Origin of the sequence: Robinsoniella sp. KNHs210 (genome assembly GCF_000686105.1) — a bacterium.
Taxonomy (GTDB): domain Bacteria; phylum Bacillota; class Clostridia; order Lachnospirales; family Lachnospiraceae; genus Robinsoniella; species Robinsoniella peoriensis.
This window is the reverse complement of record NZ_JMLZ01000002.1, coordinates 1635586-1750928: the sequence shown is the minus strand read 5'-3', so window position 1 is coordinate 1750928 and position 115343 is coordinate 1635586. Positions and strand designations below refer to the sequence as shown.

Annotated in this window: 100 protein-coding genes, 2 tRNA genes and 1 other annotated feature (2 of these 103 only partly in view); of the genes, 83 read left to right on the top strand and 19 right to left on the bottom strand. The window is 38.2% G+C overall.

Annotation, left to right across the window (positions count from 1 at the left end):
• From CD03_RS0114640 to CD03_RS37860, 5 genes are all read left to right on the top strand, one after another.
• Positions 1–379, top strand: partial view of a hypothetical protein gene (locus CD03_RS0114640; RefSeq protein WP_027294292.1) — the 3' portion only. The gene continues 257 nt to the left of window position 1, outside the view; 379 of the gene's 636 nt are visible here — the last part of the coding sequence; its start codon lies off the left edge, out of view; its stop codon occupies positions 377–379.
• Between the two features lie 51 nt (positions 380–430).
• Entirely contained in the window at positions 431–736 is a 306-nt protein-coding gene (locus CD03_RS0114635; RefSeq protein WP_027294291.1) for a hypothetical protein, read from the top strand.
• Between the two features lie 1505 nt (positions 737–2241).
• Complete coding sequence (locus tag CD03_RS37225) at positions 2242–3228, top strand: PD-(D/E)XK nuclease family protein (RefSeq protein WP_081820247.1); 987 nt, start codon at positions 2242–2244, stop codon at positions 3226–3228.
• Positions 3225–4238, top strand: a complete 1014-nt coding sequence (locus CD03_RS0114625) for a hypothetical protein (protein ID WP_027294289.1) — start codon at positions 3225–3227, stop codon at positions 4236–4238. The genes CD03_RS37225 and CD03_RS0114625 overlap by 4 nt, the downstream gene beginning before the upstream one ends.
• Positions 4229–4399: a hypothetical protein gene (locus CD03_RS37860; RefSeq protein WP_156042908.1), complete on the top strand. Its 171-nt coding sequence runs from the start codon at positions 4229–4231 to the stop codon at positions 4397–4399. Before CD03_RS0114625 ends, CD03_RS37860 begins: the two co-directional genes overlap by 10 nt.
• 549 nt (positions 4400–4948) lie before the next feature.
• Here the strand turns inward: CD03_RS37860 and CD03_RS38270 are convergent.
• Positions 4949–5158 carry a hypothetical protein gene (locus tag CD03_RS38270; RefSeq protein WP_197041731.1) on the bottom strand — a complete coding sequence of 70 codons (210 nt, stop codon included), beginning with the start codon at positions 5156–5158 and terminating at the stop codon, positions 4949–4951.
• Between the two features lie 126 nt (positions 5159–5284).
• Positions 5285–5689: a hypothetical protein gene (locus CD03_RS0114610; protein WP_027294288.1), complete on the bottom strand. Its 405-nt coding sequence runs from the start codon at positions 5687–5689 to the stop codon at positions 5285–5287.
• 2162 nt (positions 5690–7851) lie between these two features.
• On the opposite strand from CD03_RS0114610, the gene CD03_RS38880 reads away from it, so the two are divergent.
• Positions 7852–7983 carry a hypothetical protein gene (locus CD03_RS38880; protein WP_255348089.1) on the top strand — a complete coding sequence of 44 codons (132 nt, stop codon included), beginning with the start codon at positions 7852–7854 and terminating at the stop codon, positions 7981–7983.
• A 31-nt stretch (positions 7984–8014) separates the two neighbouring features.
• The gene (locus CD03_RS0114595) at positions 8015–9373 is read left to right on the top strand and encodes a KAP family P-loop NTPase fold protein (protein ID WP_027294287.1); all 1359 of its coding nucleotides are present in this window, start codon (positions 8015–8017) and stop codon (positions 9371–9373) included.
• A 254-nt stretch (positions 9374–9627) separates the two neighbouring features.
• Here CD03_RS0114595 and CD03_RS0114590 read toward each other — a convergent pair whose 3' ends face one another.
• The 5 genes from CD03_RS0114590 to CD03_RS0114570 form a co-directional block, all read right to left on the bottom strand.
• The gene (locus tag CD03_RS0114590) at positions 9628–10125 is read right to left on the bottom strand and encodes a J domain-containing protein (RefSeq protein ID WP_027294286.1); all 498 of its coding nucleotides are present in this window, start codon (positions 10123–10125) and stop codon (positions 9628–9630) included.
• A gap of 77 nt (positions 10126–10202) precedes the next feature.
• Complete coding sequence (locus tag CD03_RS33580) at positions 10203–10463, bottom strand: hypothetical protein (RefSeq protein WP_052377807.1); 261 nt, start codon at positions 10461–10463, stop codon at positions 10203–10205.
• 194 nt (positions 10464–10657) lie between these two features.
• Positions 10658–10870, bottom strand: a complete 213-nt coding sequence (locus CD03_RS0114580) for a hypothetical protein (RefSeq protein WP_027294285.1) — start codon at positions 10868–10870, stop codon at positions 10658–10660.
• Between the two features lie 3 nt (positions 10871–10873).
• On the bottom strand, positions 10874–11032 hold the full coding sequence (locus CD03_RS37855; RefSeq protein ID WP_156042906.1) for a hypothetical protein: 159 nt from the start codon (positions 11030–11032) through the stop codon (positions 10874–10876).
• A 43-nt stretch (positions 11033–11075) separates the two neighbouring features.
• Positions 11076–11318 carry a helix-turn-helix domain-containing protein gene (locus CD03_RS0114570; RefSeq protein WP_027294284.1) on the bottom strand — a complete coding sequence of 81 codons (243 nt, stop codon included), beginning with the start codon at positions 11316–11318 and terminating at the stop codon, positions 11076–11078.
• 420 nt (positions 11319–11738) lie between these two features.
• Between CD03_RS0114570 and CD03_RS0114565 the strand changes: the two genes are divergently transcribed.
• The 36 genes from CD03_RS0114565 to CD03_RS0114390 all read left to right on the top strand — a co-directional run bounded on the left by CD03_RS0114565 (position 11739) and on the right by CD03_RS0114390 (position 54466).
• Entirely contained in the window at positions 11739–12020 is a 282-nt protein-coding gene (locus CD03_RS0114565; RefSeq protein WP_027294283.1) for a hypothetical protein, read from the top strand.
• Between the two features lie 106 nt (positions 12021–12126).
• On the top strand, positions 12127–12480 hold the full coding sequence (locus CD03_RS0114560) for a hypothetical protein (protein WP_152614220.1): 354 nt from the start codon (positions 12127–12129) through the stop codon (positions 12478–12480).
• A 168-nt stretch (positions 12481–12648) separates the two neighbouring features.
• Positions 12649–13251: a hypothetical protein gene (locus CD03_RS0114555; RefSeq protein WP_027294281.1), complete on the top strand. Its 603-nt coding sequence runs from the start codon at positions 12649–12651 to the stop codon at positions 13249–13251.
• A 55-nt stretch (positions 13252–13306) separates the two neighbouring features.
• Positions 13307–13507 (top strand): hypothetical protein, encoded by a 201-nt coding sequence (locus tag CD03_RS0114550; RefSeq protein ID WP_027294280.1) that lies wholly within the window; start codon positions 13307–13309, stop codon positions 13505–13507.
• A gap of 180 nt (positions 13508–13687) precedes the next feature.
• Positions 13688–13867 carry a hypothetical protein gene (locus CD03_RS0114545; RefSeq protein ID WP_027294279.1) on the top strand — a complete coding sequence of 60 codons (180 nt, stop codon included), beginning with the start codon at positions 13688–13690 and terminating at the stop codon, positions 13865–13867.
• Between the two features lie 71 nt (positions 13868–13938).
• Positions 13939–14094: a hypothetical protein gene (locus CD03_RS37850; protein WP_156042903.1), complete on the top strand. Its 156-nt coding sequence runs from the start codon at positions 13939–13941 to the stop codon at positions 14092–14094.
• A gap of 16 nt (positions 14095–14110) precedes the next feature.
• The gene (locus CD03_RS0114535) at positions 14111–14326 is read left to right on the top strand and encodes a hypothetical protein (RefSeq protein ID WP_027294278.1); all 216 of its coding nucleotides are present in this window, start codon (positions 14111–14113) and stop codon (positions 14324–14326) included.
• Positions 14327–14559: 233 nt separating this feature from the next.
• Positions 14560–15222, top strand: a complete 663-nt coding sequence (locus CD03_RS33575) for a Rha family transcriptional regulator (RefSeq protein WP_052377806.1) — start codon at positions 14560–14562, stop codon at positions 15220–15222.
• A 28-nt stretch (positions 15223–15250) separates the two neighbouring features.
• A complete protein-coding gene (locus tag CD03_RS0114525) occupies positions 15251–15658 on the top strand; it encodes a hypothetical protein (protein WP_027294277.1) in 408 nt (135 codons plus the stop codon).
• Positions 15659–15671: 13 nt separating this feature from the next.
• Positions 15672–16073 (top strand): hypothetical protein, encoded by a 402-nt coding sequence (locus CD03_RS0114520; RefSeq protein WP_027294276.1) that lies wholly within the window; start codon positions 15672–15674, stop codon positions 16071–16073.
• Positions 16074–16086: 13 nt separating this feature from the next.
• Positions 16087–16239 carry a hypothetical protein gene (locus CD03_RS37845; protein WP_156042901.1) on the top strand — a complete coding sequence of 51 codons (153 nt, stop codon included), beginning with the start codon at positions 16087–16089 and terminating at the stop codon, positions 16237–16239.
• A gap of 14 nt (positions 16240–16253) precedes the next feature.
• Positions 16254–16769, top strand: a complete 516-nt coding sequence (locus tag CD03_RS33570) for an HNH endonuclease (RefSeq protein ID WP_044289396.1) — start codon at positions 16254–16256, stop codon at positions 16767–16769.
• A gap of 200 nt (positions 16770–16969) precedes the next feature.
• Positions 16970–17353 (top strand): hypothetical protein, encoded by a 384-nt coding sequence (locus CD03_RS0114505; protein ID WP_027294275.1) that lies wholly within the window; start codon positions 16970–16972, stop codon positions 17351–17353.
• A gap of 581 nt (positions 17354–17934) precedes the next feature.
• Positions 17935–18177: a cold shock domain-containing protein gene (locus tag CD03_RS39965; protein ID WP_416389851.1), complete on the top strand. Its 243-nt coding sequence runs from the start codon at positions 17935–17937 to the stop codon at positions 18175–18177.
• 81 nt (positions 18178–18258) lie between these two features.
• Positions 18259–18552 (top strand): cold-shock protein, encoded by a 294-nt coding sequence (locus CD03_RS33565; RefSeq protein ID WP_044289395.1) that lies wholly within the window; start codon positions 18259–18261, stop codon positions 18550–18552.
• Positions 18542–18988 carry a hypothetical protein gene (locus tag CD03_RS0114490; RefSeq protein ID WP_027294273.1) on the top strand — a complete coding sequence of 149 codons (447 nt, stop codon included), beginning with the start codon at positions 18542–18544 and terminating at the stop codon, positions 18986–18988. The genes CD03_RS33565 and CD03_RS0114490 overlap by 11 nt, the downstream gene beginning before the upstream one ends.
• Before the next feature lie 185 nt (positions 18989–19173).
• On the top strand, positions 19174–19389 hold the full coding sequence (locus CD03_RS33560) for a DUF5659 domain-containing protein (RefSeq protein ID WP_044289393.1): 216 nt from the start codon (positions 19174–19176) through the stop codon (positions 19387–19389).
• A gap of 267 nt (positions 19390–19656) precedes the next feature.
• Positions 19657–21396: a hypothetical protein gene (locus tag CD03_RS0114480; RefSeq protein WP_027294272.1), complete on the top strand. Its 1740-nt coding sequence runs from the start codon at positions 19657–19659 to the stop codon at positions 21394–21396.
• A gap of 142 nt (positions 21397–21538) precedes the next feature.
• On the top strand, positions 21539–22072 hold the full coding sequence (locus tag CD03_RS0114475; protein ID WP_027294271.1) for a hypothetical protein: 534 nt from the start codon (positions 21539–21541) through the stop codon (positions 22070–22072).
• A 331-nt stretch (positions 22073–22403) separates the two neighbouring features.
• Positions 22404–22646, top strand: a complete 243-nt coding sequence (locus CD03_RS0114470; RefSeq protein WP_027294270.1) for a hypothetical protein — start codon at positions 22404–22406, stop codon at positions 22644–22646.
• A complete protein-coding gene (locus tag CD03_RS0114465; RefSeq protein WP_027294269.1) occupies positions 22633–22890 on the top strand; it encodes a hypothetical protein in 258 nt (85 codons plus the stop codon). Before CD03_RS0114470 ends, CD03_RS0114465 begins: the two co-directional genes overlap by 14 nt.
• 622 nt (positions 22891–23512) lie before the next feature.
• The gene (gene clpX / locus CD03_RS0114460) at positions 23513–24736 is read left to right on the top strand and encodes an ATP-dependent Clp protease ATP-binding subunit ClpX (protein WP_027294268.1); all 1224 of its coding nucleotides are present in this window, start codon (positions 23513–23515) and stop codon (positions 24734–24736) included.
• A gap of 13 nt (positions 24737–24749) precedes the next feature.
• Complete coding sequence (locus CD03_RS0114455; protein WP_027294267.1) at positions 24750–25454, top strand: hypothetical protein; 705 nt, start codon at positions 24750–24752, stop codon at positions 25452–25454.
• Positions 25455–25534: 80 nt separating this feature from the next.
• The gene (locus CD03_RS0114450) at positions 25535–27796 is read left to right on the top strand and encodes a Helicase associated domain protein (protein WP_027294266.1); all 2262 of its coding nucleotides are present in this window, start codon (positions 25535–25537) and stop codon (positions 27794–27796) included.
• A gap of 89 nt (positions 27797–27885) precedes the next feature.
• The gene (locus tag CD03_RS0114445; RefSeq protein WP_027294265.1) at positions 27886–31122 is read left to right on the top strand and encodes a hypothetical protein; all 3237 of its coding nucleotides are present in this window, start codon (positions 27886–27888) and stop codon (positions 31120–31122) included.
• Between the two features lie 192 nt (positions 31123–31314).
• Positions 31315–31503 carry a hypothetical protein gene (locus CD03_RS0114440; protein ID WP_027294264.1) on the top strand — a complete coding sequence of 63 codons (189 nt, stop codon included), beginning with the start codon at positions 31315–31317 and terminating at the stop codon, positions 31501–31503.
• A 45-nt stretch (positions 31504–31548) separates the two neighbouring features.
• Positions 31549–31977, top strand: coding sequence for a hypothetical protein (locus tag CD03_RS0114435; protein WP_027294263.1), 429 nt, complete (start codon positions 31549–31551; stop codon positions 31975–31977).
• 51 nt (positions 31978–32028) lie between these two features.
• Positions 32029–40926: a phage tail tape measure protein gene (locus tag CD03_RS0114430; protein ID WP_027294262.1), complete on the top strand. Its 8898-nt coding sequence runs from the start codon at positions 32029–32031 to the stop codon at positions 40924–40926.
• A gap of 119 nt (positions 40927–41045) precedes the next feature.
• A complete protein-coding gene (locus CD03_RS0114425) occupies positions 41046–45449 on the top strand; it encodes a carbohydrate binding domain-containing protein (RefSeq protein ID WP_027294261.1) in 4404 nt (1467 codons plus the stop codon).
• 87 nt (positions 45450–45536) lie between these two features.
• A complete protein-coding gene (locus CD03_RS0114420; RefSeq protein WP_027294260.1) occupies positions 45537–48503 on the top strand; it encodes a tail fiber domain-containing protein in 2967 nt (988 codons plus the stop codon).
• Between the two features lie 71 nt (positions 48504–48574).
• On the top strand, positions 48575–50368 hold the full coding sequence (locus tag CD03_RS0114415) for a leucine-rich repeat domain-containing protein (protein WP_027294259.1): 1794 nt from the start codon (positions 48575–48577) through the stop codon (positions 50366–50368).
• A gap of 17 nt (positions 50369–50385) precedes the next feature.
• Positions 50386–50982, top strand: coding sequence for a hypothetical protein (locus CD03_RS0114410; protein WP_027294258.1), 597 nt, complete (start codon positions 50386–50388; stop codon positions 50980–50982).
• A 201-nt stretch (positions 50983–51183) separates the two neighbouring features.
• Positions 51184–51540 (top strand): nuclear transport factor 2 family protein, encoded by a 357-nt coding sequence (locus CD03_RS0114405; RefSeq protein ID WP_027294257.1) that lies wholly within the window; start codon positions 51184–51186, stop codon positions 51538–51540.
• Between the two features lie 176 nt (positions 51541–51716).
• On the top strand, positions 51717–52199 hold the full coding sequence (locus CD03_RS0114400) for a hypothetical protein (RefSeq protein ID WP_027294256.1): 483 nt from the start codon (positions 51717–51719) through the stop codon (positions 52197–52199).
• A gap of 194 nt (positions 52200–52393) precedes the next feature.
• Positions 52394–53095 carry a hypothetical protein gene (locus CD03_RS0114395; protein WP_027294255.1) on the top strand — a complete coding sequence of 234 codons (702 nt, stop codon included), beginning with the start codon at positions 52394–52396 and terminating at the stop codon, positions 53093–53095.
• Between the two features lie 72 nt (positions 53096–53167).
• Positions 53168–54466, top strand: a complete 1299-nt coding sequence (locus tag CD03_RS0114390; RefSeq protein ID WP_027294254.1) for a tyrosine-type recombinase/integrase — start codon at positions 53168–53170, stop codon at positions 54464–54466.
• A 103-nt stretch (positions 54467–54569) separates the two neighbouring features.
• Here the strand turns inward: CD03_RS0114390 and CD03_RS0114385 are convergent.
• Positions 54570–54641 (bottom strand) — tRNA-Glu (locus tag CD03_RS0114385).
• A 307-nt stretch (positions 54642–54948) separates the two neighbouring features.
• Between CD03_RS0114385 and CD03_RS0114380 the strand changes: the two genes are divergently transcribed.
• From CD03_RS0114380 to CD03_RS33550, 16 genes are all read left to right on the top strand, one after another.
• The gene (locus tag CD03_RS0114380) at positions 54949–60780 is read left to right on the top strand and encodes a metallophosphoesterase (protein WP_027294253.1); all 5832 of its coding nucleotides are present in this window, start codon (positions 54949–54951) and stop codon (positions 60778–60780) included.
• Between the two features lie 99 nt (positions 60781–60879).
• The gene (locus tag CD03_RS0114375; RefSeq protein ID WP_044289390.1) at positions 60880–62049 is read left to right on the top strand and encodes a ComEC/Rec2 family competence protein; all 1170 of its coding nucleotides are present in this window, start codon (positions 60880–60882) and stop codon (positions 62047–62049) included.
• A gap of 172 nt (positions 62050–62221) precedes the next feature.
• Positions 62222–64147, top strand: a complete 1926-nt coding sequence (locus CD03_RS0114365; RefSeq protein ID WP_027294251.1) for a DNA gyrase/topoisomerase IV subunit B — start codon at positions 62222–62224, stop codon at positions 64145–64147.
• Between the two features lie 44 nt (positions 64148–64191).
• Positions 64192–66438, top strand: a complete 2247-nt coding sequence (locus tag CD03_RS0114360) for a DNA gyrase/topoisomerase IV subunit A (protein WP_027294250.1) — start codon at positions 64192–64194, stop codon at positions 66436–66438.
• Positions 66439–66652: 214 nt separating this feature from the next.
• Positions 66653–67120 (top strand): ribosome maturation factor RimP, encoded by a 468-nt coding sequence (gene rimP, locus CD03_RS0114355; RefSeq protein WP_027294249.1) that lies wholly within the window; start codon positions 66653–66655, stop codon positions 67118–67120.
• Between the two features lie 21 nt (positions 67121–67141).
• A complete protein-coding gene (nusA, locus tag CD03_RS33555) occupies positions 67142–68437 on the top strand; it encodes a transcription termination factor NusA (RefSeq protein ID WP_044289389.1) in 1296 nt (431 codons plus the stop codon).
• A 15-nt stretch (positions 68438–68452) separates the two neighbouring features.
• On the top strand, positions 68453–68731 hold the full coding sequence (rnpM, locus tag CD03_RS0114345; RefSeq protein WP_027294248.1) for an RNase P modulator RnpM: 279 nt from the start codon (positions 68453–68455) through the stop codon (positions 68729–68731).
• Complete coding sequence (locus CD03_RS0114340; protein WP_027294247.1) at positions 68718–69029, top strand: L7Ae/L30e/S12e/Gadd45 family ribosomal protein; 312 nt, start codon at positions 68718–68720, stop codon at positions 69027–69029. The genes rnpM and CD03_RS0114340 overlap by 14 nt, the downstream gene beginning before the upstream one ends.
• Before the next feature lie 13 nt (positions 69030–69042).
• Entirely contained in the window at positions 69043–72327 is a 3285-nt protein-coding gene (infB, locus tag CD03_RS37220; RefSeq protein WP_156042898.1) for a translation initiation factor IF-2, read from the top strand.
• 19 nt (positions 72328–72346) lie between these two features.
• On the top strand, positions 72347–72733 hold the full coding sequence (gene rbfA, locus CD03_RS0114330) for a 30S ribosome-binding factor RbfA (protein WP_027294245.1): 387 nt from the start codon (positions 72347–72349) through the stop codon (positions 72731–72733).
• Positions 72726–73694: a DHH family phosphoesterase gene (locus CD03_RS0114325; RefSeq protein ID WP_027294244.1), complete on the top strand. Its 969-nt coding sequence runs from the start codon at positions 72726–72728 to the stop codon at positions 73692–73694. Before rbfA ends, CD03_RS0114325 begins: the two co-directional genes overlap by 8 nt.
• Positions 73691–74587: a tRNA pseudouridine(55) synthase TruB gene (truB, locus tag CD03_RS0114320; RefSeq protein ID WP_027294243.1), complete on the top strand. Its 897-nt coding sequence runs from the start codon at positions 73691–73693 to the stop codon at positions 74585–74587. The genes CD03_RS0114325 and truB overlap by 4 nt, the downstream gene beginning before the upstream one ends.
• 23 nt (positions 74588–74610) lie before the next feature.
• Positions 74611–75507: a bifunctional riboflavin kinase/FAD synthetase gene (locus tag CD03_RS0114315; protein WP_027294242.1), complete on the top strand. Its 897-nt coding sequence runs from the start codon at positions 74611–74613 to the stop codon at positions 75505–75507.
• Positions 75508–75936, top strand: a complete 429-nt coding sequence (locus CD03_RS0114310) for a DUF3592 domain-containing protein (protein WP_027294241.1) — start codon at positions 75508–75510, stop codon at positions 75934–75936.
• Positions 75937–76098: 162 nt separating this feature from the next.
• Positions 76099–76365 (top strand): 30S ribosomal protein S15, encoded by a 267-nt coding sequence (gene rpsO, locus CD03_RS0114305; RefSeq protein ID WP_027294240.1) that lies wholly within the window; start codon positions 76099–76101, stop codon positions 76363–76365.
• Positions 76366–76543: 178 nt separating this feature from the next.
• The gene (locus CD03_RS33550; protein WP_044289387.1) at positions 76544–78697 is read left to right on the top strand and encodes a polyribonucleotide nucleotidyltransferase; all 2154 of its coding nucleotides are present in this window, start codon (positions 76544–76546) and stop codon (positions 78695–78697) included.
• Between the two features lie 83 nt (positions 78698–78780).
• On the opposite strand, the gene CD03_RS36100 is transcribed toward CD03_RS33550, so the two are convergent.
• The 5 genes from CD03_RS36100 to CD03_RS0114275 all read right to left on the bottom strand — a co-directional run bounded on the left by CD03_RS36100 (position 78781) and on the right by CD03_RS0114275 (position 85136).
• On the bottom strand, positions 78781–80145 hold the full coding sequence (locus CD03_RS36100) for an Ig-like domain-containing protein (protein WP_052377805.1): 1365 nt from the start codon (positions 80143–80145) through the stop codon (positions 78781–78783).
• Between the two features lie 32 nt (positions 80146–80177).
• Positions 80178–82343: a YhgE/Pip domain-containing protein gene (locus tag CD03_RS0114290; RefSeq protein WP_027294239.1), complete on the bottom strand. Its 2166-nt coding sequence runs from the start codon at positions 82341–82343 to the stop codon at positions 80178–80180.
• Positions 82344–82355: 12 nt separating this feature from the next.
• Entirely contained in the window at positions 82356–82856 is a 501-nt protein-coding gene (locus tag CD03_RS0114285; RefSeq protein WP_027294238.1) for a hypothetical protein, read from the bottom strand.
• A gap of 366 nt (positions 82857–83222) precedes the next feature.
• A complete protein-coding gene (locus CD03_RS0114280; protein WP_027294237.1) occupies positions 83223–84509 on the bottom strand; it encodes a condensation domain-containing protein in 1287 nt (428 codons plus the stop codon).
• Between the two features lie 96 nt (positions 84510–84605).
• Positions 84606–85136, bottom strand: coding sequence for a TetR/AcrR family transcriptional regulator (locus CD03_RS0114275; RefSeq protein ID WP_027294236.1), 531 nt, complete (start codon positions 85134–85136; stop codon positions 84606–84608).
• Between the two features lie 239 nt (positions 85137–85375).
• Positions 85376–85645: a binding site (T-box leader), on the top strand.
• A 125-nt stretch (positions 85646–85770) separates the two neighbouring features.
• On the opposite strand from CD03_RS0114275, the gene CD03_RS0114270 reads away from it, so the two are divergent.
• The 5 genes from CD03_RS0114270 to CD03_RS0114250 all read left to right on the top strand — a co-directional run bounded on the left by CD03_RS0114270 (position 85771) and on the right by CD03_RS0114250 (position 89880).
• Positions 85771–86910 (top strand): ABC transporter substrate-binding protein, encoded by a 1140-nt coding sequence (locus CD03_RS0114270; RefSeq protein ID WP_027294235.1) that lies wholly within the window; start codon positions 85771–85773, stop codon positions 86908–86910.
• A 38-nt stretch (positions 86911–86948) separates the two neighbouring features.
• Positions 86949–87833: an ABC transporter permease gene (locus tag CD03_RS0114265; RefSeq protein WP_027294234.1), complete on the top strand. Its 885-nt coding sequence runs from the start codon at positions 86949–86951 to the stop codon at positions 87831–87833.
• Positions 87826–88599, top strand: coding sequence for an ABC transporter ATP-binding protein (locus CD03_RS0114260; RefSeq protein WP_027294233.1), 774 nt, complete (start codon positions 87826–87828; stop codon positions 88597–88599). Before CD03_RS0114265 ends, CD03_RS0114260 begins: the two co-directional genes overlap by 8 nt.
• A 228-nt stretch (positions 88600–88827) precedes the next feature.
• A complete protein-coding gene (gene nrdG / locus CD03_RS0114255) occupies positions 88828–89319 on the top strand; it encodes an anaerobic ribonucleoside-triphosphate reductase activating protein (protein ID WP_027294232.1) in 492 nt (163 codons plus the stop codon).
• Between the two features lie 48 nt (positions 89320–89367).
• Positions 89368–89880 carry a deoxyuridine 5'-triphosphate nucleotidohydrolase gene (locus CD03_RS0114250; RefSeq protein WP_027294231.1) on the top strand — a complete coding sequence of 171 codons (513 nt, stop codon included), beginning with the start codon at positions 89368–89370 and terminating at the stop codon, positions 89878–89880.
• Positions 89881–89995: 115 nt separating this feature from the next.
• Here CD03_RS0114250 and CD03_RS0114245 read toward each other — a convergent pair whose 3' ends face one another.
• On the bottom strand, positions 89996–90478 hold the full coding sequence (locus CD03_RS0114245) for a hypothetical protein (protein ID WP_027294230.1): 483 nt from the start codon (positions 90476–90478) through the stop codon (positions 89996–89998).
• A 128-nt stretch (positions 90479–90606) separates the two neighbouring features.
• Positions 90607–90679, bottom strand: a tRNA-Ala gene (locus tag CD03_RS0114240).
• Positions 90680–90840: 161 nt separating this feature from the next.
• Here CD03_RS0114240 and CD03_RS0114235 point away from each other — a divergent pair.
• From CD03_RS0114235 to CD03_RS0114220, 4 genes are read left to right on the top strand one after another with little or no spacing between them, the layout of a single operon-like run.
• On the top strand, positions 90841–91713 hold the full coding sequence (locus tag CD03_RS0114235) for a YitT family protein (protein ID WP_027294229.1): 873 nt from the start codon (positions 90841–90843) through the stop codon (positions 91711–91713).
• Positions 91714–91755: 42 nt separating this feature from the next.
• Entirely contained in the window at positions 91756–92028 is a 273-nt protein-coding gene (locus CD03_RS0114230; protein WP_027294228.1) for a hypothetical protein, read from the top strand.
• An 8-nt stretch (positions 92029–92036) separates the two neighbouring features.
• Positions 92037–92582, top strand: a complete 546-nt coding sequence (locus tag CD03_RS33540; protein ID WP_242849093.1) for a GNAT family N-acetyltransferase — start codon at positions 92037–92039, stop codon at positions 92580–92582.
• Positions 92567–93226 carry an HAD family hydrolase gene (locus CD03_RS0114220; RefSeq protein WP_027294227.1) on the top strand — a complete coding sequence of 220 codons (660 nt, stop codon included), beginning with the start codon at positions 92567–92569 and terminating at the stop codon, positions 93224–93226. The genes CD03_RS33540 and CD03_RS0114220 overlap by 16 nt, the downstream gene beginning before the upstream one ends.
• 156 nt (positions 93227–93382) lie before the next feature.
• Here the strand turns inward: CD03_RS0114220 and CD03_RS0114215 are convergent, their stop codons facing one another.
• Together CD03_RS0114215 and CD03_RS38265 are read right to left on the bottom strand one after the other, a co-directional pair.
• On the bottom strand, positions 93383–94009 hold the full coding sequence (locus CD03_RS0114215) for a manganese catalase family protein (protein WP_027294226.1): 627 nt from the start codon (positions 94007–94009) through the stop codon (positions 93383–93385).
• Positions 94010–94012: 3 nt separating this feature from the next.
• Positions 94013–94252, bottom strand: coding sequence for a spore coat protein CotJB (locus tag CD03_RS38265; RefSeq protein ID WP_044289993.1), 240 nt, complete (start codon positions 94250–94252; stop codon positions 94013–94015).
• Between the two features lie 20 nt (positions 94253–94272).
• Here CD03_RS38265 and CD03_RS38260 point away from each other — a divergent pair, with 20 nt between their 5' ends.
• Positions 94273–94860, top strand: a complete 588-nt coding sequence (locus CD03_RS38260; protein WP_197041663.1) for a hypothetical protein — start codon at positions 94273–94275, stop codon at positions 94858–94860.
• 24 nt (positions 94861–94884) lie between these two features.
• Here the strand turns inward: CD03_RS38260 and CD03_RS33535 are convergent, their stop codons facing one another.
• Entirely contained in the window at positions 94885–95076 is a 192-nt protein-coding gene (locus CD03_RS33535) for a spore coat associated protein CotJA (RefSeq protein ID WP_044289386.1), read from the bottom strand.
• A 92-nt stretch (positions 95077–95168) separates the two neighbouring features.
• On the opposite strand from CD03_RS33535, the gene CD03_RS0114200 reads away from it, so the two are divergent.
• The 10 genes from CD03_RS0114200 to CD03_RS0114155 all read left to right on the top strand — a co-directional run bounded on the left by CD03_RS0114200 (position 95169) and on the right by CD03_RS0114155 (position 104357).
• Positions 95169–95456: a DUF3006 domain-containing protein gene (locus CD03_RS0114200; RefSeq protein ID WP_081820245.1), complete on the top strand. Its 288-nt coding sequence runs from the start codon at positions 95169–95171 to the stop codon at positions 95454–95456.
• A gap of 177 nt (positions 95457–95633) precedes the next feature.
• Positions 95634–96875 (top strand): FtsW/RodA/SpoVE family cell cycle protein, encoded by a 1242-nt coding sequence (locus CD03_RS0114195; protein WP_044289385.1) that lies wholly within the window; start codon positions 95634–95636, stop codon positions 96873–96875.
• A gap of 4 nt (positions 96876–96879) precedes the next feature.
• Complete coding sequence (locus tag CD03_RS0114190; protein ID WP_027294222.1) at positions 96880–97119, top strand: FeoA family protein; 240 nt, start codon at positions 96880–96882, stop codon at positions 97117–97119.
• On the top strand, positions 97103–99073 hold the full coding sequence (feoB, locus tag CD03_RS0114185; RefSeq protein ID WP_027294221.1) for a ferrous iron transport protein B: 1971 nt from the start codon (positions 97103–97105) through the stop codon (positions 99071–99073). The genes CD03_RS0114190 and feoB overlap by 17 nt, the downstream gene beginning before the upstream one ends.
• Before the next feature lie 375 nt (positions 99074–99448).
• The gene (locus tag CD03_RS0114180; protein WP_027294220.1) at positions 99449–99955 is read left to right on the top strand and encodes a hypothetical protein; all 507 of its coding nucleotides are present in this window, start codon (positions 99449–99451) and stop codon (positions 99953–99955) included.
• Entirely contained in the window at positions 99948–100370 is a 423-nt protein-coding gene (locus CD03_RS0114175) for a hypothetical protein (RefSeq protein WP_027294219.1), read from the top strand. Before CD03_RS0114180 ends, CD03_RS0114175 begins: the two co-directional genes overlap by 8 nt.
• On the top strand, positions 100367–100894 hold the full coding sequence (locus tag CD03_RS0114170) for a type II secretion system protein (protein WP_027294218.1): 528 nt from the start codon (positions 100367–100369) through the stop codon (positions 100892–100894). The genes CD03_RS0114175 and CD03_RS0114170 overlap by 4 nt, the downstream gene beginning before the upstream one ends.
• 10 nt (positions 100895–100904) lie before the next feature.
• Positions 100905–102101 (top strand): type II secretion system F family protein, encoded by a 1197-nt coding sequence (locus CD03_RS0114165; RefSeq protein ID WP_027294217.1) that lies wholly within the window; start codon positions 100905–100907, stop codon positions 102099–102101.
• Positions 102102–102117: 16 nt separating this feature from the next.
• Complete coding sequence (locus tag CD03_RS0114160; RefSeq protein WP_027294216.1) at positions 102118–103677, top strand: PilN domain-containing protein; 1560 nt, start codon at positions 102118–102120, stop codon at positions 103675–103677.
• Complete coding sequence (locus CD03_RS0114155; protein ID WP_027294215.1) at positions 103674–104357, top strand: hypothetical protein; 684 nt, start codon at positions 103674–103676, stop codon at positions 104355–104357. Before CD03_RS0114160 ends, CD03_RS0114155 begins: the two co-directional genes overlap by 4 nt.
• Here CD03_RS0114155 and CD03_RS0114150 read toward each other — a convergent pair.
• Entirely contained in the window at positions 104343–105095 is a 753-nt protein-coding gene (locus CD03_RS0114150; RefSeq protein WP_027294214.1) for a prepilin peptidase, read from the bottom strand. The two genes, CD03_RS0114155 and CD03_RS0114150, sit on opposite strands and share 15 nt — an antisense overlap.
• A 66-nt stretch (positions 105096–105161) precedes the next feature.
• On the opposite strand from CD03_RS0114150, the gene CD03_RS0114145 reads away from it, so the two are divergent.
• The 4 genes from CD03_RS0114145 to CD03_RS0114130 all read left to right on the top strand — a co-directional run.
• Complete coding sequence (locus CD03_RS0114145) at positions 105162–106862, top strand: GspE/PulE family protein (RefSeq protein ID WP_027294213.1); 1701 nt, start codon at positions 105162–105164, stop codon at positions 106860–106862.
• 11 nt (positions 106863–106873) lie between these two features.
• Positions 106874–107938, top strand: a complete 1065-nt coding sequence (locus tag CD03_RS0114140; protein WP_027294212.1) for a type IV pilus twitching motility protein PilT — start codon at positions 106874–106876, stop codon at positions 107936–107938.
• A gap of 88 nt (positions 107939–108026) precedes the next feature.
• Positions 108027–108488 carry a prepilin-type N-terminal cleavage/methylation domain-containing protein gene (locus tag CD03_RS36095; RefSeq protein WP_052377804.1) on the top strand — a complete coding sequence of 154 codons (462 nt, stop codon included), beginning with the start codon at positions 108027–108029 and terminating at the stop codon, positions 108486–108488.
• A gap of 151 nt (positions 108489–108639) precedes the next feature.
• Positions 108640–115343, top strand: the 5' portion of a protein-coding gene (locus CD03_RS0114130) for a type II secretion system protein (RefSeq protein ID WP_027294211.1). 3790 nt of this gene lie beyond the right edge of the window; the window shows 6704 of its 10494 coding nt (coding positions 1–6704); its start codon is at positions 108640–108642; the stop codon falls past the right edge of the window.

Genomic DNA, 115343 nt, shown 5'->3' with positions numbered 1-115343 from the left:
AAGTGCACTGGCAACTGGTATGTCAGAAATTGCATGGATTTTTGAATATTTAAAAGATTCTGAGTGCAAAATAAAAGCTACCACTGATTGGAGCAGATTCAATAAAGAAGAGTTTGATTTGTTTTTATGGGAGGCTTTTATCTCTAGCCCAAATGGAAAACCAAAGAGTAGACCCAACAAAGAATCACATATGGCAGATGCAAGAGTTGCGGCACAGACATTCTTAAAATCAATGAAGAACCTTGAAGAATGTAATGCTGTAAAGACAGAAAATACCTATTCAATTATTTCTTCTTTATTACTCTGGTCAGGATTATCTGAAGACATAAAGATACTGCATCAACCTTGTATTGTTATAAAAGCTGACAAATTAATTTAGTTGAACCATAATATTGGAGATAGGGGGATAGTATTTTGGAAGGAGAATGTGATGGATAAATTTGAACTATCCTTATTATTTTATCTAATTGGTGTACCATTGATTGCATCATTTGGAATGCTCCATGTAAAACCCAAATGTATTAAATATTCTCCTCTTATTAGTATTGTTCTTAGCAATATATTACTTTTTATTGGGAGTAGTTTTTTGCTGTCTGATATTTTGACAAATAATTATGACCATACGACTATATTTGCCCTCTATGTGCTAATTCCTGGGCAGGCTCTTTTCAGTATTATCATTGCAATAATTGTTTGGACTATATACTACATCAAAAAGAAAATCAAACATGAGTAATTTACCCTCCCCAATTCTCTTTTATTTTATATTAGGGAATAGGGTGGTTGAAAAATCTCTCGTGTTCGATAATATATGATTAGATACAAGGTTTACTATATATTACACTACTATAAATTATAGCATTATTTTCATTGTGCACTTTGTATAGCCGATTTCACCATGTAAATACTAACTAAAAAAATATCTGCCGAACTTATTATCGAAAAAACTTGGCATTCTTTTGTGCAATATTACTATAAATATAACTATAAGTATATATGTTACTGATTATTAGAATATATATGAAAAAACTTTGTGTTTACAAGCAATTTTTTGCAACAATAATTATAACTGTGAGTAGAGTAAGTAGTGTTTATTTTTATTGAAAGGTATTCCATATAGCAAGAATTTGTGGTAAAATGGAATACGAAAGTGTTCGAGGGGAAATGAGACAATACTTAGATAAAGACTTTTATAAAAGTTGTTTATAAAACTATTTCACAAAACTACTTTACATAATCCACACCCCATAATCAGTCCACAATTCCAACAGAATAGACTTAATAAAAACGGTTTATTAATATACCATATCCATCATCAATACTTATATGCCCTATCTTATTCTACACCAATCCGTAAACTTTAGCTCATTTTTGAGCAGAAGATAAGCGAGCAGGAGTAGGTATCTCTCAATTAATTTTCCAACTTGGAATATCGCATAACAGTTAAATCAGATAATCACCCAGACCAGAGAAATAGTGCAGCATAGTACCGGATTTACATTTTCGTATCACCGGATTACAAATTGTCCAGGAAAAGCAACCATCTCAACAAAGAAAATTTATAGCTGTTATTCATTGGATGTCCAGTAAAACACAACAGAGATTTCCAAATCAGAAAAGAAAGATAGCACACTGTAGATTCTGCCAACAAATAATACTCTGTAATCTTTTCTGACACAGGAGATTGAGCGTAAGCGAAGAAAATACTTTTATGAACGTAGTGAATAAAAGTATTTAGTCTGTTTAATTATATATGTCTGTTTAAATAAGGAATGTCCATATGTCGACGCTGGGCGTCCCTGTGATTGATGTTTTTTACCCAAACAGAGGGACACCTAAACGTCCCTGTGATTTAAATAATACAGTATAATCTAACATTTTTCACTGTGTATTTTTGCACAATGAGATTTCACCCAAATTAGCCAAATATAAGTCGAAGCCACAATTCAATAGAACTGACTTCGTGGAAAATTTTCCACAATGTTAATAATGATACGCTGATAATGTTGTGCATACACCGACTTGCAAAATTTTGCATATCGGGGGAGTCAAGAGATGGTAGTAGCAAGCAATTCATTTACATATATTCAATAAGTTAGGATTGATATTTAGAAAAATTTGGGATATAATTAATTATCTTTTTACTGTAAATAAACATGTGTAATGATAGTTCCTTTTAGAGTGGCTGTATATTGAAGTGGCTTGAAAGACTAAATTGTATTGAATAAAGGGGAGGTAGAAGTGGATTTAAACAAAATGAAATCTTTATCATATGATGAGTTGCGTGCCGAATATAGAAAATTTTTACATAGCCAGGATATTTCAGAAAAAACAATCAATACCGCTTATGCGGACACTTTTTACATTTGGAGGAAGGAAAGTAAAGATCTGTTCTGGAACAGGGTGACTGCTACTGATTTTGAAAATGTGGCAAAAGAGACATTAATCAAGGCTCTTTCTGAGAACTCGACCGGTAATGTTAAATCAAACGTTAATAGTTACTTGTCTCATCTGAGAAGGTTCCGTTTATTCTTAGATTCTGATGAAACTGCTGAGCCACCAACGCCCAAGCGAGAGAATACTGCTATTCGCACATGTACTCGGAAGAAGAAAATGGATGTTGAAGTTCCTGATCCATCAATAGAGCAGGTTGAGTGTTATCTTGTTAAGTGGGATAGCCTGGAAAACTATCACTTGCAGGAGGACGCACTTAATAAACTGTTCTCTGATTTATGCCCGAAAAATGTAGATGTTATTGATGTGCTTTTAAAGGCATCAACGCTTAATGATTTTTATAGTACGAAAATTTTCTCAATCTATCCAGTAGCTAAGCACATTTGCACCCTGGATATTGATTTAAGACTTAAGGCTGGAGATGTGACTCTGGTAAGAGATATCCAGTATGTAACTATCGGTAATACAGAGAAGAATTTTTACTCTTTTGCCTCAAAATATTGTAGCCATCACAATCCTCTCGACTATCCCATTTATGATAGTTATGTGGATGAGGTACTTCGTTATTTTAGAAATCGGGATGGATTCTCAGATTTTCAGGATGGTGACTTAAAGGACTATATTAAATTCAAAGGTATTCTGATTGATTTTCGTGCTTTCTATAGATTAGACAAATATAACCTGAAACAAATCGACCAGTTTGTTTGGTTGCTAGGGAAGGATTACTTCCCTAAGAATTATGAAATAAAAAAGAGAGGGGATAAGCAGTTATGAAGATTCATTATTTCCAGAGATACCATGCGAAAGAAAATGTTGCAACAGCAAATACGATGCTGCTGTTATCTCGTTTATATCAATATTCTTCTGATAAGTTTTTTCGGCTTTTGAAAACGGAATTCTTCTCTGATTCCTTTGAACCTGAAATTGCATTTAACCTACAAGAGAAAAGTGTTGATAGTATACCTGATGCAACCATTACTCAGGAGAGTTTCAAGATTGTAGTTGAAACAAAAATGTCTGACTTGTTCGATTCTAATCAGCTTATGAGGCATCTGAGCTCCTTTGGAGGGGAAAAGTATAAGGTAATGATTACGCTAGCACCAGCACTGATGAAAAATGACAAAAAAGTGACCTTTGAAAAGCAACTCAAAGAATTTAATGCTAAACAAGACCATCCAGTCATCCACATAAACACTACCTTTGAAGGTATAGCAAATGCCATTCAAGAAGTTATCGATGATAAGGATTATAACATGCAAGAAGTACTTGATGACTACCTAAATTATTGCTATAACGATGCGCTTATTGCAATAGCTGATTCATGGAAATTCATGAGAATGCAGCTTGCAAGTAAAACACTTGATTTTAATTTTAAAGAAGATGTTTATTACGATAAAGCTGAGCATGGTTTTAGAGCACATGATTATTTGGGCTTATATAAAGATAAGAGTGTACGTGCAGTTGGTAAAGTCTGTGCTCGAATTACAGCAATTGAAAACGGAAACGGTATACAATATGACGCTGAATTTGGAGAGTTGACTGATGAAAGAAAAGAAAAAATTCTCAAGGCTATCGTAGATGGTGATAAGTATGGTTATGATTTAAAAACGATTAAGCAACGGTATTTTTTTGTGGAAAAATTCTACTTGACGGATTTTAAGAAGATAACACCGAACGCACCTATGGGAACTCGTATATTTGATTTGACAAAAGTTCTTAATACAGATAAGCTATCCGAAACACAGGAAATTGCAGAACAGCTTGCTACAAAGACATGGAATTAGTGAAAAGGTATTATATGGATTTAATGAGTTCGGTATTGGATGAACTCTCTCCTTTTGACGAGGCAGAACATAAGAAAAATCATCTGTTTGATGAAACCAAATTGTTGTTGAAATTATTCATCAATGGATTATATGACATCAATGAAGTACTGGGAAAATAACCTTACAAAGTTGTCTAAAAAAGTGTTGACTGTCCATACTTTAATTGTGAAGGAGATCCATGGCAGTGGGAGGGGATTTATCCCCGAGCGCTAAACTAATACTTATTTATAAGTATTAGTTATCTATATCTATTAATTAAGTCTATATCTATTCTGTACACTTGGAAGGGGTATACCCCTGTTTGTGTTCTAAACATGTGATTCAAAAACAGGACTTTACCCCTGCGAAGTGTACTGTCGTGATTAGTGTACTGCAATAGATTTTACAGTTTCCCATCGGGGACACTGTAGATTCTGCCATGATACATCACAGTCAGCATTTATAGTTGCTGAATATTCCAACGTTAACATTATAATTCTAAGATTTATGTATGTACCTTGTATTTTTATCATTGGCAAGTATGAAATATTCTGTTCTTATGTTGTTATAATGATTTCTGGCTACAATGGGTATTGTGTGATGGCGTTTACTCCTCAATAGAGAGATCTTAGTTACGGACAATAATGTCCCTTACTTTGTGTCCCAGTAATTAATTACCAAAACAGGATTTAATATTTCAACAAAAAATAAATAACGTATACCCAACTTAATAAACCATGTATAATAGCCCAACCAACTGAATGCCAGGTAGTATAGCTTATCACCATTGCTAATGCACTTCCAAAGGTTATTCCGGATTTTACAGTTTTCTTTATGTTAATATTCTTATCATTGTTATCTGACATGTTATTTATCCTTTCTACTTCAGCATATTTCAATTTAATGAGAATATGGCACTCCATTCTTCTTTGTTTGATTTTGGAATCTCTTTTACAGATAAATCTTGTATCAAGAAAAACCTAGTAAAATCAGTGCCGCCCGATTTGGCGACAGGGCTTAATGGATCAATATCCGTGGTCAACATGCTCCCACTTTCCATCTTCATTTTCAACTAATATCCATTGCCAGTCCTTGTACGTAGAATCTGGATTAAGGGAGCCATCGCCGCCAGACGAGTCCACGTCAAATGAAGAAAGTAAAATAATTGCTTTTTCAGCATCATGTCGTTTAGCCCACTTTTTCGATGCCTTATTATGATCATCACCAGCGTACTTTAGCATAGTCAGAGTACACCCATCAAAGTTCGATTTGAAATATTCTTCAACCGTGTCTATTGCAGAATTAATTTCTGATTCGCTATAGATTTCTGAATCAACATCAATAATCTCAACATCTTTAATATTGCTGCTACATCCGCTAAGAGTTAGCATAGCGGTTAATAATAATGTTACTGATAAAGTCCTTTTCATTTCAACTACCTCCCTAATCCGAAATTAATAGTTAATTTAAATATAACATATAGAAGTATAAGAAGCCACTGTAAAATGGTACTTAAGCGTAAATCACCGGGAGTATCACATGAACATTGTGCAAACTTTTGCACGATGTCAAACTCTACCCTGTGCAAAATTTTGCACACCCCCCCAAACTTAACCCTGTGGAAATATTTCCACACCCCCATATTATAAAATCTTAAAGGTAACATCATAAAAGTTATCAGTATTCTGTCTGCGATTGTTATTATGGACTTGTTACCTTCTAACTTGATGGGCGATCAAAGAAGTATTACAGAATAACGATTTAATAATAAATCAGTTTGAATGGGACATAATGTCCCCTACACAATAAGAAAAGAAGTTATGGTGGTGGAAAATTTTCCACCACCGATGAATATAGGGAAGTTCAGCCAATGGACATCCTTAGATTATGATCAAGAAAGGTATCATGTAGATTCAGTGTAACTTCAAACTATGGGGTTCCAAAATGCCACCTCATCAATAGCAGCAAAGGATAAGGATGCAGTCCGTATGTAGGATTCCATTATTTAATTAGCTGACCCGGCAAATCGCCAGTACAGATCAACCATGCCCCATTTTGCGACTTCACTTCAAAGGGATATTGTATTAATTATATATGATTTCAAAACTTATATTCATATCCGATACTTTTATCAAAGAAGTACATAGAATTTTCTGTGCTTATGTTGTTATAAGGATTACTGGCTAGAAAGGGCATTGTGGTGGCTTCAAAGGGGAGTAATTTGTTTATGATGTGGCAGCCAATGAAACGGTGATTTCAGAGTGATCGTTCAGGACGATAACAATTGTTGTGCATCAGGCGCACAACCTCTTTATCAGGTAAAGACGTTCTGATCTATTTCATACCTGACAAATTGTCGGACATGCAGCAGGATTTGTCAACGTGCCGTTCTGAACGACACGTCTGAAGATCAACGTATGGGCGAGAGCCAGACGTGCTTATGACATTGCCATGTACCAAATCAATATCAACGTAGTGACGAGATTACCACGTTGGAATTACCTCAAAATCTCAACTATGTGAAACAGTATTTTACCTGGTATGTAATAAAGGTCGGGAGCATCAACGTGTGGGCGAGAGCCACGCGTCTGAAGAACAACGTGCTTACCAGACGGGCACGTTGGAATTACTTCAAAATCTGGTCTATGCGAAGCAGTCTGTCACCCAGATTAACCCTTGACCAAAACTTGTCAAGGGTCTATACGAACAATCTAGCACATTTGAATGGTGCCTTTCGGGATAAGCACGTTGGAAAAATCTGTTATAGTTAATTAGAATTTACAGAACATGTTGTTAAGGTGATATCTTTTACATTGAATACAATCAAATATTATGTGCTTATGTTGTTATAAGGATAGCAGAGTAAAGAGGGCATGTGATGTGCCTGAGTGTAGGGCTGTATGGGGAATCATGTACTGATGCCGGTTGTAACTCGTGTTACAGCAAATATGTAAAACAATATGTTTTGAAAAAGTCTGAATTAGACTTATTCGGAATTGATGACTAGCCATTATTTGTAGCAAAGGATATTGGAGAAAAATAAAAACTCACCCAATGAGTACGGGTCAGTTATAAATTACAAAGAATTAGCAAAGAGGTGGAAACCATTATCTGACGTGGCAGAGACACCAGATTACAAGATGAGCTAAAGTTAATTTGATTTTTAAAGGAATGGGTGTTAGGCTATATCTTTTACCTTGAATGCAATTAGATATTCTGTGCTTATGTTGTTATAAGTGTAGCCAGGGTGCAGAGAATGTGTGAGTAGCCTGGAGACACAGTAAAGAACTGGTAGCGGATATTCCAGATTAGCGCAAATATGATATCTGCCGTTGTAACCTGTTATTGTTAATATGATTTTAAAGAAAAGGTCTGTAGGCTATATCTTTTACCTTAGATGGGAGAAAATATTCTGTGCTTATGTTGTTATAAGCGTAGAAATGGTAGAAGAGGTGTGGTGATGGATGATTGGTATATTTGAACCAAAGTCGTGCCGGGAGTGTGTTGTTTGAACTATTAATACAACATAATTTAGCTTAAATTATTACTTGTGATATGGTATAATATGGAATATTATGGGAGGTAGTGAAGTATGTACAAGTTAAAAGATTATGAGCGGGAAAAGGTAAATAAATTTATAAAGTTTTGCTGTGATGCAAGATCAGGTGAGTTAAAGAGAAGGATTAAAAATAGCAAAGGCATCAATGGCGTTAAGCTATCTTGATGATTATGGAATTAAAGAATAGGAGAGAGTTATGAGAAAATTATCTTTTGAGACAGATGATAAACTGGGGCGATTGGAATATGCTAAATTTCTAAAAACAATTATTCTGAACTCTGACCAGTATAAACGAGATTTATTGACCAATGCTTATACAATAGCAGTAGATTCACCGTGGGGAACTGGTAAGTCGTATTTTTTTAATATGTTCATGAATTATTGTGAAGATATAGACGATCTAAAAGTTATCTATTACAATGCATGGGAAAATGATTTTTGGGATAATCCCTTTGATCCATTTATGAATACAATATTAGAGGATGGTATCTTTCAATTGCAAATAGACAATGATAATGCTGCAAATTTAGGCGGAAAAATACTAATAGCTGCCCAAAATATAGGGTATGGATTTGTAAGAACAAAGATGGAAAAACATTTTAATATAGATATTCCAGCGGATCTGGATACATTAGAAGCATTTAAGGGTTATCTAAAGGGAGAAAATAGTTTTTTTGGAGAATATAAATTATTTCGGAAAAATATATCTGAAATGAAAGAGATTATGACTACATATATGGATAATTCTAAGAGAAAGCTTGTGATAATCGTGGATGAGCTGGATAGATGCAAGCCTAATTTTGCAATTCAAACATTGGAAATTGTTAAGCATCTTTTTGATGTAAAAGATATGGTATTTGTCTTTGCTGTAGACATATCGCAGTTAAGCTGCTCAATAAAAACGGTCTATGGACAAGACATGGATTCAACTGGGTACTTATGTCGGTTCTTTGATTATATTAGTAAAATACCAAAAACGGACAGTAGCGATATAATTTTGAATAGGTTAAATATCGTAAAATGGAATAATAAACATAGGAATGATGATAAATTTAAAGATAAAATAAAGATGTTTTTTTCTCACATGCAAGCTCATTTTATATTGACGTTAAGAGATCTTGATACAGTTTTAAAAACCTATATGATAATGTATGACGTGTTCTTGAAGGATTATTTATTGGTGACATCTCATTTTAATTATATTTACTTTATGATCATGAAATATAAAAAGATAGAGATGTATAATTCTATTTTAGATAAACAATATAAAATTACGCAGGAGGAAGAGAGTAAAAAAATTTCAGAAAAATTCAAGTTTTATGAGGGGATAGAGGGCATTGTTATTATTTTGCAAATGGCAAACTATGTAATTGACGATTTGGTTAAAGATGAATGTGGTAAGGATATTGGAATCGAAAAAATATTATTTGATCCTGATTATGAAATATATGATGAAATATCTGGATTATTATATGGACAATATATTTACCAAAAGTTAGAAATGTTTAATTATATGAGTGAAAATTCAGAAAATTTATTATCAACCAGTTTATAATAAATGAAATTTTCCCGTGACGTGTGGATGGAACACATGTGCAGCTACCGGACACCTGACCCATGCGTCAGAATGTAAAGTACCCCCGGGGAGTATGCAAGAGCCATGTCAAGGCAATATATGACGCAAATTGACGTCCTGATTCGTTGAGGGTAAAATTGTCTACACGAACGGCAAAACAGCCTGTATGACCGTTTAAACGCGCTTGACGGCATATTGCGATTAATGGGGTAGTTGTAGGCTACCCCTTAATTTTATGCCTGTAGCAGAGGACTTGTTTCTTGACGCACGCTTGTACTTCCGTAATACTGGCGGATGTCATCAAGACTCAATTTCTTACGGCTTTTCTTCCTGAATATTTCCGTATGGAAGTACCATTTCTTTTTCTCTCCAGCCCATTTAAAGCCTATTTCACCTAAGTATTTCCTATGCGGGTATGTCAGACCATCAAGCCAGATCCAATTACCTATAATCTCAATATTCAGTCCTGCAAGGGTAACAACTTTATTCAGGACTTCCCGCAACTTTTCATCCTCTGAGAAGTCATATTGCATCTCATTGTATGCTGTAGTTTTCCCTTTAGCGGTATGAGCATTTTTCAATTGCTGAAAAAGCTTTTCGTATTCCAGATTGATTACTTTTGTGACTTCCAGAGAGCCGTCAGCGTTGTCAGGATGATATTTTTTGAGTAGTGCCTTGTATTGGCTTCTCAATTCCTGTAGGGTAGTAATACGGTCAAAATAGCTTGTCATAATATGTACCTCCATAAAAAAAGTGCAAAGCCCTTGATAATTCAATAGACTTTACACTTGTATATGGTCAGTACGTGTTATGATGCCTTAAACGCTTTTTCCAAATTATCGACTCTCATTTCTAAGTCAGCTACTTTTGCATTTGCTTCTATATTCTCTTTACGATGACGCATCTCGTCAACTCTTCCATCAAAGAGAGCATCTATTTTCTTGTTTGTTTCAAGTTCTATGGTTAATTCAATCTTTTTCAAGCTTGTCTTTACTTCTGTCATTTCATTTTGCAGATTAATAATCCCAGATTGAATTGCAATCAATATCTCTTTAAGATCGTTATCCATTTTATCCACTCCTTATATGATTATCATATGTAATGATTGTACCATATATGCGGTGCAAAGTCTATTCAATTATCAAGGTACTTTGTTGTCTGTTGATATGATAATTATATACTATGGGTACCCATATTTCAAGACGGAATAATATACAAAAATGGTACCCATAATTTATATATTTTTATGGGTACCACACAACACTATATATTAAGTTTATCACGTTCAATCTTTTCATCAATAGCTTTATTAATAAAACTGTTTAGGCTCTCATCAGTAGTGGCAACGAATTTCTTGATTTCTTCTTTTTTACCTTTCGGCACACGTACCCTCAAGTCTTCATACTTTGTTTTTCTGTATTCTTCTAAGGTTACACGCTCACCGTTTACAATATATGGTTTTTTCTCAGCATCCATTTATTACACCTCTTTAATATTCAGTTGATGGCATATTTCATCAAAAGAAATTGTGTTCCCGTAATTCTCTTTTGTCGCTTGATCAATCATTCTTAGATTCCATTCGTCTGGTGTTACTGTTATCTCTAATTCTTTCTCATCCAACTTCTCATAACTTATCATACGCTCACCCCTATATTTTATGTTTCTTCTATATAATGCAGTATTACTCTGATATGTCTGATTCAGGAATATATTCCATAAGATCACCGGGTTGACAATCTAACGCCGAACAAAGAATAATAATGGTATCTGTATTTATAGTCTCACCAGCAACTATTTTTTGTATGGTTGTTGGATGTATGCCAAAATCACGTCTGAGGTTTATTTTTTTTACGTCCTTTTTTTCCATTTGCTTAAAAAGTTTATCATATGATATTTTACCGGGTAGATATCTCTCTTTTGGCATTTGATCACTTCCTTTCTTAATCTATAAAGTTAGTATACTATAGCGAACATTTAAAATCAATATAATAATCTAATTATGGTCTATGTTGTCGATTACACTATAATATATGTCGTTCTTGTGTACATATCACAAAATATTAAGTTCGTTTTTGTGTACTATTACGTATTGCAATTAAGTTCGTTTTAGTGTACAATGGTCTTACAAGTTAAGCAAGACACAACACTTACAAGAGCCGAAAGCCTTGTGAAATCAACAGTCAATATACCTGTGAGTGAACGACTACGGAATCAATAGTCAGGAAGATTACTGAGAGAGGGTTGACTTGCTAACTTGAAAAAAGCACCTTGATAATCGAATAGACTTTATGCTTTACATATGGTATAATACATACACCACAGATGTAAAGGATGGTAAAAAGATATGACAGATAATGAGTTGTTATTAGCAATTTCCAATATCATAGACAAAAAGATCGAGCCTTTAAAAAAAGATATTGAGGAAATTAAGCAAGAGCAAACCCGTATAAATATTATAATTGAGAATGATATCAAGCGTGATATTAAAATGTTAGCAGAAAATTATTTACCAGCAGCCAAACGGTTTGATAGTGAGTCTGATAAAATTGAAGCCCTTGAATCTGATGTATCGCTACTTAAAAAGGTAGTAACGGAACATAGCGAAAAATTACAGAAAATATCATAGTTAGCAACCACACAATTGCATGTATTATATCATATATAAAGCATAAAGTCTGAATACAAAATCGGGCGGTATGCTTTTTTTATTAATCGACATATTAGGAAAACCAATGGATATAAGAAAAGGAGTGAATTGTCATATGTGTAAAAGCATGAAAGAATTTTCAAGCATAGCAGAAACGCTTTACAATTTAGAGCAAAAAAAAGCAAGCAAGAAAAAAGAAGTCAATGCATTGGATGCAAAGATTAAAGCCTTAAAAAAAGAGACTGCTTCCTATATGAAGAAACGACGGAAAAGTGAAATTAATGTTTCTACTTATAATGTACGTTATTCTCCATACATGAAACCATTTTTTGATCATAAGGCATTCATCGAAAATGAAGAGGATGGTCAGAAACTTTATGAGAAGTACAAGAAAGAAACACCCGTAGAATTAATTACAATCAAAATCGCAAGTGTATGAATCACATAACCGCTTGTTACGATCTGATAACAGGCGGTATCCCCCAGATAGCAAAATTTATTTCTAATGTCAACTCAATTGACTTTAGAAAACTTGTATAATCTGGCTGCTGAAAAATCATATTTCAGTAGGTGTATTAAGTGCACCCAAAATTAAGGAGGATTCACAATGAGTTTCGAAATCAAGAGTTCAAAACTGTTTTGTAGCATAAACAATATCAAGCGGATGAAAATAATACCGCTTAACGATTTCAGCGTCAAGTATAAAGTTTTCCCGAAAGAAGAGTATGCACAGGCATTGCAAGACCATGTAAAGCCAGATGACAGAATCACATATTCCACTTTCAAAAACACGGAACTGCAAAACGTAAATGTGGTATCAATAGAAAAAACAGATTCTTCCTACCGCATGGTTATATTCATGAATGACCTTCTCAGTGAGCTTGAACATAGGTCTAGTGGTTCTTTTGGCTGTATGATTTCAGCAATTGAGTTGGTTCACCTGTTAAGCATGAATAAACGGGGAACCTTGCAATACAAGACGGTTCCTGGCAATAGACAGATCAACATGGACAACTATAACGTTGAAATGGGAAATAATGAAGTACTGATACAGAGAAAAGGCGAAACACTATCGATTGCACTTGATCACATCAGATGCATTCACGTAATACCTGATGGAATGCTGGATCTGATTAAGAAAATATCATGTATATTTATCACAATTACATACGATGACTACACAAATGTGTGTATAGATATTCCATTATAAGGGCTAAGATATTGCAGTAGTAGAACTACAATAATTGATTTGTGGAGGAAAAGATATGAATAAACAGCTAGGATATACAGTTGAGAATGAGTTAAAAGACTACAGAGGATACAAAATCCTTAAGGTAATTGACAACTATGGTTTATGCACACAAACAGTAACATACATGGCGGTAGACGAAGATGACAATGTGTGTAATTGTTCTAAAACATTGAAAGAATTAAAAACATGGATTGATATGATGCAGAAGAAATAAAATGAATCTTCTGACCACCGCACCCAGTCGGGAAACACCGGGAGAATTTAGTTACAATCTGAATGAAACTTTTACAAATCGAAGATACACTGAATTGGATATTTATAGGTATACCGGGAAATAAGTCACTATATAAATTTGATACGCAATCGGAGAACCATGACAGAAAGAGGGGTAATAATGAAAATTGTAGCCTTTAGAGTAATACCATTAGGAGGTTTTTATAGAGTAGTAGATTTTAATGGTACTGCGCTAATAGAGAGAAGAATAGGCAATAGCTATGATATATGCGGGGAGTGCTTACCCACAAAAGAAGCAATAGCAAAGCTAAAAGCGTTAGTGTTTGCTAAAGAAAATTAATTTTTTGAACAAGTAGCTATTGATTTGATAGGGATTTACATCAAAAAATGAGTTGTTAAGGGGGAATATATATGATCTTTATGACAGTGAATTATACGGAACAAGTGATTGAAGCAAACAGCGATAGCGGGAAAGAAACCCGTATGAGAATTACGCACATTGAATCAGATGAATTTGAGAATCTGGTAGCCAAATTACAGAAAATCATGCTAACTGACCAATTATGAAAGGTAGGGAATGACCATGACAATAGAACAATTCAATAAAGATATCGTAGAAGCGGGAAGACTGGTAAAGCGTGCGAGATACGCAAATGCACAACTGTCAGACGTGGAAGCCATGGAAGCTTTTGACAAGCTGGAGGACTACTGTAATCAGTTGGTAGGGACATGGGGGATGGCAAGCGACAGAATACAGAGTCTTGCAATATGGGCGAGTGAGACGCTAACAGGCATCTGAAAGACAGGCGGTGACGGTATAGCCGTGGGAAATTCAGTTTTCCGCCGTACTTTATAAATAAAATCAAAGGAGGGACTTAAATAAGGTTTTTAAAAGGTTCTATTAGAACCCTTCAAAATTTCAGCAAACAGCATGAGATTGTATCAGAATCAAATAGGTGTTTTCGATCCACGAAAAGGTGGAGCCAAACTGACAGGACATAAAATCATTAACATAAAGGAGGATTCTTAGGTATGGGAGATTTAGTAATCGTAAACGGATGTGATGTTTTCACAGATAGTTTGGTGATTGCAGATGGTACTGGGAATGCACATCGAAGTGTTCTTAAACTGATCAATAAACATTCAGAATATTTCACTGAATTTGGCGAATTGACATACCACTTGAAGTGGTCTGATAATTCAAGAAATAGTCAGACATCAGTATGCAGCTTGAACGAAACACAAGCAACTTTCTTGATGACGCTATTTGGCAACAGTCCGATTGTCGTTAAATTTAAAATGGAACTTGTAAAACAGTTTTATATCATGAGACAGCTGCTTTTACAGAAGCAGACACCCATCTGGCAAGACACGAGATCATTATCTAAACAGATTAGGAAGAAAGAAACAGATACCATCAAATCATTCATTGACTATGCCAAAGCAAGCGGAAGTACCCACTCTGAACGGTATTATACCATATTAACAAGGCTTGCGGATAAAACGTCAGGCATTATGAATGGACAGAGAGACAGCGCCACACTTGAACAGCTTAATACCCTGTGCATGGCGGAGAATATCATAGAACGGTGTATCATTGACGGAATCAGCAAGCAGACAGAGTATAAGCAAATATATCAGGCTTGCAAGGAGCGGTTAGCACAATTCAGCGCTATTGCGTTTCTGGCAGGATGACAACAAACATATTAAGGAGGATTACATAATGAATTTTAAAACAGCATACGGAACCATGAGTTTAGGAGAAATAGATCTGAATGACTTACAAATTGAGACAGGCGAAGAAAGTGTAATGACATTTTTTGAGGTACAGCGAGTATCTACAGACCTGATGCAAAAAATACAGGAAGCAATTGAGATAAGGAAAAAGGAATTTACCAAGGAAGTAAGAGGAAAATTTGGAGATTGGAGTGATAGAGAAGTTGTTATAGACTCCATGTTCCTGATGATCCGCACATACAAGAAGAAACTTCAGTATGAAATGATGGTCAATTTCTTTGATCAGGATGACAGGATACGTGAGACAGAGGTTTTTGTGTCGGTTGATTTGTCTGAATACGAAAATGAACTGAAAAAAAGCATGATTAAAGCAATGATTGACAAATTTTTCTAGGGAGGGAATTATCATGAAGATGAAAACAGAGATCGGAACATTAAACTTAGGGGAAATCAATTTGAATGAATTGGAATTAGATAATCAGCGTATATCAATTTTCCTAGTAATTAAGGAAGTATCAGAGGAACTAATGAGCAAAATATTAGTAGCAGCAGAAGCGCAAAAGAACAAATATGATCAGGAAATCATTAATAGGATCGGTGAATGGAGTGATGAGGGGATCAGTATTGAAATAATGTTCCTTTCAATTGAAATGAAGAACAAGAAAATTACATATCAGATAGTTGCTGATTTTTATGATAATGGCAAAAGATGTCGAGAGTCAACAGTCAGTCTACCTGTAAATTTATCAACGTATGATGCAGAGTTAAAGAAAATGTTTTTAAAAGAGGTTATAGACCAATTTTTCTAGGAAGGGATAAGCAATGAAAAAGGAAACAGTTATTTTTGCAGAAACAGTAAACCGAGGAGAAATAAGTTGTATAGGCAAATCTGTTCTGAATACACCCGCAACTCAAAACAAATCAGGGGGCGGAATAAAATGGTTCCCTGATACCTACAAAAGCGATAGAAAGTAAAGGAGGAAACAGTCATGTTGATTAAAATAAGTAGCATTAGAATACCGGAAATTTTTTATAGAAAGCCACCAAGACAGGTAAAGATAGAAGAGCACATGCAGTATTTTAATGAGCATGGCTGTTTCCAGAAACCTGTTACTATAACACAGCGAGGTCTGTTGACAGATGGATTTATCAATTATCTATTAGCATGTGAAATGGGAATGGATTCTGTCGAGTGTACGATCAACACAGAGGTGGTCAGCCGCCGTTTTGGGAAGAATAAACGCATACACAACAAAGATTACAAGCGTAGGGTATTATACACAAGACAGGGCGGACTATGCGCCTGCTGCGGAAAGCAACTACATATAGATCCGGATGGAGATAAAGCAACCTATATGACACTTGATCATATCTTCCCACTGTCACGGGGAGGTATCAGTTCAATGGATAATCTACAGGGTGTATGCCGTAAATGCAATGAGGAAAAAGGAAATCAGATAGATGATGACATCATTGAGTATGCAATGAAGACAGCTTTCGCTTGACACCCCAGAAAGGAGAAGAGAATGGTTAGATCACTTCTTATAAAAAAGGTTGATTACGGATAGTGGTATCTATGGCTGTTCGATGCACATTGACAATTTCATATAGAATTCAGCGTAGAATTGATAATTAAAGGAATAAACGTTGAACGAATCGTTCACCGTCATAAGCATATCATTATATAAATATGGAGGAAATACCAATGCAACCAGTTATTTCAAAAGAGTTATTCGTTGAGTATTTGAGTCATGTTCAGGAAACGCAAGATTTTCAGATAAAGCTGAATAGCGTCAATCAAAGTTTGCAAAATGAAGAAGATTATTACCCGGACTGTACGAACACGGTTTTAAACTTGCTACATATCTTATGGGGATCAGCAGATGAAGAGGAGTTAATCAGCTACTTTGTGTATCAGGCGGATTTTGGACGGAAAAAGGATTGTTTTATGTTCCAGGATGCAGCAGGAAACAGCATTGAATTGTCAACGGCAGAAAAGCTATTTGATTTATTGACAAGCAAAATGGTCAGGCAAAGAAAAATTCTTGACAGCCGAGTGCAGTTCATGCTAGAATTAAAAAATATATAGAAAGACACGCATAGAGGATAATAAATATTCTACGTGCAGCTAACGTACCTTGATAAATGAATATGGTGAAGTGAATGCATAATACAGGGAGAGTTTTCCCTTTATTAAGTATATTCATACCATGCTCAGGTTAGCTGCTGATACGTGTAATACGTTGAGGTGGCTTTTTTATTTGAAGAAATGCAAGAAATTCGACAATTCAGTATTGACAAACAGAAAAATGAGAGGTAATATTATAAAATACGAACAAAAAACAAACAAATGTTCGAGAAAAATTCATCAAATTACATAAAAAAAGCCAATGTAGGTGCTACCAACACCAGAACATCAGCTTTTTAGTTGAGCGCTACCAACACTCAAAGTAATTTAGAATGCACTGACCTAAAAAGAAACAGCGCTATACAAAATCTTTCACAAAAACTATAGCACAAAATTCTTTTTAGGTCAACGGGTAATCAACCCAAAATATTCCAATCAGTTTAGGCAGGTGTAATTTTTATACCAAAAATGAACTTTGAAAATAGAATATGAAGTAAGAAAAGGAGATCAATTTGAGAAGAGTGCAAAAAAATAGCAGTAAAATGCAAAAAGGTACAGTGAAATGGTTCTGCAATATACGGAATTATGGATTCATACAATCAAATTCAGGGCAAAGCTATTTCTTCCATCGAAGCGACATAATCAGACAGCATGGGGCAAGAAAAGCAGCAGCAGGAAACCCGTGTGTTTTTTATCCCTATCCAGAATCGGGAAAACCAGACCGGGCTGTGAACGTGCTAATTGAAGTCTCGCCTAATGTAAATGGATCAACTAAGTATTGCTAAAGGATAATTAGTCAGAATTGATACTTAACAATGATTTAAACATGCATCTTAGTTTAGGAAAAGTCAAAGGAGGATAACAAAATGGAAGTAGTGCAAAGTAATAAGCAGAAAACGCAAAAAGGTAAGATACTCTGGTATGATCCTGGGAAAGGGTATGGATACATAAGAACCAAGGACAAGGAAAAGTTTTTCTTCCATGCTAATGATACCGTACAAAGATACAACAACATCCAAAAAGGACACAAAGTCACATTTGAATTTGCATCATCAAACAAGCATCCGGTTTACGCAGTCAATGTAGCCCGGGAATATAATCCCGAAAACAAAAGAACATTCACACCTCACAACGAAAGGAAAAAGAAAAATGAAAAGTAGAACAGCAGGAACATTTATTGAGAGATCACAGTTTATCGACAGGACTGGGATATTTGTCAGCCCGATTATGTACGACATGATCAAGAAAGAATTTGCCGATCAGAGTTTATCTGAAGAAGAGTTTCTAAAAAAGTGGAAAGCGGATAATGAGAATTCGATAATTGAAATGAGTATCGATGACGGCATTCATTGTCTGTTTACTGACTATGATTTAACTGGATTGGATAGGTTAGATATAAATTGTGAGGAACGCCGAGCAGTGGAAATTATAGATGATCTTCTTGTGGAAAACTGGAAGCTGCAGCAGGAATCAGAAAAAATGGCAGAGGTATTAAAGAAATCACAGGAAACAGTAAAGAAAGCAATAGGTGCTTACCAAAGCATGTTGGAAATTGTGGCAGAAAAAATAAACAGCATTAACACTCATTGCGAATAGTAGAGGTTCTAGGGGTGCACAAATCTGTGACACCCTTAGAGGAACACTTATTAGATTAACATAGTGCAAAATTTTGCACAAGGTTGCTCCTACAAGCATATTCGTTTTAGACACTTATTATTTTTTATCCAGTGAAGAACATATGTTTTGAATACGAGAAATTTTTAGATCTTAAGGAGGTAGTAATGGAAAATAAGAAACAAGGAAATCTAAAGGAGAAAACTGCATTTCCGATATATAATCAAAAACTTGCTGGTTTTTTAATGATGCAGGGCTTTGTGCTGATGGGGATGGCTGAGAATGAAAAGTATAAAAATAAGAATGTGTTTTACTTCATGGAGTCGGACAAGATAAGACATTGTATTCAAATCTATTTTGGTAATCAAGGCAAACAAATGTAGAAACAAATTAAATTAGCACTGTAACAGATAAATGCAAGAACAGAGGAGGATTTACATATCGAAAACCACACAATAAATCATTTTGAACAACTAGATTATCATACATTTGAGGATATCAGGGAACAGATCTTTCCTAATATTAAGTTTCACCAGAAACAGCTTGATTTCTTCCGCTTCTTTTTTGAAGTACTTCAGACTGAGAATTGCACTGACTACGTGTCCTGTTTGCCAGCAAGATGCGGTATTGGGAAAAGTTCATTTTTACAGGTGCTTATCCAGCAATGTATTCAGAATAAAAGCCAGGATCAGAATGAACCAATCGGACTGATTATTGTGACAGATTCAATTTCCCGGCTGGAAGGTTATGTGTCCAATGCAAGGCAGATCGTGACCGATGACGAAAAGGAAATGGAACAGTTTTACCTCAGAAATAAAAAGAACATAGCCATTTTAAAGTCTGGCAAGGATTTCAAAGAACAGGTAATTCAGCAGAGCAATAAACCTGTATTGCTTATGAGTACCCAGAGATATTTCATGCTGGATACGAAAACGCTTCAAACGTTCCATCATTTCTATATGAATGGAGAGAGACATTTACGCAGCAGGATCATTTTTGATGAGAAACCATATTTCAGCCAACAGTTAGAACTTAGCGTGAAGAATTTGAATGACATTGATACAGCACTGAAAATGGGGCTTGACGATACCGTAGCAGATAAAGACTGGATTATTCGTGAGTTTAATATTTTCAGCCAGCGTATTCAGGATGAAATGATACAGATGGAGAAAAAGCGGGATACTCAATTTTTCTTGTACTGGAGTGACACCAGAACGAAGTCGATGACCAGTAATGATGAATTGTTTTTCCAGATCATCAATGATAATAAGGACAAGGTCATAGAAAAATATAACAGTGCCTGTGTTGACTTGCTAGGATTCCAACAGTTAGCGCAGGATGGAGGTATTTTCACCTGTAGCAAGAAAAGAAATGGCAGTTATGATAAGAAATTTGTGATCTCGGTTGACCATAAAGAGAAATTCTTCTTAAGTGGTGACATTAAAATGTTTGTACTGGATGCCACATGTAACATAGATCCATGCTATGAACTGGATTACGTCAAACTTATTCACTGTGAGCAGTTCAGTGTACCGTTAAACCTGACAATTACCAATTGCAATGTTACAACATCGAAAAATGCGTTGTGCAATAAAAGCCAGAAATCCAAGTCATATACAGATGCCATTGCCCAATATTTAAAAAGAACAGCAGATGACTATCGCAATATGCTAGTTTTGTCTTACTCAGAAATTATCAACAGATTCAAAGAAGATTTTATTTTCATTGCGCACCTCGGAAATACGAAAGGTTTTAATGATTATAAGGACTTGCAGGAAATGGCACACATAGGTTTAAACCGTTTTTCCCAGCTTGCATATTTCTTTATGTACTGTTCTTCAGAACCTAAAATCATGGAAGACGTGAAGAAAAAGACCCAGGATCAAAGCTTGCAGTACTTTGACAATCTTTTTAGGGATTCAGCAATACTTAATGACATCATGTACACATCTATTCTGGCAGACTTTGAACAAAACATCTTCAGATTAGCCATAAGAAATATGAACAGCAAAGAACCAGTGCATGTATGGGCTTTTTATAACAACGAAGATAATGGAAGACAATTTTCTGCACTGTCAGCGATTATGAGAATGCGATATTTACACTTAGGTGTACAATTCGAATATGAAGAAGAGCCACCTGAAATATCTGTGGCAAGGGTTAAAGTAAGAAAGCCAAAGAGTGGTAAAGATATAACAAATCCACAAAAAATTATTAAATGGTGTGAAGAACAACCTATAGGTAAGATTTTCAAAATATCAAATATGTTAGAAGAAACGGGATTAACACAAATACAATACAAAAAGATAAAGTATAAGTCACCAGTTATTAAAGCAATGTTTGAATCAATGAAAACAGAAAAAAGAGGCTATTACAAAAAAGCACTATAAAGGTCCCCTATCCTCTAATATAAAAAATTAATAGAGATTTGGGGTCTATAAATAAAATAGATCGTTCATCAGCTCCTAAAGCTGGTGGACGAAAGAGTAGAATCTTGATTCTGCGACATTCATTATAAGGAGGATAAGATAGGTGAATTATTATGTTTATAGGTTCTTGAATGAAGATGGTGAAATTTTGTATATTGGCAGAACTACTAATTTATTTCAATGTATTCAGACGCAATCCGCATGGTGCAAAAAAGCGCTATTGGAAGAAAAGAATAAAATTGAATATATCAAATTTACATCCGAGGCAGATATGGAGGTATTCGCTTTATATTTTATTAATAGATACAAGCCTAAATACAACGTTTCAAATAAATTTACAGGCGAATTAACATTTTACATAGATGAGTGCAATTGGTGTGAGTATATTAAGAGAACTCCGCTGGAGAAAATAATGAGCCGAAAGCCTAACAACGATGATGTGATGACAAATCCACAGAGAATACTTGAGTGGTGTAATAGGCAACCGAAAGAAAAAGTTTTTAAGATGACTGAATTGTTAAAAGAAACCGGATTAACACATAAGCAATTAGAAAAAATAAGATATAAGAAACCAGCAATCAAAAAAATGTTTAATCAGATGAAGACAGATAAAAAGGGCTATTACAAAATTAGTTAATTACTTTTATGGGGTAAACTCTAATACAAAATATATAAGAGAATACCCCACAAAAAATAGCTGTTATAACATAAGACCACAGGCAAGCTGTGATCCTGCTCCCCAGCTACATAAAGGTGGATTTGAAACTGTAAGTAGCAATAGCTGTGAAGCTCTATTATGTGTCGGTGGTGTAATTTCAACAGAATAAGCATAGGAGAACAAAAATGAATGATGTATACGATGAGTTAAGCTGTTTGAGAAAGGAAATTTCTATTGTGGCAGCAGGGTAACAGAAAGAATTAGAGTTCGGCAGTATAAAGTTCCAACGATAAAACGATTATGTGATGGAATGAGATTAGTTTTAGAGCATTTCACCGGATGTAAGATTGAGATCATATATTTGAAAACAACCTTGAGGTTTGACGTTTATGATGATATTGGGCTGTGTGCGTGTATGGTGTATCAGCACAGATTAAATGTATTACAGGTATATTTAAAGAGATTTGAGGACGGTCACATAGAAACTTATGATTTTGAACATGAAATAGTTTTGAAACACATAGAAAAGGAGAAACAAAATGACATATATTAAACCAGTACCAGCGAAAATAGAAGAGATAAAATTAAATGAGAAATATTTTACACCTAATTATGGTGGAGCGATTCAGGTAACTGTGGTTAAGATAAGCAATAACAGTGTTTTGGTTAAGACGAAAAAAGGCGATCCGTTCTCAAGAGAATTCCGGTACATATTCGATAATGCGAACGACTGTAAAAGAGCCTGTAGGGAATGGGAGGCGAGTAAAAAGAAACAGAAGCATAAAAAGAGAAAATAATGCAAGTGTTAGGTTGTCAGTAACCAGCTTACCAACCATGTGGTACAGCGCAATTTTACGCTCTATTAGTAGCATAGTCGTTGAAGAATATGGTTTCATGAAGTTTGCTAGTGGAAAATTTTCCACCTGCTGAAATATACCTGGACGGAGAGAGACCCCATACTTTACGTACAGGGCTGAGTTATGAAAAAGAGAAAATCTATGTAATCCAATATTGTTGGGATTTGTTAGTTGAAGCACAACGGCAGTCCACTTGATGTATTACTGAGGCGATAGTTCGCTTGAGTGATTCTGTGAAACCGCTGTTCTTCATTTGATGCTATTAGTATACCGAAGATTTGTGTCCATACTGTGGCAAACAGATAAAGCATTTATGAAAAAGCTTGCGATTCTATTAAGAAAAGCATATGGAAATAGCGAATATTGGAAATAAATAGTTTACCAGTCAGGATGATGACATACTTTGAAAGTGATATTTCATGTTGGTAGTGCAAAATTTTGCCTCACCGTATACGGTATTATTTGCGAGGTCCTTTCGAACCTGACAAAATTCTGTTAAAAGATAAGTTAAGTAAATGTAAATTATTTGATGATTTAAATCAGAACGGAGGAATATTATTTTATGGCGAGAGAAAAGAAATGCTCATTTTGTGGAAACTCTGAAAAAGAGAATAAATTAATAGAGGGAGATACATCTTATGTATTCATATGTGAAACCTGCATACAGAACGCTCATGATCAATTATTGGAAAAGAGCCAACAAGAGAAAGATATGATAAATATACAGACGGTAAAACCCTCTATGATAAAGAAACACTTAGACTCATATGTGATTGCTCAGGATGATGCAAAAGAAACGTTGTCAGTGGCTGTTTACAACCACTATAAGAGATTACGAAATGAAACTGATGTCGAGTTACAGAAGAGCAATATTCTTATGATTGGTTCTACAGGAAGTGGAAAAACCTATATTGCCCAGACTATTGCTAAATTTATTGGTGTGCCATTTGCGATAGCTGATGCAACTTCACTGACTCAAGCAGGATACGTTGGAGATAATCCCGAGAATATTTTATTCAGATTGCTAGAAAATGCATCGTATGATGTAAAAAAGGCGGAACAAGGCATTATCTATATAGACGAAATAGACAAATTAAAACGTGTGGGCGAGAATACTTCTACAACAAGAGATGTTTCTGGTGAGGGGGTACAACAGGCACTGCTGAAAATCATAGAAGGCTCAGTAGTGGATGTTCCTATGGGAAGTGGGAAATTTTCTGGTGTCGAATGCATTAAGATTGATACTAGCAATATCTTGTTTATTTGCGGTGGGGCATTTGAGGGATTATCTGAAACAACCGCCAAACCAGAACCGAAAAAAGCTATCGGGTTCAATACTCAAGATATAGAGGTTGACATTAAGGAAAGCATGAATACTATTGAACCATCAGATGTTATAAAGTTTGGCATGAGTCCTGAATTTGTGGGTAGGCTTCCGATAATCACGACATTGAAGCCACTTACCAAAGATGATTTGAAACGGATATTAATAGAGCCTAAAAATGCATTGATCAAACAATATCAGACATTGATGTCAATGGATGGAGTGAATTTAGAGTTTACGGAAAGTGCATTGAACAGAATTGCGGAACTGGCAATCATAAAAAACACCGGGGCTAGAGGTTTGCGTTCAATATTAGAGAAATCCATGCAGAAGATTATGTATAGAATACCTGATATGGATAACCTGAATGATGCAAAAGCGATTATAAATGAAGATGCAATTGATGGAAAAACGAATGTAATTATAAAAAAGGGAAAAAACAAAAAATTAGCAGCATGCTAGAGGAGGAAAAAATATGGGAAAAAGATTCAAGATTCACGGGGATAACAGCACAAATCAATCACAGGAGAAAATTAATAATGATAAAGTGTTTAGCAATAAAAGTGATCTATATTTAAGCGCATACATGAAATTGTTAAACAGTTTAAAGGAATACAAAAAGACGGTAAGAACTATGAGCGATTTTAACGACTATATTAAAAAGATGGTTTTTTATGGAGTAAAATACATAAATTATTATCATGATGAAAATCCTGAGAAAATAGGTACTAAGAGGTATCTTGACAAAGAAAGAACAGAAGCAGAATATGAATTTATTGACGGTATTATCTATCTTTTGGGGTTGATGACTCCTGGAGATATTGTACAGCTATTTCCGCCAGATAAGGTATATGATGGAGCGAAATATTTTGAGAAAGATTATTTCACTACGATGTCAGAGGTAAATAAATACGATGCTGATCAGTTATTAGGAAAAGAGAATGTGAAAAACCTATTGTGGGATTACAAGCAGTACGATTTATTCAAATTTCAGTTGAACTGGATGACCGTTGTAGATGATTTGTGCAAATGTAACGGAAAAAAAGGACTGGCTGGATTTTTTGAAGATGCCGGATTGACTACATTTTCAATGAACGACGATTTTATGGTCAACAACGTGACGGGTGAAATTATTCCAATAGAGAAAAGTAGTTTAAGAATTATAGAACCCGATGAATAGATCAACTTAAAATTTAATATAGAAGACGCTTTTTATTTTTTACCTTTATCAAGAACATATATTCGAGGGAGGGATTAGACATGGTAGAACTATTGCAACATAATCAAGAAACGTATCAGGAAATACAGCAAATATTCAAAACAAAAAACAGAGCATGTGTCGTTCAGCCAACAGGCAGCGGGAAAAGCTATCTTATGCTGAAGCTGTTAGAGGATTATTCTGATAAAAAGACATTGATCATTCAGCCACAGAGATATATCATAGAACAATTTAAAAGCTCTATGCCGTGGGAGATGGAAAAAATTGATGTCCAGTTTTTAACTTATAGCAAGCTTTCTAATTTAGATAATCAAGAAATTGAAAGTATTAAACCAGATCTTATTCTTATTGATGAGATGCATCGTGCGGGTGCGAAGAAATGGCAGACAGGTGTAAAGAAATTGCTTAATACATATCCAAATGCTAAAACTCTGGGATTATCGGCTACCCCTATTAGGTATTTGGATGGCAGCAGGAATATGGCAGAAGAGTTGTTTGACGGGAATATGGCTTGTGATATGAGCTTATCAGGCTCTATTATACGTAGAATTTTACCTTTACCCCGGTATATCAGTGCTCTATACACATTCGATAATGAAGTTGCCAAAACTAGCACGAAAATCGCTCAGAGCCACAACTCGGAAGAAGATAAAGCAAAATTGCTTGATCAGGTTGCGGAACTAAAAAAACGTTTGGATATGGCTAGTGGTGTGTCGGTTATTTTGAGGAAATATCTAACAGGTATTAGTGGAAAGTTCATTGTGTTTTGTAGAGATATAAATCACTTGGAGGAAATGAGATCAGTTGTAAAACAATGGTTTTTAGATGCTGGATTTAGTGATACTAAAATATATGCCGTACATTCTAAGAATCATAGCAAAGACAAGGACTTTAAGACATTTAAAGAAGACAACAGCGATTGCATTCGATTATGTCTTGCCGTGGGTATGCTTAACGAAGGTATACATGATATTGATGGTGTGATTTTATTAAGAAACACCATATCACCGAATTTATATTATCAGCAAATCGGCAGGGCATTATCATGCGATGGGCAATTGACTCCGATTATCTTTGATCTGGTCGCTAACGGACAGTCATTAGAGGAATGTAATTTAAAGAGCGATCTGGCAGAGAGGATAAAGCGGGAGCAGTCAGATAATAAGGACTTTATAGATGATTTTAATCTGGATAGTTTTTTTGTACTCGACGAAGTAATTGATGCTGTTAATCAGTTTAAGGATATCGAAAGTCGGCTGATAGGTGGATTTGAGTTTGGTCTACAGAGACTTAGTGAATATACAAAGGAACATGGGGATGCATTGGTTCCAATTGGATATGTATGCTCTGATGGGCTTGCTCTAGGAAGATGGGTGTCTGCCAGAAGAAAAGAGTATAAAAATAAAGTACTATCAATTCATAAAATTAAGGAATTAGAAAAATTAGAATTTTGCTGGAGTGTTCAAGATATCAGGTTTAAAGAACAGATGACACAAGTAATTTGTTTCGCTGAAAAACGTAGGAGAACCCCAAACCTCCGCGCCAAAGACGCCCATGAGAGAAAACTTGGTGTGTTTCTCACAATCCAGAAAGCAGAAAAAAAGAGAAGAGGAGATAGCTACCCTCAGCGGAGGATAGAATTATTAGAATCAATTGAGGGGTTTACGTGGGAATTTGATAGCTTCAAGACCTTCTATGACTTATTAGTCGGGTATAAAAAAGAAAATGGTCATTTGAATATAAAGCAGGAAGAGGAATGGGGGGGATATAAAATCGGAGATATGTTAGCGCGCTGGAGGAAAAAATATAAGAATAACCAAATATCAAAAGATGAAATGGAGGCTTTTAAAAAGCTAGGGCTTAACTTAGAAAATAAGAATAAGATGATTTTGAGAGAAAGATTGGGGATAATAGAGACACTAGCTAATCAAGAAAAAAAGGTAAAAAGTAACGGTGAATATTCATCATTATATTATTACATTATCACTAGCATTAAAAACAATCCTGAAAAACTAACCCAAGAAGAGCGAAAGAATGTAGAAGCCGTGATGGGCTGTAAAATAGCGGAGATGGGGTCACGTAGTAATTCAAGATCAAGAAAAATCGAAGTATTTAATGATGAAGGCATTAATGTGGAAACGTATGATTCGTGTATGGAAGCCGAAAGAAAACTTTCTCAAAGGTTTGACATCAAGTTTAACGATTCTTCTATAGGACGGGCATGTACGAAAAATAGACAATACAAGGGATTTACCTTCAAATACGTCAATGAAGACACACCGTTGGAAACTGATGGCAAGTAATATTACTAACCATCAATAAATAATATCAATTAAAGGGGGACTCAATTATAAGCCGAGAAGTAGAGACACAAACGATTAGAATCAACAAAATGATCAAAACAGAAGATGGGAAAATTGAAAATAAAATTAAACTTTCAACTGCTGATGATGCATTCACAAGAAATCTGTCCAGCGAAAGTGAACTGCATAGAATACTTATTCATTTATCAGGGAAACACAAATACAACAAGAGCGGGTACGAGAAAGTACCCTACTTGTTTACCTTAGATGTTGGAAAAGATAAGAAACGTTATCAAAGCCTGATAAATAATCAGGGTAAATTAGACCTTATTATAGAAGAATTAGAAGAGAGCAATAATGAACCCAAAATAAAGCAGATAACAAAAGAATATGCTTCTACCTTTTGCGGAGCAGGACATTCACGAACCCAGAAGAATTTGTTTGTTGAAACACATATCATCGATAAAATGAACGACATCCTGCTATGTGGTATGCCAAAAGATCTGATCTATGACCGCCCTTCTAAATGGAATGCATACTACGCAATGGTGACAACGGACAGCACGCCAGTAAGTTATATGCCTAATATTGTGGTAATCGATGATTTTGAAAAAAAAGTAACGGACACCGTAGATGTTGTTGAAGTTCTGAAAGATGACAATAAAAAGAGTTATAAGGTTGTAGAACCCAGAACAGAAAATATTAATATCATGCCGTTTGATGGTAGCGGGCTGGTTACGCCCCAGTGTGCTGCACGTTGGGCTATAGAGTTAGGGTGCAGGACAAAAAAGAAAAATGAGAAGGGGGTTCACCCCGGATATCTGCCTTCCTGTTTTCAATTTCGGGCAATACCGGGAATTAAAGGTGAACTCATGGTCTTTGACCTTAAAGATTTTGCAAAGAAGCGTAAAGTATCCAAAATTACAGACCTGGGAGGGAGAGAGTGGGATATCTTTAAAGATCATATAGACGTTATTCTCACAAAGTCCCAGTTTAAATTTCATAAGCAGTTTATGACAGACGGAAAATTTGATTATTGGCTGTGGCGGAATGAATTTGATAAACAATATCACGGATACAAAAGAACTTTTAATGTGGTTTCCTACGCGGAATATCCAGGAGACTTAAAAGAGGACACTATGCTGAGTTATCAACCGTTACAATCCATTCGTTTTTCCAACGAGGAAATCGAAGAAATCAGCACAAAAGGATTAGATTTGTATGATAAGGTCACTTCCAACCCGGAAGAGTTTCTGAAATACAGACGGTTGATAAAAGATGCTGATAACGATGAGGTTGAAATAACGATAGACAGACACACTCCACCTTACTATGTGGCATTGCTGAAAGACAAAAGCTTATATAATGACACATATGTCAAATCAAAAATCGATGCAGACCTTAAAAAGTTAAAAAACAATCTCTTATCTGGAAAACAGATTGTAAGGGGTAACTACCAGGTGTTCATGCCAGATGTTTATGGTCTTGCAGAGTATGCTTTTGGCTTAGCCCCTAAAGGGCTGTTACATAAGCCTTTTTATGTATATTCAAATTGGTGGAATCAAAAAGGGATAAAAGAGGTAGATATTATAAGGAACCCCGCCATAGGCATGGAGCACCGCATCGGATATATCCAGAATGAAGATAACGTTCAATATTGGTATAAATATCTGACAACAGGTATTGTAACCAGCATGTATGATACACTTGCCTTAGCCCTGAATGGTGCAGATTTCGACGGAGATACCGTTTGTACAACAGATAACAAGTCCTTGCTCAGTGCTGTTAAGCGGGAGATAGAAGCTGGTCATGGCAGATTAGTATTTAAGGATGATAAAATAAATAAGGAAACTGCTTGTAATGGTGTAAGTATTACAGATAGGGCTGCATTAATGCAAGTCAATGCGTTGTCATTCAAAAATTCCATCGGGACTGTCATTGATAAAATTACCAATCTTTGGACTCTGATTGATACAGATGAAGATAGAGTAAGGGATTTTATTAAAATAGGGACAATTGTGGGGGCAGAAACGATTGATTTTGCTAAAACAGGAGAAAATGCCGTTTTACCAAGGGAAATAATAAATTTTTTAGGGGGAAAGGGAAAAGGCTACTGGATGAGATATCTGCATAAAAATGAAATCATTGCTAAGAATGAAGAAAAATCGTTATCAGTGGCACGTAATCTCAAAAAACCTCCGGTAACAATCAATAAACTAAAGAAATTCCAGGACTATGATTGTAATATGAACCGCTTGTGTCATTATGCAGAGCAACAGATATTAAATATAGATTTAGAGATGTCTCCAAGCTGTGCTGCCGAAATTTTTGATCACAGAACGTTATTAAAAAGTGTACCGGTTATAAATAGGAAGGTATACCGCAAGCTTGTTGAGTGCCACAATAAATATCAAGTACTGTCTGCGAAGTATAGGCAGGAAAATTTAAAGTCGGAGAGACATCGTAAAGAAGCCCGTGAAAATTTTCGCTGGTTTTATGCAGAGACGAGAACGGAGCTTATGTTTATAGAGCAGGATATAGATAGATTATTAGATATGTTGATTGTAATATACTATGGTGACAAGCACAATGGAAACAAATTTCTTTTTCTGCAAAGGGATATTCTTTGGAATGCTTTTCCCTGGGAGATGGTAAAGAGATGTTCAAAGCTTGAATTAAAAAAAATAGATACAGGTAAATTAGAAGAAAGACATCGTAAAAACGTAGCATTTGTAAAGAAGAAACAAAGAGAAATGTACAATAAAAACAGAGTAGAACTACACTATTTTGACAGGCTATTTGGTGACCGTTCTGTTATCATTACAAAAAATGACCGATCCCACATCAATAAAATCATCGATAAATATTACAAAACGAGTAAAGTAACCAGAAGAGAAAATTGTTATAAGTTGAAACGGATATTAACCATACTTATTTTTTTAAGCAGAAAATGCGAGGGGCATGGTAGAAAAGCAATTGTTGTACGGGATGAGAACGGTAAAATGATTAAAGATGGAAACGGTAAGAATATAAAAGAAATAGTAGAAACCCGTAATTCCCATTGGTTCAAAAAATATAATAATACTCCAAATCAGCTTACTTATCTGGCATTGGAAAAATTAAGCGGAGTGAATCATAAATATATGGAGACAACTATAAAATTGCTGGGAGAACAAAAAATATTGCAAACAAAAGTATATCCAGATGGAAGTCTGGGGATCAAAGTCTTATTCCAATATTATGAAGGAGATGTATGGATCAGCGATCATGACTATAATAAGGCAGGAACGAAGATACGGGATTATTTTAGAAAAGCATGTTCGTGAAATATGCACAAAAAATCATAGCATTGACGCAGAAAATTAAGGATTTATGTAAAAAAGTGCCATATGTATGTAGGACCCAGGGAGTAGCTTCCCCTGGAGATGTCCAATAAAAACAGCCCAGTGCATTGATTTGCGGAGTGTATTGGGCTGTTAAATTATGATAAAAAATAAAAATTGAGAGGAGTAATCATCATGGTAAAGTTATCACAGGAAGAGGTAAGAGAGAGGTATATTCAGCGGTTAATTAGAGAGAAACAAATCTATATATCGGAAGTAACCGGAATACCTTCAACTGTATTAAGCAATTTTAAAAGAGGCTTGGATTTATGGGAATCGAGTCTTGAAGTACTCAATAGCTATTTAAACGGTGAACTAGATTAGCAGTCCTATTTATTTATAACTAAATTTAATGAAGGAGATTATAAGATGAAGTATACAAAAAATAATGCAAAGATCGGTGATTTACTTATGATAGAAACTGGAAAAGACCAGGTTGAGGGTGCTGTATTTGGAGTTCTTAAAGAGATCGGGATTGAAATTCATGAGAATAAACCAACTGCCTATTACTACATATCTTATACAGACGATAGCAGTGCTAAAATATCAGAGAATGAAATATTCAATATGAAAATATTCAACTGTGAGATGTTTAGCGATAGATTTCAGAATATTATGGAGAATCATAATGTTACATATAAAAACGATTATAGTGAAAGGGATATCGTAAATATAGTACTTGAAAAATGGAGTTGTTTTAGCGAAGGCGAAAAGACGGACTTACTCGAATTGCTTTATAATCAAGAGTATTTGGTATATGTCTTGAATGCCATATTAAATAAGGAAATAATCAATTAAAAATAACATCCTTGCGGGTGTTTTTTTATTACAAAAAAAGGAGTGGAATTAGTGGCAGATGAATTTTTAATAAAAGTTAAAGCCCAACTGGATACCGGAGAAGTAGAAGCAAAGTGGGCTGCAACAAAGGCTAAATTAGAACAACCAATAAAAATTAATGTAGATGCATCCGAATTCCGAAAAGCGGTGGCTGATTCATCGTTTGGGAGTGCAGGAGCAAAAGCGGGAAAACAATATTCCCAGGCTTTTTCGCAAACAGTAGCAAACAATGCCAAAGCGTCAAAAATATATTTTAATACCTTTTCAAGAGGATTAAATTCAAAATCGGGCGATGTTTCCGGGGATGTTTTACGTATTAACCAGTCGTTTGACAAAGCCATAAAATCAGGCATAGGGAAGGAACTGTCTTTCGCAAAAAGCCAGGCAAATGAATTCAAAGCATCCATGAAAAGTCTGGGAGCTACAATTGATACATCCATAAGCCCAAACCGGGTTGCTACTGGCTTAAAATCGCTTGATGAATGGATGGCGAAAAATACCAAGTCAACAAAGCAATATGGGGATACACTGAAAGCCTTACGCAGTCAGTTGGCTTCCGTTAATAATGTTGCAGATTTTGACAAGATACAAGGTCAGATTAAGCTGGTTCAGGGACAGGCAGCTACCAAAGGATTGCTCGGTAAAGACTGGCTTGGAGATATGAAAGGCAGTTTAGAAAAATACGGGGTCTTTATGAGCTCATTTGCTGTAATTAATGGAGCAGTAAGGGGCATAAAACAGACGTTTCAGGACGTATACGATATTGATACTGCAATGACCAGTTTATACAAGGTTACAAACGAGACATCCGATACCTATGATAAATTTTTGGACAGTGCCACACAAAAGGCAACGAAACTCGGACGCAGTATGACGAGCGTAATAGAACAAACTTCGAAATGGGCGAAGCTCGGGTATAATCTGGACGAGTCATCTAAATTAGCGGAGACTAGTTCCATTTATGCGAACGTTGGAGAAGTAGATGACAATACAGCGGTTGCCGATCTTGTCACCACTATGAAGTCTTTTGGAATTGCTTCAAATGAAAGTATGCAGATTGCGGATAAGCTTAATAAACTCGGGAATGAATTTGCTACTGACAGTGCAGCGCTTGGAACGGGTATCAAGAACTCAGCATCAGCCTTGTCATTAGCAGGAAATGACCTCAACGAATCCCTCGCGATGATAACAGGAATGACTGAAATAAACCAGAATGCCAGTGAATCCGGTAATGCATTGAAGGTATTAAGTATGCGTCTTCGTGGTATGAAAGGAAAGCTGGAAGAGCTTGGAGAAGATGCTTCGGATGTTTTACCGGTAAGCAAGATTCAGACACAGATATTGAATAGAACCCAAGGTGCTGTTGACATTATGGATGATTTAGACCCCACAAAGTTCAAATCAACCTATGAGATCATGCAGGGTATAGCAGATGTCTGGGACAGGATTTCAGAAACGGATCAGGCAGACTTACTAGAGATTGTAGCCGGGAAACAGAGAGGAAACTCTATAGCAGCACTCATTAAGTCATTCCAGAGCGGTCAGACACAAAAAGCATTGAATGCATCCATCAATTCTGAAGGTTCTGCACAAGCAGAGCAAGACAGGTGGATGACATCTCTACAGGCGAAAATCAGCCAGTTTACTGCAGCAAAAGAGTCTTTGTCCAGTACATTGGTTGATTCCGATTTCTTAAAAGGTATTGTTGAGTTTGGCACCACAGGAGTTACCTCTTTGGATCACATGATCGATAAGTTCGGAACCTTAAAGACAATGATTGCAGGTATTGCCACTTTTTCGGCATTTAGAGGAAAAGGGGTATCAAAATATAACAAAGAGAGCGATAGAATAGAAGCAGGGGGTTTTTTAGGGAACCTGCTTCATAATGTAAATAAACAGAGTAAAACCCCGGATGATATCCTGGATATGAATATGTCTTCCGGTATTATTAAGTCATATAAGGAATCAAATCTGAGTGCATCTGATTTCTTAAAAACTCAGAATCAGGTAGGCGCTTCACTTGCTCAATATATTGCAACAACGGATAAAGCAGAATTGTCAAGCAGCGGGTTTACACAAACTCTTAATCGTACAACAAAAGTTGCAACAGGGCTTGGTGCCGGGTTGAAAAAGCTGGGAGCATTCTCACTAAACTTAGGAACCAATATGCTGATTGGTGCCGGGATAGAATTAGCCATTAGAAAGATCCAGGATTATGCCCAGGAACAGGAAAGGGCTATTCAAAAAGGACAGGATACGCTTAATGAGTTTCAACAACAGCAGTCTTCCCTTACATCAGCAGGACAATTAATTGAGGCTTCCGGTGATCGTTTTATCGAATTGGGAAAAGGGGTCAATGCCTTTGGCGAAAATATTTCTTTATCTTCGGAAGAATTTGCTGAGTATAATCAGATTGCCAGTGCGCTGGGAGATACACTCCCTAATCTGGTAAATGGATTTACGGATTTAGGAACCCCCATTATTACGGCGAAAGAAAATGTAAAACAGCTTACAGAGGCATTGAAAGAACAACAAAGCGTACTCAACAAAGAAAATATTAGCAACGCTTCTGATTATATGAAAGCATTTAACGCAAAAAATGATAAGGAGCCATTAATAAAATTTGCGGATGAAGCAGGTCTAAAACAAAAAATTGAAATGATAGAGCATATCGATGACTATCTGGCGGGAAATTTTGTATCAGCGAATCGTGATGGCGTGTCGATGACGGAATCTATTGGAATTGATAACAATACCATAAAACAGATTGGTAAAGATCTCGGTTACGATTTTTCAAGTGTTTGGTTAGGCGTTGATAAAGATGCGATCAAAGAAAATCTGGATGCCGTAAAAGAATATGGAAACCAGCTGAAATTACAGCAGGAAAGTGCGGTTCAGGAAGCACATCCGATCATAGAATCTTATCTTGGAGAAACGTCAAACTTTAAAAATTTGACGGAGGATGCCAAAACAACGATTAGTGCATTGGTAAATTCCATTGATTATGAGTTTGCCAGCAGCCATTTCTTTAATAAAGATAATAATCTGGATAGTTCTATGATTAATGCCTGGGCTGACCAAGTGACAACAGACCTGCAAAAAGAAGGTATTCAGGATAAAATATCGGAACTGTTTTTATTAAATGATGATAAATCAGATATGACTTTTAAGGAATACTCACAGAAAGCAAATTCCTTAATGAATGATATCACCAAAGATGTTACCGGGTTATCAAAAAGCCAGTTATCCAGTGCCAGCGGGTTCACGGATGCGATGCAGAATTTTGAGACGCATTATAACCGGGTTAAGGACTCAATAGGGAATGATGTTGACAAATTATCGTTAGATAAATTAGAACGGGCATTTACCATTATCTCTAATACGGATTATGACCTTAATTATGGGCAATTATTAAAGCGCATGGAAGCTGCTGAGAAGGTTCCTCTGGATGTAAACGCTACTCCTAAATTTGACGAATGGGAGGAAGCCTCAGGATCAGAAAATGATGGCGATAAATACGTCAAAATGGCAGAAGGACTCAAGAAAGCCAAGGAGTTATATGATAAGGGGCTTGTCGGAACCGATGACTTCAAAAAGTATGCTGCGTTAATCTCTCCAACAGGCATGGATGATCCGACTAACTTCATGGAGAACTACGGTAAATTTGAGCGATATTTTAATACTGAGGAATCGTCTGGTGTGCAAAATTTTCTGGAAGATCTTAAATCAAAAGGATTTGCAGACTTAACCACCGAAGTAGATGAAAGTGGAAAATCCATTGAGAAGTGGAAATATAATATTGATGATCTCCAAGAAGCCGCCCAGGAAATGGGTATGGGATTTGAACCATTTATGGCTATGTTTGGCAGACTGGAAGATTATGACTTCTCTAATAATATGGTTGCCTCTGTTGAAGATGGAACAAGACATGTTGCTTCCTTATATGGAGAATTAGCGAAAGAAGAAGCAAAGTTAAAAGAGTTGCAAAAGCCTGGTGATTATGAAACAACAGATGAGAACGGCAACGTAACTAAAACACTTGGTAATCAAACCGCTATTGATCAAACAAAATCAAAAATAGATGAACTAAAAGGTAGTATTCAAGAAACGCTTGGATTTATGGATCAGCTGGCTAAACAGTCAAGTGAAGAGCGGGATCAACAGGTATCGGCTGCTAAGAATACAATAGAACAGTTACAAGCTCAAAAGAAGCAGGTTTTAGAATCAGATAATGAAAATAAAGACAGCGTTGCCGCAATGATTCAGGATCAAATCGATGCTTTAGCGCAAGAATATCATATATCAATTCAATTTGAAACAGAGCTTAATACCTCCAATAATACTTTAGATAACTCTATAGAAGCTGTTAAATCAGAAATTGAGCATGTCAATGACAGTTTAGTTTTAACACCAGAAGTAAAGGCAGAAAAATTACAAGCCCTTCAGAGTGAATTAGCACAACTTGTTTTTCAAAAAGATCAGCTTAATTCAGCTGTAGTTATGCAGGTGGACACTAGCCAGGTAGATAGCTCAGTAGGGAGTATTATTACGAAACTGCAGGAGTTTGAAACTGCTAAAGTTCAACTTGATTCGTTAAATGGGATGCAAGAAGCAGGATTAACCGTTGACGCTTCGCAGTTACAAGAAGCCCAGGGACAGGTAGACAATCTTGTATCCGAAATACAAACGCTATCAGATCAAAATCCAGAAATATCTGCTTCTCTTAATTTAAAAACAGATTCGGTAGCTACCATCCAAGCATCCATACAAAACATGACGAAAGAGGTATTAATTGATGCTAAGGTTAACCCGGCTGCCATAAATGCTTATAAACCGGAAGAAAAAGATTCAAAGGTGAAATTCAATCCTGATTTTTCACAAGTCGTTTCAGCTTCAGCACCGCTAAAAGATGGGACAGTTAATTACACTGCTTCATGGGATATTGGAGATCCACCAGTAAAAAACCAAATCGTAAACATTATTAAGAGAGAAGCCAGCGCACAGGGTGGTGCATACGCACAGGGAAATGCATACGCAAATGGCACACCTATGATAAAGTCTGCTCGTTTTAATGCCGGGGTATTAGGTACCGCTTATGCCAATGGCAATGCAAACCCAGTTGGACAAGTACTTATAGGGGAACTGGGAAGAGAAATTGTTGTTGATCCTAATGCCGGGGAATGGGAAACATACGGAGATAACGGAGCCGAATTTGCCCGTTTACCTAAAAATGCTATCGTATTTAATCACCTACAATCCGAAAAATTATTAAGACGAGGCTTTGTTGCTGGTCGTGGAACCTTAAAAGGCGGGGCTTTAGCGAATGGAAATGCCCGGGCTGGAATTGGCGGTGGAGGAGGTTTCTTCCAAGGTGGTGCTGCAACAGGTTCAAATAAGAATAATCAGTCTGCCACAAATCAAAACACAGCCGCAGTAAACTCAAATACTCAGGCGCAAGAAGATAACACCAAGAAAACCAAAGAGTCGAAAGCGGAAATAGATAACTTTGCTACCCGTTTAAGTTGGTTGGAACGTCAAGCAAAAAACATTACAGATTCAATAACAGAATATGTTTCTTTTGCTTTCAAATCTGCAAAAATAAAAGCACAGTCAAAACTAAATGATACACGCATCTCTGCAAATCAGCGGAGTTATGAAGGTTATTTAAATAAAGCTAACAGTATTGAACTTTCTGAGGACTGGAAACAAAAGGTGCGCGATGGGGACTTCTCCATAGATACAATCGATACCTCCACAGATGACGGCAAAAAACTGAAAGAAAATATCGATAATTATCAGAAATGGTATGACAAAGCTCTGGACTGCAAAGATGCTGTTGCTGAACTCCGGAGGGAGCAGACAAAGCTATTCGATGAATTAATGAACATTCCAACCGAAAAAGCAGAAAAGAAAATTGAAAAGCTTAATGATAAGTTAGATCTCCTGGAAGCAAATTATGATGCAGCGAGTTCTGGAAGCTCTGCAACTATCCAGAAAAGGATTCAGTTAAAAGAAAAACTGGAACCACAGAAGAAAACTGCAAAGTCTAAGAACAAAATCACACGGAAGGCAAAGAAAGAATTTAATGCTGCTGATGAAAGAATGGAGGACAGCGCTGATGCTGCAATCAAAGCTGTTAATAAGAGCGGACTCTCTCGGACTAAGAAGAACCGGCTCAAAAAGCAGATCAATGCAGGTAAGAAAATCAGCACAAAAGGATTTTCAGGCAAGAAGCTAAAAGCGGTTGAAGCATATGACCAATCTGTTTCTAAGAGATCATCTGCCAAAAAGTCATATAAATCAGCTAAGAAGGTTTCGGATAAAGCCAATAATAAAGTAGCCCGCACAGAAAAAGAACTTCGAAACCTCAATAGAAATGATGCTCAGGAAACTTATAAAGAACAAAATGCGATATTGGATGAAGAAGTTACCAATCAAAAAAGTCAGTATAACACCTATAAGAAAGCAGACAAAGAAGCAGACAAGAATGTTAAATCAACAAAAAAGACCGTAAAAAGTAAAGGTAATAGTCTACTTAAGTCTAAAAACAAAAATATACAAAAGCAAGAAGCTGCTATTAAAGCGGGTAAAACCATAAGCACAAAAGGCTTGAAAGGTGACGATTTAAAGAAAGCGAAAGCTTATAATGAAGCTGTCAAGAAAAATAACCTGGCTTTAAATGCGCAAACAAAAGCTGCTAATAATGCTGCCAAGGCTCAGGCAGAACTGGCTTCTAAAATGGCGGAAGTTGCCAATCAGCAGATGGAAAATATAAAAGCATTTTATGAAGCTAAAGGAACATATCTCTCATCTAATAGTAATAAGGCTTCTAAAAACAGAGAATTAAAAGTCGCTCAGGGAAAAGCTGTAACCGAAAATGATTTTGAAGCTGAAATTGTTGGAAAGAGAAATGAGAAAACAAATCTAGTATCCCAGCAAAAAGCAATGCAGGATCAATTTAATTCACTGGTGAAGTCAGGGAAAATCAAAGCAGGATCTGAGGATTGGTATAAGTGGCAAGCTGATATTGATGGTATTGGAAACGCTGCATCTGACGCTGAAATAGAAATTCAAAATCTATTAGACAGTCAGAAAAATATCAAAGTAACAAACATGGGTTATTCTTTAGACAGACTGAAAGCCCAAGCAGACAGTAAACAAGATGATATTTCTTTAAATGAAAAGAAGGGAATTCTCGCTACTGCTGGTGACTACAATACTTTAAAAACAAACAGCGAAGCCCAGGTAACAAACCTTGCCGCTCAGAATAAGGAATATGAGGCACAGCAAAAAGGGTTAGATATTAACTCTGAGAAATATCAAGAAATACAGTCCAAGATCGAAGCAAATAAATCTGCAATAAGAGCTGCACAGCAAAATCAAGAAGAATGGAATCACACAATAGAAAACCTTCCTATCGAAAAACTCAAGAAGGAACTGGAATTACTGGATGCTCAAAAGTCAAATCTGGAAAGCATCATTAATCTGAAGAAAGCTCAAAGTGCTGACTTAAGCAAAGATGATTATGATAAACAGCTTAATAAAAATAAGGAAGAAATTGAAAAACAAAAAGCCATAAAAAGTGCAGCCGAAGAAAATGCTAAAAAGTATGCAGGTGATCCTGACAATGAGTACTTCAAACAGTATACACAGGAGGCACTTGATGCTGACACTGCTATAAATAATCTGGAAGCTGATAACGAAGAATTAAAGGACTCCATGCGGAATGACATTTACTTCCGTGATCTTGAACGAATGCTTGAAGTTACAGAGCATTTAAGAAATTCTCTTAGTACAATAGCTTCGCTTATTACTGATGAGATGATGTTTGACGATGATGGCAAAATGACTGATTTTGGGATTACCAAGCTTGCCACAAGTATTAAAGAATACGAATCATACATGGATGATATCCAAACTATTCAGAAAAAAATTGCTACGATTGAGGGACTAAAGGGACAGGAAGGTTATTCTGAAAAAGAGTACCTGGAAGACCTGAAGAATGCACAAGAAGAACTCAATGAAGCAATCAAAAACGGTGGCTCTGCAAGAGAAGCGATCTTAAGTATCATGAAAAGTCAGTCCAAAGCTGAATTAGATGCTATCTTTAAAGTAATCGATGCCCGGAACAAATTACTGCAAAAAACTGAGGATTATTATAATTACGACAAGAACATGAAGAAAAGCAGTAAGGAGCTACAGCAATTAAAAGCTCAAGCAGCTGCTCTGGATGGCGTAACGGATGCAGAAAGCCGGGCACAAAAAGCAAGACTGGATGCACAGATCAAAGAGAAAGAAGAAGAAATTGAAGATACCGTTCACGAGCAGACAATCAAGATTCAGATGGATGGTTTAGACGAGTTAAAGGCTGAATTGCAAGAGGACTACGATAAATACATCAAAGACCTTGCACAAAATCTGGACAAAATTACTGATTTGATTAATGGCGCTACCGACATCGTAACTTCCTCTTTTGGAAAAGTCGGTGAAACCATACAGAAAATGCTTGAAAGTTTTGGAGTTGATCCTGGAAACTTTGACTGGTCTGGTCTTGGTGGTGCTGCTAAAGGCGGAATAATCGAAAAGAAAATTCGCTCAAACGGTGACTCATTGCTTGCTTCTGTAAATCCTGGTGAAACCATCTTGACTCAGGATTTCACGAAAATACTGCCAGAAGCTTTATTTACGATGAAAGCTTTTCATGCTCAGTTTGCGGATTCGTTTACTCCTAAAACACCAAAAATAGTGCCACGAGTAGCATCCATTAACCAGCAGATTGAATGTAGCCTTAATGTTCAGGGAGGAAATACAACTGAAGAGATGATTAAAGTTATTAATCAGCAAACTCCCAAGATTGCCAAGTATACATTGACTGCAATGGCAAAAGACCTGCGCAAGGCGGGGTGGTAACATATTCAGGGGCTTCTCATTGAGGAGTCCCTATTGTAATATAAGACTAGTAATAAATCTTTGTCTTAAATATTGTACATAAAAGATAAATTATAAAATAAAAGAAAGGAATCATAAAAATGTCAATTAAAGCAAGTAATCAATTTACTATTGTAGACATAGAAGAACAAACCTACGAAGACATCTGTACCCACGACACCACAACCGGACTCATCGAATGTACTCACGCACAGGATCAGGGATGTGTAAGGGTTACAGAATTACAGGGGAAATCGGAGCAGGTGCAGAGTACGCTGGGGAAGAATTTATTTAATGGGGTATTCCATGATGGATTTATAAATATAAATACCGGAGCAATCATTCCGCCTCAGTCAGATAATCCAAGTTCAGTTTACTCTGATTTAATTCGCTTATATTCTGGTAAAACCTATATAGTATCTGGTCACAATGGACAAGACATGAGATACCGCCTATTTAATTTAGATGGTTCTTATGCTAAAAGTATTAGTTCCTATGATCGATATACTTCTGACGGGGACTATTATGTACGGTTACTTTGGTATCAAGGCTTAACCAATGAGCAAAAATCTAAAATTCAATTAGAAGAAGGTTCCACACCAACAGCGTACGAACCATTCATTCCCAACAGTCCAAGCCCAGATTATCCAAGTGTTATTAACAGTGTTGGGGATAGCGGGAAATTGAATGTGGTGAGTTCTGTTGGGCGGAGGAACCTTTTTGAAAATTCTAGTGAATTCATGATCTCCCCTACTTGGAATGGTGCAAAAGGGACTGTTGAGGAAGTTGATGAACCAACATCTCCATACGGAAAAGCTATAAAAATAACAATTACAACAGCCGGCAGAGGATTTTATTGCTACTCTGGTTTTATGCCAATGGAAAAAATGGAGGTAGGGCGCAAATATACATGGAGCTTATTTGTTAAATCTAATAGAGCACTTACATCCGAGAATTTCGGACATGAATGTGGTGGAATAAAAAATTACACGGTTTCATCCGAGTGGGAAAAATATTCCTTTACTTATACGATGAATAGTTCCCCATACCGTGCGTTCCTAATGTATTTTAATTTTGCTGTAGGAGATACCTTATATATACACAGTTTTAAATTAGTAGAGGGTGAAACCATTGATGATTGGACACCAGCCCCAGAAGATATCACCCCAGAAAACTATAAGCAATACGAAGATAAACTATCTCTCGCATTGGTCAACCTTACATCTCCACTTCGTTCTTTGCCAAATGGAGTACACGATGTGCTGGAATGTAAAGATGGGATTTGGGGAGTTACGAGGAATTGCGGATTATTACATATAGATGTAACAGCAAATTTCACTACTCAAAATAGTATGGTTTCTTCCAAAGAAATTCGCGTTTCTCATCCTGGCAAAAAAAATAACTTAATATGTAATAGTTTTAAAAACACATACTCAACATGGTACATTGATAAAGTTGGTATATTTGCAGCCGCTGGATTAAATATGGAATCTATCGCTTTTCGTATACCAATTAATTCAGACCCCAAAGTATTCTTCCGTGATAATCCTTCAGATGTAATTTACGAACTAATATCTCCAACCTGGGAACCCCTAGACGATCCATCCCAGATAGCCCTGAACAACCTATTATCTTACTCAGGCAAAGATTACATAAATACAACTGAGCCTTTAGCTACAAACTTTTCGGTAGCAGTAAAATCACGTGCGTTCTACGAAAACTTCAAGCTTCAGGAAGAGATCAAAAATACCAATTCTTCATTAGGCGACTTAGATGACGAAATCAAAGGTGGATTTTACGATGGAATTATCAACGTAAATGAAGCGGAAGCCATCCGTAAAGCTGCCGAAACAATGCATACTCAGGTCACGAACCAATTTAATAAGGTAGATTCTAATCCTTCGCTGACTGGCACACCAAAGTCAACACACCAGACTAAGTATACTGAGTGTAATAATGCATATAATACGCTTATTTCTAAGATCAATACTGCCATCGATTACTGCTCAGTTAACAGCACGAAAACAGATGCTCAAAAGAAAACGGCTGTTACAGATATGAATACAGCTTTCGGGACGTATAAAACGAAGTTGGCTGATTACCAGATAGCTTATCAGGACGCTATTGATGCTATTGCGAAGAAGAAGGCAGATGATGCGGTTGACGATGTCGTTATTGGCGGAAGGAATCTTTTTAGACAATCTGGACATTGGGAAAAATTGCCTGATACGAAATATTGGCGTAACAACGGCGGAGCTATTGACCTTGACACAACCGTTAAGTATTTAGGATATAACACTTTACGTACTACTGTTGGTGGCGGTATAAGTGGTCATAATACTGAATGGATTGAATTAGACACAAATAAAATTTATACGTATTCGGCAATGATCTTAACAAATGCTAATGTAACCGGGAACCATTACACACCTTTACGCTATCATTGTTCTAATGATAAAGTTGATAGTACTTATGATGTTGACACAATTAAATATCAACAAGTCGTAACAGCCAATAAATGGACTTTGTTATATTTAACCTTTAAACCCAATAGAAAATACTGGCGACCTTTCGTATACATAGGTAGTGGAAGTACGATATTTAATATTGCATATTTAAAGTTAGAAGAAGGAACAAAAGCCACTGATTGGACACCAAACATCGAAGACACTGATGAGAAAATAACCGAAGTATCAGCTACCCTAACCAGCACGATCAGTGACGTTAAATTTATCGTTGACGAAGACCATAAGAACATTACTAATAAGGTATGGAAGACAGACATCCTCACAGGGATTAAAGATTTAAATGTTGGTGGAATAAACCTCTGGGATTTGTCTGCTATCAAACGGTATGCTTCAGGGAGTCTTAGCGCATTAACGGGAGCTACAATTGATGCTAAAGCAGGAAAAATTACAGTCTCAGCAAATTCAGAAGGCGTTCCTGGTTGTAAGATTGATACTTCCACTCTTACTCGGAATACAAGCAATATAGGCGAGTTAGTTATTACAGGGTATTATGACCGCCCTGACTCCGATTCAAATAAATTTGAAAATGTCTTCCTTTACTATAAGTGCTTTAATAGTTCAAATGCGGAAGTACAAGCACATACAAAATTGTCTCTTCCAGTTGAAACAAGCAGCAAGTTATTTGCAACAACCATTTCTATTCCGGCAAATACTGCTTATATCAATTTTGGTGTCGGTCAATTCCCTTATGTAAAACCATATACGCTGACAGGACTCACCGTAAAAGATTCTGCTCTCTATGATATTACGAAAGGTCTTAGAGATCAGGTGTCGCAGGCTTATCAGGATATTAGCGGATTTAAGCAGACGGTGAGTGATACTTATACGACTAAGACGGAATTTGATCAATTGAGCATTGGTGGAAGGAATTTGTTTACCAAGTCTAATTTGAACAAATACAGTAACTTGGAGCAATGGACTATCAATGGATATGCAACTGGTACCCTTGATTCTGTCAATAAATATAATGGTTACACAAGTATAAAATTAGTTACAACAAATGCAACTGGTATGAATTCTAAAAAAATAACTCTTTTAAAAGGTAAAACATATACATGGAGCTTTTATATTAAAGCAACAGAGGCATTTGTACCATCCTCTATAAAAATTATGCACATGCAATTATCAGATGGCTCAAACATTCACTGCGAGGTAAATCGTCGTTTTAGTCCTTCAAATGTTTTAGCTAATACCTGGACAAAAGTATCAGCAACATTTGATACTCCGACGACAGCAGAAACATATACTTGGTCTGGATATATATGGTTCCTTACCAATAATCAGACATACAATGTATGCTGTTTTAAATTAGAAGAGGGAAATAAGGCTACCGATTATACAGAAGCTCCAGAAGATACCGACGAAAAGTTTACTAATTATACCACGACCACTGACATGAACTCATTAATTAACCAAACAAAGTCAGACATTGAACTTGGAGTATCTAAAGCATACACAAGTAAAACCGAGGGAGATAAGATAACCCAAGGTTTAAATAAGTGGATATTAGAGGTTTATCAGTTAACCAGTTCTTCTATGCCAAATCCTAGAGTTGCGGATATAGAGAATATTCGGGGGAAAGTGCCGACTAAGATTATTGAAGTTGCGGATACTGCGATGAGTGCTAGTCTTAATACTGGTGATTACTACATTGGACATGCGTTTACTTATCTCTATTTTGATGCTGCCTATACATGGTCTGGAACAATTAAAACAGATGATGAGGGCGTAGTTTATCTCAATGGTGTTAAAAAAGTATCTACAACAACTAGCGTGGCTACAAATATTTCTTTACCATTTCAAGCTGGTTGGAATGTTCTTGAGGTTGTTTATAATGAAGGAACTAGCAATGACGGTTGGTTATTCAGTAGTAAATTATCGACATTATCTCAATGCAAGATCATGAACTGCTATGCTCAGGTGTCGCTGAATGCGAGTGCTTTAATCAAGGTTACGGCTGATGCTATTAACAGTTAAGTTGAGAATAATTCTGCTTATAGTGAAGTTGTTCAGAATGCCGGGAAAATTAAGTGGTTAGTTGCATCGGGAAAAGATCCTGCCAGCATGGAGTTGACACCGGAGGCTTTAAATGTCGTTGCTAAATATATAAATCTTAATGGCGATGTTAAAGTTAGTGGCAATATGCTGGTGGATGGAGCTATAACAGCCCCTAAGATTGCTGCTAAAGCCATTACCGCTGATAAAATAGCTATCGGCGATTTCACAAATTATGCCCAATTAAATGTTGATACTTTGTCTAAATGGGGCTTCACTTCTGTGGATGATACATCTGCAAGTGCTAATCCTTGGTTTAAAAGAAATAATATTACCAGAGATTGTTTTATTAGCGAATGGTATCCTTGTAACGGTGGAGAAAGTTTTAGGATTAAAGCTGATATCAAAACGACAGTAAAAGGTTCTTCTACAAATGGGGGAACAGATAGTGACTTTAAAGGCGTTACTGTTGGTGTCTACTGCTATAGTAATACTAACGCAATTTCTATATATTATGCACAACGTGTTACTAATCAGACGCAATCCATTTCCAGTGCAGTTACATTAAACAGTAATATCAGGAAATTTGCTGTGTTTGTTCAGATAGAAGGATGGGCTCCATTTACAGGAGAATTATTTGTCAGAAATGTTCAGGTGACGAAAATGTCTACGGGAGAACTGATCGTTGACGGATCTGTAACTGCGGATAAAATGAATGTTAAAGGACTGACTGTAAGCGATGGCTCAAAAAATACCTTGGCAATTGATAATGCTGGAAATGTTTCTTTAGATGTTAAAAGTCTTAGAATTACTGGAAGTGCTGCCGCCACTCAATCTGAGGCTCAAGGCTATGCTTCCTCAGCTAAGTCAGAAGCTATTTCAGCTGCAGCTTCCGATGCCTCTACAAAAGCAAACAACGCTAAAACAGATGCTTTAAACGCTGCAAAAACCTATACGGACAATGGGTTGGGTAGTAAATTGGATACCTCATGGATGACGCAAAAAAATGTTTTTGATAAGCTAACAAATAATGGATCGTTACAAGGCATTTATATGGAAGGTGGCAAACTCTATATTAACGGTGAGTATATCAAAGCTAATTCTATTGATGCTGACCGTTTGATTGTCGGTATGAATCCTAACCTCGTAAGATACGGACTGGATACGATGGAGCAATATTCTACGGTTCCTAACTATTTAAGCACCAGTGGAACAACAATCACCTTGGACTCAACACAGTATTATTGTGGTACAAAATCCATTAAGGTTTTGGGCACAACCTCAAATAACTATATCTGTCTGGGAAATTCCACTAATGATTTCGGATGTGTGCCTGTAACCGCAGGTAAAAAATACATCATATCCTGTTATGTAAGGCATACGACAACCTCCAGAGCGAATGTAACCTTCAACATAGTCGGACACACTGAAATTTCAAGTAATGCTACAACTTCAACAGCAAGCTTTAGCGATATTGTAACCAATACTGATGGTTGGAAAAGACTTGTTATCAAGTATACTGCAACCTCTACGTACCCGTATATCTCTCTTAGGATAGCAACCGGAAGTTCAAATATCCCAGTTTGGTTTGATGCTTTCCAGATTGAGGAAGTAGATGATTTGGGGAAAGAGCCTGGAGCATTTAAACAAGCTGGAACTACTATTATTAATGGTGAGAATATCACTACTGGCACTATATCTGACGCATTAGGCAACATAAGTTGGAATCTTGCAAGTGGAGTTTTGAACGCAAAAAAACTAAGCATCGATTCTATTAATTTTAAGTTGACAGAAGCGGGTGTTGTTACTGCCAAATCAGGAATCATTGGTGGTTGGAATATCACCCCAGAATCTATGAACCGACAGTTTACCGCAAATAATAAAAATTATTGGCTATATTTTGACACAGGAACAACTACTGATGCTTATGCGGCATTTATGTTAAGGACTAAAGCTACAACAGCCAGTGCCTGGGAAGATAAATTTTCAATCGCATGGAATGGCAAGATGACTGCTATGGACGCGGATGTACGGGGTAAAATTACTGCTACAAGTGGAAGCTTTAATGGAACAATTGAAGCTCAAATAATTAATATCCTAAACAAAATGTCTATATATTATAATGATTTAGGTGTAAAAAAACTAACCAGTGTAATAGAAATACCTAACAGGACTAGCGAGGGTGCACATTCTGATTTAATGATTGGTGGTGATACATCATATCTGACTCTAAAGGCTAGTGATCAGATTCGTAGTTATACACCACTCAATATAATGAACTCAATTATGGAGTATGGGGTTTCTTTATCCAATAAATATCAGGCAAAAGGAAGCTATTCTGCATCAAATCACACGCATACAGCAGCACAGGTAGGGGCTGCTACAGCAACTCATTCCCATAGCGCAGCTCAAATAGGCGCAGCTGAATCCTCGCACCAACACGGGCAATTACATCAAGACGGAAAAGCAGTTGTGACAACTTCAAATGGCGGAACTATATTTAGAGCAGCAGAGGTTCGTGGAAATAATGTGGTTACTTTAGGATCTTCTACTTACAAATGGACAAGACTATGGGCTGTACAAGGAACAATCAGTACATCAGATAGAAATGAAAAAACTAATATAGAGCCATTGGACGAAAGATATGAAAAATTATTTATGGATTTAAAACCAAAAATGTTTAATTGGAAGAACTTCACAAATAAAGATCATCATGATAGGAGACATTGTGGGTTAATAGCCCAAGATGTTGAAGACGCCACTTATGCCAACGGTTTATCTCCAGAATTATTTGCAGCTGTTTGTAAGGATAATCTTGAGAAACCAACTGAAGATGGTCGCAATTGGAGCTATGGTTTAATCTATAGTGAATTACATGGTTTAGAAATACATATGATACAAAAAAATATTGCTGAAACATTTGAACTTAAAAGTCAGATTATGTCGTTAAGAAATGAAAATGATAATTTAAAAAGTATAAACGATGAAATAATTAAACGATTGGAAAAAATTGAAAAAATTATTGATGTATTTTAGTCAAATACAATTGTAAATATATCCCATATCGTCTATAATAAAATCAAATATATCAAGGGAGGATATGGGATATGAAGAAGATTCTTGGCAGTTTTGTAGTTATTCTAATTGTATTTTTTTCATTAAATACTACAATAGAAGCATCTGGTAACAAAGTTAAGATGGGAGACAATGTATATGTAACATTTGATTATTCAGAAAATCATTTTAAAGCTACTATTTCAGGAACGGGAGCTATGTATGATTATGATTTAGATGGTTATGAATCCAGTGGACTATTGAAAAACCCCTTCATGGGGCTTACAAAATTCACTGGATCTATAATAATTGAAGAAGGTATAACTAGTATAGGAAATTATACTTTTTATTGTTCACGTGTGTATGAAGCAGAACTACCTACTACATTAAAACGTATAGGGGATTATGCTTTTGCAAGTTCAGACTTATCTGGCATTAGATTTCCTGAAGGTTTAACTGAAATTGGTAAATATGCTTTTTTAGGTACTATGTCAGATTTCTACAGACCAACACTTGAACTACCGCAAAGTATAACTAAAATAGGCGAGAATGCTTTTGCTGGTTGTCGGATGACAGGAATAAAATCAAATATTAAGGATCTGCCTTACGGAATATTTAGTGACTGTGAAAAAGTTAATTCTGTCAGCTTAGGGAATAATTTAAAGTCAATAGGAGCTAATGCATTTAATAATTGTAAGGCATTAAAAAATATAATATTACCAAATAGTGTTCAATCCATTGGCGGATATGCATTCAATGGTTGTATTTTATTAACCGACATCAACATCCCCGGCTCAATGCAAACTATCGGAGCCAACGCATTTGCAGGATGTCGTAGACTTTTCAACGTAACAATGCAGGAAGGTGTTAGAAACATCGACGATAACGCTTTTAATGGTTGTATACGTCTTCAGACAATGACACTGCCAGCATCAATCCAATCCATAGGGGATTACGCATTTAATCAATGTACGATGCTTCGTAGCGTAATGATTCGTAATGGCAACACAAATCTCGGCTCAGGAGTCTTCAACGGGTGCCCCGTAACACTATCAGCATCAAAAGGTTCCAGAGTCCAAGCATACGCGAAGAGCAACGGAATAGGCTTCAAAGATAACGGTAGTTATGCTGTGCCATTTGTAACTCAGGAATATATTTCAGGCAGTTTCAGATACAAAGTCCTGACATCAGGATCAAACGGCGGTACAGTCCAAGTAATCGCCCCAATCAACAACAAGAAAACGAAGCTCACGATTCCTGATACCGTAAAACTCAACACCTACAACTTTACGGTCACAAGCATCGCAAAGAACGCTTTCAAATCCAACAAGAAACTTAAGACTGTCAATATCGGCAAATACGTTACATCAATCGGAGACAGAGCATTCTACAACTGCTCAGCGCTTACAAGTGTAAAATTCGGCAATAGAGTCAACGAAATCGGTAAAGCTGCATTCCGTGGCTGCTCGAATCTGAAAAAGGTGAAGTTACCGACTAAAGTTACGACAGTTAAAGATGAACTGTTCTACGGCTGTAAGAAGCTGACGACAGTGACGTTGAGTAATAATACAACTTCTGTTGGTAACGGAGCTTTCTCAGGATGTAGCAGTTTAAAGAGCATTACTCTTCCGTCACGTGTTAAGACACTTGGAAGCAAGGCATTCTATAACTGTAAGAATCTGAAAAAGATTACGGTTAAAGGAACTGCGCTGAGAAAGGTTGGAAGTTCTGCACTGAAGAAGATAAACAGTCGGGCTACGATAAAGGTTCCTAAGAGTAAAGTAAAGAAATATACAACTCTATTTAAAGGTAAGGGACAGAGTAAGACGGTTAAAGTAAGTAAATAAAGGGAGAAGAAGATCGTATGAAAAAGGTAAAAGTATTATTGGCTACGGTTTTGGTAATATCATTGTGCTTAGCACCTATAAGTGCAAGTGCTGCATCAAAAAAAGAGATTAAAAATGTTCAGACAACGGTAAAGAAGTTTTATAATGCGGCAAAGGTTTATAATGCACCACGTATGAAGAGTTGTTTTGTTAATCCAAGCGATATGAAAGTTTTTATTGAAAATAAAGAAATGGCTAAATTTTGTAGAAAACAGAATAAAAAACTTAAATATTCTATTCGTTCCACTAAAGTTAAGGGAAAGAATGCCACAGTAAAAGTAAGGTGCACTTATGCTAATGCATATAAACATATATATTATGCTTGCGGTGATGTAATATCTTATAATTTACTATATCCTCAATGTACGCCAGAAGGACTTAGAAGATATCAATATGAAAGAGTTCTGGTCAATATTGATGATCTTGGAATAGATTCGAATACTAAAACAATTACGTTAAACCTGAAAAAAGTAAAGGGAAAATGGAAAATAAGTAATGCAACACGGAAAATAATGGATTCAGTAAATTGCAATTATGAAAGCGCTTATCAGGATTATTTTGCAGAATATGATTAAGAACAATTAAAAATGTCATAAAAATCAATATGGACTGACTTTATGGTAAATTGCAGTATTTTAAGTATCTATTGATATAAAACATCTGATTTTACAAGACTTTTCCAATGGGACTGCAAAACAATTGAATCATTTATGTAGACAAAGTCAATTTAATAGTATAGTAAGGTAAATTAGAAATTTGTGGAGGTAAAAGATATCATGTTAAGACCAAAAGAGGTAGTGTGTAAGTGGGTAGATGCCTTTAATAATCACGATGTAGAGGCAATTACAAGTCTTTATCACGAAGATGCAACAAATCATCAAGTAGCCAATGAGCCTGTAGTTGGAATAGAAGCAATTCGTGCAATGTTCACTGATGAATTTGCTATTGAAGATATGACTTGCATTGTAGAAAATATATTTGAAGATGGGCAATGGGCAATTTTAGAATGGAAAGACCCATTAGGCTTAAGAGGCTGTGGATTTTTTCATGTTGTTAATGGAAAAATTCTGTTTCAAAGAGGATATTGGGATAAACTATCATTCTTGAAACAACGCAACTTACCTATCGAATAAATTCCAGTTTAAATAAAAGATGTCAGGACATCAGATATCATAAATTATTTGGTGTTTTGTTAACCGTATGAGAGTCTATCGAGTAGGTAGGCTCTTTTATTATGCCAAAAATCAAACCACTCGTACAGATTTTACGAGAGGAACATATAAAATTAAAAATCATGGAGGATTTGAATATGAAAACAATCACAATTAAAAACTGGGCAATCACAAAAATTTATGAGGATTTATTACCATTTTTATTAGGAAACAAGAAATACCCACAGAAATTAAACTGGACGATGTATAAAGCTGGACAGAAGTTTGAAGAAGCTGCTATCCGTTATAACACTGAATATAGACGTTTACTGCACCAATATGCGGTAAAGGACAAAAATAATAATCTGATTACGGATAGTGCTGGTAATGTGATTATTCCTGATTGCCTGAATGATGTATTTATCCATGAGTGGCTAACCTTGTCAAATATTGACGTAAAATTACAGATGGAAGAAGTAGATGAAGAGATCTTCAACTATGATGATTCAAAAGGTCAATACGAGACGCTAAAGCCACATGAATTGCGGGTGTTGAAAGAGATCCTGTGCGATCCCGAGGATTACATAGGCAAGTGGGTCGCGGAACACGACGTACCAGTGGAAGAGTGCCGCATATATTGATCAAATGAAACTCCGGTTTTCTTGCTACTCAAGGGTAGTGGGGAAGCCTTATTTTATTGTGCAAAGTTGTTCCGGGCACAGTTAGTAAAATCTATGGGATGAACTAACAATAGGAAAATTGAGTTTAAGATCCAAGTCACCAAAGTTTGGTAGGGGTCTTAATAGATTAAATTAAAAAAGAATAGGAGATTATTATGGGTAAAGTAAATGTAGAGGTAAAAGAATTCATGGGCATGGATGTAAGGGTTATTGAGAATGAATGGATGGTGTTGAAGGATATGTTCTCAGCACTGGGGAGAGTCCGAATTAATGGTGGATGGACGCATGAAAAAAAGAAATTGTTAAAATTTCTTGAAGAACTGGGCAAAAAAGACCTCTACCAAACATCGGTAGACGTTCCGGTCAAGAAAGGACAGTTGGAAAATGTAGAGTGTCTGAAATTAGAAATAACGCCACTAATACTGACACAGTTTAAACCAACAGGTAGGAAAAGCGTAGAAGCTCTAAATGAGTGGTACAAATTCATGAAATTTGTTGATGATATATTAGTATCCCTAGAGGTACATAAATTTATAGTAAAAGACAAAGGAACTCAGAGAGAACAAATTGACAGGTTGTCAAATGCTAAAGGTGATCCCAAAATAGCAAATATGCAAGTAAATATGATTATGGCTAAACTGATAGGTGTATACGACCAGGGTATAAAGAGAGTAAAAAAGGAAGAACTGAGGGTGTACAAGGATCAGACAACCGTGGATTTGCTGGAAGTGAGAGAGTTTGTAATGGAGAAGTTTATAAATGCCTATGAATTTACGAGGAGCCATAAATCTGCTGGTGAGATGGCGTTAAAGTTGGCGAAAGAGAAATATTCCAAAGGGTTAAATTTGGTTGCGTAGGGAGTAAATAAGATAAATGATATTGGCTGCTCTGTAATATGGGCAGCTATTTTTGAGGAGGAATGTACATATATGGTAAAAAGCAACAACGAGTTATTGCAGTATGCAATCAGTAATGGTATCATTAATTTTGAAGATGTGCAGAAAAAAATAGATATGGCAAAGAGAGAACAAATTTTAAGAAAGCATCCATTTGAGATATGGGAAAGTGAAAATGGTTATTGCTACACGTATTTGCCTGACGAAACGAAGAAGAACGGAAGACGGCAAATAAAGCGTAAGTTGAGTAAAGGAAAAAATCCTGATCAAGCCATTGAAGATGCGATTGTCGAGTTTTATCAAAAGCAGGAGAGTGATGAGAAGAAAAGGAACACAGCTACTTTAAAAACAGTTTTTCAACAATGGATGGAATATAAGTGCTTTCACACAAATTCTTCGTCTTATATGAAACGTATAAGTAATGATTGGTTTAGGTTTTTTGAGCCTGAGAACATATCTGTAATGCCAATTAAGGACCTTGATGTATTATTCTTGGATAACTGGTGTCATAAGACCATAAAGAAGTTTTCATTAACAAGCAAACAATTCTACAACATGGCAATAATATTGCGTCAGGGGCTGGATTACGCTGTCAGAACGGGTGTTATAAGTGAGAATCCCTTCTTGGAAGTTGTAATTAATAGAAAGATGCTTCGGAAGACTGAAAAGAAGGCTGATGAAACACAAGTCTTTAGTATAAAAGAAGAGCCTCAGATTATTGCTTTTGAGAAAGAGCGTTTTAATGAAAATGGATTTACAGTTCACCTGGGGATTATTTTGGCTTTTAAGATAGGGTTAAGGGTTGGAGAGCTTAGTGCATTAAGCATCACTGATTTTAACGAAGACTTATCCTATGTCCACGTTCATGCTATGGAAGTTTTAGAGTATGATACAGACGATAACATATCGTACCACGTGAAAGAGCGTAAGGTAGTTGACTATACGAAATCATGTGCAGGAGATAGAACCGTATATGTTCCGCAGGATGCAAGGAAACTTGTGAAGCAGATCATTAAAACCAATATATCTAATGGAATTTGGGAAAAGGGGTATTTATTCATAAGAGATAATGGAGAAAGAATCCAATCACATTCGTTTTCAACTGCATTATTAAGGTGCTGTAAGAAACTAAATTTAACAAATAGGAGTATGCACAAAATAAGAAAGACTTATATATCTGCGTTGATTGATGGGAATATAAATATAAACGAGATCAGAAAACAGGTGGGGCATGAAGATGAGAGAACAACACTCAGAAATTATTGCTTCAACAGATATACGAGGAATCAAACGGAAGAACAGATGGAAAATGCACTTAAACTAAAAGCATAAATATTTACATGATTATTTAGGCAATCAAGGGCAATCAAAAAATAAAGACATAAAAAAAGTGGAAAAACCCAGTAAATACAAGGCTTTTCCACGATTAAAAGAGCAGTCCGTAGGGGAATCGAACCCCTGTTTCCGCCGTGAGAGGGCGGCGTCTTAACCGCTTGACCAACGGACCTCATCGCTTGGTACTTGCATATCATATACCATTTTAGAAAATTTTGCAAGTACTTTTTTTGATTTTTTTTAATTTTTTTGCAAATTACGACAATTTTAAATTACAGGGTGGATTTCCCGGAAATTATTAATCAGTAAAGGTATGGTGAAATGTTAAATTGACCGATATTTGTAAAATATATTTTATATTTCCCGAATTTAATTACTTGTTCTTTACAGTTATTTTACTAAAGAAAGGTGGAGGAAAAACTTCTATTTTAGTAGGATGATTTCTGTAAATTATTAATTAATTGAAGGGAAGGTAAGAAATGAAAAACAGAATGAAACGCATTACGGCACTAATTGTGACAATTGCCATGTCGGTATCAATGGTAATGACTCCATCGCTAAATGCAATGGCTGTTTCCGGGGAACCGATTCCGTCGATAGCAGAAGACAAGGTCTATCAGAGTCAGAGCGATGAAAGCGAAGCAGCACAAAGTAAAGTAACAGATACGGAATCTGAATCTGAATCTGAACAGACAGGAAGCGTAGAAGAACATCAGAACTTTTCTGAGGATGGCAGAAATACTCTAGAAACATACCAGGCAGAAACAAATTTTCCGGAGACAGAGCAAAGGCAATCGGATGATAAAGAATCGTCAGAACCTAAAACTGATGAGTTAGACACGGGTGCAGGCAGCGATAATAATTTAAAGCCAGAGAATAACTCTGATCTGAAAACTTCACTTTTGGATACAATTCGTAATGAAATTTCAGGAAATGACATTAAGGGAGAAAATATAATAGTAACTGCAGCAGTGGATGGTGAGACTAAACCGGATAGTCTCTGGCTGTTTTACCGCCAGATGCCGGATCAGGAATATACTTCTGTTGAAATGACACAAGTTGTTGGCCAGGATAATCCGGATAGCTATCAGGCAGTTCTGGAGCGGGATGAGCTATATACAGACAGCCTTGAATGGTTTACCCAGGCATTTTTTGGTGAACAGTCGGTAAAAAGCAGCGATGAAGATACGGTACTCATTAGCTCGGTTGACAGCAATGAAGCGTCGCCTCTTTTAATTACAGAGGCTGTGCAGGCGTCCCCTAAGGGTGCCGGCTATACCTGGTTTGAAGTGTATAACAATGCAAATGAAGCAGTCAATCTGAAAGATTATATTTTCTATTACGTTTATCCTACCGGAAGCTGGCTGGAGTGGTTTACGGATGGATATAACAGCACAACGGCTTCCAAGGTACCAAGCGGCCATATATCAGATAAAGATGTGATCTTACAGCCGGGAGAAAGCTGTATTTTCTGGCCGGGAGGAACGGTATATAGCGAGTCTAAAGAAACTGCAATGAGGGAATATTATGGGATATCTCAGAATGTCCAGGTTATTCATATTAAGCATGGCGGTTTTCATGCCAGTCAGGACCGGACGGTACGTATTGGAAAATCAACGGATGATATTATTGCAGAATGCAGTGTCAGCGGAAGCGATAATCCGGCACCTGCCAAAAAAGTATCTGATCAGTTTACCTATCGAAAAGATGGAAATATGGGATATAAGGTGTCGACTACAGCTGAACCAACACCTGGAATGACAGCATCCTGGCAGATGCCGGACCAGCCGGTGGATTTGTCGGCAGAGACCTTGTTAACCAATGCTGCGGCAGAAGAACTTGAAGACAGGATATCGTTTTCAGTTGATGTGAGCGGAGCTTTGGGTGCGGTAAATATATATCTTTCTTATCAGCAGGCAGGATTACCGGCTGAAAAAGTGCAGATGAAATCCAAAAACAAAAGTGCAGAAGCAACGTTCTCGGTTGATCTGTCGAAAGATCTTCTCTGGTCGGATGAGGTGACCTGGCACGTGGAATCGTCTGATGGAAAATTAACAGAGAATATTACGATGGCTGTAAATCATGGCGATCTTGACTATACAAAGGAGCCGCCCCTTATTTTTACGGAAGTGCTGCCAGTTCATGAAAATGGACAATACACCTATGCAGAAATATATAACAATTCCAACCAGACGATAAATCTGGGTTATTATACCCTTTATTATCAGTATCCGACGGATGCAGAAGCAGGCAAAGTATCTAAGACCTGGACAATAAATGCGCCGGATATCTATATGGAGCCCGGAAAAAGCGTTGTTTTGTGGTTGAGCAATAATGGAACTACCGTAGAACAGTTTAACACAAATTTTGGCACAGAACTGGTTGAAAATAAGGATATTGTTCGGATTGATTATGCTGGATTCCATGGCAGCGACTGGCGAAAGTTAAGTATTGGACGTGCCTTTGATAAGGTGATTGCAAGTGTTACATTCAATGAAAATGGTGCTGATTGTAAACCCGGAGAGAATACTGCCATTCAGTACACTTATCCAAAAAGCGGCGATTATAAAGAAAGCATAAAGGTATCAAATAAGCTGCAGCCATCACCAGGAAATACGCATACATGGCAGGTACCTTCCGAAGATAAGCGGGTAAATTTCCCGGGTTACCCGGAATATCCGGATACAGGGGCTTCTCCGGTTGTGAAAGAACGTACGGATAATCCGGTGCCGGCATCCATTAGTGAAGGAGAGGAATTATTTGCAGCTTTTGATTGTACCGATGCTATTGGATTGACTTCCATGGCAATCAAGTACCGCTTTGATAATGAAGAGACATTTCGCACTGTTTATGAAGCAAAGCAGCGGGTAAATGGACGTTTTTTTGCCAGAATTCCGGCAAATGAAATCCTGGGACATAAAAGACTGGAATTTTATGTTGAGGGATACAACCTTTACCGCAGTACTAAGACAAAAACCTACACCGTAGGAATCAATGGAGCAAATGATTTTGAGGGCATTCGTCTGAACGTTAATGACGCAAGCGTTGTAAATGGAGTAAAGACAATCACTGCAAATAATGGCAAGAATAATAAAGATACAAAGATATTAATTAATAATAAAGAAGAAGATACAGCAGGAGTACTAGAAAATGGTGCTTTTCTTTCGCTGGAAACAGGGGGTCAGGATAATTATTTCAAAAATGTTGTAACAGCTCCATATGGGGAGAATAACCGGGAGATCATATCCTATCTTGGAAAATGGACAAATCTGGCAGACCGCGCATTTTTGGTAGATAACAAATACTTTGCAGTAGATGAAAATGGAAACTATGTTGTTACATTCACTATTTGGGCAGGTGATTCCGGAACACCGTTTGAAGATATCTATCAGCCATCCGAAAACCATGAAGATTTTACGGTGAACAATGTAAAATTAGTGCTGGCAAATGGAGAAGTAATCGGGCCCGACCGCGCTATGCAGGATTATACCTATTCAGGGGATTCATTCCAATTGGATCTGGAGAATCCGGAAATAGACAGGACATATAAGATCGGAGACACAAAAAATGGTACCATGGCGCCATCATTGGAACTGCATTTTACAATACCTGCTGATAAACTCACCGCAGTTGGTACAAACTGGGATACTTCAAAATTGATAGATGGTGTGTATGAAGTAAAAGCTGTTTCAGAAGAGAAAGAAGCTACAGCAAATGTTACCGTAGATAATACGGCACCGGTTATCCGTCCGGGGATACAGAATCATGACGTATTAACAGGAGATATTCTGTTTGATCCTGAAATCACAGATGCAAATGGAATTCAGGAACAGATGACCTGGGCACGTCTGGACGGAAAAACCATTTCACTTCCATATAAAATTGCTTCAAAAGATATGGAGGCAGGAGAGCACACATTTACGGTAACAGCATATGATATCTGCGGAAATAAAACCGAAAATGAAGTGACATTCACAACAAATACCGTTAATCCTTCCGGAATTACCGCAAAAACCAGCGAAACAAAAGCACATCAGGCGAAACTGACAGTGGAGGCTGCACAATTAAACGGGAAGAGCGGAACAGCAGAATTTTATAAAGGAAGAGCCCTGACCCTGGAAAATGGATCGGTAACCATGGTACAAAGTGATGGGAGCAGCCAGATCACACTGGCTGCTGGAAATGAAGAAATGAAGGTTACCTCACCTATCGGCAATCTTCCTTATCAGATCTTTACTGTTAAGACGGGGACCGTTAAAAGTACGGACCGCATTGCCGCAAACTGGGATGGTAATGCAAGTTATGCAGACGAAACACATGCGACCGCTATGTACGTATACAATACAAAGGAAAACCGATGGGAACTGCTGAAAAAAGCAGATGATACCGGAAGCATTAAGGCAGAATTCCAGGCAGAAAATCATGTGGTGCAGGACACGGCATATCTTTTGGTTCAATGCAGAAGCGCAGGTACTCCACAAGTATCTCCGGGAAAAGCAAAAAGTGCGGCACTTTCTGGCTGGGAGGGTTTGCAAAGACCGGAGCAATACGACTTTTCCATGGCATGGATTACAGATACCCAATATTATGCAGAAACCTGGCATGACCATTTTTCAGTTCAGAATCAATGGATTGTAAACAATGCACTGGATTGGAAGATTCGCTACACCATCCATACAGGAGATATTGTAGACGAATGGGATATGCAGGATCAATGGCAGCGTGCGGATCAGGCAATGAAAATATTTGACGATAACAATATGCCGTATGGGGTATTGGCCGGAAACCATGATGTAGCAGCAGGAAATGAGTATTACAATAATTACTGGAATAATTTTGGTGAAGACCGGTTCTCAGATAAGGATTACTATGGAGAGAGCTACAAGAATAATCTGGGACATTATGATCTGCTGACGGAAAATGGACAGGATCTCATTATTCTATATATGAGCTGGGATATTTATCAGGAAGAGATTGACTGGATGAATCAGGTATTGGAGCAATACAAAGATAGAAAAGCAATTTTGTGTTTCCACAGATATGCAAATGTTAAAATTACAGATGACAGCATCTTAGATTATGCCGGAAAGGTGATTCAGGAAAATGTAGTAGCTAAAAATGAAAATGTAATCGCAGTTTTAAATGGTCATTACCATGGTGCATCTATACAGGTAGACGAATTCCAGAATGCGGATGGCACACAGCGTCTGGTATATCAGATCTGTACTGATTATCAGTCAGATCCGGAAGGTGGTTCAGAGTATATCAAATTCCTGTATTTCGATCTTCAGAATGATAAGATTTATATGAATTCCTATTCGCCTGCGAAAGAAGATTTTAACTACTTTGATTCACCAAAGCTGGAGTCTTATGGCGCTGGAACCGTTGCAATTAATCAGGATATCTATGAACTGGATGTTGATTTTGATACCTCAGCCAAATCTTTGGAAACCAGCCGTTTTGCTGCGGCAGTATACACGGATGAGCTGATCGGAAGAGCACCTGTTTCTAACGGCAAGGCAGAGTTTAACTATAGCGGGCTTTCGCCGGAAACGGGATATGGATGGTATGCCAAAGTGACTAATGATAACACGGGAACTGCCCGGTCAGATGTAGATATATTCTATACTACGAAAAAGCAGCCGGAACCGTCCAGGCCAGAACCGCCAAAACCGCAGCCGCCCAAACCGGATGAGCCGTCAGAACCCGTTGCTCCTGAAGTAACCGTTGGAAACACCGCTCTTAAAGTAACAGCTTCTTCCTATAACAGTCTGAAGCTCACCTGGAAAAAGGCAAAAAATGCTTCGGGCTATATCGTTTACCGGAGTGATAAGAAAAATGGAAAATATAAAGTAGCTGCCTCCATAAAAAAAGGATCTCAGACTTCCTATACGGACAAAAAGCGTAAATCCGGAAAAACCTACTACTATAAGATACGAGCATTTGGATATATAAATAATAAGAAGAAATATGGAAGCTATTCTGCGATTAAAAGCTGCAAAGTTGTTCCGGGAGAAGTTAAAATTGCTTCTGTTTCCAACAAAAAAGCGAAATCCTTATCCATCAAATGGAAGAAGACAGATGGTGCCGATGGCTACAAAATATATCGTGCTGCCGGTAAAAATGGGACATTCAAAAAAATTAAAACCATCAAAGTTACTAATACTAAGCGAAAGTCCTTTACATTTACCGATAGCGGACTAAAAAAAGGTAAAACTTATTACTACAAAATAAGAGCTTACCGTAAATCTGGAAAAACAAATATAACCGGGAAAACTGGCAAGGTAATAAGTAAAAAAGTTACCAGGTAAGAACTGATTTTCCTTCAAAGCACTGGACAAATCCATGATTTGGCACTAATATAGAGGTATCATTAGGCTGCTGCCATATATGCCAGGGAGGAACAAGAGATGAGAGGATTTAAAACAAAGAGAATATTAGGGCTGTTATTTGCCATGGTTTTTGTTTTGTGCGGAATTGGAACAATCGGAATGAATAAAGCTGAAGCAGCGGCAGGAACTGCTTCAGCTGCAGATCAACAGATATCCAAAAGTAAAGACACCCCAAATAAGGGGATGAATGTACATTTTATTGATGTGGGTCAGGCGGACTGTATTCTGGTGGAGTCAGCAGGAAAGTATATGCTGGTTGATGCAGGAAATAATGATGATGCAGACACAATTTTAGATTATTTGAAAAAACAGGGTGTGAAAAAGCTGGATTATGTAATCGGAACACATCCCCATGAAGATCATATCGGTTCATTAGACACTGTAATTGATACATATGACATCCAGACATTAATCATGCCGGCAAAAGCCCACACAACGAAGACATTTGAAGATGTTGTAGCTGCAATTGAAAAAAAGAAGCTTAGTATTACCGATCCTGTACCGGGTAAGAAATACAAGCTGGGTGATTCTGAATTTACCATTTTGTCACCAAAAAAGGGCAAGGACTATGGCGATAATTATAATAACTGGTCGGTAGGCATTAAATTGGTAAATGGAAAGAATAGCTTTGTACTGTGCGGAGATGCTGAAAAAGATTCAGAAAAAGATATGCTGGATTCCAAGATCGATCTGAAGGCAGATGTATTAAAACTTAGCCATCATGGCAGCCGCACGTCCACAACGGATGCATTTCTAAAAGCTGTACAGCCTGCATACGCGGTTATCAGCGTAGGGAAAGATAATGATTACGGACTTCCGGATGAAGAGAGTCTTAAAAAGTTATCTGAGAATAAGATTAAATATTATAGGACAGATGAACTGGGTTCCATCGTGGCATCCAGCGATGGGACTGATATTACCTGGAAATATACTTCCAATAAAGAAGATAAAACCGGTAAATCAGGTGATATAAAAAATAGCCGGAGCGAAAAACAAACTACGGAATCAGCAACAGAGGCTCCGGCAAAAGGAACGGATTTTATCATTAATACGAATACCGGTAAATTTCATAAGCCCGGATGTTCATCCGTAAAACAAATGAACGAATCCAATAAGCAGTATTATAATGGAAGCAGGGATGATTTAGTTTCCAAAGGATATGATCCCTGCAAAAGATGCAGCCCGTAAATTAAATATCAGACGAATCAGAAAAGGAACCCTTTTTCAATATGCGGGTTCCTTTTTAATGCCTGTAAAAGTTACCGGATGAAGAGGCAATTTGATTTTTACTTGCATTTTTAATCCGGATGTTGTTATAATAGCGGTTAGGTAAATGATAAGTTATGAAAGGATAATGAAAATGGCAAAGCAAACGATGACATATGATGCGAGCAGCATCTCTGTACTGGAAGGCCTGGAAGCAGTTCGAAAGAGACCAGGTATGTATATTGGTAGTGTTTCCAGAAAAGGCCTCAATCATCTTATATATGAAATTGTCGATAATGCAGTGGACGAGCATCTGGCTGGATTTTGTGACCGGATCGAGGTAACACTGGAGAAAGACGGTTCCTGTACGGTAAATGACAATGGACGTGGTATTCCGGTGGGGATGCACGAGAAGGGAATGTCAGCAGAACGTCTGGTATTTACGACACTGCATGCCGGGGGGAAATTTGATGATTCGGTATACAAGACAAGCGGCGGACTGCATGGTGTAGGTTCTTCTGTCGTAAATGCATTATCTACGTATCTGGATATTAAGGTAAGCAGGGAAGGTGCGATTCATCATGACCGCTATGAAAGAGGAATTCCGGTCATTGATTTGGAAAACGGACTGCTGCCGGTAATTGGAAAGTCCAGGAAGACAGGTACACTGATTAACTTCCTGCCGGATCCGGAAATATTTGAAAAGACTAATTTTGCGGCGGAGGAAGTGAAAAGCCGTCTCCACGAAACAGCTTATTTAAATCCGACTCTTACAATCGTATTTGAAGACAGGCGGGGAGCGGAGACAGAACATATTGAATTTCATGAACCAGATGGAATTATTGGGTTTGTAAAGGATTTGAATCAGCATAAAGAATCCCTGCATGAGCCCATTTATTTTAAAGGAGAAGCGGAAGGTATAACAGTAGAATGTGCGTTTCAGTATGTCAATGAGTTCCATGAAAATGTATTGGGCTTTTGTAATAATATTTATAATGCAGAGGGCGGAACCCATTTGACCGGATTTAAGACAACTTTTACCACCGTCATGAATAATTACGCAAGGGAATTAGGGATTTTAAAAGAAAAAGATGCCAACTTTACCGGTGCCGATATCCGAAACGGATTGACTGCCGTAATTTCTATCAAGCATCCGGCTCCGCGTTTTGAAGGCCAGACAAAGACTAAGCTGGATAATCAGGATGCGGCAAAAGCTTCCGGAAAGGTGACGGGAGAAGAGGTTGTCCTTTACTTTGACCGTAACCTGGAAACTTTAAAAAGTGTACTTTCCTGTGCCGAAAAAGCTGCTAAAATTCGAAAATCTGAAGAAAAAGCAAAAACGAATATGCTAACAAGGCAAAAATATTCCTTTGATTCTAATGGAAAACTCTCCAATTGTGAAAGCCGTAAACCGGAGCAATGTGAAATATTCATCGTAGAGGGAGATTCCGCAGGCGGATCTGCAAAAAATGCAAGAGACCGTAACTACCAGGCAATTCTGCCTATCCGTGGTAAGATACTGAATGTTGAAAAGGCAAGTATTGATAAAGTACTGGCGAATGCTGAGATTAAGACAATGATCAATGCTTTCGGCTGCGGATTTTCTGAAGGCTATGGCAACGATTTTGACATATCGAAACTGCGTTATAATAAAATCATTATCATGGCAGATGCCGATGTGGACGGTGCTCATATCAGTACACTTCTACTGACCCTGTTTTACCGGTTTATGCCGGATCTGATCTATGAAGGACACGTGTATATTGCAATGCCGCCATTGTATAAGGCAGTTCCATCCAGAGGTACGGAAGAATATCTCTATGATGATAAAGCACTGGAAAAATACCGCAGAGCCCATAAGGGACCCTTTACGCTGCAGCGATACAAAGGTCTTGGAGAAATGGATGCGGATCAGCTTTGGGAAACTACCCTGAATCCGGCCACGCGCCGTTTGAAGCTTGTGGAAATAGAAGATGCCAGAATGGCATCCAATGTAACGGAGCTTTTAATGGGGACGGAAGTACCGCCAAGAAGGGCATTCATTTATGAACATGCCTCAGATGCGGAACTGGATGTATAAGTTTGTCAAACTGCTAATTGGTATAACGATGAAGGAGCATTTAAATGGAAAATATACAGGAACAGATAATTAGAACAGAGTATTCGGATGTAATGCAGAAATCTTACATCGATTATGCAATGAGTGTTATTATAGCCAGAGCAATTCCCGATGTGAGGGACGGCTTAAAGCCGGTTCAGAGAAGAACGCTTTATGATATGTATGAACTGGGAATTAAGTATGACCGTCCTTATCGTAAATGTGCCCGTATTGTGGGGGATACCATGGGTAAATATCATCCGCATGGTGACAGTTCTATTTACGAATCCCTGGTGGTAATGGCACAGGAATTTAAAAAAGGCCTTCCTTTAGTAGACGGACATGGTAATTTTGGTTCAATTGAAGGGGATGGAGCGGCGGCAATGCGTTATACGGAAGCAAGGCTGCAGAAAATTACCCAGGAAGCTTACTTAAATGATCTGGATAAAGATGTCGTGGATTTTATTCCAAACTTCGATGGTACAGAAAAAGAGCCGGCTGTATTGCCGGTACGTCTGCCAAATCTTCTGGTAAATGGTGCGGAAGGTATTGCGGTAGGTATGGTAACCAGTATCCCGCCCCACAATCTGGGAGAGGTCATCGATGCGGTAAAGGCAACGATTAAAAATAATAAAATCACAACGGAAGAGTTAATGCAGTATGTACAGGGACCGGATTTCCCAACAGGCGGCATCGTCGTGAATAAAGATGATCTTCTTCAAATATATAAGACTGGTGCAGGTAAGATTAAGCTCAGAGGAAAAGTAGCGTTTGAACCTGGGAAAAACGGAAAAGACCGCCTTGTAATTACCGAGATTCCCTATACCATGATGGGTGCCAATATCGGGAAATTCCTAAATGATGTGGCAACCCTGGTGGAGACAAAAAAAACCAATGACATCGTGGATATATCCAACCAGTCATCCAAAGACGGTATCCGTATTGTTTTGGAACTGCGTAAAAATGCAGATCATGAAAACCTTGTGAATATGCTTTACAAAAAAACACGTCTGGAAGATACTTTTGGTGTAAATATGCTTTCGGTGGCGCAAGGTAAGCCGGAAACACTGGGTATCAAAGCAATTATTGAATATCACATAGATTTCCAGTTTGAACTTGCCACCAGGAAATATAAAACACTTCTTGCAAAAGAATTAAATAAGAAAGAAATCCAGGAAGGATTAATCAAAGCCTGTGATGTTATTGATTTAATTATTGAAATCTTAAGAGGCAGCAAAAACCAGAAGCAGGTAAAAGAATGCCTGATTAATGGTGTGACAGAAGGAATCAAATTCAAATCTGCAGCTTCCAAAAAGGCGGCCGCGTCTTTGAATTTTACGGAAGCCCAGGCAACTGCCATTTTAGAGATGCGTTTATATAAGCTGATAGGGCTTGAAATTGAAGCACTGCAAAAAGAACACGAGGCAACTCTTAAGAATATCGCTTCTTATGAGGATATTTTAAATAATTATAAATCCATGGCGAAAGTGATAATTAAGGAACTGGATGCCATCAAAAAAGAATATGCCAGACCGCGAAGAACAGCCATCGAAAACGCTGCAGAGGCAGTTTATGAAGAAAAGAAAATAGAAGAGATGGAAGTGATCTTTCTTATGGACCGGTTCGGATATGCAAAAACAATTGATGTGACTGCATATGACCGGAATAAGGAAGCTGCGGACAGTGAAAATAAATATGTCCTTTCCTGTATGAATACGGATAAGATCTGTATTTTTACAGATACCGGGAAGCAGCATCTGATCAAAGTAATGGATGTGCCTTACGGAAAGTTTAGGGATAAGGGCAAGCCGATTGACAATCTTTGTAACTACAGCAGCAGTGAAGAACAGATCGTACTGGTGGAAACCCTGGCTAAGGTGAAAATGTCGGTTCTGATATTTACCACGAAAACAGGAATGATCAAAAAAGTGGAAGGAACAGAATTTGATGTGGCAAAGAGAACCATTGCCGCAACGAAGCTGGCGGAAGAAGACCAGGTGGTATCTGTCACCTGCCTTGGAGACAGCGGGCAGATCGTACTGCAGACAGATCAGGGCATTTTCCTGAGATTTTTATTAGAAGAAGTTCCGCAGAAGAAAAAAGGCGCTGTTGGCGTGCGGGGGATCCGTTTGTCTGAAAATGATTTCATTCAGGAAGTTTACTATCTGTCATCACAGGATGACACTACGATTCTATATAAAGATAAGGAAGTACAGTTGAGTAAACTCCGCCTTGGCAAACGTGATACCAGGGGAACAAAAATCAGAGTATAGTCCGTGAAAATCCAATAACCGTCCGTGCAGTCTCCGTAAATACGCAAAGGCGGACAGCCTCAGTGAATCCGGGCTTCAGGTAGTTTCTCCCAAATTGGGGGTTGCAATTTACAATTCACGGTGCTATAATGAACAAGATGATGAATAAATTACTAGAGTATGAGTGGGCGAAAGTCCACTCATCTTTATTGTGTAGAACAGAAAGGCGATGCAGATGACGAAAAAAGAAATCTATGAGCAGAAAACAGAAGAAATCCTCTTATCAATTGTAAAGGAGCATGCATTTGAACTGGTTGATGTGGAATATGTGAAGGAGGGTGGAAGCTGGTACCTGCGTGCATATATCGACAAAGAAGGCGGAATCGCAATTGATGACTGTGAAGTAGTGAGCCGCGCATTAAGTGAAATTTTAGACCAGAAGGATTTTATTGAAGATGCTTATATCCTGGAAGTGAGTTCTCCCGGACTAGGAAGGCCGCTTAAGAAGGAGAAAGATTTCGTACGAAGTATGGGTGAAGAAGTAGAAATCCGTACTTATCGTGCTTTTAATAAACAGAAAGAATTCGTCGGAATCTTATGTGCCTATGATAAAGAGAGCGTAACTATTGAATTAGAAGACAAAGAAGAAATGAAGTTTGAGAAATCGGATATTGCGCTGATCAGGCTGGCGTTCGATTTCTAATCAAGGAGGAAAAGTATAATCATGAATAACGAATTGTTAGAAGCGCTGAATATTCTGGAAAAGGAGAAGAACATCAGCAAGGATACATTGCTGGAGGCAATTGAACAGTCACTGATTCAGGCTTGCAAGAATCACTTTGGAAAAGCAGACAACGTTAAAGTCTCAATTAATCCGGATACTTGTGAATATCATGTATTTATGGAAAAGACAGTGGTGGAAAAAGTAGAAGACAGCGTTATGGAGATCAGCCTTGTTAATGCGATGCTGATCGATTCCAAGTATGATGTGGGTGATATCGTTAATGTGGAAGTGAAATCCAAAGAGTTTGGACGTATTGCCACACAGAATGCGAAGAACGTTATTTTACAGAAAATCCGTGAAGAAGAGCGTAAAGTACTCTTTAATCAGTACTACGGCAAAGAAAAAGATGTTGTTACCGGTATTGTTCAAAGATATCTTGGCAAGAATGTAAGTATCAATATGGGCAAGGTAGACGCAATCTTAAATGAAAATGAAATGGTAAAAGGTGAAATCTTCAAACCTACAGAACGTATTAAAGTATATGTACTGGAAGTAAAAGATACACCCAAGGGACCAAAAATTCTGGTTTCCAGAACACATCCGGAACTGGTGAAACGTCTTTTCGAATCTGAAGTAACCGAAGTTAAGGATGGAACAGTAGAGATCAAAAGCATCGCAAGAGAAGCAGGAAGCAGAACGAAGATAGCAGTATGGTCAAACAACTCTGATGTAGATCCGGTTGGCGCATGTGTCGGCTTAAACGGTGCAAGGGTTAACACTATTGTTAATGAACTCAGAGGCGAGAAGATCGATATCATCAACTGGGATGAGAATCCTGCAATACTTATTGAAAACGCCTTAAGTCCTGCAAAAGTAATCTCAGTTATCGCAGATAATGATGAGAAAACGGCTAAGGTTGTGGTTCCAGATTATCAGTTGTCACTGGCAATCGGTAAAGAGGGACAGAACGCAAGACTGGCAGCAAGGCTTACTGGATTTAAGATAGATATCAAGAGTGAAACCCAGGCAAGAGAATCCGGTGACTTCTATGATGATCCTTATGAAGAAGATATTTTCGAAGAGGAAGCAGAAGAAGGATTCTTTGAAGAAGAAAATTATAATGAGACGGCAGATGAGCAGGAATCATTTGCACAGAACATTATGGAAGACCAGGAAGCATATACAGAAGATGAATTATTTCACGAAGATGAACTGATGGAAGAAGACGGTTTTGATGAGGATATTCTTGAAGAAGAAGCTTCTCTGGAAGGCAGTCCGGATCCGGAAGATAAGTAATCGAAGGAGTACAGTATGAGCCAGGTTAAAAAAGCACCTATGCGAAAATGCATCGGATGCCAGGAAATGAAAAACAAAAAAGAAATGATGAGAGTCCTCAAAACACCGGAAGACGAACTTGTCATTGATACGACCGGTAAAAAAAATGGTAGAGGCGCATATCTGTGCTTTTCAAAAGAATGTTTTGAAAAGGCAGTGAAAAGCAAAGGGCTGGAGCGTTCATTAAAAATGAGTATCCCCCCATCTGTATATGAAGGTTTAAAAAAGGAGATAGAGCATATTGAAACAAAATAAAATTCTGTCTCTCATTGGTTTGGCAATGAAAGCCGGCAAAGTTGTAAGCGGCGAATTCTCGACGGAGAAAGCAGTAAAAACAGGGCAGGCATGTCTTGTAATTATCTCCGAAGAAGCCTCCGATAATACCAGAAAAAAATTTCAGAATATGTGTACGTACTATGAAGTGCCGATTTATTTTTATGGAACGAAGATTGATCTGGGTATCGCCATTGGAAAGGAGTTTCGGGCATCTTTAGCAGTGACCGACCAGGGGTTATCTACTGCCATAGAAAAGCAGCTTAGTAACAGTAATTAACGGAGGTAGTAATATGTCAAAATTGAGAGTGCATGAGTTAGCAAAAGAATTAGGGAAACAAAATAAAGAAGTCATGAATTATCTTACAGAGAAAGGAATAACGGTAAAGAGCCATATGAGTACAATAGAGGAAGGTATGGTGGATGACATCCGTAAAAATATCGGAAAAGGCACTGCTAAACCTGCAACGGGAGCAGGGGAAGTAAAGGCACAGGAAGCATCCACATCTACAAAACCGGAAAGTAAAGAACAATCCACAGGAGAACCGGTAAAGAAAAAAAATATATCACAGGTATTCCGTCCGCAGAACAGCCGTACCGGAATGCAGCAGCGCCCGGGTCAGCAGCGTTCACAGGGACAGGCAAGAAGACCTCAGGGAAATACAGGTGCAGTACAGCATCCACAGAGCCAGCAGACAGTGAAGCCACAGGAAAACCCGGAAGTGAGGGCGCAGTCAGCAGCTCCGGTAAAACCACAGGTTCAGCCGGCAGCCGGAAGTGATGTACAGGCAAAACCTGTTTCCTCACAGCCGACGGCAGCTCCGGTACAGCATACAAGTGCAAAAGAACCGCAGACAGCGGCACCGGTTACCCCAAACAGCAGACCACAGGAAACGGAACAAAGAACTTATAACAATCAGGGTGGCCAGAGACCTTATAATAATCAAAACAGCCAGGGCGGCCAGAGACCTTATAATAATCAAAACAGTCAGGGTGGTCAGAGATCCTATAATAATCAGGGCAGCCAGGGTGGTCAGAGACCTTATAATAATCAGAACAGCCAGGGAGGCCAGAGACCTTATAATAATCAGAACAGCCAGGGCGGTCAGGGAGGCCAGAGACCATACAATAACCAGAACAGCCAGGGCGGTCAGGGAGGCCAGAGACCATACAATAACCAGAACAGCCAGGGCAGTCAAGGCGGCCAAAGACCTTATAATAACAACGGCGGTCAGGGTGGTCAGAGACCTTATAATAACAACGGCGGTCAAGGAGGTCAGAGACCTTATAATAGTCAGGGCGGTCAAGGAGGCCAAAGACCTTATAATAACAACGGCGGTCAGGGTGGCCAGAGACCTTATAATAGCCAGGGCGGTCAGGGAGGCCAGAGACCTTATAATAGCCAGGGCGGTCAAGGAGGCCAAAGACCTTATAATAACAACGGCGGTCAGGGTGGTCAGAGACCTTATAATAACAACGGCGGTCAGGGAGGCCAGAGACCTTATAATAACCAGGGCGGTCAAGGAGGCCAGAGACCTTATAATAACCAGGGCGGCCAGAGACCATACAATAATGGACAGCGTTCACAGGGACAGGGATCTTATGGTGCAGCTTCAAGTGCTCCAAAATCAGATCTGGCTAAACCGGTTACAAAAGAATCCAGAATCAGAGCAGATAAATTTAACAAAACAGATAAATTTGTAAAAGAAACCAAAGGAAACCGTCCAAATCAGAAGAATAGTAATTTCAAGGGTGGGAAAGCTATTAGCAAGACTGCTAAACCAGTTAAGCCAATGTCTCAGCCAGTAGAAAAGAAGGAAGATGAAATCAAGACAATTATCTTACCGGATATTTTGACAATTAAAGAACTTGCAGATAAGATGAAAATACAGGCAGCTGTTATTGTTAAAAAATTATTCCTTCAGGGAACAATGGTTACGGTAAATCATGAAATCGATTATGATACTGCAGAAGAGATTGCATTGGAATACAACTGTATTGCAGAGCATGAAGTAAAAGTAGATGTTATCGCAGAACTCTTAAAAGAAGATGACGATGATGATACAACATTAGTAGCAAGACCTCCGGTAGTATGTGTTATGGGTCATGTTGACCATGGTAAAACATCCCTTTTGGATGCCATCCGTAATACACATGTTATTGCAAAAGAAGCCGGTGGAATCACACAGCATATCGGTGCTTATGTGGTAAATATTGATGGACAGAAAATTACATTCCTGGATACACCGGGACATGAAGCGTTTACAGCTATGCGTATGCGTGGAGCGAACTCTACAGATATTGCCATTCTGGTAGTAGCTGCAGATGATGGTGTTATGCCGCAGACAATTGAAGCAATCAACCATGCGAAAGCCGCTGGAATTGAGATAATAGTTGCCATCAATAAAATTGATAAGCCAAGTGCCAATATTGAAAGAGTAAAACAGGAATTATCAGAATATGAACTGATTCCGGAAGACTGGGGCGGAAGTACGATATTTGTACCGGTTTCAGCACACACACAGGAAGGTATTGAGCAATTGCTGGAGATGATTATTTTAACAGCAGAAGTTGCAGAGTTAAAAGCAAATCCAAAGAGAAAAGCCAGAGGTCTTGTGATCGAGGCAGAGTTAGATAAGGGAAAAGGACCGGTAGCGACAGTTCTGGTTCAAAAAGGAACATTAAGAGTAGGTGATCCGATAGCAGCAGGTTCCTGTTATGGTAAAGTACGTGCTATGATGGATGACAAGGGAAGAAGAGTAAAAGAAGCAGGCCCTTCTACTCCTGTTGAAATTTTAGGTTTAAGCGACGTACCAAACGCAGGTGAGATATTTGTTGCAACTGACAGCGATAAGGAAGCAAGAAGCTTTGCAGAAACCTTTATCAGCCAGGGTCGTGAAAAACTTCTGGAAGATACGAAAGCAAAAATGTCCCTGGATGATCTCTTCACACAGATTAAAGCCGGTAATCTGAAAGAATTCGGAATTATCGTCAAAGCCGATGTACAGGGTAGTGTAGAAGCGGTAAAACAGAGTCTGTTAAAACTTTCCAATGAAGAAGTAGTCGTTAAGATTATTCACGGCGGAGTTGGTGCTATCAATGAATCTGACGTTATACTGGCCTCTGCATCCAACGCAATTATTATCGGATTTAATGTCCGTCCCGATGCAACGGCAAAACTTACCGCAGAACGCGAAGGGGTAAATGTAAATTTATACCGTGTCATTTATGATGCAATCGCAGATGTGGAAGCAGCAATGAAGGGAATGTTAGATCCTGTATTTGAAGAAAAGGTACTGGGTCATGCAGAAGTACGCCAGACATTCAAAGCATCCGGAATTGGTACAATAGCAGGTTCTTATGTTCTGGACGGTATATTCCAGAGAGGCTGTTCCGTGCGTATTACCAGAGAAGGAAAACAGATTTTTGAAGGACCGCTTGCATCACTGAAACGATTTAAAGATGACGTAAAAGAAGTTAAATCAGGTTATGAATGTGGTCTGGTATTTGAAAAATTCAATGACGTGCAAGAGTTTGACCAGGTTGAAGCGTACACAATGGTTGAGGTTCCACGTTAAGTAGAACGGAGTTTTATATATGAGAAAAAACAGTATTAAAAATACACGTGTCAATGCAGAAGTCCAGCACGAGCTGTCTAATATAATCCGGGGTGAAATAAAAGATCCCAGGATTAATCCGCTGACTTCCGTGGTTGCCGTAGAAGTAGCACCGGATTTAAAAAGCTGTAAAGCGTATATCAGTGTTCTGGGTGATGAAAAATCCCAGGCAGATACGCTGGCAGGATTAAAAAGTGCAGAGGGTTATATCCGCAGGCAGCTTGCCAGAACGATTAATCTTCGTAATACGCCGGAGGTTCGCTTTATCTTAGACCAGTCAATTGAATACGGTGTGAATATGTCGAAACTTATTGACGATGTCAACAAAGATATCAAAGAGACAGAAAAGGATGATGAGAATGAATAACATAGCATCTGAACTGAATCATGTGAAAACGGTAGCTATCGCCGGCCACATCAGGCCGGACGGTGACTGCGTGGGTTCCAGCATGGGAATGTATCTCTATTTAAAGAAAAACTTCCCGCAACTTACAGATGTAGATGTGTATTTAGAAAAGATTCCTGACTCTTACCGCTTTCTTCAGGGAACAGATGAGATTCACCATACTTGTGATAAGGAAATGGAATATGATCTGTTCATTTCCCTGGACTGCGGAGATAAGGAGCGTTTGGGCGAAGCTGCAAAATATTTTGAAACAGCAAAACGCAGGATGTGCATTGACCACCATATCAGCAATTCAGGTTTTGCGGATGTGGATTATATTGTTCCGGAAGCAAGTTCCACTTCAGAACTGGTTTATGATGTGCTGGACAAAGATAAGATTACAAAAGAAATAGCAGAAGCACTCTATATGGGAATTGCACATGATACGGGAGTATTTCAGTATAGCTGTACTTCAGCGAAAACCATGCGGGCAGCTGCAGATCTGATGGAAAAAGGAATTGATTTTTCCGGTATTTTAGATGATACGTATTATAAAAAATCATATGTTCAGAATCAGATACTCGGAAGAGCGCTCTTAGAGAGCATTATGGTTCTGGACGGACAGTGCATTATCAGTGCTATCCATCAGAAAGATATGGTTTTTTATGGAGTGGAACCAAAAGATCTGGATGGTATCGTAAGCCAGCTTCGCAATACAAAAGGTGTTGAAGTGGCAATCTTTATCTATGAGACGGGCAGCCAGGAATTTAAGGTGAGTATGCGCTCTAATGGTATTGTAGATGTAAGTAAAATCGGTGCATATTTCGGTGGTGGCGGTCATGTACGTGCTGCAGGCTGTACGCTGCAGGGAACGATGCATGATGTGCTTAATAATTTAACAAAACATATAGAAAAGCAGCTGTTACAGGAGAAAGAATCGTGATTCATGGAATTATAAATGTTTACAAAGAGCAGGGGTTTACTTCTCATGATGTGGTAGCTAAGCTTCGCGGGATTCTAAAGCAGAAAAAAATCGGTCATACCGGTACATTGGATCCGGATGCCACGGGAGTTCTCCCTGTATGTCTGGGAAAAGGTACAAAACTTTGTGATATGCTCACAGACAGGGATAAGACCTATCAGGCGGTGTTGCTGCTTGGTACCGTTACAGATACACAGGATACCAGCGGAACCGTATTAGCTCAAAAAGAAGTAACTTCCACTGAGGAAGAAGTTCAGGAAGCGATACGAAGCTTTACCGGAGATTATGAACAGATCCCCCCCATGTACTCTGCATTAAAAGTAGATGGTAAAAAGCTGTATGAATTGGCTAGAGAAGGTAAAGTTATTGAACGCAAGGCAAGACTGGTTCATATTCATGAAATTAGGATAGATGAGGCTGCACTGCCGCGTGTCACCATGACTGTTTCCTGCTCAAAAGGAACTTACATACGTACTTTGTGTCATGATATTGGTGATAAACTTGGCTGTGGAGGCTGCATGGAAAGTCTGATTCGCACAAAAGCTGGTTCTTTTGTGATTGAGGACAGTATTACCCTGGGTCAGATAGAAGAATTGCGGGATAATGGAACCCTGATGGATCATATCACGCCAATTGATGAAATGTTTTTAGAGTATCCGAGGGTTGATATAAGAGAAGAGTTCCACAAATTATTATACAATGGCAATATGTTTTATGATAACCATACGGCAGGGCAGGTTCCTATGCAGGATGGACTCGTAAGAGTTTACGATGCCGGGGGACAATTTTTTGCTGTTTACGGTTACGAAAAAGCCGAAAAAAGATTTAAGCCGGTCAAGATATTTGCCGTTTAAGGTCACTGGAGGGACAAAAGAGTATGGAGTACATCGTAGGAACGACAGAATTTAGCTGTGAGGAAGCATGTGCAGTTACCTTAGGTAAATTTGACAGTTTACACAGGGGGCATCAGAGGTTAATACGGCGTGTCAGACAGCTTCAGCGAGAGGGATTGAAAGGTGTGGTATTCACTTTGAATTCCAACAGGTCTGAAGTATTGTTAACCGGAGAAGAACGCAGGTCACTTCTGGAAGACCAGGGACTTTCCTGCCTGATTGAGTGTCCCTTTGTGCCGGAAATATCACATATGGAGCCGGAAACATTTGTATCTGAGATCCTGGCAGGCCGCCTCCATGCAAAGTATCTGGTAGTAGGGACAGATTTTCATTTCGGATATCAACGAAAAGGAGATTTCAGGCTTCTGCAGGACCTGCAGACTAAATATGGATTTCAGGTCGAGGTGATTCATAAAAAGAAGTACGAAGGAAAAGATATCAGCAGTACATTTGTAAAAGAAGAATTAAAAAAAGGCAACATGGGAGTTGTAAATGAACTACTGGGACGGCCATATGGAATTATCGGAGAAGTACTCCATGGAAGGAAAATAGGCAGAACACTTGGAATGCCTACTACCAATCTGATCCCGGAGAAAGAAAAGTTATTGCCGCCTAACGGCGTATATGCATCTAAGACCGTAATTGATGGGAAAATGTATCCCGGCATTACCAATATCGGTTATAAGCCTACAGTCGGCGAATCATTTCGGGGTGTTGAGACGTATATTTTTGATTTTGACCAGGATCTTTATGGCAAGACGATTGAGATTCTGCTCTATACGTTTGAGCGCCCTGAAATGAAATTTGATTCCTTAGAAAAATTAAAAGAGTGCATGCACAGAGATATTGAGTTTGGAAAGGAATATTTTGGTGAGCAATAGATGTTAATTTTAAGCGGGGTATTCATTTTTATTGGAGTAGTTCTGGTGATTGGTACAGCTGCCTTCCGGTATTACTTTCAGGGGAAAGAAGATTATCAGGGACGTGCTGACGGTCAGGTTGTAGATCTGGTTATGGATAAACCGGACGACGAAGGCGAGAGAGCCGGAATACATCATTATTATTATCCGGTAATTGCATATTATGCTAATGGGCTGCTTTTTAAGGAGCGTTATGAAAAGGGAAGTAATCCAAGTGAATTCAGAATGAAACAGCAATTAAAGATATGTTATAATCTGGAAAAGCCATATCATTTTAAAATTCTGCAAAAAGATCCAAGATCATATCTGTTGACCGCTGTTTATTTATTAGGGTTTTTGTTCTGTATTGCAGGTGGAATAACCTTCCTTTTATTTGCAACGAGAGGTTGACGTAAGAATACAGATGTGATATACTATCGAAGTGTGTAAGGCCGTGCTTACAAGTAAGTTTACGTTCTCTTATACACGGCAATACAGCCGATATTCAGAATTTTGGACAACTCCGACCATGTTCTTAGTATCAGGCGATCAAATAATAAGGAGGAAATCAAAATGATTTCAAAGGAAAAGAAAACAGCAATTATTAACGAGTATGGCAGAAAAGCTGGAGATACAGGATCACCTGAAGTACAGATCGCTATCTTAACAGCAAGAATTCAGGAACTTACAGAGCATTTAAAAGAGCATCAGAAAGATCATCATTCAAGAAGAGGTCTTCTTAAAATGGTAGGTCAGAGACGTGGTTTACTTGCATATTTAAAGAAAACTGATATTGAAGGATACCGTACTTTGATTGCAAAATTAGGAATCAGAAAATAATTCGGACAAAGTTGGGGGCGGAGGAATCCGTCCCTTAAGTTTGTTTCGTAACCCGTAAACCGTTAACCAAATCATGTAGCATCACAGAAGCCGAGACCACTGAAAAGCTGATTTCAGTTAAGTCTGTTTTTCAGTTGTTTCGGAAAGTATGCTGCAGCAAATTAAAAGGAGACAAAATATGTTCAAAAGTTTTTCAATGGAACTGGCTGGAAGAACTCTTACCGTAGATGTAGGAAGAGTTGCAGCACAGGCAAATGGTGCAGCATTTATGCACTATGGTGAGACCACCGTATTATCAACAGCTACTGCTTCAGAAAAGCCGAGAGAAGGAATTGATTTCTTCCCTTTAAGTGTTGAATATGAAGAAAAATTATACGCTGTTGGAAAGATTCCGGGAGGATTTAATAAAAGAGAAGGAAAGGCATCTGAAAATGCAATCCTGACATCCCGTGTAATCGACAGACCAATGAGACCATTATTCCCAAAAGATTACCGTAATGATGTTACATTAAATAACCTGGTTATGTCAGTAGATCCTGATTGCAGCCCGGAATTAACAGCAATGCTTGGTTCCGCTATTGCAACTGCTATTTCTGACATTCCATTCGACGGACCTACTTCTACCACTCAGGTGGGGCTGGTAGACGGGGAACTGGTATTTAATCCAAATGCGGCTCAGAAAGCAGTATCTGATCTTCAGCTGACCGTTGCTTCTACCAAAGACAAAGTCATTATGATCGAAGCAGGTGCAAACGAAGTTACGGAAGCAAGAATGATTGAAGCTATTTTCGCTGCACATGAATTAAATCAGAAAGTAATCAAATTTATCGATACAATTGTTGCTGAATGCGGAAAAGAAAAGCATACTTACACAAGTTGTGCCGTTCCGGAAGAATTATTTGCAGCAATGAAGGAAATTGTAACGCCAGAGCAGATGGAAGAAGCTGTCTTCACAGATGACAAGCAGACAAGAGAAGGAAATATCCGTATTATTAAAGATAAATTAACGGAAAGCTTTGCTGAGAACGAAGAATGGCTTGCAGTATTAGATGAAGCCGTTTACCAGTATCAGAAAAAGACCGTTCGTAAAATGATCTTAAAAGACCACAAACGTCCGGATGGAAGAGCAATCAACCAAATCAGGGCATTAGCAGCAGAAACAGATTTAATTCCAAGAGTTCATGGTTCTGCAATGTTTACACGCGGACAAACTCAGATCTGTACCATTACCACACTGGCACCTTTATCGGAAGCGCAGAGAATCGATGGTTTAGACGAAGCTGAGACTTCTAAGAGATACATGCATCAGTACAATTTCCCAAGCTATTCCGTTGGGGAAACAAAACCATCCAGAGGACCGGGACGTCGTGAAATCGGACATGGAGCTCTTGCTGAACGTGCACTTATTCCGGTATTGCCATCAGCAGATGAATTCCCATATGCAATCAGAACCGTATCCGAGACTTTTGAATCGAATGGTTCTACTTCTCAGGCTAGTATCTGTGCATCCAGTATGTCCTTGATGGCAGCGGGTGTTCCAATTAAGAAAGCGGTAGCTGGTATTTCGGCAGGACTGGTAACAGGAGATACAGATGATGACTATCTTGTACTGACAGATATCCAGGGACTGGAAGATTTCTTTGGAGATATGGACTTTAAGGTAGCAGGTACCCAGGATGGTATCACAGCAATTCAGATGGATATTAAAATCCATGGCCTAACAAGACCAATTATTGAAGAAGCGATTGCAAGAACAAAAGAAGCAAGAACTTTTATCTTAGATGAAGTTATGAATAAGGAAATTGCAGAACCTCGCAGTGAAGTAGGCAAATTTGCACCAAAGATAGTGCAGATCAAAATTGATCCGGACAAAATTGGTGATGTAGTTGGTCAGAGAGGTAAAACAATTAATGCAATTATCGAACAGACCGGTGTAAAGATTGATATCACCGATGATGGTGCAGTATCTATCTGCGGTGTAGATAAAGACAGCATGGATAAAGCAATCGATATGATCAAAATCATCACAACTGATTTTGTGGCTGGACAGTTCTTTGTTGGAAAAGTAGTAAGTATCAAAGAATTTGGCGCATTTATCGAATTTGCTCCGGGCAAAGAAGGAATGGTTCACATTTCTAAAATTTCAAAAGAGAGAATTAACCGCGTAGAAGACGTTCTGACTCTTGGAGACATGGTTAAAGTAGTTTGCCTTGGCAAGGATAAAATGGGCAGAATCAGCTTCAGTATGAAAGATGTAGATAAAGAAAATAAAGAGAACAAAGAGCATAAAGAATATGCAGAAAAGAAAGCTGAGAAGCATTCAGAGCAGTAATTTTATTCTCTTATATAATTAAAAAGAAACAGTCAAATTTGAGCTTCCCCTTATGGGATATCAATTGGCTGTTTCTTTTTTATTTATTTTAGTCTACCATAGCGTACATCAGAAAATTTACCATAGAGTTTTGTATTTCCTTTGATTTTGCAGGCGCGTATCTTATAATAGTAGACTTTCTTTGGTTTTACTTTTTTATCTGTGTAACTGCAATTGTTTTTTATGGTTGCAATTCGGGTAAACCCTTTATTTTTATTGGCAGAGCGGTATAATTGATAAGAAGTGGTTCCGGTTTGCTTCTTCCATGTGATGTGCAGGGATTTACCGGATACACTGGATATTCTGGATATTTTCCCTTTAGACGGAACAACCTTTATCATACAGACTGCTTTTTTATTATTTTCCTGCTTTGATGTACAGGTTATTTTCGTAGTTCCAAAATTTTTTGCGGTTATCTTACCTGATTTTGAGACCGTGGCTATTTTTTTGTTCCTGGAAGTCCAGGATACTGATTTATTCGTTGCTGACAGGGGAACAACCACGGCCTGGAGCTGTTTTGTTTTTCCTTTTACCAGGGTAATGGTTTTTCCCTGTTTTATATTAACAGAAGAAACTGGAACATCTTTCCAGATCTTAAAGGAATAGTCTCCGGTATTGGTACGTTTATTCGTTCCCATGGTTATTTTTAGCAAATAAGTTTCCCCGGCATACAGGCTGCAGGTGAATGTCTTTGATTCCCCGTTCCCCGCGCTCTGCTGATAGAGCTGTTCTTCATAAGATGTGCAAAGATACACATTAGCTTTCTGGGAATCTAAAGCACTGGTTTCAATATTTTGGTTGGTAAAACTGATATGATAGGTTCCGTCTGAAGGAGCTTTAAACTGATACCAGTCAATATCTCCGTTGCCATCCAGGGAAGAGGTGTATTTTTGCCCAAGTGCAGCATTCGATGCCTGGCTTGAAATATCGCTGACAGTGTCGTAACGGCAGCTGATCTGTATGCTGTACTGCCCGGTATTTTTGGAGGGATTCATTCCCGGATTTACCGACACATAGTAGGTTGTATTTTTCTCTAATTTCAGATTGATATTACCCTGTTCATTTTCTTTCAGATGAATACGGCTGTTTTTGAGGTCAATCAGGTTTTCGGTACGAAGTACAAAATCGGGTTGGGATACCGCAAGTAATCCAGTAGAAATACTTAAATTTTTACAGGTGATTTTATAATATGCATCCTGGCTATTCGTAGTAAACTGGTACCATTTGCTGTGAGGTATTGTTCCTTCCAGGCGGTCCATATACCGGGTATTGTATTCTAACACAGCGGCAGATTTAGGACTGCTCCCGCCGTTGACCGGCTTCTCGGCGGCACATACCACCAGCCCCGTTGTATAAGCAAGACAGAAAGCCAGGGTAAAAAGCATCATCATTTTTTTAAATTTCTTCATTACAAATCCTCCCTTTATTTGATTTTTTATATTTACATTAAATGTGTATCTTCAAGCCGTTTTTCAAAGAATACATTTAGTCTGATCAGCGGTTTGCGTAAGATCAGACCGAGCATCAGGGCAAGAGGAACGTATACCAGAAGATGAAGCAGATCTTTGATGTAGCTGCTGCCATAGATTCCGGCTACCGTCTCTCTCATTGCATTGATGCCATAAGTAAATGGCAGGAAGGGATATACATTCTGGAAAAACCGGGGGGTCACTTCAATGGGGAAGGTTCCTCCGGCGCCGGCAATCTGAATAACAAGTAAAATGACGCACAGTGCTTTGCCAATATCTCCAAAAGAAACGGTCAGTGTGTAAATAATATTCGTATATACAAAGCTGGATAACAGCCCTGCGGCCACAAACAGCAGCGGATTCCTGCATTGTATCTCCAGGAAATACAAATCCCCCATACAGATAATAAACGCCTGTATCAGTCCCAATGTCATGAAAAGCAGATACCTTCCAAGATAACAGTGGGATGGGCGTAAATTCTTTAGTTTTTCATCTTCGTCTACCCGGACTTTCAATATGGCAACCAGAACAATGCCGCCAACCCAGATAGCTAAAGTAGTATAAAAAGGTGCCATTGCCGAACCATAATTTTCTATCGGATAAAAGGAAGTAGTTTCCAGCTGTACCGGAGATGACATAAAACTTCCCATAAGATCAGGGTCATTTTGTATAATCTCCATCAATTTCTGCAGCTTTTTATCTTTCCCCACAGAATTTAACTGTGAAATTATATTCTGTATTTTATCGTGTGTACTGCTGATCACATCTTTTGTGCTGGATAAAGCCTTTTGCCCTGAGGTCAGGGAAGAGCTCATGCCGTCAAAAATACCGTCCAGATTGCTGAGGCTGCCATTGGTGCTCTGCAATAGTCCGGAAAGGTCACTGCCAGTTTTGGTAATTTCATCCATCAGGTTATCAAGCATCGGCTGTACCGAATTTAAATAAGAGGTACGGATACCGGAAATGTCATCTTTACTGCCGGAAATTACCGAAGAAATGGAATTACGGGTTTCACTGCTGATGTCAGAAGCACTTTTTATACTTTCACTGGTAGCATTTATTTTATCAATAATAGACTGCTGGTTCTGACTGGATGTATTAAGTTTATCAATCAGATTGTTGATTTCATCTTTGGGTTCCGGCAGCTGGGCATTTAGGTCTGTCAGTATATTAATATTTTTCGTATTCATATCAATGATTGCCTGGGCAAGCTGGGTTGTCTGGGCAAGCTGCTGGGCAGCATCGGAGATATCATTATTAATATCACCGAAGGCCTGTGAGGCAGTATTTGAAATGGAATCGTAGATATCCTGCGCCGAATTCAATACGTTGCTGAATGACTGGTTTACACTGTTTAAAGAGGACTTAGAAGTATCCAGCACGGACTGGGAATCGTTAATTGTCTGCGTACCGTTTTCCAGTGTGGAACTGATATCCGGCAAGGTCAGTTTTGTTGTGGAAAGCAGCGTAGTCACACCGTCAATTGTTTCTGAAAAGGCATCAATCGTGGAACTGTACTGGCTCAGATCCGAATCCACAATCTGTAGTACGTTAATCAGACGGTCAATTAATGTATTGCTGTTTTCCTGTAAATCCCCCGTGGTAGTATTCAATATTCCTGCTATGGTTTCGGTAGCTACGCTGATAAAGGTACTGTTAACCTGCTGCTGAATAACGCCTACACCTTTATCCGTGATCTTGGGCGCAATAGCATTCTTTTTTTCGTTGATATAATATTGTATCTTCGGGCTTTCAATATTCGTTGACAGTATGCTGGATATTTTCCTGCTGAAATCCTTGGGTATAACTACAGCAGCATAGTATTTGCCGGATTTCACTCCGTCAACGGCAGATGCCGTATCTGTAAACTCCCAGCCGATCTGATCATTCGCTTTTAGATTATCGATAATCTGTGAACCTACATCCAGATTCATCGTATCCATTTTATATCCGCTATCTTCATTGGAAACGGCAACCTTGATGCCGGATGTGCTTCCATAGGGATCCCAGTTTGCTGCAATATTAAACCAGGCATATAATGCAGGAATAATACTGACTCCGATTACCACAATCATTGCCATTACATTTTTACTTAGACGTGATAAATCCCGAACATAAATTTTAAATATTTTTTTCATTTTAGCCTCCAATTATAATTTGCTGATATTTTTAAAATACGCTCTGCCGTCACCTTCCAGCTCGGGTTCCGGCTCACTCAGGTGGAGTTTTTGTTTATAACGATAATCAATGTATTCCACACAGATTAAATATCCGGAGGAAAGAATAATCGAAACAATCCAGGCAGTAAGAAAATTCAGTTTTGATTCCAGGCTAAACATAAGTATTAAAAAAACAGCCGGAATGATAAGAATAGCCAAAAATCCACACCGGATTAACATCGGATATTTTTCACGGAAGCGATTGTAAGAACCGATGAATTCCTGATGTGCCACTTCTTTATCAATATTTTCCCGGGCACCAAAATAGATCAGAGATTCCATCAATGCCTGTCTGGATGTCTTTCCCTCAAGAATCCGCTGCTCATAATCAGATTGTAAATACAGAAGCAAATTTTGCTTAGCGGCTTTCGTTTCTTTGGTATCAGGCATATCCAGAAATAATTCATCTAAAAAAAGATTAAAGTCTTCCATATAACGTCATTGCCTTTCTAAATAAGATAGGGATATTTTAGCACGAAAGAATCCACAATACAATACAAAAATGACCAATCGTCAGTTTTTGGTTTCGAAGTAAGATATGGCTTGTTTATATTTAGATATCTTAAAAGAGAAATAGTGAAATAGCACAATATTTTCCATGTAAATGGAATATTATTGTGAAAGATTGGAATAGCACACCAGGATAAAATTGAAATATTTGGGTATTTTCGTTTATTTTAGAAATCAGGTAATATAGAAGTGAAAAAGATGTGAATAATGAAGTGAGACGGCGCAGCAGATAATGGGAAGTGGCTGCTGCGCCCGGTTACAATAAACATGATTGGTTTAGTATTATACTTATGTATTATTATCCGTCAATTGAAGCAGGTATTCCACCGACTTATCAAAGAAAACTTTTTCTGCAGGCAGGGACGCATTCTTTTCTAAATGTATCGTGATATACATCTGATCCTCCAGAGTAACGATACCAAACAGGCGCTTTGCATTCGGAACAAGGGGCGGAAGAAAAATAAAATCGGAAATATGATAATCCCCATATTCCGCTGATATAGGAAGCTTTCCTAAATTTGTAACACTAATGCTTTTCGGATTATGATTGTAACCGAACATATTTTGAATTATGGCGGAAGTTTTGTTCTGATATCCTCCATAAGCAGAAAAATAGGCTGAGTCTATCAGGCCCGGTTCTAAACTATCCATAAATTTTAAAAGAAAGAATTTTTTGTTAGGGTTGTTCAGTTTCCGGTATATGAGCTGATGCACTGCCTGGGCATTCTTCCAAAAATCCTTTTTGGTGTCATACCGGTAGCGGATGGAGATACCGGTTGCATAATTTCCCATTCCGGTGAATTGTTCCGGGCGTATGCTTGCAGCTATTCCCACATCTGACAGTTCATTAGCTGATTTGATAAAAGCAGTGATTAAAATGCTGTTTATTGTAATCCCATATTTTTTTGACTGGCTTCTTAATGCTAGCAGCAGAGATGGCGGAATTGCTGAAGTATAGGCAATTGTTTCATGGCAGGACCAATATTTTCTAAACATGTTAAGATATTCGTCATAAGAAAAGGGGTTACCTGTTTTTCTCCATCTTCGGTTTAATAAGTTTACCATTAACTGCATAATGGGATTTAAACTGCAGTTTTTGAGGATCAGCTTACGATCCGGCAGCAGAAGTGGTTTATAAATCAGAGTTTCTGCAGCCAGGGCATTCATGATATCTTCTGCTAAATAAGCGATGGATAATCCGTCTCCTGCTAGATGATGTGCGATTATAAGCAGGCGGGTTCCATTCTTGTCCGGCAGAGCGAAAAAACGGATCAGCTCCCCGCCTGGCAAATCAAAAGGTATGGATGCTTGCTTCATTACGACATCCATCCAGTCGACTTCTAAAACTTGAAAAGTATAGATGCATCTTCCGGAATGTTCATAAAACACCTGACCGTTTTTTTTAAACCCCAGACGGCAGGAAAAAATCTCATTGTTTTGAACCGCTTTATCAATAGCTGATTTTAATGTGTCTATACAAAGGTTTTCCCGTATGCAAAAGGAAATAGCAATATTTATGTTTGGAGAGAATAAGTGGGTACGTTCTTTTCGAATTTCATTATTTTTCTTTTCCATATCATCTGCCCTTTCTTTTATGAGCTTGTTGAAATGTGTCAGCGGGGTTTTTATTTCAGCAGAAGCAAGCCTGGCTGTAACATATTGAGTTTATGCCTATATTATTTCATTCCATTGCCCTTTATAAAAGTCTTTAAATACTTCAATTAGCAAATCGCGGATTTCATCTTCCGGAAGATCTGTGGTATTTGTGGCTGCAATGGAAGCGATGCCATGTGTAAATATCCACATTTTAGTAAACACTTCGGCACCAACTGATGCAGGTACTCCTTCGGCAAGCTGATAAATACTATTCAATTGGAAACTATCTGACATGCACAGCAACTGAAAAAGATGTTTTTCTTTTTGCGCAAGCGCTACGTAATGCAAACCCATACTTAAAAAAAGTGGAGTATTGGGATCCAAAGAAGGGGTAAGCATTACTTCAGTAAAATAGTTTCTTGTTTTTTCGTATAATGCTTTTTTCAATTCATCCATATTTTTAAAAATATGAAAGATAGGCTGTGTAGAACATTGTAATTCCTTAGCAAGTAAGCGTGCAGTAATATTTTCATAACCCATGAGTCTGGTAAGGGAAAAAGCTTTTTCTACAATATCTGAGCGGGTAAGCTTTGATTTAGGGGGCATGATTTAGTTTTCTCCTTTTTGTATAATAACGTTGTTATATAACAATGTTATTGTATGGCGGTATTTATATTATGTCAAGAAGATGAATGGTGTTGCGAAAATTTATTTTATCAAAAACACGCTCTAGATAATTTTGCAAAAGATCCAATAAACTGAATATTTAAGTTGAAACTGCAAAAATAATATAAAAAGCACTTGACAACACCCACCAATTAGTATTAGAATGAAAAAAACAAAAAGCAAAACCGATGAGAAAGAGTAGTAAGCTTATCAACAAAATTCCAGAGAGCTGCAGGTGGTGTGATTGCAGTATTGAGTGATTTGCCGAATGGACTTTCGAGGGCAGTCTGAAATAGAGATAGTGGAGTGATCCGGTATTAAAAGAGTAGGCACTGTCGGGAACCGAACCCGTTATCAATCAGGAGTGTATGATAGTACATGCGAAAGTGGACATTATGTTAATTTGAGTGGTACCGCGATAATAATACGATATTATTACCGTCTCAAGCGAAGGCTTGGGGCGGTTTTTTAGTGTATTTATAAATATCACAAAGAAATCAGATTAACGTTCCCATTAGTTTTGTGATTGTTTGATACTATTAATCAAAATTAATGAAAATAAGGAGAATTTATTATGAAAAAGAAAATTTTAGTTACAATTTTAAGCGTGGCAATGGCAGCAGCAATAACAACAGGATGCGGTTCTGCCGGCACAGATTCCACATCAACAGGTGGAGCTAATAAAACGGAAACGGGATCAGGAAGCAAGGAAACCACGGATGCAGGAACGGATGCAGACAGTGCCAAAATGGCTGACAGTGGTGCAGCAGAGACGGTTTCGGGTGATTTAGTGGAGGGTTCCTTTAAAATTGGAATTGCTCAATTTGCACAGCATGGTTCCCTTGAGAACTGCCGTGAAGGATTTTTAGAAGGCCTTGCAGAAGAAGGATTTGTAGAGGGCAAAAACCTCGAGGTGGATTATCAGAATGCAGAAGCAGATATGGGAAATGCTAATACCATCGCACAGGGGTTTGTAGCAAATAAAGTAGATCTGATGTGCGCGATTGCCACACCTAGTGCCCAGGCATGCTATAATGCGGCAATGAAAACTGATATTCCTACCATTTATACTGCCGTTACGGATCCGGTTGCAGCAGAGCTAGCCAAAGAGGACCAGATGCCATCCGGAAACGTAACAGGTACCAGTGATAAACTTCCTGTGGAAGCACAGCTGAAAATGATTCGTGAAATGCTTCCCGAAGCGAAAACCATCGGTATTTTATATACAACCAGTGAAGTAAATTCAGAAAGCAGTATCAAAGAATATGAATCCTTAGTAGAAAAATACGGCTTTACCCTGGAAACAGCCGGAGTAGCAACAATCGCCGATGTTCCGTCTGCAGCGGATACATTATTAGCGAAGGTAGACTGCCTGAACAATTTGACAGATAATACCGTTGTAAGCGCACTTCCTACTATATTAGATAAGGCATCTAAGAAAAACATCCCGGTATTCGGAAGTGAGATAGAGCAGGTAAAAATTGGCTGTATGGCATCGGAAGGAATTGAATATATTGAACTTGGTAAACAGACCGGAAGAATGGCTGCGAAAGTGTTAAAAGGCGAAGCAAAAGCTGATGATATGAAATTTGAAACAATTACAGAAAGCAGTCTGTACCTGAATACCAAAGTAGCAGAGAATCTTGGAATTACAATCAGTGATGATACAAAAGGAAGAGCAGTAGAAACTTTCACAGAAATTACAGCACAATAGAAGATAATCAAAAATCGTAGGATAACAGAGGTAAAGATATGTCCATACTAATAGGTGTTTTAGAACAGGGAATCATATATGCCATCATGACCTTAGGCATTTACATTACTTACAAAATATTAGATTTTCCGGATTTGACAGTAGACGGAAGTTTTCCATTGGGGGCGGCGGTAACAGTTACTCTGATGGTGAATGGGGTAAATCCTTATCTGACCCTTCCCATCGCATTTGCAGCCGGAGCACTGGCTGGTATGCTTACGGGCATCATTCATGTAAAATTTAAAGTCCGCGATCTGTTATCGGGAATCATCATGATGACTGCATTATATACCATTAACCTTAAAATTGCAGGCAAAGCAAATGTTCCGATCTTTAGTATGGACAATATGTTTGATAATTCATTCTTAACGAAAATTGTACCGGAATTCCTGGTACCTTATCAGACTTTAATCATTATTGTAATTGTGGCATTGGTGGTAAAGCTTTTATTAGATGCCTATATGAAGACGAAATCCGGTTTTTTACTCCGCGCAGCAGGTGATAATCATGCATTGGTGACAGTCCTGGCAAAAGACAGCGGAAAAGTTAAGATTCTGGGTCTGGCTATCGCTAATGGTCTTGTGGCACTTAGCGGTTGTGTTTATACACAGTGGCAGAGGGTATTTGACATTTCAATCGGTACCGGCACCATGGTGATTGGTCTTGCCAGCGTTATCATCGGAGTAAATCTCTGTAAATTTATCCCGAAAGTGAATAATACAACGGCTGTCATTGTAGGAGCAATTTTATACAGGGCGTGTGTGGCAATTGCAATGCAGCTTGGTTTTGGGGCAAATGACATGAAATTAATCACGGCGGTACTGTTTTTTGTAATATTAGTGATCAGTATGGACAGGAAGAAGAAGGTGAAGGCACATGCTTGAATTAAAGAATATTAATAAATATTATAATCCCGGTACGATCAATGAAATGTGTCTTTTTGAAAATTTTAATTTTGAGGTGAAACAGGGAGAATTTGTATCCGTTGTCGGCAGCAACGGTTCCGGTAAAACCTCCATGCTGAACATTATCTGCGGCAGCATAGATATTGATTCGGGCAGCATACTGATGAATGGGAAAGATATCACCAGTGCAAGGGATTTTAAACGGCATCAGCGCATTGGCCGGGTTTTTCAAAATCCGTCTATGGGTACCTGCCCAACTATGACGATTCTTGAAAATATGTCACTGGCTGACAACAAAGGAAAAAAGTACAACTTGAAGCCAGGCATCAATAAAAAAAGAATTGATCATTACAGAGATAGTCTGCGCCTGCTGAATCTGGGGCTGGAAGATAAACTGGATGTGAAGGTAGGAGCTCTTTCCGGGGGACAGCGCCAGGCTATGGCACTTTTAATGTCTACCATGACACCTATCGAATTCTTAATCCTGGATGAACATACCGCTGCACTGGATCCCAAGACGGCTGAGATTATTATGGAATTAACAGGGAAGCTTGTAAAAGAAAAAAATCTCACAACAATCATGGTAACGCACAATCTGAGATACGCAGTAGAGTATGGCAACCGTCTGATTATGATGCATCAGGGAAATGTAATTCTTGATAAAAAAGGGAATGCAAAAGAAACAACAGAAGTAGAAGAGATCCTGGATTTGTTTAATGAGATCAGTATCGAATGTGGAAATTAAAAATTTACCGGAGAAATGTGCGGATACCAGGAAGCGCTTTGTTCTCCGGTTTTCTTGCTATTTAAATTATATTTTTTAATCAGAAATCAATCCGTCCGAATCCAAACAAGGGATTTAAGTCTTGACGTCAGGGAATGAAAATGGTAAGATAATCACTGGCGTAAAAACACGATATGGTGTGCAATTATAAAATTTTTACTAAATATTGTTACTGAAAGGACGATAGACGTGAGGTATCATAATATTACAAAAGACGATATGCTAAATGGAGACGGACTGCGGGTAGTACTTTGGGTATCCGGATGTTCCCATTGCTGTAAGGATTGTCACAATCCGATAACCTGGGATCCAAATGGCGGTGTAACTTTTGACGAAAGTGCTAAGGAAGAATTATTTGCTGAATTAGAGAAGACTTACATATCCGGTATCACTTTCAGTGGTGGAGATCCATTGCATTCAAAAAATAAAAAAGACGTAGAAGAGCTGGCAAAAGAAATACGGAATAAATTTCCTTTAAAAACAATCTGGCTCTATACGGGATCGGCCTGGGAGAGTATCAGAGATTCCTCTATAATGAAATATCTGGATGTTCTGGTTGATGGAGAATTTGATTGTGATAAGAAATCGAAACAGCTGCATTGGAGAGGCAGTTCTAACCAACGGGTAATTGATGTTCAAAAATCACTGAAACTGGGTAAAACTGTTCTGCACTGCGAATAGTCAGCAGCATATTTACATAACAATAGGAACACAGTATAGGAGAATTAAATGCAGAGAATAGCGAAATTTCATAAAGTAAGTTATAAGCAGTTTGAGGAAGGGTACAAAGATGGATTTCCGTCAGCATCTGAGTCAGAAGTCAAACGCATATATGAAGAAATTAAACTACCAAAGAGAGCAACCACAGGTTCTGCCGGATATGATTTCTACAGTCCCTTTACATTTACACTGAATCCCGGTCAGACAATCAAAATTCCAACCGGTATCCGTGTAGAAATGAACGCAGACTGGGTATTAAAATGTTATCCCAGAAGCGGATTGGGATTTAAATTCCGTCTTCAGCTTAATAATACAGTAGGAATTATAGATAGTGACTACTTTTATTCAGACAATGAAGGCCATATATTTTCGAAAATAACCAATGACAGCAATGAGGGAAAGGCAATTACGGTAGATGCCGGAACTGGTTTTATGCAGGGGATTTTCGTAGAATATGGGATAACAGTAGACGATGATGCAACCGAGCTCAGAAATGGCGGATTTGGAAGCACAACAAAATAAAAAGAATATCCGTTTTTATTGATGCCTTTCCATAACGGGAAGTATCAATGAAAACAGGATATTCTTTTTCTATCTATTAAAATAAGATTACAGCAGCCGATAGAAGGAACTTTGCTTAACTGTACATCTCCTGAAGTTCGGCTGCTTCAAATTTATGTAGTAAATCTCCTGAGGAAAAATCTTTTTCTATGTATTGCATTAACTGCCTTACCTTGCTATTTACCATAGAATCATCTTCCAATTGCCAAAAATGTCTGATCAGTCCTTCAAGAAATTTGAAAAGAACCAGTTTCCGTGATGAAATGGATCGAATGTGTCTCATAGAATAGATGATAAGGTCTAAATAAACACTTTCTCCTGTAGAGCACTCCCCATCGATAGAGAGAATACCATTTATTGTAAATATTACAGTAACTGCAGTGAGTGAATTGAGATCAATTTCTTCTTTTTCCAATTGTTCAGCAACTATCATCAAAGCATAACTATACCAGATAGCTTCATCTCGTGTTAAAGACTCAGTCGCGGAAAAACATATTTTATCCTTTATGTTATCCGGAATGATTGGTTTGTAAAATGGAATACAATGACTAATTCGCAAGTGTAAAGCCCCCTTTCTAAATTATATTAATTATACACCATTATTTGGAATGAGGTCTTAAGAATAGCTTAAGTTAAGCTATAGAAGTTTTGAATATCATTGGATATATATATGATGAGTTGGTAATATGGAGACAACGGGATTCGAACCCGCGGCCTCTCACATGCGAAGCGAACGCTCTCCCAGCTGAGCTATGTCCCCATAACCTTATTATAGTACTTAAATTAAAATATTCAAGAAGAAATATGCTTTGTTACAAGTTCTTTTCATTGAAAGCCGGATTTCTTTATGTTAGACTATGAATACTGAATCACATATCCGGACTTTAATATTTGAATCACGAAAAAGAGAGAAGGTAAACTATGAAGCTAAAAAAGAGTTATAAGGAAATCATCATAGATACTATATTTGACATCATCGGTTCTTTTGCGCTGGCGATTGGTATATATTATTTTGCTGAAAAGGCCAATATTGCGCCGGGAGGTGTATCCGGCATTGCAATTCTCATAAAATACCTCTGGGGACTTCCAATCGGAACCATGACGCTGGTTATTAATATTCCCATCATCTATCTGGCATTTCGGTATCTGGGTAAGAAATTTACATTTAAAACCCTTCGTACTCTGATTATCAGCAGTTTAATTCTGGATTTTTTAGTAACACCATATTTCCCACAGTATGCAGGCGACCGCATGCTGGGTGCCATCTTTGGCGGAGTTTGCATGGGATTCGGACTGGGTGTTATTTTTTACAGAGGATCTACCACTGCAGGTACTGATATTATATCCTGTCTGATTGAAAGAAAATTTCCTCATGTGCAGATCGGCAGCGCCCTGATGCTGGTGGACTGCATTATACTTGGCCTCTCCATCATTGTATTTGGAAATATTGAATCCGGCTTATTTGGAATGGTAGCTCTGTTTTGTCAGACAAAAGTGATTGATGGAATGATCTATGGTCTGGATAAGGGAAGACAGGTAGTGATTATGTCAGATAAAAATGAAGCTATTGCAGGCAGAGTAATTGAAGAGTTGGAGAGAAGTGCGACCTTTATTAAAGGACAAGGTGCATACAGCCAGAAAGATTCCCTGGTTTTGCTGTGTGTGGTACGTATTCAAGAATATCACCAGTTGAAAACCATAGTATATAATGAAGATCCAAACGCTTTTATGATTGTAACGGAAGCAGACCAGGTGCTGGGAGAAGGGTTCAAACCGATTACAAAGCAAAGATAGCGAGAAATATAAATATGCTTAAAAGGAGTTTGTTTACATATTATGATTGATAAAAAAGATATCGTCAATTTAAATTTTTTAAAAAAAGAAGCCTGTACCGGAAGTTACCAGGGCATGAGATATAAAATTGAGCTCGTTGGAAAAGTTCTTATAGTATCAATCTGGGCGGGGCCTTATTGCTCGGATGTTACTCCGGATGAGAAAAAGCAGTTTAAAGAATTCGAAGCAAGTGATCAAAGTCTGGATCAGGTAGTGGACTGGTTAAATGAAGAGTACAAAAACCAGGAAGAAACCTGGAAACAAGTAACCTATTAATAATGTCTATGGAGAAAAGAAAATTGAAAACACCAATATTAGAAACCGAAAGACTTCTACTGAGATCTTTTTCCATGGACGATGCACAAGCTGTATTCCAGGGATGGGAAAATGATCCGGATGTTGCAAAATATATGTTTTGGACAAGCCATAATGAAATCAAAAAAACGATAGAATGGCTGATCTTTGAAACCGGGAAAGAGGATGCGGATGACTGGTATCGCTGGGCATTTGTGAGAAAAGACACTGGTGAACTAATAGGAACCGGATTGATCTATTTAGAAGAAGAATACAATAAATACGAAATCAGTTATAACCTTAGTAAAAAAGCCTGGGGAAATGGATACACAACAGAAGCAATGAAAGAAATTATCCGGTTTGCAGCAGAAGAATTAAACATTAAAGAAATTGTAGGAAGACATGCAATAGAAAACCCGGCTTCTAAGAATGTAATGACTAAGCTGGGATTTCAATTTGTAAAAAATATCCCATATGAGTGCAATGGTGGTACAAAAACCTACGAAGGGAAAGAGTATATATGGAAAAGACAGTAATATTTGATTGGGACGGAACAGTTGCAGACACAGAAACCTTAATACTCCAATCCTGGATTGAAGTTGGCGAAAAACATGGTTTAGGTGATTTGCGAGACATATGCTATCGCTGTATTGGCACTACAAATCTTGCAACGCGCAAAATATTTTGTGATAAATATGGTGCGGATTTCCCCTATGACGAATACAACAAAGAGATGCTGATTAACTTTAATAACAAATTAAATAAAGATGGTATACCGCTCAAAAAAGGGTTGTTAGAGCTGTTACAATTTCTAAAAGAAAATAACTGTAATATCGCAGTTGCTTCATCTACAAAAATTGAAATTTTAGAGGATGAAGCAAAAATGGCAGGCATCCGGGATTATTTCCAGGTGATAGCCGGTGGAGATATGGTTCAAAAAAGCAAACCGGAACCTGACATTTTCCTGAAAGCCTGCGAAATGCTGCAAGTGAGTGCAGAAGATTGCTATGTACTGGAGGACTCCTTAAACGGAATGCGTGCAGCCCATCGTGCGGGTATGAAACCTATCATGGTTCCTGATCTGATTAAGCCAAATGACGAAATGATAAAAATAAGTTTAAAAATATTCCCTTCCCTGATCCAAGTACGGGAATATTTCCAGGAAGCGTGGAGTGTGTAGACAGATTTGAAAAAGTTATTCAATCCGGCATAAGTTATAGAAAGTTGGGGAATTAATTTCGTCAATCCGGTATGAAATCCATAATTTAAAAATATAAATAGATCATCAGGATCGTTAGGGATAAATAGGGGCGGATGAACCGCCCCTATAGATCAATTATTTGCAGGAATCACAACTGCATTTTGCCGGCATATCAAAAGACGGATTAAATGCATAGAAGTTTTTAAAGTCCAGTTCATCCTGAACCGTACGAAGTGCTTCACCGAATCTTTGATAGTGTACGACTTCTCTTGCACGCAGGAAACGGATTGGATCGATTACATCCGGATCTTTTACAAGTCTGAGAATATTATCGTAGGTAGTTCTTGCTTTCTGTTCAGCAGCAAGGTTTTCATGAAGGTCAGTGATCGGGTCCCCTTTAGACTGGAATTCACATGCATTAAAAGGAACTCCTCCTGCAGACTGCGGCCAGATCCCAACTGTATGGTCAACGTAATAAGGTGCAAAACCGGAACATTCAATTTCTTCCATTGACAGGTTTTTGGTCAACTGATGAACAATTGTGGACACCATCTCTAAATGTGCCAGTTCTTCTGTTCCGATATCGTTTAAAACGCCCATTGCTTTTCTGTTGGGCATTGTGAAACGCTGGGAAAGATATCTCATGGAGGCGCCCATTTCACCATCAGGTCCACCGTACTGACTCATTATAATCTGGGCAATTTTAGCATTTGGAGTCTTAATATTTACAGGATATTGTAATCGTTTTTCATAATTCCACATAGGTTAACATTTCCCCCTTTCCCATGGCCAAGGCTGCATTACCCATTCCCAGGTTTTACTCTTTACATCATCCGTGGTATCAATGGTAAGCGGACCGTAAAGGGCAGCATATTCTCTTAATGCTTTGTCACGTTTTTTAACATGTTCTTTACAAAAAGCCAGTGCTTTTTCATCACATGGATGAGTATCTAAATACAGAACCATATCATTTACAGCGAAACTTACTTCATTTATATAGCACATCAATTCTTCCCTTGACTTTTTTGGGCAAGGTGGTTCTGGTCTGCATTCCGGTTTTACCTGAGGTTTTTCAGGACGATGGCATCCGCAGTCCGGTTTTACTGGTTCACATGGACGCTGGCAGCCGCAGTCCGGTTTCATCTGAGGTTTTTCAGGACGATGGCAGCCACAGTCCGGTTTTACTGGTTCACAGGGGCGCTGGCAGCCGCAGTCTGGTTTCATTTGAGGTTTTTCAGGACGATGGCAGCCACAGTCCGGTTTTACTGGTTCACAGGGGCGCTGGCAGCCGCAGTCTGGTTTCATCTGAGGTTTTTCAGGACGATGGCAGCCACAGTCCGGTTTTACTGGTTCACAGGGGCGCTGGCAGCCGCAGTCTGGTTTCATTTGAGGTTTTTCAGGACGATGGCATCCACAGTCAGGTTTTACTGGTTCACATGGACGCTGGCAGCCGCAGTCCGGTTTTACCTGAGGTCTTTCAGGGCGCTGGCAGCCACAATCTGGTTTCATCTGTGGCTGGCAGGGACGCTGAGAACCGCAATCTGGTCTCATCTGAGGTCTGTTGTCCGGTCTGTACATGTTTTGGCAAGACTGGCGCTGGTTCATATTGTTAAAATTTCCATTTCTCCAATTATTCATTAACGGCAACCTCTCTTTCCGCAAAATGGTTTGCAAAGTTCCGGGAAGATAGTACCAACCTCAAGGGCCTTACACAGTTCGAACTTATCTTGAAATGTTTGCCATGGTACGTAAGCCATTGCTACCGGCATATCTTCCAGGCAAGTACAAGGTCTTGTTGTTTTATAATCACAAGGTGTACAATTATTCATAAAGTCTCCTTTTTCATTAATCTTAATTTCAATATTATCTTATGAAATACCTTTAAAAACGTGTCATATTACGGATAAAGTTTGTAATAATCATGAAATGTGATAAAATAAAGAAAACGGCATTTGGACGGACAGGATGTCCAAATAGGAGAGAGGTTGATAAAATGTTTGTGATAGACAGAATCGAAAAAAAATACGCAGTGTGTGAAATGGAAGATAAGACAATGATCAATATTCCGATAGAGAAACTGCCATCCGGTTGTAAAGAGGGCAGTTGTCTGGAATTAAATGAAAATGGGGAATATATTATTTTAGAGGAAGAGACCATTCAGCGTAAAAAACGGATGGAGGAGCGTTTTTCGCGTTTGTTTCAAAAATAATGTATAAAAAATAGATACCTGGCTGGACTGTTCCTGACGAATAAAAGGGTATTGTTAGCCATGGCTAAAAACCTTTCAATTGACAGGAATTCAAGCTTCCTATTTTCAGGGGAATGTGGTATTATAATCCATAGACAAAATGAAATGCAGTTATAAGTGGAATTAAGGAGTTTATAAATGGTTCAGAAAACGAGAAATGCAGGACGAGCAAATCAACCGGCAAAAAAAAGAAAAACAATAAGAAAAAGATTACAGGGAGATTTTCGGTATTACGATTATAACCTTTTGGCAAGTGTTATCCTGCTTACCTGTTTTGGATTGGTTATGTTATATAGTACAAGTGCATATGAAGCACAGATAGAATTTGGTACAGATATGTATTATTTTGGAAAGCAGGCAATCATCAGTGCGGTCTGTCTTGTAATCGTATTACTGTTTTCCCAGATCGATTACCATTTTTATGCAAAGTTTGCACTTTTTATTTACATTATTGCAAATATTTTGCTGATTGCTACGAAGTTTGTAGGTAGAACCATTAATGGAGCGAGGCGCTGGATCTTTCTGGGTGCATTGTCTTTCCAGCCGGCAGAGCTCGCCAAATTGGCAGTTATATTGTTTCTGCCCTTCTTAATAGTGAAACTCGGAAAGAATATGAAAGGATTGAAAGCACCTATGATTGTAATTGGATTCGGTGCTGCAACTTCTTTGTTTACATATGTGTTTACGGAGAACCTGAGTACGGCAATTATTATTGCTGGAATTACGGTGATTTTAATTTTTATTGCTCATCCGAAGACCCTTCCCTTTGTCATAGGCGGCTGTAGTATGGCAGCGTTAATCGGATTACTGGTTGCTTATCTTGCATCGGCAGTTCAGAATTCGGATAATTTCCGTATTAATCGTATTTTGGTTTGGTTAGAGCCGGAAACCTATTCCAGTCTGGGCGGTTATCAGGTTATGCAGGCATTGTATGCCATTGGTTCCGGAGGTCTTTTTGGAAAGGGACTGGGCAATAGTGCTCAGAAATTAGGATCACTGCCGGAAGCCCAGAATGATATGATTTTCTCAATTGTATGTGAAGAACTTGGTATTTTTGGTGCAGCGATGCTTACCATTTTGTTTATTTTTCTGTTGTACAGGCTTTTATTTATTGCGCAAAATGCACCGGACCTGTTGGGATCTCTGATTGCAACCGGAATATTTGCCCATATCGCATTACAGGTTGTATTAAATATAGCGGTTGTAATTAATCTGATTCCAACAACAGGTATTACGCTTCCTTTTGTTAGTTACGGAGGTACCTCTGTCATGTTCCTGATGGCAGAGATGGCACTGGCACTGAGTGTATCCAGGCAGATTAAGTTTAAAGAGCAGGAAGAAGAAGCAAAAGAAGGGAATCAATTTACGGTGAGAGGTTAAACAAATGATATTATCCGATGGAAGAATAGGAGATACTTATGTAGTGGCAGGACTTCACTTGGATGAGGGAATCACAAGAAGACTGGAAGCACTGGGTATATTCGAAGGCACAAAAGTAAAAATCATGAACATGAAAAAGAACGGAGCAGTGATTATCAAAGTGCGGGGCACTAGATGGGCGCTGGGAAGAGAATTTGCATCAGGGATTGAGGCAGAGGAGTGGCAAAATGAAACAGACAATTAATGTGGCATTCGTAGGTAATCCGAATTGTGGCAAGACCACGTTGTTTAATGCGTATACAGGTGCGAATCTGAAAGTGGCAAACTGGCCGGGCGTTACGGTGGAACGTAAGGAAGGTCAAACAAACTACAGAGGCCAGCATATCAAACTCATAGACACACCCGGTATTTATAGCCTGACATCCTATTCAATCGAAGAAAAAGTAACCAGAAAATGTATCATGGAAGAAGATATTGATGTAATCGTGAATATTGTGGATGCATCTGCGATGGAACGGAACCTCTATCTGACCACACAGCTGCTGGAACTTGGTAAACCTGTAATTCTGGCTCTTAATATGATGGATATTGTAGAAGAGCGTGGCATGGAAATAGATCTGCATCGTTTGCCCGAATTACTGGGAGCGATTCCGGTCGTACCCGTTTCAGCAAGAAAACGAACCGGTTTGGATGTATTGATGCATGCGGTAAAGCATCACTATGAAGAAGGACCAAATGAGCAGGTGATTCACTATTCTGATGATATTGAAGGAAAGATAGCAAAAATACAGGAAATTCTGAAAGTTAATCATCCGAAGATTCATAATGAACGGTGGATGGCAATCAAGCTTTTGGAAAAAGATGAAGAATTAATGGTTCAGTATATGGAAGAAACAAATAGTGTGGTGGACCGCAGTTACGAAAAAGAAATTATTAATCAGAAATATGACTATATAGAAGAGGTCATGGAGGAGTGTTTGTTTTATCGAAATGAAAAAGCAGCATCTACTGACCGGATTGACGAAATACTGACACACCGCATATGGGGTGTTCCTATATTTCTTGGCATTATGGCACTTGTCTTTTTTCTGACTTTTGTTGTGGGGGATGCACTGAAAGGTGTATTTGAAATTGGTTTGGGAGCTTTTTCGGATGCTGTACATAGTCTTTTGTTAAATATAAAAGCGGCAGACTGGCTGATTTCTCTGGTTGTGGATGGTATTATAGCAGGTGTAGGTGGTATTCTTACATTTTTACCTAATATTTTTATTCTTTTCCTGGCGTTAGCTATTCTGGAAGACAGCGGTTACATGGCTCGTGTGGCATATGTAATGGATAAACTTATGGGAAAAGCGGGCTTATCGGGCAAGGCATTTTTACCGATGATTCTTGGATTTGGATGCAGCGTTCCTGCTATTATGGCGACCAGAGCGTTAGAGCGGGAAGAAGACCGGAAAAAGACGATTCTGATTACCCCTTTTATGTCATGTTCAGCCAGACTTCCTATTTACGTATTATTTGCAGATATGTTTTTTGGTAAATATGCGATGGCAGCTGCATTTTCCATGTATGTGATCGGAATGGTAATTGGTATTCTAATTGCCCTTGTGAAGAATAAATTAGATTCGAACAAGAGAAAAAGTCAGTCTTTGCTGATAGAACTGCCGGAATATAAATTGCCCAATGCACGTACAATATTTATATATGTATGGGAAAAAGTAAAGGACTATCTTACAAAAGCAGGAACTACTATTTTTATAGCATCCATTGTGATCTGGTTTATATTAAACTTTAACTTTAGCGGTATGGTCGAGGATGTTTCCTTAAGTTTTGGTGCCATGATCGGCAAATGGATGGAGCCGGTCTTAGCTCCTGCCGGATTAGGTATGTGGCAGATTGGGGTTTCCCTGATAGCTGGTTTATCTGCTAAAGAAGTTGTAGTATCCAGTTTTGCAGTATTGTTTGGTGTTGGAAATGCCAATTCTGCTGCGGGAATGGCACAGATTATCGATAATCTTGGAAGTGCGGGGTTTGGCATGGTAAATGCCTATGCTCTGATGATTTTCTGCCTCTTGTATACGCCTTGTGCAGCTACAGTGGCAACAATAAAAAAAGAGACAAATTCCTGGAAGTTTACGTTACAGATGGTATTATTCCAGTTATTGCTGGCTTGGGGGCTGGCAGTACTGGTATATTAGGTTGGAAGTCGGATATTTTAAAGAATGGAGATGAAGCGCCGTGGGATGCTTCATCTTTTTGTTCAGAATATTAGAATATTTGATTTATTCTGTCAATTGATGATGTAGTAATGGTGTTATAGCTGCAGTATAATGGATGGGAAGAGACCGGGGATATCTGAAAAGTAAAATTTGATTAGATAATTGTAAATAACTGGTAAAATATTTTACCATATTTTCTCAGTATTTCTATAAAACAGGTATTTCCTGTAATTAATGTTTATTATGGTCGAAATATAGATAAAATTGTAGGAATTCAACTTAAATTTGATTGATTAAATTTGTGTCTGTGCTATAATTATAATATTAGAACTTAGTGGAGAGGATGATCCAGAAGTGAGAAAAGCGCTTGCAAAAAACAAAGGAGCATCTATGCTTCTGGCAATTTGTATCTTCATGGTACTTGCTGTTATTGGATTTAATGTGTTAGCCGCGGCATCTGCAAATACATATAATTCCAGAGGGCAGTTAGCGAATGAACAGGCGATCCAATATGTGAATTCTATTTATGAAATTGTTGATGGTATGATACAAGGCGGAGAATTTAATCTGGATGCCTGTCTGGAAGAAGAAGGGACAGAAGTGTCCGGTATGACTGCCGTTTTAGGTACTAATAATCTGGAAGATAGTAATGGGAATAAAATAGACGTATCGATTAAGTTTGCAAGGGATACAAATGCAAGCGTCACTCAAAAAAATCGTATCAAAGCGCAGATAACTATAAACTATAAAGCCAGAGACTATTGTATTACATCAATTTACCTGCAAGATAAAAGTTTGCCTGAACAAACAAAATACACTTTAATAAAATGTGAAGGTGTGGTGTCAAGTGATAATGAATAATCTGATTCATAAGGTGAAAAGTTTCTCCCGCCTCAGAAATGTATGTTTAAATAACCGGGGCGAAACGATGATTGAGTTAATAACCAGTTTGGCGTTATTTGCAATGACAATGGTTTTAGTTGCTGTTTTATTTTCTAATGCGAATCGTATTCTGATTAAAAATAATACCATTCAGAAAAACCTGAATCATCAGATAAATAATTTAGAACTTGGAAATGAACTGACAACAATTAAAAGTGATATTGATATGACTTTTATACTTTCAAAGGATGGCAGTACTGGTGTGGAACCGATAAAAGTAAATACAAAGGTAAAATTAGTAAAGCCATTAAGTGGTGATTCGGAAGGTACTATAGATTCAACGCTTGCAAAGTTTCAACGGGTTGTAGAGTCTGAAAGTGGTGATGGGTCATGAAGATTAATTTGTGTTTAAAATCAGATAGAAAGAAAGGGTTTACGCTAATAGAAGTAATTTTAACGGTTACATTAGTTGCCGTTTTCTTTACAACTGTTGCAGCGATACTCCCCCAATGGTTTAAATCCTATCAGAACGTGATCAGTGCAAGTAATGCCAGCCAGATAGCGAACAGCGTTATTACAGCCATCGATGAGCAGATCACTTATTCAGGTTCTGTGGAAGTAAAATCCGGCAGTCCGGACAGCATTTATTATCAGTACAAAACGGGAGAATATCGGGAAATTGTATTGGGTGATGATTGCAAAGTCATTCCCGGATTAGTATATGATGATAAATATTTTATAAATAATAAGTTGAAAATACATGCAGAATTTGCAAAAGATTTTGTAGAATCAGCTACAGCTACACCTTCACAAAAGAATGTATGTAAGTTAACGGTAACATTAATAAATAGAAATACTGGTAAAACGGTTATTGAAAAAGTTCGTTATATTAGACTTTATGGACCTGAAAAAAGTTAGGGGGACAGGTATGATCCTTTACAATTACGCTGCAAAAGATGCGGCTGGAAAAATACATAATGGCAAAATAGAAGCCAATGGGGATGATGAATTCTATCTTTTTTTAGATAAACAGAATTGGTATTGTATATCCGTTTCAAGAACAGATCTGCTTCGCGAAGCACAGAATCAGTCGGAATACCGCTTTAAACCAAAGGAAGTAGCATTATTTTGCCGGGAATTTGCTATTATGCTGTCATCCGGAATGAATATGCTGACTACACTTCAGCTTTTGTATGAACGCTGCCGTAAAGCTAAACAAAAACAATGCTATATGCACATGATAGAAGCGATAGAAAAAGGAGAGACTTTGCATGATGCTATGAGGAAGCTGGGGAAAACATTTCCGACACTTCTTTCTTCTATGGTTTTGGCTGGAGAGGCCAGTGGATCGTTAGATATCGTGATGGAAAAGATGGCGCAGTATTATGAGCGGGACTATCGTTTAAAAGGGAAAATCCAAACGGCTATGATCTATCCAATACTATTGATGTCGGTAACCGTTGCTGTAATAATTCTTTTATTTACGGTCGTACTTCCACAGTTTTTTACAATGTTTGAGGGGCAGGATCTCAATCCCCTTACCTCATTTTATATGAAACTTAGTGTATTTTTAAAGAACCAATGGTATATTCCATTAGGCATCATTATTGGCATCATTTTACTGATACATTTTTTGAAAAGAGATCCGGGATTTCGTTTAGAATATGATAAAAGTAAATTGAAAATTCCTTTAATCAGTAAGCTTTTAGAGAAAATATTAATATCCAGATTCGCCAATGGTATGAGCATTTTATACTCCAGTGGTATTTCAATTATACGCTGTATGGATATTTGCAGTACGGTAATATCCAATACGTATCTGGAATTCAAAATGCAGAGAGCCACAGAACAGGTGGAAAAGGGAACATCCCTGTCCCAGGCTTTAGAAGAACAGGGATTGTATGACAGTATGGTGTGGTCCATGGTTCATATTGGTGAAGAATCCGGTAATTTAGATGCGATGTTTTTGAAGCTTGCAGAATATTATGAGGAAGAATCAGAAAGTGCAACGCAAAAGATGATGGCGATTATGGAACCGGTGATGCTGATTATTATAGCAATAATCGTGGGTTCGGTAGTGGCAAGCGTCTTAATACCGATATATGGTATGTATCAGACGATTTAGAAAGGAACTGACGAAAATGATACTATCGATTGAATTTACGGCAGAACATATTCATATAGTGGAAGAAGATGTAAATGCCAAATCCATAACTGTAAGACGTTTTATAGAAATTCCTATGCCGGATGGTTCTTATTTGAATGGAGTGATTGTTAACACTGCAGCCGTAGCGGCTGCTATACAGGTTGCCGTAAAAGAGCACCGTATTCATACGAAAAAAAGTATTGTTACCGTAAGTGGTGTAGACATTTTACGAAAAGAATTCCAGGTTCCGTCAGGTAATAATAAACACACCCGGGGAATGGTTGAAAATGAGCTGAATAAGGCCGGAATGCTCAGATCAGACTACTTGTTTGACTATATTATTAAGAAGAATATCCAAAAAGATCAGGCAAAAAGTGAAACAATGCAAAACGTAGATGTATACTTAATGCCGAGAGCTTTGGTAAATAATTATCTCACTACCTTGCGGAGGGCGGGGCTTACTCCTTATCGAATTGAGACAGTCAGCAATAGCATGGAGCGACTGGCATTCCTGCTGAAAGTCGCCGATGGGGACGATATGTCGATTCTTTGCTGTGCGGAAAGAGACCAGATAGGTCTGTTATTTACAGGGGCAGGTACTAAAATGATATACCGAAGCACGCAAATTAAAGCAGAAGATACGATTGAAGAAAATGCATTTATTGTATCTGCCGTACAGTCGCTGAACAGGGAAGTAGATCCGATTGCAATTGCACTGGAAGAAATTGTTGAAAACGTTTCTAAACTGGTACAGTTTCATTCTCAAACAGGGAAGAAGAATAAAGTCGGGCAGATATTAATGTATGGAGATCTGTCAAGGGATTCACAATTCCTAAGCCGTATTGAGAATGCAACGGGCATCACTACAATAAAGTGCGATTTTCCCGATCATGTAACCTTTGCGGGGCCGGGAGATCTGACCTGTTTAAATGCTATAGGGGCATCTGCAGGCGGTTTGTATGAAGTTGCAGAAGAAAAGGATATTGATTTTTTTCCATTAATGAAAGAAAAGAAAGTGGAGAAGACTACAAAAAAAGATCTGATTCCGTTAGCGGCAGGAATGGGGCTCATTTTGATTCTGTCCGGAATTTATGCACTGCAGTCTTCGAGTAATATGACGGTTGAAGCGTCTGTTCAGGTGAGCCAGGATTTTATTAACGATCCTGAGAATCAGAAATTATATCAGAAAGCAAAAGCATTACAGGACTACACCATATCGCTGGCTGAATATAATGAAACATGTAATCAGTATATAGATGTTATTAAGAATACGCGGAGATTAGAATCAAATGATTTTAATGAACTGGATGCCAAAAAGCCTGAGGATGTAACAATTAAAAGCTATGGTTACAGTAATGGGGAGATTACCATTTCCTGTGATACCACAAATCAGGATGGGGCATCTGCTTTTGCTAAAATTTTAACTGATTCCGGGTTATATACGGATGTAAAATATACAGGATTCAGCAGCGGAAGCAGCGAAGATGGATCAGCAAATTATACTTTCCAGTTAGTTTGCACTTTATGGGCGCAATCGGGAGGTGTATCAGAATGAAAAAGAGCGAAAAAATACTTCTGCAGATTTTGATCTGTGTAGTTTTATTAGCTGTGGTTTGGATGTTTTTTCTAAAACCCGCACTTGAAAAGAAAGAGGTTCTAAGGGAAAGGGAAGAAGCAGCAAGAATAGAGCAGGAACAAATGCAGGCATTAATAGAAAAAGCCACACTTGAAGATGAGTTATTAGTTCAGCAGAATATTTCTAAAGAGAATTATGAGTTTTTTTATTCCGTATTAAACAGTTATAATATTGATAAAATTGTTAATGATCTTGCTAAAGAAAATTCGTTATATGTACAAAGTCTTCAAATCGGAGAATATACAGATGCATCCTCCGATTTTGTGATTGAGACGGAAGAGACACCGGAAGCAATTGATGAGTCTGCTGAGGTAACAAAATCAGATGATCAAGTCATAGAAGAAAAGGTAGAAAACCAGGCAAAATTATTGAAAAGTCAGGTATCTATTTCCATATCAGGTACCTATGATAATATTTTAGCTTATGTGAAGGCTTTGAATGCAAAAAGTATTTGCCTTAGGATAGATAGCATTTCACTCTCAGAAAATAACAGGGATGCAACGGGAAATGCCAGTCAGAATGCAACAATAGGCTTATCTCTCTATGGTATCAATAAGCCTAAAGAACAGTCAGGGAATGAATCATCAGAAACCAAGTAAAGTCAGATACCAGGTTATAAGCTGCGAACCAAAAAGAGCGGCGAACAGAAAACCGAAACATAAGAAGGGTCCAAAGGAAATCAAAGTTTTTTTATCTGCTTTTTTTCGGATAATTAAAAGTATGGACCAGCAAGAGGCGAGAATACAACCGGCAAAGGCACCCAGCAACACTAATTTCCATCCAAGGAAAAGCCCGCTTACAGCGCAGAGTTTAACATCGCCTCCGCCAAATCCGCCTGTTATAGCAGCGATGAGAAGCATGGGAATGCTGATCACTGCCAGCCCGATTAATTTTTCAATAAGTTCATTGGGTGTTACGATGATGTTGATTACAGCGAGAATGAAAATAAAAACCTGCAGGGAATCAGGAATCGTCATTGTTTGGATATCAGTGATTGAAACAACAATAAGACAGCAGAAAAACAAACAAAGCAAACCGCTGTAAATGGTAAAACCATGAGCTAAAAATGCTGCAAGGAAGAGAATTCCTGTTAATGCTTCTACCAGCGGATATTGCACAGAGATAGGTGCCTTGCATTTGCGGCATTTGCCTCTCAATATGAGATAACTGAAGATGGGAACCATGTCATAAGGCTTAAGGGTCGTATGACAGGAAGGACAAAAGGAACGTCCTTTTGCGATATTGAGGTGCAGGGGAATTCGGTAGATACAGACATTTAAAAAGCTCCCGATAACGAATCCCATAACAGTAATGTATGTCAGCCAAAAATATTCCATTGTTTTCTCTCCTTCGTATTGTTTTGCAGATGAATTATAACACAGATAGAATCAAAGGGGAATAGTATGTTAAAAAACTTACGACTGGGTCAGGTTCTTATAGAAACCGGATATATTACAGAGCAGCAATTAGAAGAAGCCCTGGAATACCAAAAAAACAGCAGTATGAAAAAAATGCTTGGAGATGTACTGGTTGAACTGGAATATATCACAGAGGAAGACCGGTTAAAAGCATTGTCTACGCGTATGAATGTCCGCATCATGGATTTCGAACAGTTAAAATCAACCATTGAAGCAATTTCACTGGTTCCCAGGGAAACTGCTGAACGCCTTATGGTGATCCCGCTTCGTGTAGATCAGAATAATTTAGTTCTGGCAACCGATAATCCATTGAATTATTATGGGTTTGAAGAATTAGAGACGCTCACCGGAAAGCAGGTTGTTCCGGCACTGGCTTCTAAAGCAGACGTAGAAGAAGCCATTAAGCGCAATTACGTAAATAAGACGATGATCAGCGCGATCGATGATGTACATAGAGAATATACGGGAGAATCGGATGTGAATGTATCCGAATCTTTCCAGCAGATGATGGACCGGGTAGACAGTTCGCCCGTGGTAAAATTAGCAAATACCATTGTCATTCAGGCATGCAGTATGCGAGCATCCGATATTCATATAGAACCTTGCCAGAATAACATCCGTATCCGTTTTCGTATTGATGGGGATTTAATGGAAGCAATGGTATTAAATACCACGGTACTGGTTCCGATTACAACACGTTTTAAGATTATGGGCGGATTGGATATTGCAGAACGCAGGGTTCCTCAGGATGGACGTTTCAGTCAAACGGTAGGAAATAAAAATATTAATTTCCGAATTTCTACACTTCCGTCCGTCTTCGGTGAAAAAATTGTAGTCCGTATTTTGGGTGATAATGCGATAAATATTGTGCAGGCAAGGGAATTGGGTATGAGCGAAAGCAATTATCAAAAGTTTGAACGTCTGCTTGCGAATCCAAACGGAATTATAATGGTTACCGGACCAACCGGAAGCGGAAAGACAACAACCATCTATTCTGCACTTCATGAATTGTCCCGACCAGATGTCAATGTGGTGACAATTGAAGATCCGGTAGAAAAATATATAAAAAATGTAACTCAGGTTCATATCAATACAAAGGCAGGATTAACATTTGCCGCAGGGCTTCGTTCTATCATGCGTCAGGATCCTGATATTATCATGGTAGGTGAGGTCCGGGATCAGGAGACGGCTGTGATTGCAGCACAGGCAGCAATTACAGGGCACCTTGTACTGACTACCGTCCATACAAATGATGCGGCATCCGCATTTATGAGATTAATAGACATGGGCGTGGAGCCCTACATTGTAGCATCTTCTGTAATTGGTGTAGTATCCCAGCGACTGGTTAAAGTGATCTGTGAGGATTGCAAAACGGAATATACCCCGACCGAAGAGGAGTTACTGCAATGGAGTGCCGACCGTCCAATGCCGGAAAAGTTTTATCATGGCGCAGGCTGTAAAAATTGCAATCACACAGGATACCGGGGCAGAACAGCAGTACATGAAGTTATTATGGTATCTCCGGACCTTAGAAACTTAATTATGAAGCATGCTTCTGCTCAGGATATTAAGAGGAAAGCAAAAGAATATGGATTCACGGATCTGAAAGAAAATCTTATGGATCTGATTGAACAGGGACGTACTACCATGGAACAAATGATAAAAGTAGCTAATTTCATCGAATAAAAGGGGGATTTATGGGCCAGATAGATGATTTAATCCAACAGGGAAGAGCACTTGGATGCTCCGATATCCATCTTACCTTCGGACTTCCGCCAATGGCGCGGAAGAACGGGAAATTAATTAAAATGCAGGGGCATGAGGTTTTGGATGCCCAGCAGCTTCAGGTGTCAGCTGACGATATGCTGATTAAGTGCCAGATTCAAAGACCGCAGGATCCATTGGAAGAAATAGATTTCTGCTATGAAGCGGCAGACGGAAGCAGAAACCGTGTTAATATTTATTATCAGCAGAAAAAAACGGTAATCGCCATACGATTGCTAAGCGCATATATTCCTACCATGGAAGAACTGAAATTACCTAAAATATTAAAAGATCTTGCCATGCTGAAACGGGGACTGGTACTTGTTACCGGACCTACCGGAAGCGGTAAATCCACTACATTGGCATCTTCTTTGGACTATATTAACCAATGCCGGAGTGAACATATTATTACAATCGAAGATCCGGTTGAGTATGTGCATCAGCATAAAAACTGTATGGTAAACCAAAGAGAAGTCGGGGTAGATACCAACAGCTTTGCAGCTTCTCTAAGGAGTGCACTCCGTGAAGATCCGGATATTATCCTGGTTGGAGAAATGCGGGATCTGGAGACCATAGCATCGGCAGTAACGGCAGCCGAAACCGGCCACCTTGTTTTTTCTACACTGCATACAACAGGAGCAGCACAGACAATAGACCGAATTATTGATGTATTTCCTCCGTATCAGCAGCAGCAGATCCGGACACAATTAGCTTCGGTTTTAAAGGCGGTAATATCCCAGCAGCTGATACCCACAGCAGACGGAAATGGCAGGGTAGCAGCCCTTGAAATATTATTGATAACAGATGCCGTTGCGAATATGATCCGTGAAAATAAATGCCACCAGATTACTTCCGTATTACAAACAGGGGGCAGGCTGGGTATGCAGTCCATGGATGGACATTTACTGGAACTGGCACAAAACCATATCATAAAACCGGAAATGGCGGTTGACTATGGTATCGACAAAAACATGTTAATGCAAAAGCTTTTCGCGTAATTTTTTTGCATCCTCAATGTGATATAAATTTGATAAATCCCCAAAGGGTTTATACATACAAAAACATAAATTTAAGGAGGTATGAATTATGACATTCATGCAGAAGCTGAGAAAATCAGCGAAAGAGAAGAAAGGTTTTACACTAATCGAATTGATCATCGTTATTGCTATTATTGCAATCCTGATCGCTTTGATCGCACCTAATTTGGTGAAGTTTTTATCAACGGCAAGAGGTACATCTGTAGATGCTAATGCTAAGACGGCGTATACTTCTATTCAGACAATGCTTACCGAAAAGGAAACTGGTAATATAAAAATTCAGGATGGAAAGTATACTATTACATTGGTTAATAATGCTATTACTGTATCATGTGATACAGCAGCTGTTGATCCAGCAGTTCTAATAACAACAGCTGATCTTGTTGATTTTTTTAATGCCAAAGAATTAAAAGGTGTAACAATTAATGCAAAGGTTGCAGCTGGAAATATTTTAGAGAGTGTTGAATGGAAAGCAAACGATAAAACAGGTAGCTATCCTTCAACTAAATAAAAATTTTATTTATATATAAGGCGGGTAAAATGCCTGCCTTATATATAATATTATCCATATTATTAAGTGCAGAATTAATAATACTACATTTACTAATATGAATAATCACTAAATTTTTCGTAAATATCAATCCAAGAAAGGGTGAAATATAATGTTTGCCAAAATAAAAAAAACACTCAAAGAAACAAAAGGCTTCACATTATTAGAAATGATTTCCGTAATCACCGTTGTAGCCATCATAGGTACAATCGTAACAGTAGCCGTATACGGCTATATGGTAACCGCATATATGCTCAAAGCAAATCAAACAGCGGAAACTGTTTTTTACGCTGCGCAGAATTATCTGACACAGCAAAAAGATATGGGTGCATTAGAACAATTTAATGAGCGCATTTCTACATATGATACCGGACTAAACACTGCCAGAATGGAAGACATATTGCAGTTAAATGGTTATTTTCCGGATGATGATCCCAGTGTTAAAGAGGAGTGGGAGAAGAACCATAACAGCAGTAAAATAGTCTCCGTATTTGTTAATAGTAAGAAGGGATATTTAGGAAACAGAGAAGACATGTCATCAAAGGATAATGATCTGTATTTTTATAATCCTTTCTGGACAGAGATCATCGAACCAAGTATAAAGGATGAGAACATTACCGATCATTGTTTTTTACTGGAATATGATGAGGCAACCGGTATCGTTCTTAGCGTTTTTTATTCCGAAAAAATAGATGATTTTTGCCGTAAACCATCTATTTATCCATATGAACTGAATAGCAGCGAAAAATATAACGTGGTAAAACGCGATACCAAAAGTCTGAAAGAAAAACGTCAGGGCTACTATGGAATCAGTATGTCCAACTATGCCAACAGCAAGGTGGAAGTATATCAACCGGCTGTAAAATTAGTGAACAGTGACAGACTATACTTAGAATGGCAGGATAAAAATTTACCACTTGAAGGAGCAGGGGCAGAGGCAGGAAACCCTGCTTTTTCCGCCGATTCTTCTCTTGCGGGGAAACTATATTATGACGTCAAAATAAAGTCTAAAAACAGACCTGATTTTAGTATTTCAATACCAAAAATAAAAGCGGTTATTGGTACCCCGACTGATTGGAAAACAGCTGAAGAAAAAGCAGGTACCTCTTCTAATCCAATTTTTATTTATGATAGCAGTACCAATACGTACTCTTTGAGTTTGGATTGTATCCATTACAGTATATTAGAAAAATATAAAGGGATTTTGTCTACCGATAATATTTACTGTGAAGTAACTCCGAAATTGGAGGGGATGTCCGTTTCAGAAGAAAAAGGTGTTTCCAATTATGAAAGTGCCAGCTTTGGGGGTGGAGAAAAAGAAGCTGATTATAATGGAGCAATGGTGGATGCAGGCGGAAGCGGCAAAATGGAAACCGGTTTAGAAGAAAATAATTCCACTTCAGATTATCCTTATACCATTAAATATGCCCGCCATCTAAACAATATGCGAAATGTAACTGCAGAATCTTATTTTCTGCAGACAGGTGATATTAACTGGAAGCTTCCGGAATACAACAATGACAGTTCCCATTCTGTGATGTTAAGCAAGAAACTTTTTGAACCAATTGTGTTTGTAAAAGAAGTAAAAGCGGATCAAAATGATCTTACCAATATCGTAACAGAGTTTAAAGGAAAATATGATGTTGAAGAGACATTTGATGAAGAAAATAATAAAAGAAATTTCAAAATAGCCGGCATCGATATTAAAGCAGATGCCAAAATCGGAAATAATGTAGGACTTTTTGCGGTAAATAGCGGCGAGATTAAAGGACTGCGGCTCCTTAATACATCGGTATCCGGAATTACAAATGTAGGTGCCGTCACAGGCACAAATAATGTTTCCGGAAAAATTACAGATGTTCAGGTACAGGCAGCGGTGCAGGCAGAAATTATAAATAGCAGCGGTGAGGAAAGTGATACCAATGAAGTTGCAGATTTTGGAAAAAACATTGGCGGTGTTATTGGTTTAAATAAAGGAGAAGTGTCGGATATTACCACACTGCCAGTCGTTAACAATGAATCGAAAGCAACACAGAATGTTGTGTCCGGTACCTATAATGTCGGCGGTATGATTGGTTTAAACTATTCGGATAAAGTAACTTCCCTTAAAAATTATAACAATTTGGGAATCGTAACCAATGGTGACGAAGTAATACAAAATTTTGGCGGAATAGCAGGACAAAATGAGAATGCAGGTAAATTATCGTCTTGCGTTAATAAAGGTGTCATTAGTCTAAATAACAAAAATGAACCGGCGGAAGATGATTCCGGTACATCAACCAAAGAACCTCTATATATTGGCGGAATTGCAGGCTATAATGAAGGTAAATTAAAAAAATGCGAAAATGTACTGGACGAAACATATTTTTTCGAATGCGATAAGCTTTTAGAGACTTGTTTAAATGATTTAAATAAAGAAAACGGAACATTACCCTCTTATTCAGGAAGGGGCGTTGGCGGTATTGCAGGTGGTAATTTTGGTGATAAGGCAGAAGTCATTGACTGCTTTGTAAATAATGCCGTTCTGGGTAAGGATTTTGTAGGCGGACTCATCGGCATCAATATGGGAAGTGTTACAAACGGAGGACTGATATCTTCCATTCTGGAGAATTTAACAGGGCGAAAAGAGGATGTCAGTGGTCTTGTAATTGGAAGCGGCAACATGGTTGGCGGCATTTTTGGATATACAGATGCAAAGAATACAGAGATTTCTAATTATGTTAATTCCTCAAATGTTCTGGGTGCATCTATGGTCGGCGGCATTATGGGAATGAATGGGGCAGATTTTAACAGCATACAGGAATTATTGGATGCTGACTGTATTGGAAATCTGGATGACCTCGTTTCCGGTACCGATGAATATTATAAGAGACTCATGCAGAAAGATCTGAATGATACTGAGAGAAATAATATAGAAAATGCTTTGCGTAATTATTACTCTGAATTAATGCAGGGAGGATTAGCAGCAAAATACATCAACAATGTAAATAAGATAAGCAACTGCACCAATATGGGATTTGTTTATGCAGCTAAACGATACAGCGGAGGTATTACCGGAGTAAACTATGGTGAATTAAACAAATGTATTAGCAGCTTTGAAGAAAAAGAAAACGGTCTGGTTAATTCAAACTACGATTTTCTTACAACGGCAGACTGTGCAGGGGGGATAGCAGGATTAAATCTCGGAACTATAACAGGTGATGGGTCCAATAATTCAAACAGTAATAACTATGTATATGGTAATTCTTTTGTTGGCGGGATTGTTGGATGGAATGTATCCTCCATTAGTGGATACCGCAGTATCTCCGGGTCTGTACGGGGCCGGAACAATTATGTGGGCGGATATCTGGGAATGAATTCTGATTTAAGCGGTATAAATGGTGTTGAGGTAGCCTACAATGGCATTACGGACTCACAAATTACCGGTAAAAATTATGTAGGCGGAATCATTGGCTGTAATATTGTTCCGGTTGAGAAAAATGATCAGTTACAGGTTCAGATCACAGGAACTACAACCGGCAATATTTCGATCAAAGGAGAAGCCTATGTGGGAGGAGTTATCGGTTATCATTCCTGTATTGAAAATTTGAATAATGTTCCCATCCAATGTGCAAGTCTGACTGCATCATACCCTTATGGTGTCTTTGATGCGAATACTTCGCAGACACAGAATGAAGCACAGAAAATCATAACGAACTTTGTAAGCTGCAGAAATACTGCGTCGGTAACCGGTTCCCGTTATGTTGGCGGAATTATCGGCTGTAATGAAAAGGGCAGTAATTTAGCGGTAAATTCAAGCAATAATTATGGCGATGTATCAATTGTAATCCCGAATGGCATTCAGATAGAAGAAGATGCGGCAACATCGGATCAGATCACAGGGACTTCCTATTTTATCGGGGGAATTACCGGCAGAAATACATCGACCGGTTTAATTCAACAATGTTACAACGAAGGAAATGTAAAATCCCCAAGCAAATATCTGGGCGGACTGTGTGAAGTAAACGAGGGAATCATCCTAAACTGCGTCATAGGAGATGCAAAAAGTTTTAAAATTGAAGGCAAGAGCAGTGTTGGAGGAATCGTCGGATTAAACCATACCACAGATCCATCAAACCCGGCACGGGTTGAAAAATGCAGCGCCAATCAATATGCTTCCATCGTTGGCGGCAGTAATACCGGAGGTCTTGTAGGTACAAATGAAGCTTCCATTGTTAATTGTACTACGTATGCCAATGTATCTGCGCCGGGCGGGGATAAAGTAGGCGGTATAACCGGTTTTAACAAAGGAAGTATATCCGGTACGGAAATCGGAAGTGAGCGGATTATACCTGCTGTAGTGGGCAGAAACTATGTTGGAGGATTGATCGGAGTTAACGAAGGAATCCTTTTACAAGACGGCTCTGACAACGAGACAACATCCCAGGGGGTGCAGCCGACTCTGGAAAATTTAGTGAACCGGGCAAATGTTACAGGGGAAAATTATGTCGGCGGTATCGTAGGCAGCCATAATTCCAAGAGCATAAAATCCTGCAGTAACTATGGCAATATTACATCAGAGAAAAAAGATTCATCGGATAATGTAATTGGTTCGGGTTATGCAGGCGGTATTACCGGAGTGAATGAATCGGGCAAAGAAATAACCGATTGCCAAAATTATGGAAATGTATCCAGTAATTACGGTCAGTCCGGCGGAATCGTAGGCATGAACTTAGGCTCGATACAAAGCTGCTACAATCGTTTCGGAACCATAAGAAGTGATTATGCTCAGGCAGGAGGCATCACAGGAACCAACTCCGGCGTCATTCAGGCCAGTCATAACCTGGGGAGTGTAACAGGTGCTGTCACAGGTACAGAAAATAATGCTATTGGCGGAATTGCAGGTATCAATAACAGTGCTTCCCAAGGTTTAGCAGCAGGTGACATTAAGGACTGTACATCAAAATTAAATGATACAAATTCAAACTCTGTTACAGGCAGTAATATAGTGGGCGGCATTGTGGGTTGGAACCAGGGATCTGTTACAATGAAAAAGAACAATGGTGAAAACAATAATGTTTCCATTAATATCAATGTAAATCAGGCTGCGGTTAACAGTACCTCCGGAAATACCCCGTTGATCGGCGGCATAATCGGAAAAGACGACAGAAAAGTGACGGCTCAGAATCCGCCAGGCATTGAAAACTATATCTACAGCGGAACCATTCAAATTAGTGAGATGGCACAGACCTTATATGCCGGCGGAATAATCGGCTATAATAACAAAGGGCATATTGTGAAAAACTGTGAATTCAGAGGTACTGTCAGCGGACTTGGAAACAGAAATTTCGACGACAAGGGCAACCTGAAGACGGATGGAGGTGTAGGCGGTATTACCGGGCGCAATGCGGGAACGATATATTTAAACCGGATTGGAGATAGTAATGAATATGGTATTAACACAACGCCCGATACCCCTTCTTCCATTAACGGCTGCACAAATGTAGGCGGAATTGTGGGAATTGGAGATAAGGACAGCAGCATTTTATGTGACACACCCAATAATGGTAATGCAAAAAAAGGCTATATCGTTAATTATAGCTCGGTAACAGGTGTTTTAAATGCAGGCGGTATTTATGGCAACAGCAGTGTTGCAATAGAGAGCTGCAAAAATAAAGGGGTTATAGGTGGAAAAACACGTATAGGAGGAATAAGCGGGTCACATAATAATTCAGCAAATATTACGGATTGCGAGAATACATCAGAAGCTCAGATTAATCCTTTGCAGGAGAATGCCAGCGAATTAGGCGGTATCGTAGGATATGCTGGCAGCACTACGATTTCCAACTGTAAAAACATGGGAATAATCTGTTATGCAGATGAAAATAATCAACCTGCCGGTATTACAAATGTAGGTGGTATTGCAGGTAATGGCTCAACATCTACGTTTATAAATTGTAAGAATGGTACAGCTGGTGAAACCCTGGATTTCCTAACCTGTGATGTCCGCAATGCAGGAGGGATTGTAGGTAATTATGCAGGTCCCAAACCAGGAAAGGACGTAAAGAATGCGGAAGATCTCAATACCCTGGTAAAAAACTTTGATTCCTGCAGCAATTATATGAATATAGTAATGAATGGCGATTTATGCGGAGCTGTTGGAGGGATCGTGGGCAATGCTTCCGGTAATGACCTGTATCTGATTCTTAATTCCTGTAACAATTACGGTAAAATAAAAATGAATTCCAATAAAAAACTGGATATTTATAATTATCAGAATTGCGGTATGGGTGGAATTGTCGGCTATGCAACTACAAAAGTATATATTAAAGATTGTAACAATTCCGGAGTAGTAGATGTCAATAATTATGCCCAGGTTGGAGGCATCATAGGGGTAATAAAAAGTAAAAGCAATGCAGTTTCAGTAGGTTTAATAGAAAGCTGTAACAATAACGCAGCCGGTACCATAAAGGGCGGCGGTGATGTAGGAGGTATCATCGGAAGACAGGAAGATGGAGCGTACCTGAAAGTTCAGAATAATGAAAATAGTGGTTCCATTTCCGGAATTCAAAACGTTGGCGGAATATTAGGGCGTATATACCAGGGAACTTCCAGTGCTTTTCATACAGGAGAATACAGTAACTGCACAAATAAAGGCAATGTTTCCGTCATATGGAATAAGGAAGCAAATGCAACTCCCTCCGGTATAGGCGGATGTGTCGGGTTTGTACCATATGCGGGAGAAGTATTTACAAATTTAATTAATGATGGTGTGGTATCTGTTGATGAGTCGGTAGGTTCCAGGACTGTGACAGGGGTAGGCGGTATCGTAGGATC

Bases quoted from the DNA above. Each gene is read 5' to 3' on its own strand.
- CD03_RS0114635 (WP_027294291.1), top strand. From the start codon at position 431: ATGGATAAATTTGAACTATCCTTATTATTTTATCTAATTGGTGTACCA.
- CD03_RS0114625 (WP_027294289.1), top strand. From the start codon at position 3,225: ATGAAGATTCATTATTTCCAGAGATACCATGCGAAAGAAAATGTTGCA.
- CD03_RS37860 (WP_156042908.1), top strand. From the start codon at position 4,229: ATGGAATTAGTGAAAAGGTATTATATGGATTTAATGAGTTCGGTATTG.
- CD03_RS0114610 (WP_027294288.1), bottom strand. From the start codon at position 5,689: ATGAAAAGGACTTTATCAGTAACATTATTATTAACCGCTATGCTAACT.
- CD03_RS38880 (WP_255348089.1), top strand. From the start codon at position 7,852: ATGTACAAGTTAAAAGATTATGAGCGGGAAAAGGTAAATAAATTTATA.
- CD03_RS0114595 (WP_027294287.1), top strand. From the start codon at position 8,015: ATGAGAAAATTATCTTTTGAGACAGATGATAAACTGGGGCGATTGGAA.
- CD03_RS0114590 (WP_027294286.1), bottom strand. From the start codon at position 10,125: ATGACAAGCTATTTTGACCGTATTACTACCCTACAGGAATTGAGAAGC.
- CD03_RS33580 (WP_052377807.1), bottom strand. From the start codon at position 10,463: ATGGATAACGATCTTAAAGAGATATTGATTGCAATTCAATCTGGGATT.
- CD03_RS0114580 (WP_027294285.1), bottom strand. From the start codon at position 10,870: ATGGATGCTGAGAAAAAACCATATATTGTAAACGGTGAGCGTGTAACC.
- CD03_RS37855 (WP_156042906.1), bottom strand. From the start codon at position 11,032: ATGATAAGTTATGAGAAGTTGGATGAGAAAGAATTAGAGATAACAGTA.
- CD03_RS0114570 (WP_027294284.1), bottom strand. From the start codon at position 11,318: ATGCCAAAAGAGAGATATCTACCCGGTAAAATATCATATGATAAACTT.
- CD03_RS0114565 (WP_027294283.1), top strand. From the start codon at position 11,739: ATGACAGATAATGAGTTGTTATTAGCAATTTCCAATATCATAGACAAA.
- CD03_RS0114560 (WP_152614220.1), top strand. From the start codon at position 12,127: ATGGATATAAGAAAAGGAGTGAATTGTCATATGTGTAAAAGCATGAAA.
- CD03_RS0114555 (WP_027294281.1), top strand. From the start codon at position 12,649: ATGAGTTTCGAAATCAAGAGTTCAAAACTGTTTTGTAGCATAAACAAT.
- CD03_RS0114550 (WP_027294280.1), top strand. From the start codon at position 13,307: ATGAATAAACAGCTAGGATATACAGTTGAGAATGAGTTAAAAGACTAC.
- CD03_RS0114545 (WP_027294279.1), top strand. From the start codon at position 13,688: ATGAAAATTGTAGCCTTTAGAGTAATACCATTAGGAGGTTTTTATAGA.
- CD03_RS37850 (WP_156042903.1), top strand. From the start codon at position 13,939: ATGATCTTTATGACAGTGAATTATACGGAACAAGTGATTGAAGCAAAC.
- CD03_RS0114535 (WP_027294278.1), top strand. From the start codon at position 14,111: ATGACAATAGAACAATTCAATAAAGATATCGTAGAAGCGGGAAGACTG.
- CD03_RS33575 (WP_052377806.1), top strand. From the start codon at position 14,560: ATGGGAGATTTAGTAATCGTAAACGGATGTGATGTTTTCACAGATAGT.
- CD03_RS0114525 (WP_027294277.1), top strand. From the start codon at position 15,251: ATGAATTTTAAAACAGCATACGGAACCATGAGTTTAGGAGAAATAGAT.
- CD03_RS0114520 (WP_027294276.1), top strand. From the start codon at position 15,672: ATGAAGATGAAAACAGAGATCGGAACATTAAACTTAGGGGAAATCAAT.
- CD03_RS37845 (WP_156042901.1), top strand. From the start codon at position 16,087: ATGAAAAAGGAAACAGTTATTTTTGCAGAAACAGTAAACCGAGGAGAA.
- CD03_RS33570 (WP_044289396.1), top strand. From the start codon at position 16,254: ATGTTGATTAAAATAAGTAGCATTAGAATACCGGAAATTTTTTATAGA.
- CD03_RS0114505 (WP_027294275.1), top strand. From the start codon at position 16,970: ATGCAACCAGTTATTTCAAAAGAGTTATTCGTTGAGTATTTGAGTCAT.
- CD03_RS39965 (WP_416389851.1), top strand. From the start codon at position 17,935: ATGCAAAAAGGTACAGTGAAATGGTTCTGCAATATACGGAATTATGGA.
- CD03_RS33565 (WP_044289395.1), top strand. From the start codon at position 18,259: ATGGAAGTAGTGCAAAGTAATAAGCAGAAAACGCAAAAAGGTAAGATA.
- CD03_RS0114490 (WP_027294273.1), top strand. From the start codon at position 18,542: ATGAAAAGTAGAACAGCAGGAACATTTATTGAGAGATCACAGTTTATC.
- CD03_RS33560 (WP_044289393.1), top strand. From the start codon at position 19,174: ATGGAAAATAAGAAACAAGGAAATCTAAAGGAGAAAACTGCATTTCCG.
- CD03_RS0114470 (WP_027294270.1), top strand. From the start codon at position 22,404: ATGAGATTAGTTTTAGAGCATTTCACCGGATGTAAGATTGAGATCATA.
- CD03_RS0114465 (WP_027294269.1), top strand. From the start codon at position 22,633: ATGACATATATTAAACCAGTACCAGCGAAAATAGAAGAGATAAAATTA.
- clpX (WP_027294268.1), top strand. From the start codon at position 23,513: ATGGCGAGAGAAAAGAAATGCTCATTTTGTGGAAACTCTGAAAAAGAG.
- CD03_RS0114455 (WP_027294267.1), top strand. From the start codon at position 24,750: ATGGGAAAAAGATTCAAGATTCACGGGGATAACAGCACAAATCAATCA.
- CD03_RS0114450 (WP_027294266.1), top strand. From the start codon at position 25,535: ATGGTAGAACTATTGCAACATAATCAAGAAACGTATCAGGAAATACAG.
- CD03_RS0114445 (WP_027294265.1), top strand. From the start codon at position 27,886: ATGATCAAAACAGAAGATGGGAAAATTGAAAATAAAATTAAACTTTCA.
- CD03_RS0114440 (WP_027294264.1), top strand. From the start codon at position 31,315: ATGGTAAAGTTATCACAGGAAGAGGTAAGAGAGAGGTATATTCAGCGG.
- CD03_RS0114435 (WP_027294263.1), top strand. From the start codon at position 31,549: ATGAAGTATACAAAAAATAATGCAAAGATCGGTGATTTACTTATGATA.
- CD03_RS0114425 (WP_027294261.1), top strand. From the start codon at position 41,046: ATGTCAATTAAAGCAAGTAATCAATTTACTATTGTAGACATAGAAGAA.
- CD03_RS0114420 (WP_027294260.1), top strand. From the start codon at position 45,537: ATGGAGTTGACACCGGAGGCTTTAAATGTCGTTGCTAAATATATAAAT.
- CD03_RS0114415 (WP_027294259.1), top strand. From the start codon at position 48,575: ATGAAGAAGATTCTTGGCAGTTTTGTAGTTATTCTAATTGTATTTTTT.
- CD03_RS0114410 (WP_027294258.1), top strand. From the start codon at position 50,386: ATGAAAAAGGTAAAAGTATTATTGGCTACGGTTTTGGTAATATCATTG.
- CD03_RS0114405 (WP_027294257.1), top strand. From the start codon at position 51,184: ATGTTAAGACCAAAAGAGGTAGTGTGTAAGTGGGTAGATGCCTTTAAT.
- CD03_RS0114400 (WP_027294256.1), top strand. From the start codon at position 51,717: ATGAAAACAATCACAATTAAAAACTGGGCAATCACAAAAATTTATGAG.
- CD03_RS0114395 (WP_027294255.1), top strand. From the start codon at position 52,394: ATGGGTAAAGTAAATGTAGAGGTAAAAGAATTCATGGGCATGGATGTA.
- CD03_RS0114390 (WP_027294254.1), top strand. From the start codon at position 53,168: ATGGTAAAAAGCAACAACGAGTTATTGCAGTATGCAATCAGTAATGGT.
- CD03_RS0114380 (WP_027294253.1), top strand. From the start codon at position 54,949: ATGAAAAACAGAATGAAACGCATTACGGCACTAATTGTGACAATTGCC.
- CD03_RS0114375 (WP_044289390.1), top strand. From the start codon at position 60,880: ATGAGAGGATTTAAAACAAAGAGAATATTAGGGCTGTTATTTGCCATG.
- CD03_RS0114365 (WP_027294251.1), top strand. From the start codon at position 62,222: ATGGCAAAGCAAACGATGACATATGATGCGAGCAGCATCTCTGTACTG.
- CD03_RS0114360 (WP_027294250.1), top strand. From the start codon at position 64,192: ATGGAAAATATACAGGAACAGATAATTAGAACAGAGTATTCGGATGTA.
- rimP (WP_027294249.1), top strand. From the start codon at position 66,653: ATGACGAAAAAAGAAATCTATGAGCAGAAAACAGAAGAAATCCTCTTA.
- nusA (WP_044289389.1), top strand. From the start codon at position 67,142: ATGAATAACGAATTGTTAGAAGCGCTGAATATTCTGGAAAAGGAGAAG.
- rnpM (WP_027294248.1), top strand. From the start codon at position 68,453: ATGAGCCAGGTTAAAAAAGCACCTATGCGAAAATGCATCGGATGCCAG.
- infB (WP_156042898.1), top strand. From the start codon at position 69,043: ATGTCAAAATTGAGAGTGCATGAGTTAGCAAAAGAATTAGGGAAACAA.
- rbfA (WP_027294245.1), top strand. From the start codon at position 72,347: ATGAGAAAAAACAGTATTAAAAATACACGTGTCAATGCAGAAGTCCAG.
- CD03_RS0114325 (WP_027294244.1), top strand. From the start codon at position 72,726: ATGAATAACATAGCATCTGAACTGAATCATGTGAAAACGGTAGCTATC.
- CD03_RS0114315 (WP_027294242.1), top strand. From the start codon at position 74,611: ATGGAGTACATCGTAGGAACGACAGAATTTAGCTGTGAGGAAGCATGT.
- CD03_RS0114310 (WP_027294241.1), top strand. From the start codon at position 75,508: ATGTTAATTTTAAGCGGGGTATTCATTTTTATTGGAGTAGTTCTGGTG.
- rpsO (WP_027294240.1), top strand. From the start codon at position 76,099: ATGATTTCAAAGGAAAAGAAAACAGCAATTATTAACGAGTATGGCAGA.
- CD03_RS33550 (WP_044289387.1), top strand. From the start codon at position 76,544: ATGTTCAAAAGTTTTTCAATGGAACTGGCTGGAAGAACTCTTACCGTA.
- CD03_RS36100 (WP_052377805.1), bottom strand. From the start codon at position 80,145: ATGAAGAAATTTAAAAAAATGATGATGCTTTTTACCCTGGCTTTCTGT.
- CD03_RS0114290 (WP_027294239.1), bottom strand. From the start codon at position 82,343: ATGAAAAAAATATTTAAAATTTATGTTCGGGATTTATCACGTCTAAGT.
- CD03_RS0114285 (WP_027294238.1), bottom strand. From the start codon at position 82,856: ATGGAAGACTTTAATCTTTTTTTAGATGAATTATTTCTGGATATGCCT.
- CD03_RS0114280 (WP_027294237.1), bottom strand. From the start codon at position 84,509: ATGGAAAAGAAAAATAATGAAATTCGAAAAGAACGTACCCACTTATTC.
- CD03_RS0114275 (WP_027294236.1), bottom strand. From the start codon at position 85,136: ATGCCCCCTAAATCAAAGCTTACCCGCTCAGATATTGTAGAAAAAGCT.
- CD03_RS0114270 (WP_027294235.1), top strand. From the start codon at position 85,771: ATGAAAAAGAAAATTTTAGTTACAATTTTAAGCGTGGCAATGGCAGCA.
- CD03_RS0114265 (WP_027294234.1), top strand. From the start codon at position 86,949: ATGTCCATACTAATAGGTGTTTTAGAACAGGGAATCATATATGCCATC.
- CD03_RS0114260 (WP_027294233.1), top strand. From the start codon at position 87,826: ATGCTTGAATTAAAGAATATTAATAAATATTATAATCCCGGTACGATC.
- CD03_RS0114250 (WP_027294231.1), top strand. From the start codon at position 89,368: ATGCAGAGAATAGCGAAATTTCATAAAGTAAGTTATAAGCAGTTTGAG.
- CD03_RS0114235 (WP_027294229.1), top strand. From the start codon at position 90,841: ATGAAGCTAAAAAAGAGTTATAAGGAAATCATCATAGATACTATATTT.
- CD03_RS0114230 (WP_027294228.1), top strand. From the start codon at position 91,756: ATGATTGATAAAAAAGATATCGTCAATTTAAATTTTTTAAAAAAAGAA.
- CD03_RS33540 (WP_242849093.1), top strand. From the start codon at position 92,037: ATGGAGAAAAGAAAATTGAAAACACCAATATTAGAAACCGAAAGACTT.
- CD03_RS0114220 (WP_027294227.1), top strand. From the start codon at position 92,567: ATGGAAAAGACAGTAATATTTGATTGGGACGGAACAGTTGCAGACACA.
- CD03_RS0114215 (WP_027294226.1), bottom strand. From the start codon at position 94,009: ATGTGGAATTATGAAAAACGATTACAATATCCTGTAAATATTAAGACT.
- CD03_RS38265 (WP_044289993.1), bottom strand. From the start codon at position 94,252: ATGTGCTATATAAATGAAGTAAGTTTCGCTGTAAATGATATGGTTCTG.
- CD03_RS33535 (WP_044289386.1), bottom strand. From the start codon at position 95,076: ATGAATAATTGTACACCTTGTGATTATAAAACAACAAGACCTTGTACT.
- CD03_RS0114200 (WP_081820245.1), top strand. From the start codon at position 95,169: ATGAAATGTGATAAAATAAAGAAAACGGCATTTGGACGGACAGGATGT.
- CD03_RS0114195 (WP_044289385.1), top strand. From the start codon at position 95,634: ATGGTTCAGAAAACGAGAAATGCAGGACGAGCAAATCAACCGGCAAAA.
- CD03_RS0114190 (WP_027294222.1), top strand. From the start codon at position 96,880: ATGATATTATCCGATGGAAGAATAGGAGATACTTATGTAGTGGCAGGA.
- feoB (WP_027294221.1), top strand. From the start codon at position 97,103: ATGAAACAGACAATTAATGTGGCATTCGTAGGTAATCCGAATTGTGGC.
- CD03_RS0114175 (WP_027294219.1), top strand. From the start codon at position 99,948: ATGAATAATCTGATTCATAAGGTGAAAAGTTTCTCCCGCCTCAGAAAT.
- CD03_RS0114170 (WP_027294218.1), top strand. From the start codon at position 100,367: ATGAAGATTAATTTGTGTTTAAAATCAGATAGAAAGAAAGGGTTTACG.
- CD03_RS0114165 (WP_027294217.1), top strand. From the start codon at position 100,905: ATGATCCTTTACAATTACGCTGCAAAAGATGCGGCTGGAAAAATACAT.
- CD03_RS0114160 (WP_027294216.1), top strand. From the start codon at position 102,118: ATGATACTATCGATTGAATTTACGGCAGAACATATTCATATAGTGGAA.
- CD03_RS0114155 (WP_027294215.1), top strand. From the start codon at position 103,674: ATGAAAAAGAGCGAAAAAATACTTCTGCAGATTTTGATCTGTGTAGTT.
- CD03_RS0114150 (WP_027294214.1), bottom strand. From the start codon at position 105,095: ATGGAATATTTTTGGCTGACATACATTACTGTTATGGGATTCGTTATC.
- CD03_RS0114145 (WP_027294213.1), top strand. From the start codon at position 105,162: ATGTTAAAAAACTTACGACTGGGTCAGGTTCTTATAGAAACCGGATAT.
- CD03_RS0114140 (WP_027294212.1), top strand. From the start codon at position 106,874: ATGGGCCAGATAGATGATTTAATCCAACAGGGAAGAGCACTTGGATGC.
- CD03_RS36095 (WP_052377804.1), top strand. From the start codon at position 108,027: ATGACATTCATGCAGAAGCTGAGAAAATCAGCGAAAGAGAAGAAAGGT.